We start from the raw sequence: 113,172 nt of genomic DNA, 5'->3' as shown, positions 1-113,172 counted from the left end.
TGCGCTTGGACGCGACCGCACTCGCCTTGATCGGCCATGACGTGGCCCTGATCCCCAGCTCCGCGCTGATGAAGCCGACGCCGTGTGAGGGCTGGACGGTCGCGGATCTGCTCCGCCACATGAACGAACGCCATGACGCGGTGGCCCGTACCGTGCTCGGCCCCCTCGACGGGGAAAGCGAAGACCCGCGCGATGACTTCGCTCGTATCGCAGCACGCTGGACGGCCGCTCTCCAAGCCACCGGCCCAAACCTGAATCTTCCCAGTCGGGAACCGGTATCGACCGAATGGGTGCTCGGTGTTCACACGGTCGACATGCTTGTACACCGCTGGGACCTGGCCAGCGCTCTCCAGACCCCGCTGACCGTACCGGCCACGCTGGCAGAGGCCGCGTTGCCGCTCGCCCGCGCCAACACCGCCCCCGGCAGTCCACTGAACCGGCCCGGCGGTGCCTACCGTCCGCCCTTCGCCGAGGATCCGGCCAACTCGGTGATGGGCACCATCGTCGCGCTCCTTGGCCGGAACCCCCAATGGACCCCACAAGACCACGAAGGATAAGCAGCCGATGGCGGCAACCTGTACCCCAGGACGCGGCACGGGCGGTTGCCGACCTCGGCGGCCTCCCGACCCAGGCCGGTTACTTTGGGGTAGGTCGCACGGACCCGAGTGGGGCCCAAGCGAGAACGAACGAAGTCCACGGCCGACGACCAGCCCCCATCCGGGCCAGCCGCCGATCGGCCGTCTCGAACGTGTGATGCCGGCCGTGAGCCGCTCGCGGCAGCCCGTTCTCGTTCAGCCCAGCACGTCGTCCCCTTCACGGCGCGGCTTCGGGCAGTAACGCCCACACGGCCTTTCCGCCGCCGCCGAGTGGCTGGACGTCCCACTCCTTGACCAGGGCACCGAGCATCGCCAGCCCTCGTCCTCCCTCGGACATCAGGTCCGCCGGAGCGGTGACCGGCAGGACGTCGCAGGCGTCGAAGACCTCCACGACCGTTCCCTTGTCCACCTGGACGACCCGCACGGTCGCCGTCGCGCTCCCGGTGTGGCGGAGGACGTTCGTCACCAGCTCCGACACCACGACCTTTGCGACGTACGTGTCCTGGCCCAGCCGTGCCATGACGTCCTCCACCCAGTCCCGAGCCACCTTGATCGACTCAGCCCGAACCGGCACAACGATCTCCGCGGGGCCCTCCATGAACGATCACCTCCGTTTTCCGTAACTCCCCGCACAGAATCCACTGCAGTGCGTAGCATGGCTACGGAATGGCGATAACACACGCAAGTCACTGTCAGAGGATGTGAATCGGTTACAAGGAGGTTGCCGAAATGGCTGCACGGAGGCCGACGCGTCAGACGATCAGTTTCGGCCAGGAAGTGACCCGACTTCGGAATGAGGCCGGCCTGGCTCGTCTCGAACTGGCCAAACGCGCCGCCGTGAGCCGGAGCTACATCGCTCAGGTGGAGAACGGGACGACCCGATGCAGGAGGGACTTCGCCATCCGGCTGGACGAGGCCTTCGGCACCGGAACGACCCTCACTGACGCATGGGACGACATCGTCAAGTCATCCGCCTACCCGAAGTTCTTCGCCGACTTTCCCCAGGCTGAGGCTTCGGCCGCGTTCCTTCGGGCGTTCGAGAACACACTTGTCTATGGCCTCCTCCAGAACGAGGACTACGCCAGAGCACTACTGGTCGATGATGCTGCAGTGACCGCGCGGATGCGCCGACAGTCCATCCTGAACGACGACAGCCCGCCCACGTTGTGCGTGGTGCTGGACGAAAGCGTCCTGCATCGGGTCGTCGGGGGACGTGAGGTGATGCGTAGCCAGTGCGAACATCTCCTGGCCATGTCCACATTGGAGCACGTGAAGCTCCAGATAGCGCCTGTCGCCTACTACCCGGGCGTCCACGCTCCCTTCACACTGGCCACCCAGGAGAACGGCGATGAGGTCGTGTATCTGTCGACTCTGAACGGAGGGCACACCTCCAACGATCCGGCCGATACGCTCTACGCAAGCAAGGCATTTGCCACCCTTCAGGCACATGCTCTTTCGGTGGCAGATTCCCGGAACCTCATCCGAAAGGTTTTGAAGGAACGATGGAGCTGAACTGGCGAAGGTCTAGTTACAGCGACAACCTGGGCGGCAACTGTGTGGAGCTGGCGGCCCTTGTAAAGGGGGTGGGCGTGCGGGACTCCAAGGACCCGGACGGGCCCAAACTTCTCCTCGAACTGGCCGCGTTCCGCGCACTCTTGACCGACCTCAAGCAGCAGTAACCCCTCGACCAGCCACAGAGCCCCGGCCGCGCCCAGCCGGGGCTCAGGCATGTCCGGGCACCTCAGCCACTACTTGACACATAGGAGCAAGTACTTGCTACCTTTCGTCAAGTGACGACCACGGAAGATCATGTCGAACTGGTGGCCGAGCTGGTCCGGGTGCTGGAGACGCGGATCCTCGACCCGCTGGAGATCCTGCTGGCCTCCGACGAGGCTCTCGGACCGATCAGGGAACAGCTGCGCGTGGAGGCCGAGGTCTGGGCCGCCCAACTGCTCGGCGCCGACCGGGAGCGGGCCACCCTCACCGCCGCCCGGCTCATCGGGGTGCTGTTCCCCAGCGACGCACCCTTCGACCCGCCCACCTCGTGGTGGCGTACCGCGCTGGGGCGGGCTGTGGCCCGCTCGACGGGCCACCCCGCGGCTGCGGCCGTGTCGTACTCCACGGCAGGGGCGATGCTCGGCATCACCCGGCAAGGCGTCCACGACCTGGTCAAACGCGGCAAGCTCGACAAGGATCCCGACGGCGGCGTCACCACCTCCTCCATCCGCGACCGGCTCAACCGCCCCCAGGAGAGCATCCCGTGCCACCCCAAGAAGTGATCATCGGTGATCGTCCGGTGCGGCTGGCCGTCCGCGACCACGGCGGCAGCGGATCTCCCGTGCTGCTGCTCCACGGCCTGGGCGGCACCCTCCTGCACTGGGACGCGGTTGCGCCGCTGCTGACCGGTGCACACCGGGTCGTCGCGATGGACCTGCGCGGCCACGGGCTGTCCGGCGACGGGCCGTGGGAGTGGGAGGCGGTTCTGGACGATGTGCAGGCGGTCATCGACCATTTCGGCCTGGACGCTCCCGTGGTGGTCGGCCACTCCCTCGGCGGCATGGTCGCGGTGCGATGGGCGCTCCGCCACCCGGACGGCCCCGGAATCGTCAACCTCGACGGCCTGCGCTCGGCCGAGACCGCACCACGGCACTACGCAGGCATCGGGCAAGAGGAGCTGACCGCGCTCCTGGCGGAACTGAAGGCCGTCTTCGACGCCCAGGCCGAGGCGATGGCCCGGCCGCTGCCCGAGACCCACGCCGCGATGCTTCCCCAGCGGGCGCTGCACACCACTGACGAGGGTGTCTACGTGCGGCCTGACGCCGCGCTGGCCAGGCAGATCAGGTACGACCCGTACTTCCAGGACACCATCGCGGCGGTGGCCGACATCCGCTGCCCCGCCCTGTTCGTCCTGGCCACTGAGAACCTGCCCGGCTTGCCGGGCCGCGTCGGCGAGCTCATGCCGGCGCTGCGCGCGGGAATCCGCCGCGACCTGCTGCCCCTCACCGCCGATCGGCCGCACCTGCGCGTGCTCGAACTCGCGGGCAGTCACAACATGGTCGCCGAACTGCCCGAGCAGGTCGCCCAAGCCGTGCTTGGACGATAGGTCTCGGCTGCGCGCTCGGACTTGCGTCTCAGACGGTCGTCCGGACGGTGTGACCTGGGTGCACTCGGGAGCACCCCCAGGAAAGAACCGCAAAGCAGATGAGGAGCAATATGGCTACCAATCCGGAGCCGCAGCTCGATCCTGCAAAGGATCTCGTCACAATCCTGAACGCCTTCGGCGTCGACGTCCAGCGCCCTGCACTGCTCAAGCAGACGCTGACGAGGGGCAACAAGTCCTCGGAATTTCTCGGCGAACCGTTGATCGCTCTCGCCGTCACCGAGATGGTGTCCGACGCTGAAGTGCCGCGGTCCCTACGGGTCGAGCTACGCGACACCCTGCTCAGCACGGAGACGCTGGCCGAGGTGGCCCGCTACCTCAGGTTCGGCGACTACATCAAGCCCAGTCGGAGCAACAACGGCACCAGCGGGGGCGATGAGCAGTCGATCCTGGCCAGCAGGCTCAAGGCCGTGACCGCCGCGGTCCACAAGGACTGCGGGCCGGCGGCGGCCTCCATGCTCGTGAAGTACCTGTTCACCGAGCCTCTGGAGGATCTCATCGCCGAACTCGGCACATGGCCGACGAGCGCACGCTCGCAGGTGGACTGGACGACAGTCCTCCAGCAGCTCGGTTCTCGTGAGCCGGCGGGACGTCGCACGCCCGTGTACACGTTCACGGAGCGGGGCTACGAACACAGCAAGATGTTCGTGGCCAAGGTCACGATCGGCGGCGTCACGTATGGACCGGGCAAGCCGGGCCGCAACAAGCCGGAGGCCCGGCGGCATGCCGCCAAGATCGCCGTCCGGTCGCTGCTGCTCGTCCAGCGAGCCGCCGGGCCCGTTCCAGCCGCCGACGGCGGGGCCGAGCCGGACCACAACAAGGAGGGCGCGGGGTCCTGAGGACCCCTGACCTCCTGATCAACTAAAGCGGCCCCCTCCGCGGGGGGCCGCTTTGCCGTGTCTCGGTGGTCGCTCAGCAGCCGGTGTTGAAGATGCCGTAGCTCTGCGCCTCGTTGTCGTAGCCGTTCAGTTGAAGGTTCGGCCTCAGCCTCTGGGTACCGGACTTCTGGATGGAGTGCGTTCGGCCCGTCCATCCGTCGTTGGCGTAGAGCACGATGCACTTGCCCGTGTTGTTGACCACGGATGAGATCTCGTTGTCGCCGTTCCACCCGTCGATCTCGTAGCGGCCGTTCTGGCCCGGCTGTTCGACGTACTTGCTCCCGGAATAGCCGGGGTCCTCCCACATGCAGACGTAGCCGTTCAGGCAGTCGCCGGCGGCCTGCGCGGGAGGCGCGGTCAGGCCGAACCCGAGCACGGTCAGCCCACCGGTGACGGCGAGAGCCTTGTGGAGTCGTCGCATAACTTCCTCCTGATCCGGACGGGCCCCGCGATGAGGGCCTGGCACGGCGCAGTCAAACAGCGACCGGCTTCAGATCAGCGTCAGATCGGCTTCACCGCTGGTCATGCCGGTCGGCTCAACGCGGTCCATCCCGGTCAGTGAGGAGTTCTGGGGGCCTGGCCGCGGAGGTAGGTGAGGACGGCCAGGACTCTGCGGTGGGTGTCCTCGGTCTGGGGGAGGTCGAGCTTGGTGAGGATGCTGCGGACGTGCTTGCCCACCGTCGCCTCCGTGATGACCAGCTGCCTGGCGATGGAGGCGTTGGAGTGGCCTTCGGCGATCAGGGCGAGCACTTCGTGTTCGCGTGGCGAGAGGTCCGCCAGGGGGTCGCGTCGGCGGCGCAGCAGCTGGCGGATGACCTGCGGGTCCACCACGGTTCCGCCGTTCACCACCTGGCGTAGCGCGGCGACGAACTCCGCCACGTCCACCACCCGGTCCTTGAGGAGGTAGCCGACCCGGCGGCCGTCCGCGGAGTCGAGCAGGTCCGAGGCGTAGCTGAGCTCGACGTACTGGCTGAGCGCCACCACCGCCAGCCCCGGATCGGCGCGGCGCAGTTCCACGGCGGCGCGCAGGCCCTCGTCGGAGAAGTCCGGTGGCATGCGGATGTCGGTCACCACGAGGTCGGGGGCGTGCTCGGCCACGGCGGTGTGCAGGGCGGCCGCGTCCTCCACGGCGGCGGCGACCTCGAATCCGAACCGGGCGAGCAGGCCCGAGAGGCCCTCCCGGAGCAGGACGCCGTCCTCGGCGAGGACTACCCGGGTGAGTGATCGTTCAAGCTGCACGGAAGCTCCACGCGGACGACGGTCGGGCCCCCGGCCGGGCTCGACACCAGTAGTCTGCCGTCGATCACGGCGACCCGGTCGGCCATGCCGGTGAGGCCGGTGCCGCGGCCGGGGTCGGCCCCGCCGACACCGTCGTCGGCGATCTCGACGGTGAGGACGTCTCCGTCCCACCGTGCGGCCACCCGCGCCCGGTCCGCCTCGCTGTGCTTCGCGGCGTTGGTGAGCGCCTCGGTGGCGGCGAAATAGGCCGTGCTCTCCACGTGGACGGGCGGCCGCGCGGGCAGTTCGGCCTCGACGGTGACGTCCAGCGGTGAACGGTCGGCCAGTTCGCGCAGTGCGGCGGAGAGTCCCCGGTCGGTGAGCACCCGGGGGTGGATGCCGCGGATCAGCTCGCGCAGCTCCTCCATGAGCCGCTTGGCCTGCTGGTGCGCGTCGGCGACACCGTCGGCCGCCGGGGATCCGGGCGGCAGGTCCAGGTGGACGAGGCCGAGCCGCATGGTCAGGTCGAGCAGGCGTTGCTGGGCGCCGTCGTGGAGGTCGCGTTCGATCCGGCGCCGTTCGGCCTCGAAGGCGTCCACGAGCCGGGCCCGGGACCGTGCGACCTCGACGAGTTCGGCCTGGAGCCGCTCGCCGGAGCCGCGTCGCAGCAGCGCCCTGGCCAGCGCCCCATGCGCCCCCGCGGACAGCGCCAGCAGGTACGGGACGGCGGGCAGCAGCACCGAGGCGCTGATCGCGAACGGCAACGCGTCCGCGGTGGTGCCGACCTTCGCCGGGCCCAGCGCCATCGGACCGTCGCCGCCGAGAAGTATCAGCGGGCTCGCCAGGCAGGCCGCGAGGAACGCCAGCATGGACAGCAGAGCCGCGTACGCGAGGGGCACCACGCTGATCATGAGCAGGAAGTAGCCGAGTTCCCGCCAGGTGACCGGCTCGCGGTAGCGGGTGCGCAGCCAGGTCCGGACGCCGGGGCTTGACAGCGGGCGATGGCCCGCACGGACGGGGCGGTCGTCCACCAGACGCAGGCGGTGGCTCTCCAGCCGGGCGAGCGGCATGGTCAGCAGGGGCCCCAGCCCACCGATCAGCAGCGCGCCGAGCGCGGCGAGGAACGCCCGCTCGCCGAAGTCCGCGTCCGCGGAGAGCGCCAGGAGCCACGGCATGCCCAGCATCGCCATCGGCAGACCCGCCGTGAACGCCATCGGCACGCTCGACGCCAGGTAGCCGGCCGACCGCCAGGGCCATGCGGTCAGCAGGAACCGGCGCCGGCCGATCGCCGCGAGCGGCGTGGGCGGGGGGTCGGCTGGCACACGGCGTACGTTAACCGACACCGCCGTGCTCCTCGCCTCTTCGCGGCAGAGGTAGTGCTAGGCGTACCTGGAAGTTGGGGGACTGGCGTGATGCAGGTGACGGCGCCTCAACGGTGGGATTCACATCATGAAATGGAAGCTCTCCCCCCGCAAAGCCGTTCCCCTGGCCACCGTCACCGGTTTGGTGCTGATCGGCGGATTTCTGCATCCGACATCCGCCGCTCCGCCGTCGGCCCGCTTGGCGTCCAATCCGTCTTCGCGCTGGTTCCAGAGCTGGGGCGCCGCGATGCAGCGGCCCCAGGCGGGCAATGAGGACAACGGGCCGAACTGGTCGACGGAGGGATTCCGGAACCACTCGCTGCGCCAGGTGATCCGGATGAGCGCGGGCGGCACGCGGGTCCGGATCCGGCTCTCCAACCTGTACGGGACCAAGCCGTTGAAGGTCGCCGGAGCCACGATCGGCCGATCCGCCGGCGGGGCCAAGGCGTGGCCGGGCACCGTGGTGCCCCTGACGTTCGGCGGCGGCCGATCCGCCGTCGTGCGCCCCGGCGGCGAGCTGGCCGGCGATCCCATGCCGCTCGCCACGTCTCCGCTGGAGAAGCTGGTGGTCACCCTGCGTTTCACCGAGGCGACCGGGCCGGCCGCCTTCCATCGCTTCACCCCGCAGCCCGCCTACCGGGCGTCGGGCGACCACCTGTCCGACGTCGGTTCCGATGCCTACGGCGAGTCCACCGACGCGCTGTACTACCTGTCGGGCGTGGACGTACCGGACGAGGGCGCCGCAGGCCAGGGCACCGTGGTGGCCTTCGGGGACTCGCTCGTCGACGGTGTCGGTTCCGCGCACGGCGCCGACGGCCGGCTGCCCGACATGCTGGCCGAACGGCTGGCGGCGGCGCGCCGCCCGCTCGGCGTGGTCAACGCCGGGATCGGCGGGAACCGGCTGCGTCACGACTCCTCGTGCGGCGGCGACCGGGCCACCGCCCGTTTCGGGCGCGACGCCCTGGACCGTCCGGGCGTCCGGGCCGTACTCGTTCACCTGGGCGCCAACGACATCCGGGACACGCCCGGCGACCCCTGCCTGCGTCCGGGCGGCCCGGCGACGGCACGGCAGGTCATCGACGCCCAGCGGCGACTGATCCGGGCCGCCCGCGCCCGCGGCGTCAAGGTCGTCGGCGCCACGGTCCTGCCGCTGAAGGGGGCCCTGTTCCCCGTGTGGACGCCGCAGGTCGAGAAGGTCCGCGACGCCGTCAACCACTGGATCCGGACCGGCGGCGAGTACGACGCCGTCGTGGACGTGGACCGGATCCTGGCCGACCCCGCCGACCGGGACCGGCCCCGGCTCGCCTACGTGTACGAGGACGGGCTGCACCCCAACGACGCCGGCTACCAGGCCATCGCCCGAGCGATCGACCTGCGAGCCCTCTGATGGGCGGGCCCAGGCTCCTAGCGCGTGGCCTGGGCCGGCGGAATCCACTGGAGTTTGCGTCGTATGTGCGAGGCCATCTTCGCGTCCAGCTGCATATGCAACTGGGTATTCCCGCAGGCTGCGCAAATGAAGGCGTCGAAGACGGGCTGCTTTGCCCCGAACCCGCTCCCGCCCGTCTGGCGGAGCGCGCTCTGTGCCCTGTACTCGCCCCGGAACACCTCGCCGGCGCCGCACGCGCCGCACTGTCCGTAGCGCATATCCCCATTCGTCATGGCGATCAGCCTAGGGTTCGCACCCCGCGGGTGAGCCGCGTCGCCGCGGCCGCGGAGCGGGTGCGGGGTTCAGTCGCGGCGGAGGATCATGTAGAGCATCAGGTCCCGGTAGCGTTCCTGCTCTTCGGTGCTCGCCGGCAGGGCGCTCGGGACGGCGTGGATCATCTGCACCTTCCCGAGGTGGGCGGTGTAGGCCAGCAGACCGCGGAGGCGAGCCTCGTCCGGCGGGAAGCCGAGATCGGTGAAGATCTGTGCGACGTAGTCGATCCGCCGTTCGGTGACCCGTCGCAACACCTCCGCGACCTGCGGGTTCTTCGCGGCGGCCATCAGGGAGATCTCCACCGGGTCGCCGCCGGTCGCCGACGGCACCGCGGAGAAGAGTTTGCGCAGCCGCAGCGCCGGGTCGGGTTCGGCGTCGACGGTGGCGATGACTCCCTCGGTGTTCTCTTTCTCCCAGTGGGCGAGCGCCGAATCGACAAGGGCGGTCTTGTTGGGGAAATGCCAGTAGAAGCTGCCCTTGGTGGCGCCGAGGCGGACGGCGATCGGCTCCACCGCCACCGCCGGCAGCCCGCCCTCGCCGATGAAATCAAGGGCCGCTCTCACCCAGTCCTGCGCGGTCGGCATCGTTGTCCGTATTCGTCGGTGCGGTCATGTCCGGTCGCCCCATCATGCCGGAGGATCCGACACGGCGGTGCCCGCCTCGCGCTCACGCATCCACAGGGCGGTGACCGCGCCCGCGAACAGGAATCCGGCGACCAGGAGCCACACGTTCATGAAGGCACGGTGTGTCGCCGCGTATCCGATCGGCGTGCCGAGGACGGCGACCAGGAGGCTCACGCCGAACACGCTCCCGATCTGCCGGCTCATGTTCACCACGGCGCTGCCCGTGGCGAACCGGTGCGGGGGCAGGCCCTCGGACGCGGCGGAAAGGATCGTCGGGAGCGCGAGGCCCGTCCCGGCGCCCCCGATCAGCCAGGCGGGCAGGATCTCCGTGGCATAACCGGGCGACTCCCCCACGCGCAGAACCGTGACCAGGGCACCCAGTGCGCACAGCGCACAGCCCGCCGCCGTGATCACACCGGCGGCGACGCGGCCTTGCAGACGACCGGCCACCGCGGCGGTGACCAGGACCATCAGCGCTCCCGGGGCGATGGCGAAGCCGGTGCGGACCGCTGAGTACCGCCAGGTGCCCTGCAGCCACATGATGGTGAGGAGCAGGTTCGCCGCGAACGCGATCGAGAACAGCAGCATCGTCACGTTCGACCAGGCGAACACCCGGACGCCGAGCAGACGGGGCTCGATCACCGGTGACGGATGGCGCCGCGACCGGAACCAGAACCAGGCGAGCAGCAGCAGAGCCGCGAGCACCAGTGCCGTGGTGCGCGGGACCGGCCAGTCGTTGAGCTTCACCAGCCCGAGCGACAGCAGCCCGATCGCGGTCCCCAGCAGGCCGGCGCCGAACAGGTCGGGAATCCTCGTGCCGGCGCCGTCCCGGGCGTCGGGCACCAGCCGGACGGCCGCCACGGCCGCGGCGATCCCCACCGGAATGTTGATCTCGAACACCCAGCGCCACGAGGCGTTGACGAGAAAACCGCCCAGCACCGGACCGGCCGCCGCGGCCAGCGCGGAGCCGGCCGACCAGATCCGCACGGCGGCGGTCCGGCGCTCCGGCGGGAACACCATCAGCAGCAGGCCCAGGCTTGTCGGGATCAGCGCCGCCGCGCCCGCCGCCTGGAAGGCCCTGGCCACCACGAGCATCCACAGTGACGTCGACGCCGCGCACGCCTGCGATGCGGCGGTGAACAGCAGGACGCCGGCGACGAACCCCGTTCTGCGGCCGTAGCGGTCGGCGAGGCGGCCCAGCGGCACGAGCAGGGCGGCGAACACGATGGCGTACCCGTTGAGGACCCACGACACGTCGGACGCCTGCGCCCCGAAGTCACGGCCGATGTCGCTGAAGGCCACGTTCACGATGAACAGGTCCAGGGCGGCCATGAACGAGGCCGTGGACAAAATCGCGAGCACCCACCGCAGGCGCACCGGGCTCAGGCTCGCCCGTGAATGGTCGACCACTGTCACTTCAGGCTTCCCCATTCGGTCGAATTATGACCATACTGTTGCGTATGGAATGACCATACGCTAGCGTATGTTCAAAGACAAGGGAGCATCTGGCGACGTCGGACCATTCGCTTCTTTCTCGTCATGCCGAAATTGGGGGATTCGTGCGAGACTTTGTGACGGCGACCGCGGTCGAGCCGTTGAAGGCGACCGGAGGGCTCGAACGGTTCACGGCGGAACTGCACGCCCAATGGGGTGTGGACACCAAGCTCCACGGCGGCTACCTGCTGGCGATCCTGGGGCGGGCCGTGGGACGGGTCGCCGGGGACGAGCATCCGCATCTGTCCGCGTCCAGCGCGGCCTTCCTCCGGGCCCCCGTGCCCGGGCCGGCCGAGGTGTGCGTGGAGACCCTGCGCGTCGGCCGCACGACGGCCCAGTACCGGGCCCGGCTCATCCAGGACGACCAGCCGATGGTCGAGGCGCTGGTGACCCAGGAGCGACTGGAAGACGCCGATCCCTGGTGGACGTCCATGAGCCCGGTCGAACTACCCGAACCTCAGGACTGCTTCCTCGCCCCGACCGACCCGCCCGGCGCCGGCTTCCCGGTGCCGCTGATGGACGTCGTCGAAGAGCACGTCGACCCGGGCGTTCTCGGGTTCGCGTTCGGCCGGCCCTCCCGCCGGGGGCTGGTCGCGGGCTGGCAGCGCCTGGCCGACGGCAGCGACTGGGACCCGCTCAGCCTGCTGGTGGCCCTGGACATGCTCCCCGCCGCCACCTTCGACCTGGAACTCCCCGGCTGGGCGCCGACGATCCAGTTCACCGCCTACATCCGGTGCCTCCCGGCCCCCGGCCCGGTCCGGGTCCGCATGCAGGCGACCCAGGTCACGACCGACCGCATCGACGAGCTCGTCCACATCTGGGACAGCAAGGACCGCCTGGTCGCTCACGCCACCCAGCTCGCCGCCATCCCCAGGACAGCGCCCAAGAAGACCACCGCCTGAGCGCCGGGACGCCGCCGGGAGATCAACCCACCCGGGTCGGAGGGGGTGTGGATTCCGGGATCTCCACCGGTTCCAGATCACCGGCCTCCCCCGCCGCGGCACCCCGGCGCGGGTGGAAGACCCAGCCGCCCAACAGCACGAAGCGAACCAGGGTGGCCAGGGCGTAGGAGCCCAGCATCGCCGTGATCTCCACGGCCCGCGGGGCGGTCGGCGCGAGCCAGTGCACGAGGCCGAGCCCGCCGCTGCTGAGGGCCAGGCCGATCAGGAAGACCACGCCGCCCTCCAGCTGATGCCGCAGCGCGCCCTCCGACCCGGTCACCCCGAACGTGAAGCGGCGGTTCGCCGCCGTGTTCGCGACCGTCGTGATCACCAGCGAGAGCGCGTTGGCGGCCAGTGACGGCATCACCATCCGGAACAGGAGATAGAGCACGAGCCAAACAAGGGTGCAGAGCGCCCCTATCACGGCGAATGCGGACAGGTGACGCGCCAATCCCTTGAACAAGGTCTGCTCTCCAACTCATGACCGCGGCAGGCCGCTGCCGGGAGACTGATGTGGCGGGGGGTGCAGTAAGGACCGTCCGGGCTCCGCGACCCAAGTCAAGAACCTTTACGAACCGCCCCGGCCATGTTCGGCACGGCCCGGGGGGTGATGGGGGGCGCTGGTAGGATCTCGCCGATACGTGGGCGGTAGTGGTGACGTCCCCCGCCCAGGCGTGACGCCGCCGGTCCTGGATCGGCGCAGGATCCTGTCCGCCCGCACGTCCACAGTTAGGTTCCCGGTGCCGTTCTCCCCCTTGGCCGTCCGCCGCAACTGGCTGTTCTGCGCGGTGCTGCTCGCCGGCGTCGTGCTGCGGGTGGTCACCATGCTGGGGTTCCGGGGCGTGCTGTGGTTCAACGACAGCTACGACTTCGTCAGGATCGCGGACGACCCGTTCCCGCATCCGCTGAGGCCGTCCGGGTACGGGCTCTTCCTCTGGGCGTTGAAGCCGTTCCACAGCCTGATGCTGATCACGGCGTTGCAGCATGCGGCGATCGTCGGGGTGGCGGGGCTCGGCTACCGGATGCTCGTGCGGAACTTCGAGGTGCGGCGGACGTGGGCCGCGCTGGCCGTCACACCCGTTCTGCTGGACTCCTACCAGATCGAGCTTGAACATCTGCTGTTGTCGGACACCGTCTTCACCGTTCTGGTGTTCGGGGCGATGCTGCTGCTCGCGAAACCGGGGGCGACCGGGTGGCGGCGGGCCGCGCTCGTGGGGGCGCTGCTGGGGCTGGCGTCCGTCACGCGCACGATCGGCCTGCCGCTGTTCCTGATCGCCCTGCTGTATCTCCTCGTGAGGCGGACGCGATGGCCCGTTCACGTGGCCCTCGCGGTGACGTTCGTCCTGCCGGTCGGGGCGTATGCGACGTGGTTCCAGCAGGAGCACGGCCGGTTCCAGATGACCGGGGTGGACGGCATCTTCCTGTGGGGACGCGCGGCCGCCTTCGCCGACTGCGATCGGTTCGCGCCCCCGCCCGACATCGCGAAGCTCTGCCCGTACGGCGCGAAGGACGACCGGCCCGCCTCGTCCCATCAGATCTGGGAGGACAACTCGCCGACCGGCTGGTCCAACGGCGAGGCGTTCGACGAGGAGACCAACGCACGGGCGCAGCGGTTCGCGTTCTGGGCCATCAAGAACCAGCCGCTCGACTATCTGCGTGTCGTTTCGTACGACTTCTTCGTCCGGACGTTCTCATGGCACCGCTCCCGCTATCCGACGGTCGGCACCGAGGCCCGGTACCACTTCCCGACGAAGCCGGCCGCGCGGAAGCCGGATCTCCCCGTGCTCGGCGGCGGTGACCGCCGTGAGGTGGTGGACGAGTACTCGCACGGGACGGGCCGCACGCACATCGTCGACCCCTACGCCGGTGTGATGCGCGACTACCAGAAGCACGTGAGCGTGCCCGGCACCGTCCTCGGCGGGGTTCTGCTCGTCGGCGCGGCCGGGATCGTGTGGAGGCGGGCGCGCGCGCGGACCGCGCTCTTCTGGACGTCCGCCGTCGCCCTCCTGGCCGTCCCTCCGGTCACGGTGGACTTCGACTACCGCTACGTCCTGCCCGCCCTCCCGTTCGCGTGCTTCGCCGCCGCGATGGCGTGGAGCCGCCGCGTCCCGGCCGTCCTGCCGGAGCCGGAGCCGGCCGAGGACGCGGCGCCCGAGGTCGAGCCCGCCGACGCCTAATGGGAGCTGCCGGGTCGGAGAGACTCGGTGCCGTAGCCGCCAGCAGGTGAGCACTATCGACGCCGGAAGCAGTCGACTTCTGTGGTCAGACCGTGCCCCTGCTGGTCGGCCGGAGGGCCAGACCGCTGATGGGGTGGCGTGCCCGCCAGGTGTGGCGTGAGCACTGGATCCATTAGGCCGCGAGCCGTGTCTTCCGCAGGCTGCACGACAAGCGAAGTAGCTGACCAGGAGAGATCCGTTGCTGTTGATCGGCGATGACTGGGCCGAGGACCACCACGATGTCGAGGTCCAGGACCCATCCGGCCGCAAGCTGGCCGCCGCCCGGCTTCCCGAGGGTGTGGACGGCGTCGCCAGGCTCCACGAGCTTGTCGCCAAGTACGGCGGCGAGGCTCTCGACCCGGCCGACGTGATCGTGGGAATCGAGACCGACCGAGGCTCGTGGGTGCAGGCTCTGGTCGCCTCTGGATACCAGGTCTACGCGATCAATCCCCGGCAGGTCGCACGGTTCAAGGAGCGGTACGCCTCCTCCGGCGCCAAGAGCGACAAGGGCGACGCGCACGCGCTGGCCGATATGGTCCGCATCGACCGGGCCCAGCTGCGGCCGGTGGCCGGGGACAGCGCCCAGGCCCAGGCCGTCAAGGTCGTCGCCCGCGCCCACCAGACTCTGATCTGGGAACGCACCCGCACCTTCCAGCGGCTGCGCAGCACGCTGCGGGAGTACTTCCCCGCCGCCCTGAACGCCTACGCCAGCCTGGCCCTGACCAGCACGGACGCGCTGGAACTGCTGATCAAGGCACCCACCCCGGCGGCCGGGGCGAAGCTGACCCGCACCCAGATCACGGCCGTCCTGACCCGCGCCCGCCGACGCAACCGGGACGCCAAAGCGGCCACGATCCAGACCGCGCTGCGCCAACAGCAGCTCGGCCTGCCCGAGCCACTCACCGCCGCCTACGCTGCCACCGCCACCGCTCACGCCCGTGTGATCATCGCGCTGAACGAGCAGATAGCCGCGATGCAGGAGCAGGTGAAGGCCCATTTTCGAGCGCACCCGGACGCTGAGATCTACCTCTCGATGCCCGGCATCGCGGAGATCACCGGCGCCCGGGTGCTCGCCGAGTTCGGAGACGACCCCACCCGCTACGCCTCCGCCAAAGCCCGCAAGAACTACGCCGGCACCAGCCCGATCACCCGGGCCTCCGGCAAGATCCACACCGTCCAGGCCCGCTACGTGCGCAACAACCGGCTCGCCGACGCCCTGCAGACCCAGGCATTCGCCTCACTGCGGGCCTCACCGGGCGCCCGCGGCTACTACGACAAACAACGCACCCGCGAGGCCGGCTTCAACCCAGCGCTGCGCCAACTCGGCAACCGCCTCGTCGGCATCCTCCACGGATGCCTCAAGACCCGAACCCTCTACGACGAAGCAACCGCCTGGTCACATCACGCCCAACCCCAGGCCGCTTGACATCCAACGACATGGGGTGTCTGAGCAGACGGCCGCCGCGTCACGGCCGCCAAGGCGGCGGTGGAGGCGGCGGGCCGGGACGGTCGACCTCCACCTCGCCCTGCATCAGCGCCTGCTCCCTCGCCATCCGCAGACCGGGCAGGGCGAGCAGCAGGCCGGGAACGGCCACCACCGCGCAGACGATCAGTCCCCGGAAGAGGATCTTCTCCCCTTCGCCCAGGTCGCCGGTGTCCAGCGCGGAGAGGATGAAACGCATCATGATCACCATGGCCGCGCAGATGACGAGGTACCCGAGGATGATCAGCAGCCGGCCGAGCCGGTCGCGGGCGCCGCGGCGGCGCGCGCCGCGCCACAGGTAGCGGCCGATCGTCATCACCGTGCAGCCGACGATGACGACGGTGAAGCCGTTGACCAGCGGCTCCAGGTCGTCTCCGGCATCGCCCAGATCGCCGGGGCGCAGGTCGGCGCCCAGGATCGCCTGGGCCCCGTAGAGCAGCCCGCCCAGCATCGCCGCCAGGCCGGCGAGGATGAGGATCAGGCCGGCGAGTAAGAACAGGACGTTGGGCCGGACGCTCGCGGGCCGGGCCGCCGGACGGTGGGGCTGGTTCATGGCATGGTTCCCCCAGGTGAGACTCTGCCGCCTCCGCCACGGTCACCGAAACCGGCCACGGAACGCCAGAGGAGCGTGTCACTGAGTGACCCGATCCGGTGGCTTTCCGTCCGCGCAGGCCCGACCATGGGTGGTATGGACGACCGCACCGTGACCGGACGTGTCGTCGCCGTCCTCGACGCGGTCGCGGCCCACGGCCGGCCGGTGACGCTGGCCGAGCTCACGCGGGAGGTCGGCATCCCCAAGCCCACGGTCCGCCGCATCGCCGCGGACCTGGTCGCCCGGCGGATGCTGCAACGGCGCGCCGACGGGCGCTACCTGCTGGGCCCGCATCTGCTGGATCTCGGCACGCGTGCCGCGGTGCAGCACGGCCTGCTCCAGGCCGCCACCCCGCACGTGCAGGACCTGTTCGCCCGCACCGGAGAGATCGTCTGGGTATGCCAGGTCGGCGATTCCGGGGTCAGCCTCATGACCACCGCCTTCGGCGTCAACCGGGCCTCCGACATGCGGCACGCGAGCTGGCCGGACGACGTCCGCAGCGCCGCGTTCCAGGCGTCCGCGCTGGGGCACGTGCTGCTGGCCGACCGGCCCGGCCTGCTGGACGGGCTGCGCGGCCGGCCGCCGGCGCCGCGGACTCCGCACACCACCACCTCGTGGCCGCGCTTCCTGGCCGAACTCCAGGCCGTCCGCGACACGGCCATCGCGGTCGAACACCAGCAGTCCCTGCTCGGCTTCAGCTGCGTCGCCACCGGACTGCGCCGCCCGGACGGTTCGCTGATCGGCTGTATCGGCGTCACCGGACGCACCGGCAACCTGCCCACCCGCCGGCTGACCCGTCCGCTGCTGGCCGCGGCGGACGACATCGGCCGGTACGCCGCGCTCTCCCCCGAGTGGCACGAGCCGCCCGCCGACGGGCGTCAGCCGTCCTGAGGGCCGAGGCGGGCGGCGGCGACCTTCTTCGGGACGACCATCCGCCACGCCTCGATGACCAGTTCGCGCATCTCGGGTTCGTCGAGCGCCGCCGTCCAGGCGTGCACCCAGTTGAAGCGCAAGTCGGATTCGCCCGGCAAGTGGAATTTCGCCGGTTCCGACTCGACCAGCGCGGCCCTCTCCTCCTTGGGGAAGGCGAAGCCCATCACGGTCTCGTCCTGCGAGAACGCGACGTAGACGATGGCGCCGACGCGGAACTTCACCCGGTCCCTGATCAGGTGCTCGGACGTGCGCGGCAGCGTCATCGCGAGGGCCCGCACCTGGTCGACCGTGATCACCATGTCCTCCTGTGGCCGTGGTCCTTCCAGCAAAGCACCCCGGGCCGCATGATCTTGTTAAATTTGCCGGGTGAACGAACTGGTGCGCTGGCAGACCGAGAACGGCACGATCGTCGTGGAGAGCGACGACCAGGAACCGGGGTTCCAGTCGGTGTCCCGCGCCGGTGACCTGATTTACGACGCGGCGGGCAGGTTCGAGGACGCGTTCCAGAACGTCCGGGACGCGGCGGAGGCGGCGCTCGCGTCGCTGCGCGGCGGCGCCCTCAACCCCGACACCGTCGAGCTGGAGTTCGGCGTCAAGCTCAACGCGGCGGCCGGCGCCGTGATCGCGAAGACGTCCGTCGAGGGACATCTGAAGGTCAAGATGACCTGGGGGCAGCCGGCGAGGCCCGCGGAGGAGGCGTAGCCGCATCGTGGACGACTGGCAGTGGCGAGCCTGGGTCGGAACTCCGTCCGGCGGCAAGCTCGGCGCGGCGTTCCTCGTCACCGGCACGCGGCTGCTGACCTGCGCCCATACCGTCCAGGGGCTGGACGAGGCGCGCGTCGGGTTCCCCGGGCTGCTTGAGGACCTGCCCGTCAGGGTCGTGCGGTCCGGGGACTGGCGGCGGGAGGGGGACCCCGGCGACGTCGCCGTCCTCGAACTGCGGGAGCCCGTCCCCTATGCCGCCGCGCGGCTGGCCGTTCCGGACGGGCTGCACGAACGCACCTCCGGCGGCCGGACGTTCGGCGTCTGCGGGTTCCCGCGCCGTCGCGACCAGAACGAGCGGCACGCCTCCGTGACGACGTTCCCGCATCGCGGCATGCGGCGCGAATGGTGGGAACTGAAGACGGGGCCAGGCGACTGGCTGGAAGAGGGCTACAGCGGCTCGGCCGTGTACGACACGGAGACGGGCGAGGTCATCGGCATGGTGACGAACGCCGAGCTGCGGCACGACGGCCGGGCCGACCTCGGCTGGATGCTCCCCATCACACATATCCGGGCGTACTGGGAGGAGCTGGACGATCTGCTGCCGTTGCGGTGGCTCACCCCGGACGCGCGGCGTGAGCTGCGGGAACTCCTGGCCGGCGTGCGGTTCACCGATCCGCTCGCCGCCGACATCGAACGGATCACCGGCCGGCCCGCGCTCGGCGGGTTCCGGTCCGCGTGGGGCTCCGTGCGGTATGTCGCGGAGGGCTGGGAGGAAGAGCGGCTCGTCCGGTACGTCGCGACGCTCGGACCGCATCTGAACGAGGCCGGACGGCGGCGGCTCACCGCGTGGTCCGCGCGGCATCTGCCCGGTGCCGGGCCGGCCGCCCCGCGGTACGGGCCCGCGTCGGTGATCGTCCGGCTGGAGCGGGTCACGTTCGACAACGCCTTCGACGTGACCGTGCACACCTGGATCGACGGCGCGGAGGGCCCGGGACGGCCCACCGAACGCGTGCCGGAGAAGCGGGTCCGGCCGGTCGTCGAGGCGGGCGTCGCCGCGCTCGCGCCCGCGCTGTTCGGCCGCGACTGGATGATCGAGTTCGCGGTGCCGGAGAGCTGGCTCGGCAAGCCGTTCGAGCAGTGGTACGTCGACCCGCGCAACCGGATCCCGATGCGCAAGTACCCGGTGGTGGTGCGGGACGTGGAGCGGCTGCGTCCCGACTCGATCCGCCGCGACCAGGCCCACCACCGCTGGCGGCTGCTGAACGAGCGCGGCCGCAGCGAGCCGCGTCCGATCGCGTGCGACGCGCCACGCAAGGGCAGCGACTTCCAGGACTGGCTTGAGGCCAACATCGACTTCTGCGTCCTCGTGTACGGGTCGCGTCCGGTGAAGAGCTGGCTGACCGCCGCGCTCAACAACGGCATCCCGGTCATGCTGTGGACGCGCACCCCCTGCGACGCGTCGTCCCATGACGACTGCCGCGGGCACCATGTGCTGGACGAGCTGACCGCCGCCGTGGGCGACAAGCATCCCGGCGACCTGCCGCAGGTCGCGCTCGCCCTGCGCAAGGCCGCCCTCATCGCCCCCAAGGGCACGCCGCACTGCGGGCGTGACCTGACGCTGCTGTGGGACGATCCGTCCCGGCTTCCCGACCCCCCGCTCGCCATGGAGGTATAGGTGCCCGACTGGCTGCTCTACAACGGGAGCCGTCGCACGCACGACGGCATCGACCGGCTGCCTCCACCGCCGCCCTGGCGCGCGTTCGACGGCGGACCCGTCCTGCCGATCCCGTCCGGTGGTTCGGGGAACGAGCACCAGGCGACCACGTACCGCCCGTCGGACGATGCCGTGCAGCAGGTCAACGCCGCCTTGTATCTGCGTCGTCCGCTGCTGGTGACGGGGGTTCCCGGCACCGGGAAGTCGACGCTCGCCTACGCGGTGGCGCACGAGCTCGGTCTCGGGCCCGTCCTGCACTGGCCCATCACCAGCCGGACCACCCTGCGCGACGGCCTCTACCAGTACGATCCGCTGACCCGCCTCTACGCGGCGGGACGCGACGACGCGCCGCGCGAAGAGGACATCGGCCGCTACATCCGGCTCGGGCCGCTCGGCACCGCGCTGCTCCCCTACGAGCGTCCCCGGGTGCTGCTCGTGGACGAGATCGACAAGAGCGACATCGACCTGCCCAACGACCTGCTCACGATCTTCGAGAAGGGCGAGTACGAGCTGCCCGAACTCAGCCGGCGGGCCGACCCGTCCGCCGAGGTCATGACCGCCGACGGGCCGGGCTCGCGGGTCACCGTCACCGCCGGGACCGTCCGCTGCCGCGCGTTCCCGCTGGTCCTGATGACCAGCAACGGCGAACGCGAGTTCCCGCCCGCCTTCCTGCGGCGCTGCGTCACCGTCGAGCTGCGGCAGCCTTCGGGCGAGGCCGAGCTGTCCGCGATCGTCCGGGAGCATCTGGGGGCGCTCGCCGACCAGAGCGACGACCTCGTCCGCCGCTTCTTCGAGCGCTCCACGTCCGGCACGCTGGCGACCGACCAGCTCCTCAACGCCGTCTACCTGTGCCGCCACGCCGACACCGACGACCGCCGCGCCCTGGCCGACCGCATCATGCCCTACCTGACCGGGCCCATCGATGACGACTGACCGGAGCGGGGCCACCCCCCGTGAGTGACGTTGAACGCTTGCGGGAGGCGTTGTCGGCCGTCGGGCCGCCGCCGGACGCCCGCGAGCTGAGCGAGATGCTGTGGCTCGCCTGCCACATCTCTCCCGCCCCGGAGCAAGCGTTCCCCGCCCGGCCGGTATCGCCTCCGGCCCCCGATGAACCCGCGGACGCCCCCGGCCTGGTGCCGCCGCCGACCCCCGCGCCGCCACCGGCTTCCGAACCGCTGACGGGGCTTCATCCGCGCCCCGCCGCCGCGGCGGAACCGGCCGGGGAGGCGTCCGAGGTGCTCGTCCCGACCGCGCCGATGCTGGCCGATCCGCTCGGCGTGCAGCGGGCGCTGCGTCCGCTGAAGCGCCGGGTCCCGTCCAGGCACCACCGTGAGCTGGACGAAGAGGCGACCGCCGCGCGCATCGCCGACACCCGCCTGTGGACGCCGGTCCTCGTCCCATCGCCCGAGCGCTGGCTCAGCCTGAGCCTGGTCGTCGACACCGGGCCGCCCATGCGGCTCTGGCGTCCCCTCGCGCGCGAGCTGGCCGATGCGCTCCTCCGCCAGGGCGCCTTCCAGGACGTCCACGTCGGCTATCTCGACGGGACGGGCCGCATAGCCTCGACACCCGAGGCGCCGCGACAAGATCCCGGCACCCTCCTGGACGCGTCCGGCCGCCAGGCGGTGCTCGTTCTCAGCGACTGCTCCGGGCCGCACTGGTGGAACGGGCGCGCCGTGCACTCTGTCCGCCGCTGGGCGCAGGCCGGGCCGGTCGCGATCCTCCAGCCCCTCGCCGAACGCCTCTGGCGGCGCACCGCCGCCCCCACCTCGCCCGGCCTCGCCGTCCTCCCTCGCCCGGGCGCGCCGAACACGGACCTGCGTTTCACCCCGTACGACGGCACCGCCGGGCCCGGCGTGCCCGTTCCCGTCCTGGAGATCACGCCGCGCTGGTTCGGCGCGTGGGCCCGGCTGGTCTCCGGCTCGGACCCGCAGCCGGCCGCCGTCGCGGTGCTGCCGTCCCGCCCATCCGGGACGGCCCCGGTGCGGCGCGAGCACGAACTGCCGATCGCCGAGCGCGTCCGCCGCTTCCTGGCCACGGCCTCCCCGGACGCCGCCGAGCTCGCCGCGCACGTGGCGGTCTCCGTCCCGTCCCTGCCGGTGATGCGCCTCATCCAGCACCGCATCCTCGGCGGCTCAGGGCCCGGGCAGCTCGCGGAGGTCCTGCTCAGCGGCCTGCTGCGCCCGATCGGCGGCGTCCGGTACGAGTTCGTCCCCGGCGCCCGCGAGGCCCTCCTCGACACGCTGCCGCGCCCCGAGGCCCTGCACACCCGCCACGTCCTCGAAGCCGTCTCCGCCGAGATCGAACGCCGCGCCGGGACGTCCGCCGAGACCTTCCGCGCCCTCCTCCCCACCGACGGCGGCCACATAACCCTCGCCGCCGACACCGACCACTTCGCCCTCCTCACCCCGCGGACCCGCTCTCACCTCACCCCGTCCTCGGTCCCCGCCGCGCCCCCCGACCTGCTGCGACTCCTCGACACACCCGTCGACGAACTCATCGGGGACGACTGGGACCGGCGTCCGCGGCCCACGGTGATCGGCGCGGACGGCGACGATCTGGTGTCGGTGGACGTCCTGCACAGCAACCCCGATCTCCCGCACGGACTGATCAACGGTCCCCGCCCCGCTCGTGACGCGCTGCTTCGGACCCTCGTGTTCAGCCTCGCGCTCAACCACTCGCCGAACATGGTCAATTTCGTGTTCGCCGACTTCACCAGGAGCACGCCCTTCGCCGACCTGGGGAGCCTCCCCCACGTCGCCGCGGCCGTCCACACCGGGTCTGCGGGCTCACCGTTGATAAGCGGGCTTCCGGGGGCGCTGGAGGCCGAACGGAGGCGCCGCGAAACCGCCCTCCGGGCCGCCGGGGTCACGTCGTGGGACGAGTATCAGGCCGCCATCGCCGCCGGCTGGCCGCTCGATCCGCTGCCCGCCCTCATCGTGATCATCGACAACGCCGGCCCCCTGCTGGCCGCGCGCCCCGACCTGCTCGCCCCCCTCGCCGCGCTCTGCGAGGAGGGGCCGGCACACGGAATCAAATTCCTCTTCTGCTCGCCGAACGATTCGCTCCCGCCTTCCTCCATCACCGGTTTCGCCGGTTGGAACATCGGGTCCCCGAGCCAACGGGGAGATCACCTGGCGTTCCTCCACATTTTCGCGCAGGAAGCCCGTCCTGCCTTTGAGCCCGCACACATATCCCCCGACACCAGTGCCTCGATCGTGGAGCTGATGCGCCAACGCGGCCCGGAGGCGGAACGGCTTCCCTGGCCCGGAGAACCGACGGCTTCAGCGCGCCCAGACTCACCCCCGCCCCAGCTCGACGTTCTCGCTTTGAACGGGGGCGGGCCCGGGGAAAGGTTCCATGAGGTGTGGGCTCGCCCGGCGGCCACGCCACGGAACCCTGCGATCGGCTACGACACCGGTGGAAACGTCGTCAGCCTCTATCCACTCGACGCCTCCGCTGGGATTCCGCACGGCCTGATCGTGGGCACCCCCGAAGCCCGCCAGAGAATCGTGCGCGCCATCACCCTCGCGCTCGCTGCCGCGCATTCCCCGGCGGACTTCACGTTCGTGTTCGCCGGCCTGGGCGAGCATCCACTCGGCGAACCGATCGACCTCCCGCACGTCCGTTTCTCCGACGAGGAGCTGCTGGGATGGCCGGAGAAACTCCAGCGGCTCTTCGATTTCCTGTCGAGCGAGCTGGACGCCCGTGCCTCCGCACCGTCAGGGAGATTCCCGGGGGCTTCGGATTTCGGCACCAACGAGTGGCTGGTCGAGGAGCTGTACGAGCAGTACCGCCAGGACCCGAACTCGGTCGATCAGGCCTGGTGGGACTTCTTCGCGGGCTACCGGCCCGGCGACCAGCCCGCCGTCGCGCCCGCCACCGCCTCCCCCGAGAAGCCGCGCCTGCTGGTGGTGGCGGACGTGTCGCTGACGTTCCCGCCGAGCAGGCGCGAAGTCGGCGAAACGCTTCTGTCGCTGGCGCAGCGGGGCAGAGCCCTCGGCGTGCAACTGCTGCTCACCTCCTCCACCGTCGACAACGCCACGATCTGGGACCGCTTCCTGCCCCTCCTTGGCTGGCGGATCGCGGCGAGCCCGCTGCTGCCCGCCGAACTCCAGCGCGTCCTCGGGCAGGCGAGCGTTGCGTTCCCCGACGACGGCCGGACGGCCTACCTCCTCGCCGGCGGCGGCTCCCCGCACAGATTCACCGTCGCGGAAGATCCACCCAGGGCCGCCATTGACGACTTCGTCCGGCGAGCGCGCGACCGCTGGCAGAGTTCCGCACTTTCCGAGGAGGCGGAAAGCCTGGCCCACCTCGACGGCATGATCTCCGAGATCGATGCGAGGACCGAGAACGAGACGGTGCGGACGGCCCTGCGAGAAATTCTCGGGGCCGATGCCGAAACCGTGCGCTCAGGCAGTCCGCTCGCGCTTCGCCACCTGATCTTCCCGGCCCCGTTCAGCTCGGAAATGTCCACGACGGCGGAGCTGTACGGGGAATTGCTCAAGGAACTCGGGGTACTCCCGAATGGCGACCGCCAATTCTTCAGGTTGGCGTACGGCGAGCGCGGTTTCGGCGCCGATCCCGCTTCAACTGTCGCGGACCTCTTCAGGAGGAACCGGGGCAGCGTCGCCTTCGTCCATGACAGACGGGGGCAGGACGCGGAGACCGGTTACCTCCGCCGGGAGACGATCGAAAGCCTGCTCTCGGTGATGCAGTACGAGCACGACGAAACCCTGATGGTCCTCTGCGGCGACCCGGATCGATTCGGCGAGCTACGCCGCGCCATCCCCGAGTTCGCCGAACGGTTCAGGTGGATCAGCGCCTTCGAGGCGGAGCCTCCGCCGCGCTCCGCCGGGATCGTCCCCACGTCCCGGCCGGGCGGAGGGCCGGTGCGGCTCGGGACCGACCCCGGCACGGGCGAGCCCGTGTTCATCGACTTCGAGACCGATCGCCATCTGCTGGTCTCCGGTCCGTCCGGCTCCGGAAAGGCGAGGCTGCTGTTCTACCTGGACCAGGAGATCCGCAACCGCACCCAGGGTCACATCTACTTTCTGGACGGCGAAGACCATCTCTCCGACGTTGGCGGGGCCACGTCGGGTGGCAGCGGCGCTTCGAGCGCCGCCGAAGAATTCGACCGTCGCCTCAGGGAGGCCATCGGGAAGATTGAGCACCGGGGGATGACGGGACAGGGCCCCGACGTGTACCTGATCGTGAGGAACCGCCGGTGGCTGCTCCAGGATGATCCGCTCGTCCCGCTCCTGCCGCTGCTCCGGGCCGGTCCCTCGAACGGCTTGCGCCTCATCGTGTCCCGGCACCAGATCAGCTTCGGCGAACCCAGAGATCCGCTGGTCGAGACGCTGCGCGACATCGGTGCCCCGGTCCTGCTCACCGGGCATGCGGACGGTCAGGAGGCGGACTCGTGGGAGCTGCCGTCCACGCTGCGCGGCCCGCTCCCTCGTGACCAGGCCGTCCTGGCACGTCCGGGGAGCGCGCGGTTGGTCCGGCTCACACCGCCCTAGCCGTCACCCCGGCCGGTCCCCGTGGTCCCGTATTGGATCGAGCTGTCCATAACGTGTTACGGTGACGGCATGGCGCGGCCGAGGAAGTTCGATGAGGGGCGGGCCGTCGAGGCGGCCATGCGGGCCTTCTGGACGGCCGGGTACGAGGCGACGTCCACGCAGGAGTTGTGCACGGCGACCGGGCTCGGGCGCAGCAGCATCTACAACACGTTCGCGAGCAAGCGTGAGCTGTTCGTCAAAGCGCTGTCGCACTACATGGACGTGCGCACCGCCCGGCTCATCGAGCTGCTCCAGGACGGCGACGGGCCGGTGCGCGAGCGGCTCCGGACCGTCCTGGAATGGGCCGTCGCCCCGGACGAGGACGATCCGTCCGGGTGCCTGGTGGTGAACGCGACGGTGGAGCTCGGCCCGCACGACCCCGGCCTCGCGGAGCGGCTCGAACGGGACCGGCGGCGGCGGTTCGCCACCCTGAAGGCGGCGATCGAGGACGGGATGCGCGCCGGCGAGATCGACGCCGGCAAGGACGCGGACGCGCTGGCGCACTACATGATCTCGACGATCAGCGGCATCCAGGTGGCCGCGCGCGGCGGCGCCGGCCGGGACACGCTGCGGACGATCGCCGACACGGCGATGAGCGGTATCTGAGCCGGGGCGGTCGCGGGCCGCCCTTTTTCACATCCCAATTTTGTACTGATCAATCCAATACAGGAGGCGACACCGATGCCACTGGCCGTCTACGTGCTGGGGCTGGCGATCTTCGCGCAGGGGACGTCGGAGCTCATGCTGGCGGGCCTGCTGCCCGGCATGGCGCACGACCTCGGGGTGTCCGTGCCGGACGCCGGGCTGCTCATCTCGGCCTTCGCGATCGGGATGCTCGTGGGCGCGCCCGTGCTGGCCGTCCTGACGCTGCGCTGGCCGCACCGGCGGGCGCTGCTGGCGTTCCTCGCGGTGTTCGCGCTGACCCATGCGATCAGCGCGCTGACGCCCGGGTACTGGACGCTGTTCGCGATGCGGGTGGTGGGCGCGTTCGTCTACGCGGGGTTCTGGGCGGTGGCGGCCGCGACGGCCGTCGACCTCGTCCCGGCGAACGTCCGCGGCAAGGCGATGGGCATCGTCGCGGGCGGACTCACCGTCGCGGCGATCGTGGGACTGCCCGCCGGGACGGTGGTCGGCCAGCATCTCGGCTGGCGGGCGGCGTTCTGGGCGGTGGCGGCGATGTCGGCGGCCACGATGGCGGGGGTGGCCGCGACGATCCCCGCCCGGCGCTCGGAAGGCCGGCCGCCCCGGGTGCGGGACGAGGTGCGCGCGCTGGCCGTCCCCCGGCTGTGGCTCCTGTACGGGACGACGGCGCTGGCCACGAGCGGGCTCCTCGTCACCTTCGGATACCTGGGCGCGTTCCTGACGGAGGCGACCGGGATCGCGGAAGCGTGGGTACCCGGGGTGCTCGCGCTCTACGGCGTGGGCGCGCTCATCGGCATCACGACCGGAGGACGGACGGCGGACGCGTGGGGCGTCCCGACCCTGTACGCGGGGTTCACCGGGCTCACGGTCGTGTCCGTGCTGCTCGCCCTGGTGGCGCAGTCACCCGTACCGGTCATGGTCCTGGTGTTCCTGCTGGGCTTCGTCGGTTTCGGGACGAACCCGACCCTGAACTCGCGGGCGTTCGGGCTGGTGGACGGCGCCCCGACGCTGGTCGCGGCCGGGAATGTGGTCGCGTTCAACATCGGCATCACGGTCGGGCCATGGCTCGGCGGGCTCGCGCTCGACGCGGGGCTCGGCTACCCGTCGATCGGCTGGATCGGGGCCGCGCTGGGCGTCGGCGCCCTCGGCACCGTCGCGCTCGCCCAGGTCCGGCGTCGTCCCGCGAAGGAGACCGAACAGACCAGGACACCCGTCAACGCGTGACGCCGAGGTCAGGAGCAGGACGCCGCGTGGAACGCCCAGAGGGCCCGTTTGCCCGGCCACTCCGCGAGTGTGAAGACGCGGTGCCGGCCCCGGTAGCAGGACAGGTCCTCCGGCCCGTGGGAGATCGTCCGGTGCTTCACGTGGGACCAGCCCCGCCGGGTGTAGCGGGTCGCCAGCAGACGGCCGCGCCGGCCGCCGCGGCCCTGGGTGAACCACCAGCGGTCGTGCGTCCTGACCCCGCCCTGGATCCTGTCGGCCGGAAGCCGGGCGCCCCCGTTCGGGTGGGCGATGCCGCCCCCGGACAGCGCCGCCAGCGGCCAGGTGATGACCCGGCCGCGCGCCCAGTTCGACCGGCAGAACTCGCCCGCGATGAGGACGTGCGGCCTGGTCGTGCGGTCGACCGCGACCCACGACATGCGCAGCGGGCCCGACCCCCGGCAGGTGCCGCCGACCTTGCCGTGGGCGAACTCCCAACTGCTCGTCTGCGTCATCACGTAGCGGTAGCCGTGGCCGTGGTACTTGCCGCCGTGCAGCCCGACCCGGTCCGCGTGATGGGTCGAGCCCGCCCTGCTCTTGGCGAGGTCGTAGATCTGCCGCATGTCGAACTCACGCACCCCGTGGCGGGTGTCGGCCACGTACAGCTTGTTGCCGTACCAGGCGATGCCGCCCGCGTGGATGCCGATGTCGGTGTAGTCGGCTTGCCCGCCCCTCATCACCGGCGCGACGAGCAGGACGTGCGCGTACGTGCGCCGACCTGGATTGACGAACGTGAGCCTGACCTTGCCGCCGTTGTGCCAGGACACGATGATCGGCCGGCCGCCGCCCGCCCACCGTTCGCCCGCCACCGCGTCCGAGACGGTCGTGACTCCCTGCGGAACCCAGCTGTGGGTGACGGTGTCCTTCTTGTTGAAGCAGTACACGAGCGAGTGCGCGGGCACGGCGGCCGCCTTGCCGCAGCCGCGGCCCATCCTGCTCTGGCCGGACGAGCGGAGCAGCCCGTCGACGCTGCTGCTGCGGAGCCTGCCGGCGAGCGCCCTGAGCGGCTCGCTCCGGTCGGCACCCCGGCGCAGATCGAAGTCGCGGGCGTTCAGGGGCGCGGCGGCCGCCGTCGCCCGCGCCGCCGCCGCGGGCGCCGCGCCGGGGACGGCGGCTACCAGCGCGGCCAGCGAGGCGCCGGCGGCGAGGACCGCGATGCCCGGTCGCCGGATTCCGGTCACTGTACGCTGCAAAACCATCACAGTCCGCAACATAACTCGGCCGGACACAACGGACGACCCCGAAATGACCTTGGGAAATCCAACTTGTGTTGCGTTCTCCATTACGTCCGCCCCGCGCGCGGCCTGGACGTACGGAACGGGACGGCCCCCGATGGGGACCGCCCCGTTCGAGAAAGGGGTCAGCGCAGCCGGCACGTCCCGGAGTCGGTCTTCGACGGGTCGCTCTCCGAGGTCCCCGTCAGCCGCAGCGTCGCGTTCCGGTGCGCGCCCGGCTTGGGCTTCGCCCAGACCTCGACCGCCGTGCGGCCCTTCACCGGCGCGGTGGCCAGCTCGTTCGGGAGCCACGTCGTCCAGCCGTCACCGGACACGCCGGCCTTGAGCCGGAACACGTCGGAGCCGTTGCGGCCGCTCCCACCCTGGCCGGTGTTGCGGAGCGTCATCGTGCACTTCGTCCAGCCGGCCCCGGTCGGCCGGGCGCGGCCCGGGTCGACCTTCACGCCGCGCCGCTGCGGCCCGGCACCGTCCAGCGAACTGACCGCGACCGTGTACGACAGGACGCCCTTCTTGTCCCGCTTGAGGTTCAGGACGTAGAAGTGCAGCCGGTTCGCCTGGTCGACGTACTCGTACTCGCTGCCGGAGTTAGTCCCCGCGTGGTAGAGGGCGTCGGACAGCTGGCGGTAGTCGCCGATCGTCATCTTCTGCGGCGTCCCGTCCGGCAGGACGAAGTCGACCTTGTCGATGTCCTGCGGGTTGGCGTCCTCGACCCAGATGAACGGGGCACGGTCCTCGTCCTTGGTCTTCGCCAGCAGGACGCCCGAGTCAGGGGTGAAGGAGTCGGTGCCCATCCGGTCGACGACCTCAAGTGTGTAGTTGTTGTAACCGCCCCCGTCGCAGAGCGGGTCGGTGTCGGTGTCGCACGCCGGGCTCTTGTCGCCGCCCTCGCCGAGCTTCACATTGATGCCGGCGAGACCGTTCTTGCCCGGATCGACGGAACGGGCCGTCACCCTGGCGACGACCATGCCCGAGGAGGCGAGCGCGTCCCGGCTCAACTGGAGGACGTTGTCCGGATTCACCATGCCCAGCTTCAACTTGTTACGGAGCATGTGCTGCGCGCCCATCGAGCCGCCGCCCGTCGCCGGGATCGTCCAGCGGCTGTGCGGGCCCCCCGGCCCGTTGAACGTGCCCCGGCTGAGCATGTCCCAGGGCCCGCTGTAAGCGCGGCGCGGCGGGTCGCCGTAGGGGTTGTTGTAGTTGTCTCCGACGCCGATGATGTGGCTGAACTCGTGCGCGAACACCGACATGCCGGAGCTCTCCGCCTGCGTGGAGGAGACGCCCGCGATCGCGTTCGGCCAGATCGTCGAGCCCGACTGCCAGGACGTCCATGGGACGTACCGGGTCTTCACCCAGTTCGGCAGGTTCGGGTCGCCCGGCCCCCATTCGTTCGGCACCTGCTCCTTCGTGCCGAACTTCATCTCGCCGAACTCCTGCCAGGTGGACGATTCGTCCTGCCCGGCGCTGAGGAAGAACACGAAGTCGAACTTCCCGGCCGCCTCCTCGCCGACATCGGCGACCCACGCGGCCCGCGCGTCCTTGCGCAGGTCACGGTTGCACGTGTCGCCCGCCGGGCAGCCGGTCCCGCCCTGCATGCCGTCGACACCGTACTCGTGGTCCTTGGCGGGCATCCGGTAGGCGCCGAACCCGGTGAGGTTCACCCCGTACCGGCCGCCGGAGTCCTCCATCCAGTACTCGTGGAGGGTGTGGCCGTGGTTCAGTTCCTGCGGCTTGTTGAGGAAGTCCTGGTAGAACTTGGCGACCTGGTCGCGCGGGACGTCGCCGACCTTGGTCGGGTTTCCGAAGATGGACGAGTTCTTCGGCTGCGTCACCTCGAAGGGCTGGTTCGGGTAGTCGACCAGCACGACCGCGCCGTTGAAGTTCTTCACCGACCCCTTGCGGGCCGGATCCGACCAGGACGTCCCCGGGATGGACCTGTAGTCGTCCCAGGTCATCGTGTCGGGAAGCTCGTAGTTCTGCGGGTCGGCCGGACGCGGGGCGCCCGCCGCGAAGGTGCGGGCGGACGGCTGGACCCGCTGCCACGGCTGCGTCTGCGGCCAGTGCCGCATCTGCCAGGGGTTCGCGGTCGGTTTCGGGATCGGGGGCCTCGGCTGTGCGGCGGCCGGCACGGCCGCGAGTCCCACGACCAGCCCCATCGCCGCCGCGGGCACCAGCAGCATCTTCTTGGCGCGCATGTCTCCCCTGCCTCAGGTGGGTTGCTGAGTGAAGGTAGGACAGGCGATTCCGCCCGGCTACGGCCGACTTAGACGATCTTGCGTCGAATGCCCTGGCATGTCGCACGATGCGCCCAGGTCACAGGGGCAGCTCTCGCTCGGCGACGACGATGCCGTCCTCGTCGCTGTACAGCCAGTCGCCCGGACGGAACTCCACGCCGCCGAACGTCACTGGGACGTCCACCTCACCCGCGCCGTCCTTGGCGCTCTTGCGCGGGTTCGAGCCGAGGGCCTTCGCGCCGAGGTCGAGCCCGCGCAGCGCCGCCACGTCCCGGACCGCGCCGTTGATCACGACCCCGGCCCAGCCGTTCGCCACCGCCGCCGCGGCGATCATGTCGCCCATCAGCGCGGACGCCAGCGAGCCGGCCCCGTCCACGATCAGCACGCGGCCCTGGCCGGGCGTGTTGAGCAGCCTCTTCACCAGGCCGTTGTCGCGGTGGCAGCGCACGGTCGACACCGGGCCGGCGAACGCGGTCCGCGCCCCGTACTGCCGGAACTGCGTCTCGCAGCTGCGCAGCTCGTCCCCGAAGTCGTCGATGAGGTCAGCGGTCGCGAAGTCCATGCCCGGCAGCCTACTGGCCGGTAATGGCACCGACGCTTCAGCCATGGGAGGGCGCGTCGGTGGGGCGGCCGATCAGCCGCGACAGCACGATCGCCGTCTTGGTCGCGGTGATGTTGTTCTCCCGGCGCAGCCGTTCGAGGGCCTGTTCGAGGTGCTGGATGTCGCGGGCCCGGACGTGCACGAGGGCGCTGGCGTCACCGCTGATCGTGTACGCCGCGACGACCTCGGGGTGGCCGCGGACGCTGGAGTAGATCTCGTCGGGGGACGTCGCCCCGGTGCAGAAGATCTCGATGAACGCCTCGGTCGTCCAGCCGAGGGCGGCCGGGTCGACGACGGCCGCGAAGCCGTTGATCACGCCGTCCGCGCGGAGCCGGTCGACGCGCCGCTTCACCGCCGGAGCCGACAGCCCGACCTTGTCGCCGATCTGCGCGTACGACGCGCGGCCGTCCTCCAAGAGCCGCGCAACGATTCGACGGTCAAGCTCGTCAAGACGCAACAAATAACACCCCCCAAGTAGGTTTTCGTCATTGGTCGTCAGTCATTTCCGAACATACGCTGGGAAGTGGACCGGCGGCCACCTGACCCGCCCGGCCTCCTCCCCCAGACACCGGGCCCCGTCCGGTGTCCCAGCCATGCCCGGCCGACCGGCCGGACCGAAGCGCGAAGGAGCGTCGTGACGCCGACCGATCAGCTGCGAGCGATGTCCGAGGACCACAGCGCGCACAACTACCACCCCCTTCCCATCGTGGTCTCCGAGGCGGACGGCGTGTGGCTGACCGATGCCGAGGGCCACCGCTACCTCGACATGCTGGCCGCCTACTCGGCGGTCAACTTCGGGCACCGCAATCCCCGGCTGACCGAGGCCGCCCGCCGCCAGCTCGACCGCGTCACGCTGGTGAGCCGCGCGTTCGACCACGACCAGTTCGGCCCGTTCGTGTCCGAGCTCGCCGAGCTGTGCGGCAAGGACATGGTGCTGCCGATGAACAGCGGCGCCGAGGCCGTCGAGACCGCGCTGAAGACCGCCCGCAAGTGGGGCTACGAGGTCCGGGGCGTCCCGGCGGACCAGGCGAACATCATCACGTTCGAGGGCAACTTCCACGGCCGCACCACCACGATCATCAGCTTCTCGACCGACCCCGACGCCCGCGACTCCTACGGCCCCTACACGCCGGGCTTCCGGACCGTCCCGTACGGCGATGTCGGCGCGCTGAAGGCGGCGATGGACGACGCCACGGTCGGCGTGCTGATCGAGCCGATCCAGGGCGAGGCCGGCGTCAACGTCCCGCCGAGCGGGTTCCTGCGCGCGGTGCGGGAGCTGTGCACCGCCAACGGGTCGCTGATGATCGCGGACGAGATCCAGTCCGGGCTCGGCCGCACCGGCACCACGTTCGCCGTCGAGCACGAGGACGTCGTGCCCGACGTCTACATCCTCGGCAAGGCCCTCGGCGGCGGCATCATGCCGGTCTCCGCGGTCGTCGCCGACCGCGACGTCCTCGGGGTCTTCAAGCCCGGCCAGCACGGCTCGACGTTCGGCGGCAACCCGCTCGCCTGCGCGATCGCACGCGAGGTCATCGCGATCCTGAAGACCGGCGAGTACCAGGACCGGTCCCGGACGCTCGGCGCGCACATGCACGACCGGCTCGGCCGGCTGCCCGGCGACCTCGTTCGCGAGGTCCGCGGCCGCGGCCTGTGGGCCGGGGTCGAGCTGCACGGCAGGGCGCGCCCGGTCAGCGAGCGGCTCATGGACCTCGGCGTCCTCGCCAAGGAGACCCACGAGACCACGCTCCGCCTCGCCCCGCCGCTGGTCATCACGCGCGAGGACCTCGACTGGGCGCTCGACCAGCTGGAGATCGCCCTGAAGGGCTGACGTGCGGGGCGGCCGCCGGTCAACGGCGCCCGGCGGCAACCCCTCTGCAAACCCCTCATTCGTCAAAGAGTCGGCCCCCCGCCCGCCTGGCGCGCCCACCCGGTCCACCGCCCCGGACAGGGTGGGCGCATGCTGCGGATCAGGGGTGGGCGCCGGGTGGTCATCGGCTGCGGCGGGCTGGCGGTGGGCGTCCTGCTGCTGCTCGCGGGCGGTCTCTACCTGCTGCAACACGCGTACGACGGAGGGGTCAGGCGGGTCGCCGGCGCGCTGCCCACCGGGGCCGGGCGTCCCTCCTCCACCGGGCGCGGCGAGAACTGGCTGCTGATCGGGTCCGACCGGCGCGCGGACATCCCCTCGATGGGCGCCCGGGCCGACACGATCATGCTGGTGCACCTGTCCGGCGGCGGCGACCGGGTGTCGCTGATCTCGATCCCCCGGGACGGCCGGGTGCCCGTCCCGGGGCACGGCATGTCGAAGATCAACGCGGCGTTCGCGTTCGGCGGGCCGTCGCTGCTGATCAGGACGGTCGAACAGCTCACACATGTGCGCGTCGACCACTACGCCGCCCTCGACTTCAACGGGTTCGTGAAGATGACCGACGCCCTCGGCGGCGTGGACGTCACCATCACCAAGGACACCTACGACCCGAAGCACGACCGCAGGTGGACGGCGGGCCACCGGCATCTGAACGGTCTTGAAGCGCTGGACTTCGTCCGGCAGCGCTGGAACCTGCCGGGCGGCGACCTCGACCGGATCAAGCGGCAGCAGGCGTTCCTGCACGCGCTCGCCGGCAAGGCGCTGGACACCCGCAACCCGATCAAGATCGACCGGTTCATCCGGGCCGCGACCCGCTCGGTGACCGTGGACGACTCCGTCTCGTCCGGCACGCTGCGCGGCCTCGCGCACCGGCTGCTCCAGACGTCGCTGATGGAGTACCTGACCGCGCCGGTCGCGGGGACGGCCGAGCGGGACGGGCAGAGTGTCGTACTCCTGGACGACGATGGCGTCAGCGAGCTCTTCACCGCCGTCCGGGAAGACCGGGTCGGCGAGTACGTGTCCCGCAACGGCGCGGCCAACTCGGTGAACGCGGTGCGGTGACCTGCACGGATATGTCCGATCTCTAACTTAGGTGGCAAGAGCGGTCTATTTGGATTAGTCTACGTGGACTAATCGAGTTCGACCAAAGGCCGCTGACATGTCCCGACCCCTCACACCGCTCGCGCTGACCGTGCTGCGCATGCTGTGCGACGGGCCCATGCATCCGTACGAGATGCAGCAGCGCATCCGCGACCACGCCTACGACCAGGCCGTCAAGATCACGCACGGGTCGCTGTACCACTCGGTGGAACGGCTCGCCTCGTGCGGGCTGATCGAGCCGCTGGAGACGAGCCGGGAGGGCCGCCGGCCCGAGCGGACCGTCTACGCGGTGACCACCGCGGGACGCGACGCCGCGCAGTTCCGGCTCGCCGAACTGCTCTCCCGTCCCACCGAGGAGTTCCCGCTCTTCGGCACCGGGCTGGCGTTCATCAACCTGCTGCCGGAAAGCGAGGTCGCGCGGCACCTGCGCAGCCGAGCCGTCGCCCTGGAGGCGGCGCTCGCGGGGCACCAGACGGCCCACGACTCCCTCCTCAAGCAGGGCATCGAGCGGTACAAGCTGATCGACCAGGAGTGGCTGATCGCGCGGTTGCGCTGCGAGCTGGACTTCGTCCGGGGCCTGGGCGACGACCTGGAGTCCGGCCGGCTCACCTGGAAGGACAACGAGACGAGGGCGTTCTGCCACCCCCGTCCCCGGCCACGACCACAACTCAATGACGACAAGGGGGCCTCATGAGCAGATGGCGCGGCAATCCCTGGGCGATCCTGTTGACGCTCTCCCTCGGATTCTTCATGACGCTGCTCGACCTGACGATCGTGAACATCGCGATCCCGAGCATGATCGACAAGCTGGACGCCTCGCTGGACGAGGTGCTGTGGGTGGTCAACGCCTACATCCTGGTGCTGGCCGTCCTGCTCATCACCGCCGGCCGGCTCGGCGACCTGTGGGGCAAGAAGAACCTGTTCATCGCCGGCGTCGCGCTGTTCACGCTGTCCAGCCTGGCGTGCGGCCTGTCGCAGGACCCGGCGCAGCTGATCGCCGCCCGCGCGGTGCAGGGCCTCGGCGCGGCGCTGCTGATGCCGCAGACCATGTCGATCATCATCAGCGTGTTCCCGCCCGAGCGGCGCGGCGCCGCCCTCGGCGTCTGGGGCGCGGTGGCCGGGGTGTCCACCATCGCCGGCCCGACGATCGGCGGCCTGCTCGTCACCAGCCTCGACTGGCGGTGGATCTTCTTCGTGAACCTGCCGATCGGTGTCCTGGTGCTGGCCATGGCCGTGCCGATCCTGCCCGGCCACGCCCGCACCGTCCGGCACCGGTTCGACGTCCCCGGCGTCCTGCTGGCGTCCGCCGCCCTCTTCTGCCTCACGTTCGCGCTGACCGAGGGCCAGAAGTACGAGTGGAACGAGGGCATCTGGGGGCTGATCGCCGCCGGGCTCGGACTGTTCGTGATCTTCGTGGTCTACCAGCGCGGCAAGCAGGACGGCGAGCCGCTCGTCCCGTTCTCGCTGTTCAAGGACCGCAACTTCACGATCCTGAACCTCGTCGGCGCGGCCGTGTCGATCGGCATGATCGGCATGTTCCTGCCGATGACGATCTACCTGCAGTCGGTGCTGGGGTTCAGTGCCCTCAAGGCGGGGCTCGTGATGGCGCCGTCCTCGGTGGTGTCGATGTTCCTCGCGCCCGTCGCGGGCCGGATGTCGGACCGCATCGGCGGCAAGTTCATCCTGATGACCGGCCTCACCCTCTACGCGGCCGGCATGGCGTGGATCGTCGTCATCGCCGGGGCGGGCTCGGACTGGACGGCGTTCATCGCGCCGCTCGTCGTGTCCGGGTTCGGCATCGGCGGCGTGTTCGCGCCGATGGCCACCGAGGCGACCCGGAACGTCCCGCCCCGGCTCGCGGGCGCGGCGTCCGGCGTCAACAACACGATCCGGCAGGTCGGGTCGGTGCTCGGCAGCGCGGCGGTCGGCGCCGTCCTGCAGAACCGGCTCGCGTCCTCGCTCCGGGACGAGGCGACGGCCCGCTCCTCGGCGCTTCCGGCCGACATGCGCGGCGGCTTCGTGCGGGGCTTCGCGGGCGCCGCGAAGGGCGGCCTGGAGGTCGGCGCCGGGCAGAGCGGCGCGAAGCAGCAGCTTCCGGCCGGGGTCCCGCCGAGCGTCGCGCACCGCGTCCAGGAAGTGGCCGGACAGGTGTTCTCACACGGTTTCGTCCACGCGATGAAGCCGACGATGTGGCTGCCGATCGGCGTCATCCTCCTCAGCGCCGCGGCCTGCCTCACCCTCAAGGGGCACCGGACCGACGTCTCCGCCAAGATGGATCCGGAACCGGCCTCGATGGCCACGTGACGTGAGGGGTCCGCCCGGGGCTGACTGGGCGGACCCTACTCGCGGGCGCGTCCGGCCCTTGCCGTCAGCCACGCCCCCGGCGGCCGCGCCGGGGGCACCATCATGGTCCCGATCACGGCGGCGAACAGGCCGCCGACGAAGAACACGTATCCGGACAGGCTCCCGGGGACGATCAGGTCGCCTTCCGGCCGGCGCATCGTCATGACGAACACCACGATTCCCCACACCAGCGCGGGGACCGTCGCACCGAGCCGTCCGCCCATGCCCATGCCGCACAGCCGGGCCATCACGAAGACCAGCCCCGCCAGGACGATCGCCGCGAACGGCACGGGGCCGGTGTACCAGTCCTGCACGAACGAGCCGACCAGGCCGAACAGCCCGCCGAGCAGCGCGAGGACCGCGTAGGCGGCGCCGGACACGAACGCGTCCAGCGGGCGCTCGCCGCCGGCCTCCTTCAGGGCGGACGCACCGGCGTCGCCGTCCGCCGGGAGACCGTCCTTGGCGAGGCTCACCCGCGCCTCGTCGTCGTCCTTTTCCACGGGCTTCAGGGTACCGGCCCGGTTTCCGTAGCGGAGCGCCAGCGGAGCGGAGGGAGCCGGGCCGGTCTTCCCGGGGGCGTGGGGGTCGCCCCCCACAGGAACAGGGCCCGGTTTCCGTAGCGGAGCGCCAGCGGAGCGGAGGGAGCCGGGCCGGTCTTCCCGGGGGCGTGGGGGTCGCCCCCCACAGGAACAGGGCCGGCGTGGGGTCGCCCCGGCAGGGAGCGGGGCTCCGGTCAGGGCCGGGCTTCGGTGAGGCCGGCGAAGAGGTCGCGTTCGCGCCGGCCGGGGCCGACCGGGCCGAGGTCGCCGGCCTGGAGGATGAAGTACTCGGTGCCGAACGCCTGCTGGCCCAGGTTGTTCGACAGCGCGAAGAACGGGCCGACCTGCTCGGGCGCGACGACGATCTGGGTGCGGTGGGCGCGCAGGGCCGCGAGCTTGGCGGGCAGGTGCGCACGGGCGTCGACGACCGTCGTGACCTGGCCGTCCGGGACGCCCGAGCCCAGCTCGTCCAGCCCGGCGACGCGCGCGAACGGAAGCCTGGCCTCGCGCATCACCGCGATCGCGCGCGCGAGGACGGTCCGCGGGGTGGCGTAGGCGTAGAACTTGGCGGCCCGCCACGGTTCGGCGCCGTCCTCGTGGGACGGGTCGGCGGCCAGCTCGTACGCCCGCCACGCGACACGGTGCGCCTGGATGTGGTCGGGGTGCCCGTAGTTGCCGCGCTCGTCATAGGTGACGATGACCTGTGGGCGGAGCTCCCGGATCACCGGGACGAGGTCCAGCGCCGCGGTCGTGACGTCGGCCTGCCAGAAGCAGCGCGGGTCGTCGTTGGTGGGCCCGCCCATCATGCCGGAGTCGCGCCAGCGGCCCGGCCCGCCGAGGAACCGGTGGTCGCGGACGCCGAGCGCCGCGCAGGCCGCCTCCAGCTCCCCGATCCGGTACTCGCCGAGGCTGTCCTCCTTGTCGGACGCCAGGTGGCGCAGCTCTTCCGGGATGACCTCGCCCTCCTCGCCCAGTGTGCAGGTGACGAGACAGACGTGGGCGCCCTCGGCGGCGTACTTGGCCATGGTCGCCCCGGTCCCGATGGACTCGTCGTCCGGATGGGCGTGGACGAACAGGATCCGCGGCTCCTTCATAGTCAACGAGCCTACTCAGGGCCCGGCATCGCGGCGATGACCGCCCTGCCCCCGCGCTTCCCGGCGGCGCCGCCGCACCCCCGGCTCAGCCGCCTCCGGTGCCGGTACCGGGGTCGCCTCCGGTGCCGCCGTCGCCACCCGCTCCGGTGCCCCCGTCCCCGCCGTCGCCGCCGTCGGGGGTGCTCGGCTCCTCCGTCGGCGTCTCGGTGGTCGGCTCCTCCGTCGGCGTCTCCGTCGTCGGCTCCTCGGTGGGGGTGGACGTCTGGGGCGGCGGCGTGTTCTGGCGCGTCCGGGTGCGCGTCGGCGCGGGCTCCTCCGTCGGAGTCTCGGACGTCGGCTCCTCCGACGTCGGCGCGGAGTCGGTGACCGACGGCGTGCTGGGCGTGTTCGGGGAGTTACTGCCCCGGGTCGCCATGAACACGCCGACGACCAGCGCGAGCACGGCGATCGCCGCGACGGCCGCGAAGATCGGCCACTTGGACTTGCGCTCGGGCTCCCAGTCGTCGTAGCGGCTACGGCCGGCTCCGCCCATGGGCCGCGCGGGCGGCAGGTCCCCGGTGTAGTCGCGGGGCGCCACGCGGCGCGTCCCGCCGCCCGGGTGCGTCGAGCCCGCCAGCCCGGCGGCGCCGAGCCCGCCCGCGGCGAGCGTCGAACCCTCCGCCAGCATCGTGGTGGCCTGCGCCGGGTCGTCCATCCGGGTCCGCCCGCCGCCCGGGCCGCTGCCGATCAGCGCCATCATGATCTGCTGCGCGGTCGGCCGCCGCTCCGGCTCCTTCACCAGGCACGCCGCGATCAGCCGGTGCAGGTCGGCGGGGACGCCCTCCAGCGACGGCGGCTCGTGCATCACCCGGTTGATCACCGCGACGACGGTGTCGTCGCCGAACGGCGGGCGCCCGGTCGCGGCGAACACCATCGTGGTGGCCCACGCCCACACGTCCACGGCCTCGGTGAGGGTCGCGCCCGCCACCTGCTCGGGCGCCATGTAGGACGGCGTGCCGATCGCCTTGGTCGCGTTGGTCTGCCCGGTGTCCAGGGCGCGCGCGATGCCGAAGTCGATCACCCGGGGGCCGTCCGGCGCCATGATGACGTTGTGCGGCTTGAAGTCGCGGTGCACGATCCCGGCCTGGTGGATCGCCACCAGCGCCGTCGCGGTGCCGATCGCCAGCCGGTCCAGAGGCGCGCCGCCGATCGGGCCGGTCTCGGTGACCTGCTTGTACAGCGACGGGCCCGGCACGTACTCGCTGGCGATGTAGGGCTGGTCGCCCGCGACATCGGCCTCCAGGACCTGCGCGGTGCAGAACCGCGCCACCTGCTTGGCGGCCTGCGCCTCACGGACGAACCGGTTGCGCGCCATCGTGTCCCCGGCCAGATCGGCGCGGAGAAGCTTGATCGCGGCCTTGTTCCCGGAGGGGTCGACGCCGCCGTAGACGACGCCTTGGCCGCCCTCGCCGAGCCGTTCGACGATCTCGTACGAGCCAAGCCGCCGGGGATCTCCCGACTGCAGCTCCGGCATTGACCACTCCTCAGCCCGCGACGACAAAAGTGCTTGGGGAAGCTTTGAGCTTACGCGAGCGCGGACCCGGGCACGGGTCTTTACCCCCGTCCACCACGCGACGACCCGTGATCATAGAGGCAGGAGGCCGCCGTGCGCCGTACTTCCACTCCGTTGCCGTACTGGCAGACTCGGATGCCATGAGCATCAGCTATCCGCGGCAGAGCGCCCGCACCCGACGGTTCAGCCTCGGCGTCCCGCGCGCCTTCCAGATCGCGCCGGACGAGTCGCGCGTCGCCTTCCTGCGCACCAGGGCGGGCGACGACCCGGTGACCTGCCTGTGGACGCTGGACACCGGCACCGGTGAGGAGCGGTGCGTCGCCGACCCTGCCGCGCTGGACGTCCCCGGCGAGGAGAACCTGCCCGCCGAGGAGCGCGCCCGGCGCGAGCGCGCCCGCGAGCAGGCGGGCGGCATCGTCGGGTACGCGACCGACCGGGGCATGCGGCAGGCGGTCTTCACGCTGGGCGGGCGGCTCTACGTCGCCGACCTGGACACGGCGCTCATCCGCGAGCTGCCCGCGCAGCCGCCCGTCTTCGATGCCCGTCCCGACCCGGCCGGCCGTCGCGTCGCCTACGTGTCAGGCCGGACGCTGCGGCTCATCGAGATGGACGGCACCGACGACCGGGCACTCGTCCGGCCCGAGTCCGACCAGGTCTCCTACGGGCTCGCCGAGTTCGTCGCGGCCGAGGAGATGGACCGCATGCGCGGCCACTGGTGGTCGCCCGACGGCGGGACGCTGCTGGTCGCGCGCGTGGACGAGACGCCCGTGCAGCGCTGGCACATCGCCGACCCCGCGAACCCCGACCGGTCCCCGTCCGAGATCGCCTACCCGGCGGCGGGCACGCCGAACGCGCTGGTGTCGCTGGTGCTGCTCAAGGTCGACGGCGGGCGCCTCGCCGTGGCCTGGGACCGCGGCATGTTCCCCTACTTCGTGGCCGCGTCCTGGGACCGGCACGGCCTGATGATCATCGTCCAGCCCCGCGACCAGCGCACCCAGCGGGTGCTCAAGGTGGACCCGACCAACGGCGAGACGTCCCTCCTGCACAGCGAGCACGACCCGCTGTGGACCGACGTCGTCCCCGGCCTGCCCGTCCGGACGAACGGCGGAGAGCTCGTCTGGGTGACCGGGGACCCCGAGACCGACACGCGCCGCATCACCGTCGCCGGCAAGCCCGTCACGCCCGGCGGCATGCAGGTCCGCGCCGTGCTCGGGGTGGACGCCGGGTCGATCCTGTTCAGCGCGTCGGAGGAGCCGACCGAAGTCCACCTGTACTCCTACGACGCCGGCGAGGTGACCCGGCTCACCGAGGGGCAGGGCGTCTTCGGCGGGACCCGCTCCGGCGGCGTCACCGTGGTGACGGGCGCGCGGCTCGACCGTCCCGGCACGGAGGTCGAGGTCCGCACGCCGTCCGGGTCGCATCCGGTCGTCTCGTTCGCCGAGACGCCGGTGATCACCCCGCGGGTGGAGCTGCTGCGCGCCGGCGACCGCGAGATCCGCACCGCGGTGCTGCTGCCCACCGGGTGGGAGCGCGGCCACGGCCGCCTGCCCGTCCTCATGGACCCCTACGGCGGGCCGCACGCGCAGCGCGTCCTCGCCGTCCAGCGCATGTACTGCGAGCCGCAGTGGCTCGCCGACCAGGGCTTCGCGGTCGTGATCGCGGACGGCCGCGGCACGCCCGCGCGCGGCCCCGCCTTCGAGCGCGCCGTCCGCGGCGACTTCGTCGAGCCCGTCCTGGAGGACCAGATCACCGCGCTGATCGAGGCCGCGCGCCGGCATCCCGCCGCGTTCGACCTCGACCGCGTCGCGATCCGCGGCTGGTCGTTCGGCGGCTGGCTCGCCGGTCTCGCCGTCCTGCAACGCCCGGACGTGTTCCACGCCGGCGTCGCGGGCGCCCCGGTCACCGACTGGCGCCTGTACGACACCCACTACACCGAGCGCTACCTGGGTCATCCCGACGAGGAGCCGGAGAACTACGCCGCCAACTCCCTCATCGAGAAGGCCGCCGGCCTGAAGCGGCCGCTCATGATCATCCACGGCCTGGCCGACGACAACGTGGTGGCCGCCCACACCCTGCGCCTGTCCTCGGCCCTCCTGGCCGCCGGACGCCCGCACACCGTCCTCCCCCTGTCGGGCGTCACGCACATGACCCCGCAGGAGGTCGTGGCGGAGAACCTCCTGCACATCCAGGTCGACTTCCTCAAGTCGGCCCTATCCCGGTGAACCTCCGTGCCAGGACGTCCACAGGGCGGCGTAGGAGCCCTCGGCGGCGATGAGCTCGTCGTGCGTGCCGAGTTCGGTGATGCGGCCGTCCTCCACCACCGCCACGCGGTCGGCGTCGTGGGCGGTGTGGAGGCGGTGCGCGATCGCGACGACGGTCCGGCCTTCCAGGACGGCGGCGAGCGAGCGTTCCACGTGCCGGGCGGCGCGCGGGTCGAGCAGCGAGGTCGCCTCGTCCAGGACGAGCGTGTGCGGGTCGGCGAGGACGAGCCGGGCCAGCGCGAGCTGCTGCGCCTGGGCGGGCGACAGGGTCTCGCCGCCCGAGCCGACGACCGTGTCGAGGCCGGGGCCGTCCCAGTCGACCGCGGTCAGGACCTGGCCGATCTCGTCGTCGGACGCGCCCGCGCGGGCCATCACCAGGTTCTCGCGGAGCGTGCCGCGGAACACGTGATGCTCCTGGGTGACCAGGGAGACATGGCCGCGCAGGTCGTCCAGCGGCAGCTCGACCAGCGGGACGCCGCCGTCGGCGCCGACGGCGACCCTGCCTGACCGCGGGCCGTCCACCCCGGCGAGCAGGCGGCCGAGCGTCGACTTGCCCGCGCCGCTCGGCCCGACCATCGCGAGCCGTTCACCGGGTCTCAGGTCGAGGTCGACGCCGTGCAGGACGTCGTGCCCGGGCCGGTAGGAATAGCGGACGGCGCGTGCCGTCAGCCGTTCCCCGGCGGGCGTGCGGCCGTTCGATGTGCGGTCCGGCGGGACATCGCCCACGCCGAGGAGACGGGCCAGCGAAGCGCCGCCGAGCTGCAACTCGTCCAGCCATGACAGGACCGTGTCCACCGGCTCGATGAGCTGCTGCGCGTAGAGGGTCGCGGCGGTCACCTGCGCGAGCGACGCCATGCCGTTGATGTAGAGGAGGCCGCCGACCAGCAGCGTCGACACGACGGGCAGGACGAACCCCAGCTCGGCCACCGGGAACAGCACCATGCGCAGCCGCAGCGTGTACCGCTCCGCCTTGTAGGACCTCGCGAGGTCGGCGTCGCCGCGCTCGTGCCGCCGGCCGGCGAGGCCGAGCGCCTCCACCGTCCGGGCGCCCTGGACGGTCTCCGTCAGCCCGTCGGCGATCTGGGACCACGCCGCGTTCTCCCGCAGGTAGCCGCCGTGGGCTCGGGGCAGGTACCAGCGCATCACCAGCACCAGCATCGGGGCGGCGACCAGCGCGGGCAGCGCGACGAGCGGACCGTTCAGCAGCAGCGCGGCGACGGTGAAGGCGCCCACGACGACGGCGACGATCGTCTCCGGCATCGCATACCGGACGGACGTGCTCAGCGTGTCCACGTCACGGGACGCGCGGGTGACGAGGTCGCCGGTCCCCGCGCGCTCGACCGTGGAGAGCGGCAGTTCCAGCACCCGGTCGACGAACTCCTCGCGCAGCTCCGCCAGCACCCGCTCGCCCAGCCTCGCGGACGCGAGGTAGGCGTACCGGATCAGCACGCCCTGGGCGATCACGAACGCGGCGATGGCCAGGCCGGTCGTGTCGATGCCGGCATGGCCGTCGCGGACGTCCTCCACCAGGGCGCCGAGGAGCCGGGGCGTCACCAGCCCGGTCACGGCGGCCAGCGCGTGCAGAGCAAGGACCTTGGCGAGGGCGCGTGGGTGCCGCAGGACGAGCCGCCGCGCGTACGCCCGCACCTGCGCGGGCGTCGCGATCGGCAGTGTCTGGGCGCTCACGTCCCTGCCCTTTCTGCGCTTTCTCCTCGGGTGACCGCCGCCCCGTAGCGCGGCTCGGTGTCCAGGAGGTCTCGGTGGGTTCCTTCTGCGACGACCAGGCCGTCTTGCACGAAGGCCACGTGGTCGGCGCGGTCCAGCATCAGCGGGCTCGTCGTACACACCACGGTGGTGCGGCCCGCGCGCGCTTGGCCGAGCCTGTCGGCGATGCGCGCTTCGGTGTGCGCGTCCACCGCGCTGGTCGGCTCCACAAGGACGAGGACGTCCGGGTCGGCGGCGAACGCCCGCGCAAGGCGAAGGCGTTGCTGCTGGCCGCCGGAGAACTCCCGTCCTGCCTCGGCCACGTGCGCGTCCAGACCGACCGAGGCGACCACGTCCTCGGCGCAGGCCGCATGGATCGCCGCCCGCACCGCGGCCTCGTCGCCGTCCGGCGCCAGCGATTCGGCCAGCGGCCCGGAGAACAGACGGTCCTCGTTGACCGCGACCAGGATCCGCTTTCGGATGTCGGCGACCGCGCGCAGCGGGACGCCGCCGAAATCCACATCGCCGTCGGTGTACCGTCCGAGCCGGTCGGCGATCGCCTGCGCGTCGCGCGGCTCGGCCGCCGCGATCGCGGTGACCCGGCCCGGCCGCACGACCAGCCCGGACGCGATGTCGACCAGCTCCGCGTCCGCCGCCGGGCGGGCCGTCCCGGCGTCCGGCAGCTCGGGGTCGAGCCGCAGCAGCGCGGTGACCCGGCCCGCCGCCACCAGCCCCTTGGTGATCTTGCTCGCGGCCTCGCCGAGGGTCTTCAGCGGGACGATCAGGAACACCGCGTACCCGTAGAACGCGACCAGCTCGCCGACGCCGATCGTCCCGCGCACGGCGAACCGGGCACCGGCCCAGGTGACCAGCGCGATCAGCAGCCCGGGCAGCAGCACCTCGGCGCCGTTCATCCGCGTCTCGGCCCGCGCCACCGCCACCCCGGCCGCGCGCACCCGCTGCGACTCGGCCCGGTAGCGGCCGGAGAACAGCGACTCGCCGCCGATGCCGCGCAGCACCCGCAGGCCGGCGACCAGGTCGGTGGCGTGCGTGGTCAGCTCGCCGACCAGCTCCCGGTGCGCCAGCTCGCGGTCCCGGTAGGGGCGCAGCAGCGGCGCCGCGACCAGCAGGATCACCGGGACGCCGACCAGCACGATCAGGCCGAGCGGCGGCGACGTCGCCAGCAGGATGCCGGCCACGACGACGATCGCGACCACGGCGCCCGACCCGCGGGCGACGATGTCCAGGACGTCGCCGATGTGCGACACGTCGGACAGCCCGATGCTGACCACCTCGCCGGCGCTCAGCCGCTTCGGCAGCGTCCCGCCGAGCCGGGTGGCCTGCCGGGTGACGAGCTGGACCGTCCGGTACGCCGCCGCCAGCCAGTTGTAGACCGCGAACCGGTGCCGGACGGCGCCCGACGCGGCCTGCACGACGCCGAGGCCGAGCAGGACGGCCGCCCACGTCACGAGGGCGCGCTCGTCCCGCGCCGCGACGCCGTCGCCGATGGCGCGGCCGATCGCGGCGGGCATCAGGGCCTGGCTGAGCATCCAGACCACCCCGAGGAGCGCGCCGGCGGTGATGCTGCGCCACTGGGCGCGCATCATCCAGAGCAGGAATCGCGCAGGGGATCCACGATCGGCGCCAGGGGCGCTTCGGGTGGTGCGGGGGGTCGTCCCCCCTCGAACGGAGTGGTCGGGGCCGCCAGGATCTTTCTCCGGCAACGGCTTCACACGTCGAAGGTTATGCAGCGGAACCCTCGATGCACGACTGGTTTTTCAGCTGGCCCGATCGCTTTTCGGTCAGTCCGGAAACAACGTCCGGAACGTGCTCAGGGGATGCGCCCCGACGTCGGGACACGCTATGGTCGGGTCCGTACGGAGCGACGCTTCCTCCGCTCCTTGAGCCGGGACCCTGGCGGCTAGGCCAACGCCGCTCCCCCGGCGCGGCCCGTACCGCTCCCCTGCCGCCCGCAGGAATAGAGCGAGACGTCCCGGTCGTTGCCAGTGCCGTCGCCAGCCCGACTTTCCGGAAGCCTTGTGAGCACCATCAGCCGCCAGACGCACCCCTTCACGCCGGGGACCGAGGACAGGGTCGACCTGCTCCTCATCGACGACGACCCGTCGGACGTCCTCATGGTCGAGAAGATGCTCGCCGAGAGCGGCATGGACGCCGGCATCACGGTCGCGAGCGACCTCGCCGCCGCCGGGCGGACGCTGACCCGGCGCACCCAGTGCATCATCGTCGACCTGTCCGCCCCCGGCATCGACCGACTGGAGGCGCTCCGGAAGGTGCTGGCGCTGTCGGGCCCGGCCGCCGTCGTCGTCCTGACCGGCCTGGAGGACGCCCACCTAGGCGTCCAAGCGGTCGCCGCGGGCGCCGAGGACTACCTGGTCAAGCAGGAGGTGGACGCGCCGCTGCTGGCCCGCGCCATCCGCTACGCCATCGAGCGCAAGCGCTCGGAGGAGACCGAACGCCGACTGGTCGAGGCGCGCATCCTCGGCCGGGAGAACGCGCGGCTGGAGCGCGGGCTGCTGCCCGTCCCGCTGATCGACGACCCGTCGCTGCGGCACCACACCCGCTACCGGCCCGGCCGGCGGCGCGCGCTGCTCGGCGGCGACTTCTACGACACCGTGCAGACCGAGGGCGGCGCCGTCCACCTGATGATCGGGGACGTGTGCGGGCACGGCCCGGACGAGGCGGCCCTCGGCGTCCAGCTCCGGATGGCCTGGCGGACGCTCGTCCTCGCCGGCCACACCGGCGAGCAGCTCCTCGGCACCCTGGACACCGTCCTCGGCCACGAGCGGCGCAGCGAGGAGATCTTCACCACGCTCTGCATGATCACGATCGCGCCGTCCCGGCGGACCGCCCGGATGCACCTCGCCGGGCACCCCGCGCCGCTGCTGTTCCGGGGCACCCCCGGCCAGGACGGCGAGGTTACGGCGCTGCCCGACTACGCGCACGGCCCGGCGCTCGGCCTGGTGCCCGGCGCCGAGTGGCCGACCACCGAGATCGACCTCGGCGATTCCTGGGGCCTGATGCTCTACACCGACGGCCTGATCGAGGGCAGGATCGGCGAGGGCTCGACCCGGCTCGGCACCGACGGCCTGCTCGGCCTGGCCCGCACCGCGCGCGGCCGGGGCGCGGCGGGCCGGTATCTGATCGACGAACTGGTGACCGAGGTCGAGCACCTCAACGGGGACGCCCTCACCGACGACCTCGCCGTCCTGCTGCTGACCCGCTGGGCGGACCGGACAGGGCACTGACCACAAGGCCCTGACCTCAGTCAATATCGTCTGGATCACTGACCGGCGAAGTTCCCTGACCCACTGTGAAGTCGCTCACCCCCGCGGACGTCACGGAACGGACACAAGTCCTGCGCTGCTTGTGTTCATAGCCTGCGGCTATCGCAACGAGTGCGCCGATGACTTGGAAGTAATCGCCGAACCGGACATAGCGTGCAGGTCGTGGCTATAGCGATACCTGCGATCTACCGATCGACCATCGGCAAGAAGGCCGTCATGGCGGTCACCGGCGGCATCCTCGTGCTGTACCTGGTCGCGCACATGATCGGGAACCTCAAGATCTTCCTCGGCGCGGAGGAGTTCAACCACTACGCGCACTGGCTGCGCACGATGGGCGAGCCCGCCGTGCCGCACCGGACGGTGCTGACGCTCATCGAGGTCGTGCTCGGTGCCTCGGTCGTGCTGCACATGTGGTCGGCGGTATCGCTCGCGCGCCGCGCCTCCGCCGCCCGTCCCGTGAAGTACCAGTCGAAGAAGAAGTCGCACGCGCAGGGCTATGCCACCCAGACCATGCGGTACGGCGGCATCATCATCGCCGTCTACGTCATCTGGCATCTGCTGGACCTGACGTTCTTCGTCGTGAACCCCAAGGGCGCCGACGCCACCCCGTACGAGCGGATGGTCGCCGACTTCGACCCGTCCCGCTGGTACATCACGGTCTGGTACGTCGTCGCCATCCTGCTCGTCGGGCTGCACCTCAACCACGGCATCTGGAGCGCGTTCCAGACGCTCGGGCTGCGCAGCCCGCGCAGCCACAACGCCCTGCGGAGCCTCGCCGGGACCGTCGCCGCGCTCGTGACGCTCGGTTTCGTCGCCGTCCCCGTCTCCATCACGTTCGGATGGGTGAGCTGACCATGACCGACAGCTTCTACAAGTCCGGCGAGCCGATCGCCGACGGCAAGGCACCGGCCGGGCCCATCGAGGACCGCTGGACGACCCGCAAGTTCGAGGCCAAGCAGGTCAACCCGGCCAACAAGCGCAAGAAGAAGATCATCATCATCGGCACCGGTCTCGCGGGCGGCTCGGCCGGCGCCACCCTCGGTGAGGCCGGCTACCACGTCCAGCAGTTCTGCTTCCAGGACTCCCCGCGCCGCGCCCACTCGATCGCCGCGCAGGGCGGCATCAACGCCGCCAAGAACTACCGCAACGACGGCGACAGCGTGTACCGGCTGTTCTACGAGACGGTCAAGGGCGGCGACTTCCGCTCCCGCGAGTCGAACGTGTACCGGCTCGCCGACATCTCCCGGCAGATCATCGACCAGTGCGTCGCGCAGGGCGTCCCGTTCGCCCGCGAGTACGGCGGCCTGCTCGACAACCGCTCGTTCGGCGGCACGCAGGTGTCCCGCACCTTCTACGCCCGCGGGCAGACGGGCCAGCAGCTGCTGCTCGGCGCCTACCAGGCGCTGATGCGGCAGGTGGACGCCGGCAACGTCGAGCTCTACCCGCGGCACGAGATGCTCGACCTGATCATGGAGGACGGGCGGGCCCGCGGCGTCGTCGTCCGGAACCTGATCAACGGCGAGGTCAAGCACTACACGGCGGACGCGGTGGTGCTGGCGTCCGGCGGCTACGGCAACGTGTACTTCCTGTCCACGAACGCGATGGGCTCGAACGTCACCGCGTCCTGGCGCGCCCACCGGCACGGTGCCCTGTTCGCCAACCCCTGCTACACGCAGATCCACCCGACGTGCATCCCGGTCAGCGGCGACCACCAGTCGAAGCTGACGCTGATGTCGGAGTCGCTGCGCAACGACGGCCGCGTGTGGGTTCCGAAGAAGGGCGGCGACACGCGCAGGCCCGCCGACATTCCCGAGGACGAGCGCGACTACTACCTGGAGCGGATCTACCCGTCCTTCGGCAACCTGGTGCCGCGCGACATCGCGTCCCGGGCGGCGAAGAACGTCTGCGACGAGGGACGCGGCGTCGGCCCCGGCGGGCTCGGCGTCTACCTCGACTTCTCCGACGCGATCGAGCGGCTCGGCCGCGACAAGGTCGAGGCCAAGTACGGCAACCTCTTCGAGATGTACGAGCGCATCACCGGCGAGAACCCGTACGACACGCCGATGCGCATCTACCCGGCCGTCCACTACACGATGGGCGGGCTGTGGGTCGACTACGACCTGGAGTCCTCGATCCCCGGCCTGTTCGTGATCGGCGAGGCGAACTTCTCCGACCACGGCGCGAACCGGCTCGGTGCGTCCGCGCTGATGCAGGGTCTCGCGGACGGCTACTTCGTCCTGCCGAACACCATCGGCGACTACATCGCCCGCAACGCCCTCGCCCCGGTCGCCGAGACCGCGATCAGCGAGGCCGAGGAACGGGTCACGTCACGGATCGACAAGCTGCTGTCGGTCGACGGGGACCGGACCGTCGACTCCTTCCACCGCGAGCTCGGCCACATCATGTGGGAGTACTGCGGCATGGAACGCACCGAGGAGGGGCTGCGCAAGGCGCTCGAGCTCATCCCGGCCCTGCGCGAGGAGTTCTGGACCCGCGTCAGGGTCACCGGCAAGGGCGAGGAGCTGAACCAGCAGCTGGAGAAGGCCGGCCGCGTCGCCGACTTCTTCGAGCTGGCCGAGCTGATGGTCATCGACGCGCTGCACCGCACCGAGTCCTGCGGCGGCCACTTCCGGGCCGAGAGCCAGGACGAGGACGGCGAGGCCAAGCGCGACGACGACAACTTCAGCCACGTCGCCGCCTGGGGATGGGCCGGGGAGGGCGAGCAGCCCGTCCTCCACAAGGAGGCCCTCAACTTCGAGTACGTCAAGCCCACGCAGCGCTCGTACAAGTAACAGAGGTCGTGCAAGTAACCATGAAGCTCACACTGCGCGTCTGGCGCCAGAGCGGCCCCCAGGACAAGGGCGGGATGGTCGAGTACAAGCTCGACGACATCTCCCCCGACGCCTCGTTCCTGGAGATGCTGGACGTCCTGAACGAGAAGCTCATCGCGGCCGGCGAGGAGCCGGTGGCGTTCGACCACGACTGCCGCGAGGGCATCTGCGGCATGTGCTCGCTGGTCATCAACGGCACCCCGCACGGCCCGGAGCGCGCCACCACCACGTGCCAGCTCCACATGCGCAAGTTCAAGGACGGCGAGGTCATCGACGTCGAGCCGTGGCGCGCCAAGGCGTTCCCGGTCGTGAAGGACCTGGTCGTCGACCGGTCGGCGTTCGACCGGATGATCCAGGCGGGCGGCTACATCACCGCCCCGACCGGCACCGCCCCCGAGGCGCACTCGACGCCCGTCCCGAAGCCGGACGCCGACCAGGCGTTCGAGGCCGCCGAGTGCATCGGCTGCGGCGCCTGCGTCGCCGCCTGCCCGAACGGCTCCGCCGCGCTGTTCCTCGGCGCCAAGGTCACCCACCTCGGCCTGATGCCGCAGGGCCAGCCGGAACGCTGGGACCGTGTCGTGTCGATGCTGGACACCCACGACGAGGAGGGGTTCGGCGGCTGCACCAACACCGGCGAGTGCACCGTCGCCTGCCCGAAGGGCATCTCGCTGGACGTCATCGGCCGCCTCAACCACGACTACCTGAAGGCGACCGCGGGCGGTAAGAAGCGGTGACCGCTCCCAGTCCCCGACCCCGCCCGGAGCACGTGGGCGGGGTCTTCTAATGTGAGCGCATGACGGTCACATTGGTGCCTTACCACCAGGACGAACGACTTCCCGACTCCTCCTTTCCGCTGCCCGGTCCCGACATCGTCCCGGTGACGCGGGACCTGCCCGAGGGCGACGTGTGGCGGCGCGTCGCCGCGCTGTTCGAACCGGTGTCGGCCGAGGTCGCCGACCAGGTCGCCGGCGGGTCCCGTCCGCGCGTGGTGTCGGGCGACTGCCTGACGTCGGAGGCCGTCCTCGCGGGCGTGCAGAGGGCGGGGGTGGACGCGTCCATCGTCTGGTTCGACGCGCACGGGGACGTCCACACGGTGCGGAGCTCGACGTCCGGCTACATCGGCGGGATGCCGTTGCGGCAGATCCTCGGAGCCGATTCCGGACTGCTCGCGGACCCGCTGGGCCTGCGTCCGCTGCCGGAGGACCGCGCCGTGCTGGTGGACGCCCGCGACCTCGACCCGGCCGAGGCGGAGTTCCTGGCGTCGTCGAAGGTGCGGCGCTGCGGCGTGGACGACGTCGCCCTGCCGGAGGGGCCCCTCGTCCTGCACATCGACGTGGACGTGATCGACGCCGGTGACCTGCCGGGACTGAAGTTCCCGGTCGGCGGCGGGCCCTCGCGGGACGCGGTCGTCGAGTCCGTCCGCCGGATCATGGCCACCGGCCGCGTGGCCGCCCTGGACATCGCGTGCCCATGGAAGCTTCCAGAGGGCGACGACAACACCGTCCGGGCACGTCTGCTGGAAGACCTGCTCACCGCCTGATCGGGCCGCTCGCACGTGTCAGTTGGCGGGGGCGGGCCGGGTGGCGGGCTGGAACTTGAAGGAGACGGCCTCCATCAGGGACTTGTGGAGGGTGTTCTGGAAGGCGGCCAGGCGCCACTGGCCGTCGGCGCCCCGGACGACCGTGTTCGTCTGGAGCTTCTTGAGCTTGCCGGGGGCCTTCTTGTAGGTGTCGCCTCGGGTGATGACCACGGCGGTGTCGGGGGTCGTGAGGCGGATGTCGACGATCTCGCAGGCCAGTTTGGTGCCCTTGAGGAAGCTGTCGAAGAGAGCCTGGTGCGCGTCGCCGATCTCCTCGGCGCCGCGGTAGAGGGTGCCGACGTAGGTGATGTAGGTGGCGTCGGTGGTGAAGCAGGCGCCGTAGGCGGCACCGTCGCCGGCGCCCCATGCGGACGTGAGGCGGGCGAACAGGCTCTGGATCGCGGTGGTGTCGTTCATGGCCGGCTCCTTCTGGTAGCTTCGATGGAGAAGTTTCTGCTTCGAAGATTTCTCTTCGTTTAGGAAGAGATTAGGGAACGGGGTGCGACGTGTCAACACCCGAAGAGGCGTCGGCGGCCTACCGGCGGTACCTCAGCGCCGTCATGCTGCACGGCCACGCCAGTGCGCGGGCCTGTGACCTGGGCGGGACGGACCTCTACGCGCTGAACATCCTCGACCTGGCGGGCGCCATGACCCCCGGCGAGCTGTCCGCCCGGACGGGCTTGACCACCGGACCGACCACGCGGCTCATCGACCGGCTGGAACAGGCGGGCTACGTGCGGCGCGTCCCGTCCCCCGACGACCGCCGCAAGGTCATCGTCGAGCCGGTGGCCGCGCCCGCCGAACTCGACCGCGTCATGGCGCCCGCCCGGAAGCGGATCGGCGAGATCGTCGGCGGCTACACCGACGAGCAGCGCGCGGTGCTGTTCGACTACTTCGAGCGGGCCGCGAGGGCGTTCCGCGAGGCGGCCGACGACCTGCGCGGCTAGTTGTCGACCAGGGTCTCGACGCCCGCGGGGAGGCTTCCGGCGAGTGCGGCCTCGACCAGGAACGTCTGCAGGGTGTCCTGGAACGCGCGGGCGGCGTGCGTGAGTTCGACGTCCTTGCGGTGGGCGAGCGCGATCGTCCGGAGCAGGCCGGGGCCATGGCGGCCGCGCCGCGTCTCCTCGTCGGCCAGGACGAGCGGCGTTCCGCGCAGGCCGGGGCGCCCTGAGAGGACCATGCTGGGGACGACCGCGATGCCGAGGCCTACCTCGACGAAGCGCAGGACGGCGTCCATCTCGCCGCCCTCGACGGCGAACCTGGGCTCGAACCCGGCCGCCCTGCATGCGCTGATGGTCGCCTCACGCAGGTCGTACCCGGGGCGGAACATCACCAAGGGACGGTTCTGCAAATCCTCAATCCGCAGGTAGGAGCGACGCGGTAGCTGTGTGGCTGTAAGAGAGGACGCCACCACCAGGTATTCGCGCAGTATCGGGGTCGTGTCCAGGGGCGGGTCACCGTGGAGCGGAAGGATGACCAGGGCCATGTCCAGTGAGCCACGCGTCAGCTCCTTGACGAGGTCCCGCGAGCCTCCCTCTTCGACGATGAGCTGAATCCCCGGGTACGTGTCGTGGAAGCGGCGCAGGACGTCCGCCAACAGGCCCGCGCACAGGGACGGTGTAGCGCCGAGCCGTACCCGCCCACGCTTGAGGCCGACGAGCTCCTGCACTTCCAAGCGCGCCGTGTCGACATCGGCCAGGATGCGCTTCGCCAGCGGCAGTAGCGCCTCACCGGCGGGGGTCAGCGTGATGTTCCCCCTGGCGCGGCTGAACAGCGACACGTTCAGCTCGTTCTCCAGCGCCCGGATCTGCTTCGACAGCGAAGGCTGCGCGACCCGCAGCAGCTCGGCGGCCTGCGTGAAGTGGCGAACCTCCGCGACCGCGACGAAGTAGGCGAGCTGCTGGAACTGCATCCAGCACAGAGTACGGGTCGCCGTTCGTTCCGGCGTCCACCGGGTCAGCGCGCGTGACGGCGCAGGGCCTGGAGGTCGTGGACGATCAGGCGCCGCCGGCCCGTCTCGATCCAGCCGTGCCGGCGCAGCGTGCGCAGCGCCTTGCTCACCGCCTCGCGGGACGCGCCGACCCAGCCCGCCAGCTCCTCCTGCGACAGGTTCAGCGTGATCCGCACGCTCTCCCCACCGGCGTTCGCGCCCGTCCGGTGGTCGTACGGCACTCCGAAGCGCTCCGCCAGTTCGACGAGGCGCTGCGCGACCCGTCCGGTGGCGTCGAACATGCCGAACTCGACGCGCTTGCGGTCCGCGTCGCGCCAGCGTTGGCAGAGCATCCGCATGATGATGATGGAGACACGGCCGTGGGCCTGCAGGAACGCCATGAACTCGTCCGCCGTGACCGCGATCGCCCGCACCGGTTCGAGCGCGGTGACCGTCGCCGACCGCGGCAGCCCGTCGATCGCGGCGACCTCGCCGAGCAGCGCCCCGGGGCCGCGCACGGCCAGGATGGCCTCCCCGCCCTGCTCACGGTAGGAGAACGCCTTGACCCGGCCCCTCAGCAGGACGGCCACCCAGCCGGGGTCCTCGCCCTCGACGAAGAGCGTGTCTCCCCGGTCGAAGTCGCGGACGCGGCCACGTGACTCCAGGTCCTCGCGTTCCGCCGGGGTGAGGTCGGCGAGGAAGGAGCCCGGTTCGAGGGCGCTCATGCCCACCACGCTAAAGCGATCCACCCCTCCCCGCGTCGTGGGAAAGAATCACGGTTCAATCACGCGTTGTGTGTACTTATGCCTGTTCCAACGGCGGGACGTGCGTCATGGTTGGTCCCGGCGTGTGCGGCCGGAGGCCGTCCAGCGTCACGGCGTCCACGGGGAACGGCGGGCGGCGGGCGGCGGTCCGGGGGCACGCCGCCCGTCGCGCCTCGGGGCGGCGCATGCCAGCGCGCCGGCCCGCGGGCGAACAGCGGCGGAGAACGCGACCGGCCCCCACCGTTGCGGGGCGGCGGGGGCCGGTCGCGAGAAACGTCAGGCGGACGGGGTGTCCTGGCCCTTCTTCACGATGCCGAGCTTGCTGCCGAGCCACACCACCGGGTCGTACCTGCGGCCCACGACCCGTTCCTTCATCGGGATCAGGGCGTTGTCGGTGATCTTGATGTGCTCGGGGCAGACCTCGGTGCAGCACTTGGTGATGTTGCAGAAGCCGAGGCCGTGGTCGTCCTGCGCGATGTTGCGGCGGTCGGCCTCGTCCGCCGGGTGCATCTCCAGCTCACCGATCCGCATCAGGAAGCGCGGGCCGGCGAAGCTCTCCTTGTTCTCCTCGTGGTCGCGGATGACGTGGCAGACGTTCTGGCACAGGAAGCACTCGATGCACTTGCGGAACTCCTGCGACCGCTCCACGTCCACCTGCTGCATGCGCAGCTCGCCCGGCTTGGCGTCGCCGGGGTCGAACGAGGGGATCTCCCGCGCCTTCTGGTAGTTGAACGACACGTCCGTGACCAGGTCGCGGATGACCGGGAACGTGCGGACCGGCGTGACCGTGATCGTCTCGTCCGGCTCGAAGGTCGACATCCGGGTCATGCACAGCAGCTTCGGCATGCCGTTGATCTCGGCCGAGCACGAGCCGCACTTGCCCGCCTTGCAGTTCCACCGGACGGCGAGGTCGGGCGCCTGCGTGGCCTGCAGCCGGTGGATGATGTCGAGGACGACCTCGCCCTCGTTCACCTCGACCGTGTAGTCGGTGAGCTCGCCGTCGCCGTCGTCGCCGCGCCAGACCCTGAACTTGGCCTCGTAGCTCATCGGCCGCCCTCCTCGTTCTCCTCGCCGGAGCCCGCGGCGGTCGCGCCCGACCCGGCCGCGGCCTCCGCCTCCTCCGCCTCGGCCTCCTCGGCGAGGCCGGCCGGCAGTTCCTCGGCGGTCAGGTACTTCTTCAGCTCGTCGTTGTCGAACAGTTCGAGCAGGTCGTTCCGCATCGGCGTCAGCGGCTGGCGCTTCAGCTCGACGTGCGGCGACGCCGGGTCGCCGGCCAGCGAGCAGACCAGGTTGATCTTCCGCCACTCCGCCGACATCTGCGGGTGGTCGTCGCGGGTGTGGCCGCCGCGGCTCTCCTGCCGCTCCAGCGCCGCCTTCGCGACCGCCTCCGACACGAGCAGCATGTTGCGCAGGTCCAGCGCGAGGTGCCAGCCCGGGTGGTAGCCGCGCCCGTCGTCGCCGACCGCGACGGGATCGACGCCGACGTTCGCGACCCGCTCGCGGAGCTTGCCGAGCGCCTCCAGCGCCTGCTGCAGCTCCTCTTCCTTGCGGATGATGCCGACCAGCTCGTTCATCGTGGTCTGCAGCTCGGCGTGAACGGCGTAGGGGTTCTCGCCGCCCTCCCGCTCGAACGGGGCGAGCGCCTCGGTCGTCGCCGCCTCGACCACGTCCTCGGGGACGGCGGGACGCGCGTCCAGCCCGTCCACGTACTCGCACGCCCCGAGCCCGGCGCGCCGGCCGAACACCAGCAGGTCGGACAGCGAGTTGCCGCCGAGCCGGTTCGAGCCGTGCATGCCGCCGGAGACCTCGCCCGCCGCGAACAGCCCGGGCACGAGCGCGGCCCCGGTGTCGGGGTCGACCTCGACACCGCCCATCACGTAGTGGCAGGTCGGCCCGACCTCCATCGGCTCCTTGGTGATGTCGACGTCCGCCAGCTCCTTGAACTGGTGGTACATCGACGGCAGCCGCTTGACGATCTCGGCGGCGCCGCCCGGCATCCGGTCGACGACGGTGAGGAAGACCCCGCCGTGCGGCGATCCCCGGCCCGCCTTGACCTCGGAGTTGATCGCGCGCGCGACCTCGTCGCGCGGCAGCAGCTCGGGCGGGCGCTTGTTGTTGTCGGGGTCGTCGTACCAGCGGTCGCCCTCCGCCTCGGAGGTGGCGTACTTGTCCTTGAACACCTCGGGGATGTAGTCGAACATGAACCGCTTGCCCTCGGAGTTCCGCAGGACGCCGCGGTCGCCGCGCACCGACTCGGTCACGAGGATGCCCTTGACGGACGGCGGCCAGACCATCCCCGTCGGGTGGAACTGCACGAACTCCATGTTCAGCAGCGTCCCGCCGGCGAGCAGCGCCAGCGCGTGCCCGTCCCCGGTGTACTCCCAGGAGTTGGACGTGACCTTGAACGCCTTGCCGATGCCGCCCGTAGCCAGCACCACCGCGGGCGCCTCGAACACGACGAACTTCCCGCTCTCCCGGACGTAGCCGAACGCGCCGCAGATCTTGCCGTCGGCGTCCTTCAGCAGCCGGGTGACCGTCGTCTCGGCCCACACCTTGAGGTTCGCCTCGTAGTCGCCGTGCTCGGCGTGGTCCTCCTGCTGGAGCGCGACGATCTTCTGCTGGGCGGTGCGGATCAGCTCGAGGCCCGTCCGGTCGCCGACGTGCGCCAGCCGCGGGTACTCGTGCCCGCCGAAGTTGCGCTGGCTGATCTTGCCGTCCTTGGTGCGGTCGAACAGCGCGCCCCACAGCTCCAGCTCCCAGATCCGCTCCGGGGCCTCCTTGGCGTGCAGCTCCGCCATCCGCCAGCTGTTCATGAACTTGCCGCCGCGCATGGTGTCGCGGAAGTGGACCATCCAGTTGTCGTTGGCGTTGACGTTGCCCATCGCGGCGGCGGCGCCGCCCTCGGCCATCACCGTGTGGGCCTTGCCGAACAGCGACTTGGAGATGATCGCGGTCTTCTTGCCCTGGAGGCGCGCCTCGATCGCCGCGCGCAGCCCGGCGCCGCCGGCACCGATCACCACGACGTCGTACGAGTGCCTCTCGATCTCAGTCATGATTCCTTGGCCTCAGTTGAAGATACGCAGGTCGGAGATGGTGTTGCTGGCCACCAGCGCCACGTACAGGTCGGCCGCCACCAGCGAGCCCAGGGTGATCAGGGCGTACATGCCGTGCCGCTGGTTGATCGCCGACACCCAGCCCCACATCCGGTACCGGAAGGGGTGCTTGGAGAAGTTCTTCAGCCGGCCGCCGACGATGTGCCGGCACGAGTGGCACGACAGGGTGTACAGCCACAGCAGGACCACGTTCGCGACCAGGATCAGCGTGCCGAGCCCGATGCCGAAACCGCCGTCCTTGCCGTGGAAGGCGCGGATGGCGTCGTAGGTGTTGATGACGGAGATGAGGAAGGCGGCCAGCCAGAAGTAGCGGTGCAGGTTCTGGCCGATCAGGGGGAAGCGCCGCTCCCCGGTGTACTTGCCGTGCGGCTCGCGCACGCCGCACGCGGACGGCGACGCCCAGAACGACCGGTAGTACGCCTTGCGGTAGTAGTAGCAGGTGAGCCGGAACAGCAGCAGGAACGGCAGCGAGATGGCCGCGAACGGGATCCAGCCCCGGGTGCCCGCCGGCAGGAACGTCCCGAACTCCGCCGCGTCGCCGGTGTGGCCGTCCACCGTCACGTTGTTGCAGATCTCGTTCAGGCACGGCGAGTAGAACGGCGTCAGGTAGTGGTACTCCGGCACGTAGAAGGCGGAGCCCCAGAAGGCCCTGACCGTCGCGTACACCACCCACGCCGTGAAGATCACGAAGGTCGTGAGCGGATACAGCCGCCAGTTGTCCTTGCGTAGCGTGCGGGCCTTGATCTGGGCGCGCGACCTGGCCGGCGCCTCCACAGTGCTCATCGATCGCTCTCCTGAGCTCGGGTCGTCGTGTCCCCGTACCACGGTGTACGCGCACCCATGCGGCCGTCCGCCGCGCCCGTCCGCGCCCCGGCCGTTGGCCGTGCGCCCCGGCCGGGCCGCGCACGGGCGGCCGGAGGCCGTGCCGCGTGCGGGCGGTGACGCCTCGTGTGCGCTTCCAGCGAAGCGACCCTACGCCACCCGCCAGGACCTGTGACATACATAACAGCCGGACCCTTATGTGACCCTGACCACAGACTTTAGCCGCCTCGCGAGCCCGTGGCACCGGCCCTAACCCATAACCAGTCGTTATGGTCCAAGAGAATCGAGACGAGTGCCCTAAGGCATGACCGTCCGGTCGCGCAGCGTCTCCTTCAGGACCGTCCGGACGAAGTGGGCCTCGGCCTCGCTCGTGCGGCCGGCGCCGTACACGCGGAGGACCTCCGCGAGGTCGGGAAAGCGGTCGGCGATGAGGCCCGCGGCGGCCTCGATCTCGGCGGCGGACGCCACTTCGCGCAGCAGCGCCTGGACGAGGCGGGCCGACTCCGCCGGGCCGCGCCCCTCCCCCGCTTCGCCGGGCCGCCCGGCGCCGACAGCATGCCCCCCGGTGGGGACACGCTCGGACGTGGCCATGCGCATGCCGGACGTGGTGGCGGCCGACTCCGCCTTGATCTCTTCGAGGCGCGCCTTGATCCCGGCGGCCGCCAGGGTGTCGAACCCGGGATCGGCGACCAGTTCCTCGACCGCCATCAGCCGGTGCAGGACGGCCGGATTGCTGATCTTGGCCCGCTGCCCGGACATGAGCTGGGAGAGCATCGGCGCGGACAGGCCGAGCACGCCGGCGAGACCGGACTGCGACATCCCGAGCCGGCCGAGTAGCGGCCGGACGCGGTCGCCGAGCGGCTCGCCGTACCACTCCGCCTGAAGTGCGCGGTTCCGGGCGACCGTGTCCTCGGCGACGCTCACCTCATCGACCCCCTTGACGATTCGCAAGTGCAAACGCTAGGTTTACAACCGCACATGGCGGCTCGGCTCACTGGCCATGCTCCCATGGAACATGGAATTTGCATATGCGACAAATTGGAAGGGATCGATCATGCGCCTGGCATATCGCCTGGTGACCGCCACCGCGGCGGCCATCCTCCTGGCCGGCTGCACCCCGTTCGGGCAGGGCTCCGGCTCGTCCTCGGGCGACGGCGCCAAGGGCTCCGGCGCCGAAGGCTCGGTGGGCAAGGCGAGCTTCGACAACAACACGAAGCCGGTGGTGAAGGGCACGTTCGACAGCCCGGCGGTGCAGGGCGGCAAAGTCGACATCGCGATCATGGGCCTCAAGGTGAAGGGGAAGCTGGCCACGCTCACCGTCCAGTTCGTCCCGCACGTGCCCGGCGTCGAGCCGAACCGCATGAACGCCTACGGCCTCAACGGCAGGAACGGCCTGAACACCTCGCTGATCGATCCGGTGAACCTCAAGCGGTACGTGGTGGTGAAGGACTCCAGCGGCAAGGAACTGCAGACGGACGAGATCTTCACGCAAATGACCAACGACCAGCCCACGTCGTCCTTCTACACCTTCGCCGCCCCTCCGGACAGCGTGAAGTCCATCGACGTGCAGCTAGGGAACTGGCCGACGTTCCGCAACGTCCCGGTGGAGCGGTGAACCACATGCGCAGGTCCACCGCCGTCGCGGGCGTCCTGGCGCTGGTGCTCGCCGTCCCGTCCGTGGCCGGGGCGGACCCGGGCGTCCCGGACGGCAACCTCACCCAGAGCGTCCTGTCCCTGGACCCGAACTCCGCCGTGCGCGGCATCGACCTGTCCGAGGCGGTCATCCCCCTGGAGGAGGAAGAGACCAACGGTAGCCAGGTCACCGTCCGCATCTCGGCGGATGTGCTGTTCGACTTCGGCAAGGCGACGCTCACCGACGCCGCCCGGCGCCGCATCGCCGGCCTCGCTCCCCGGCTGCGCGACGCGAGGGGCGCCGTCCAGGTGTCCGGGCACTCCGACTCCATCGGCGACCCCGGCTACAACCTGAGCCTGTCGGAGAAACGCGCCGAGGCGGTCAAGGCCGAGCTGCAGCGGGCTTTGCAAGGGGCGAGCCTGCAGATCGAGGCCAAGGGCTTCGGCGAGACGAAGCCCGTCGCCCCCAACGAGCAGGGCGGCAAGGACAACCCCGAAGGGCGCGCCAAGAACCGCCGCGTCGAGATCACCTACGAGAAGAGCTGATCGGTGATGCAGCGAGAATCGCGAGTACTCGCCGTCTTCCTGGCCGCCGGGTTGTGCCTGGCCGCGTGCGGCGGCGACGGGCGGCCGAAGGGAGCCGGAGGCGGCCACGACCGGCCGAGCGGCGGGCCTGCGCCGCCCACCTCGCCCCCGGCCGCGACTCCCACCGGGCCGGCACCGACCAGCTGCCCGGGCGGCGGGCAGCTGATCAAGGCGGTCGACATCCCCGCCGTGCACGCCGACCCGGTGCGCGTCCCGGAGGCGACGATCAGCGGCCAGAAGGTCCCGGCCGTGACGATTCCGGGCGTCGACATCCCGGCACAGCACGTCCCGGCGCAGTGCGTCGAGCACAAGCCCGCCCCGGGCGGCTGCCTCGGTGCCATCACCATCCCGGGTGTCACGATCCCCGCCGTGAAGATCCCCGCCGTGACCATTCCCGGGGTCAAGGCCCCGGGCATCGACGCCCCGCCGGTGACGCGCTCGGAGATCTCGCGCCTGGCCGTGACACGCCTCGGCGTCACCCGCGAGGAGGTGTGCCAGAGCAAGCCGTCCAAGGAAGGCGAGTACGTCAGCTCCGTGTACCGGGCCTCGCTCTACCGCAGCTCCCTCTACCGCAGTTCGCTTTACCGGAGCTCGCTCTACCGCTCCAGCGTCTGCAATGACAAGCAGGAATGCATCCCGGCGGTCAGCGTCCCAGGCGTGTCGGTGCCTGGGGTCAGCGTTGACGGGGTCAGCGTTCCCGGAGCGTCCCTCAAGGCGTACGTGGCCGGTCCCGGGGAGGTCATCAAGGGCGACGACAGCATCGCCTACAACATCAAGGCGGACGTCCTCTTCGACTTCGGCAAGGCCGACATCAAGCCCGCCGCGGAAGCCGAACTGACCAAGATCGCCGAGTCGATCGGCAAGGAGGTCCCGGCGGGCGCCGCCATCCAGGTCGATGGCCACACCGACGCCAAGGGCGACCCGGCGTCCAACCAGACCCTCTCCGAGCGCCGCGCCCAGGCCATCGTCGGCTGGCTGGCCACCAAGGGCGGCATCGACCGCTCCCGCCTCAAGGCCACCGGCTACGGCGAGACCAAACCGGCCGCCCCCAACACCCGCCCGGACGGCTCCGACGCCCCCGACGGCCGCGCCAAGAACCGCCGCGTCGTCATCTCCGCCACCCGCTGACCCGCCACCCACCAGCACCACGGCTCTTCCGGCAAGAAACCGGCCGGGCGCGGCTCGTTCTGAATGACCGGACTGATCAGGCCGAGCCGGGTGGACGCCGCACGATGGCGGTTCCGGCGTCGAGGTCGACGCGAGTGCGCGGGGGCCCACCGTCGTTCTCCTCGTCTCGCAGCATCAGCGAGGAGCGGCGCTGCTCTTGCTGGAGGCGGTGCGTGCCATGGAAGAAGGCGTCCAGTTCGCCGACCGCAACCGCCGAGATCGGGCGTGCTACTTCGTCCCGCTTCCAAGGCAGGCGGAACCTGCGGTGCGCCCACAGGCCCGCACGATCAAGGACAGCAAAAGCGAACAGCGCGATCACAAGGCCGGGAATCGTCATGAAGGCTATGAATGCCACTTTCCTTCAACGAACGCGCCCCGTCGGCGGTTGCGTGTTGCGGCCACCAGGCCAGTGGCGGCCTCACAACCTGATCAACCAGGTCACTCAGAACGACCCGCGCCCAAACCGGTCAGCGCGGCAGTGCCGTGAGGCCGTCGATCCGATCCGACCCGTTGCGGCTGGAAATCTCCTTGTCGCCGTCGAGGACCCGCGGGCGTGTCTGTCCCTATGCCTTTGGTCAAGCTGGCCAGGGAGATGTCCGGGGCGTCTGGAACGATGCGCTTGTGCATGTTGACGATCAGGTTGGCGCTGGTGTCTCCGCAGAGCTCGGGGCGTTTCTGCGGAACGCCGTCGACGATCGCCCGGTGAAGATCGTCTCCTCCGCGTGCGAGGGATGCGACGGCCGGGTGTTCTCCATGCTCGTCATTGAGTCCGGGGCGGAACGGGAGTGCTCTGGGTGTGGCCGCCGTGCCTTCATCGCCGACAGCGGGGAGTACTGGAGCGAGGAATCCTGGGAGGAGGACGAGCCCGGCGCTGCCTGCTGCCCGTGTGGCGGTGAGGAGTTCGAGGCGGCCGTCGCGTTCTCGGTGCGCGACGACGGTTCGGTTCGCTGGGTCACCGTGGGTTTGCGGTGCCGGCAGGACGGATTCAGCGGGGTGTATGCCGACTGGAAGATCGACTACAGCCCTACGGATCACCTCCTGAGCATGGTTTAGGTCCTGGACCAGCGCCCAGACGGGGTGTCTACGACACGGGGCGTCCGTTCAGCGGCAGGTCGATGATCATCACGTCGAAGTGCGGCGAGTCGGGGAAAGGCTGCGCCTTCCCGGCCTTGCGCCAGCCCCACCGCGCGTAGGCGCGCTGCGCGGGTTCGTTGTCATCGCGAACCAGCAGCGTCGCCCGCTCCTCGCCCCGGCCCCCCAGCAGGGCGTCGTGCAACGCGTGGGCGACGCCTTTGCCCTGCCACTCGGGGACGACCATCAGCTCGTTGAGCGCGAACGTCCGCGACCCGGTCTCGGTAGTGAACCCGTCCGGGACAGGGGTGGTCAGCCCGTTCCACCAGCGGGCGGTCACCGGCAGGGCATACCCGAACGACTGGCCGACCGGCTTGTTACCCATGTGAGCGATAACGATCTCGAAGCCGGGGGCCTTGGCGTAGCCGGGAAACCGTTCGGCGAACCGCTCCGCAGAGTAGAACGGCTTGTCGATCACGTCCTGATGCGAAGCGACGTAGACCGGCACGATCACAGTGTCGAGGATCTTTTCAGCGTCGGCGGGCTGATGGCGGGTGAAGGTGAGGTCCGAGGTCATCGGTCTCCTGTCGATGTGAGTAGGTCACGTGCCTGCCGGATCGAGGGTCGCCCAGCCTGGGCGGGCGCCGCGAGCCGCAACGAGGTCAGCGCGCTCCCCTTCACTAGCCCGTCACACCGCTGCTCGGCTGGCAAGCTCTCCAGCACCCGTGTCATGTGCCGAGCGCCCTCGTCGACGTCTCCGGCGCGGATCAGAACTCCAGCCCGATGCATCTCGATCTGCCCCCGAGCCTGCCAGTTCTGGTCCGGATAGACGGCCAGCGCGGCGTCCTGGGCGACCATCGCGGGCCCCATGTTCCCGGCGCAGGTGTGAACGAGGCTGGTGACATAGTGAAGGCGACCGTTCGACCACCCCCACTGACTGCCCCGCTCCGTCTGCACAGCCTCGGGAAGTCCTTCGAACACGCTGCGCAGATCGTCGAGGGTTTCCGTGGCCTCGTCGTGCCGACCGAGTTCAGCGAGAGCCTGCGCCTTGGCAGCATGCCCGGAGACGACGCCAGCGCAAGGAACGCCGCGGCCGACCTCGATCGCCTCCTCGGCCGCCTCGACGACCGAGAGGCGGGGCGTCTGGGCATAGAGAGAGAAGACGGCGGCACGGCCACGAACGAGGGCGGCAGCAGTGTGGTCGCCGGTCTGATCGGCAGCGCGGCAGGCCGTGCGCCACCAGCGGCGCGCAGCGCGCCCCTCCCCGAGGTTGGTCAAGTTGATCGCCATGAGCGCGGCCAACTGAGCGGCCACGTGGATCAAGCGCGTCCGAGCAGTGCCACGGCCGGACAGGACCAGTCGCGTCAGCTCGGCGAAGTCCGCTGTCAGCTCTGGCTGAACGACTGCGGCGGGAGACCAGCCGACCTCGCGAGCGTAGTCGTGGGCGACGCGCTCCCAGGCGTCGGCGTCACGGTCGCTGATGTCTGCGGCGACCGCAGCCTCGAACGCATCACGCAGAGGTTCAGCGTCACGGGCCAGGGAGCTGACCGTGGTGGCGGTGGCCATGAGGCCGAGAAGCGTGCGGCGGTCCACGTCCTCATTGTCATCGCTGCCGCCAGATCGCCCAAACAGTTCTTCCTCGGTTGTTTCGAACACGGTGGCGTAGTGGGCGGCCCACTCACGCGGGTAGTGCTCGCCGCGCTCGTACTTGCGGATCTGCCGCGCCAGGGAGGTGACCTGCTGCTTGCTGGGTTCCAGGCCGGCGGCCCGGAACAGGGCTCGCGCAGTGGCCGGCTTGGACCATCCGCGGGCCTCGCGCGCGGCCGCCAAGCGCGGCGCCCACGGCGGGATCGGGTCGTCGGTCATGCATGCACCATTCGCCAGGACCGGACAGGCGGACTACCGAACAGTCAGCGTTCTGACCGCCAGTATCCGCCTATCGCACTCCCTGCAAACGGGATTTCACTAACCGTGACGCATTCGCCACGAGTACAGGGAGCGCACGGTGCACCCGACCCCCGAGCCGATCGGCATGGACGCCGATGCCGAATCCATCAAGAAGCATCTCCGCGAGGAATTCCCGGGCTGGGAGATCGAGGCGGGAGAGGTCAGCCCCTTGTGGCGGGCGTCCCGCGACGGCGGGCACGCCGGGCCCATGATGCTCGGCGCCGACTCCTACGGCGGGCTCCGCGCGGCACTGGACGAGGTGGACCGGCTCGACTGCCGTCACGCGATCTTCGCGCTGCGCGACGCCCTCCGGGCCCGGGATCTGACGGCCGAGATCTTCGGTCTGACGGTCTCCACCCAGACCCGCGCCGGGATCCTGCGGGTCGTGGCCGCCCGCCGCGGCATGTACTCGTGGACGACGGGCGTCGAGCTCGCGCCGATCGACGACCCGGAACTCGCCGCCGAGCGGATGCTTCCCGGGCTGGGGCTGGTGTGAACGCCGAGACCAGGGTGGACTTGCCGCCGCTCACCGATCCGCCGCCGATCCCGGACGGCATCACGCACTGGCACGGCTCCGCGACCGGCAGCTGGTGGGCGATCGTCCCCATGCAGCATGGCCCCCGCCTGGTCGAGGCGCCCAGTCATGACGCGCTCGCCGTCACGGTCAACGGGTACCTGCGGATGTGGACACGATGACGCTGGGATCGCGGATGGAGTCCTTCGGGCCCGCGGAGCGGCTGTACGCGGCCGTCCGGCGCCGCGCCCCCCAGGTGGCCGCCTCGATCGTCCGCGACGACGAGGCCGGGCTGCCGCGCGTGCACCTCACCTACGGGCGCACCGGTCGCCTGATCGTCGCCTGGGACGGCACGGCCTACCGCCGCTGGTCCGGGCGCGGTCACTCCGACCGGTTCGGCGCCGACCCTGAAGAGGCCGCGGACCGGATCGCCGTGATGCTCGGCGCGCAGGCGTCTCCGGCGGGCGAGCACCCCTGAACCCCGCGGCCCGGGTCGAAGGCGCGCGGGGCGGCGGCACCACACCTTGAGGCGCGCCGATGGAGATCACCATGACCATCACACTGGGGTCCCAGCACACCGTGCGGTCAGCGCCTGACATGCTCTGGCTCGACCTCACCCGCAAGTGCCGGCTCGGCTGCGTCCACTGCTTCAACGACTCCGGCCCGGCGGGCGGCCGCGGCACCATGACCCGCGACGACTGGGTCCGCGTCCTCGACCAGGCCGCCGCCTGCGGAGTTCGCCGCGTCCAGTGCATCGGCGGCGAGCCGACGATGCACCCGGATGCCGCCGTCGAGCTCGGAGTATCGATGCGCGCCGACGCCATCGATACCGGCAAGCCCGAGCGCGCCGAGCGGGCCCGTCGCGGCCTGACCACGATCGGCGCCGAGCAGGATCGACGTGGACCAGGTCCGCCCGTTCGGCCGGGCCGCCCACGGCCTGGTCCCCGACCTGGCGGGGCTGTGCGGCCGGTGCGGCGACGGCAAGGCGGCCGTCGGCCCAGACGGGCAGGTCTCCCCATGCCCGATGTCCACCACGCTTGGCGTGGGCAACGTCCACACCGCCGACCTGGCCGAAATCCTTGCCGGCGCGGCCATGGCCGATCTCCCCGGCCGTGCTCTGGCAGGCCGAGACCCCGGAGTGGATCGCGCTGGGCTTCGAGATCGTGCGCGGCCGCCGTGCCCACCTCAGTGCGCCCACATCGGCTGATCCCCGCCCGCAGCAGGTTCGCAGTCCACTGCTGACCGTACTCGTCAGCGATCTTTCCGAACGAGTTCACATACGCGTCAGTCAGGTTCTCAATACGGAACGGCCGCAACAGCGTCGTGGCGGTCTCCGCGTCCGCCACGGCGTCCGCCGCCCGCAGCGCCTTGCCGAAGAGCCCGGCAACGGTGTCATCCTCCTTCTCCGCTGTCCGGGCCCTCAGCGCCTTGTCCCAGAAGGGTGCAAGCGTCGCCGCGGCGGCCTGCGCGCCCGGCGCGTCACCTGCTGACACCATCGCGGCGATCTCATCGAGAGCCCAGGCCGGGGACGTTTCGGTGCGGTTCGCGAAAGAGGCCCAGCTCCTCTTTCACCGTCGCCAGGACGTCCTCCAGCGCGGCATCGTTCCACTCGGCACGGACCGGGTGCTTCGGGATCTCCCGCGTGTCGCGGACATCCGGATCGGTCAGCGTCCCCTCACCACGGCCGAACCAGGCCGCCTGACCGAGGCCGAGTCGCGGGCTTTGTCTCGGGCACAACTGACAGGTAGCAGCGTAGTGCGTGGTAGCGAGCCGCCCGGCGTACAACGATTGTTGTACACTAGGTTCATGAGTGTTGGATTCCGTCCCACCGAAGAAGACCTTCGTGTCATCGAAGCCAACCGCCGCAAGGATGAGAAAACAAGCGACGTCATCCGCCGCGCGCTGCGGCTGCTGGATCGCGAGGCATGGGAAGAGCGTGCCCGCGCGGACATGCACCGGCTGAGGGCCGAAGACCTCTCCGCTGAAGCGGATGCATGGGAGTACGACGCCGACGGCAACATCCGCATTACCGACACCGGCCTCACCGTTCCGGCGAGGTCGCCGGAACGCGCGTGATCCGGGGAGCGGTCTACCCGGTAGACCTTGGCGATGCCAAACGCGGCCACGAACAACGGGGCCGGCGCCTCGGGCTCGTCATCAGCATCGAGCAGAACGCCTGGTCCACGGTGACCATTATTCCGACTTCGACCAGGGCCCAGTCGTCGATCTTCAGGCCGGAGGTTGTCATCGCGGGGCGGGATACCAAGGTCTTGATCGATCAGATCCGCACCATCGACCTCTCGTACGTTACTGGCGAAATCGTTGACTATCTCACGCGGGATGACATGGCGCAGGTCGAGCATGGCCTCTCGCGTTACGTGGGCCTCCTGCGCTGACGCCGTGGGTACCAACAATTAGTCCGAGCAGGTCATACGGCGCGGCAGTACTCGTGTGCGAGGACCGGTTGCGTCCACGGAACTGGCGTAGGAGAGGAAGGTGCCTCAAGGCAGGGATTTCGGTCACTAGGCCGTCGAAGCGTTCACCGCCGACTGCGGCTGCATTGGGTGCTCCGTGGATGTCGTCGGGCCGCTCAGTGCACCCAGACCTCCATGATCCAGGGGCACCTCAGGGGGTCCACACCTTTGGGGGGAGGTCCCGTTGTGGATGCGGGTCAAGGGGGCGGGCCCAGGTGGTCGAAGATCTGCAGGGGTTCCCCGTCCAGCGTCCGGACGGGGAAGCGGAGTTCGAGATGGCACGCGACCAGCGCGCGGCGGGCGGCGTCGGCGCCGCCCGGACGTTGCGCCGGGTCCGTCGCGCACAGGTGGGCGACCACGGCCCACAGCCTCGGCGGCACACCGGGAGGCGGCGCCCCCACCCGCTGGCGCGGCTCGGGGTCGCCCGCGCCGGTCAGCATCCGCCACGCGACCATGCCGGCGGCGTACAGGTCCTGGCGCGGCCCCGGCCGGTTCCAGTCGAGCACTTCGGGCGCCAGGTATCCGGGCGTGCCCACGACGAACCCGGTCGTGGTGAACCGCATCCCGTCCTCCCCGAGCGCGATGCCGAAGTCGGCCAGCCGGACGTGCGGCGCCCCGACCGGGCTCGGCTCCAGCAGCAGGTTGGCGGGCTTCACGTCCCGGTGGACCACCCCGGTGCCGTGGATGTGGCTCAACGCCGCCAGCAGCTGATCCAGCACCTCGGCCGCGTACGCGGGAGGGAGCCTGCCGTAGTCCCCGAGGAGCGTCTCTAGGGAACCGCCGCTCACAAGGTCCATGGCCAGGAGGACGTCGTCGTAGGCCATGCACGACGCGTAGGGCGTCAGCACATGCGGGTGCGCGAGCCGCAGCGCCCGTTCCCGGACGACCCGCAGCATCGACGTGGGACCCGGCTGCCGCACGAGCTTGGCCGCGCAGTACCGGCCCTCCGCGTGGTCATAGGCCCGCCAGACACGGCTCGTTCCCCCCGTCCCGATCCGGTCGAGCATGATGAACCGGCCGCCGATCACCCACCCCTCGTTCACGAGACAGATCGTACGGAAAGCCGCCGGGCTCAGGAGGCCAAGATTTCCGCACCCTTGTCAACAAAACGGGCATCTCGCGCATCCAATAAAGGGAGGCGCATGCTTCCTGGATCGGCCACCTCCACCGGCTGATCGACCACGCAGACCACGCGCCCTCGACAGGGCCCGCCCGAGACGGGACCGATGAGCGACGAAGACCCTCGCCGCGACGACCTCGCGGGGGACAAGGCCGCCCACAGCACTCCTGGCACCGCCGGGGACCCGGGTCCCGAACGTCCGAGCGCCCCTCCGCCCGCCAAGACCACGGGTGCCGCCGAGCCGAGCGACACCACGGATGAGCGGACCGACCCGCTGAGCACGGACACCGCCACCACCGACGCAGACGGTCGGGACACGGCCAGCGCTGAACAGGCAGCCCAGACGACCGACGAACCGCCCGCAGACGAAGGCGACGAGGCAGCAGCGGCTACGGTCCCGCATGGCAGCCGCGCCTCGGCTGGCGACGAACAGGCAGACCAGACCAACGACGAACCCCCCGCAGACGAAGACGACGAGGCAGCAGCGGCCACGGCCCCCCATGGCAGCCACGACACGGCCAGCGCCGAACAGGCAGAGCAGACCGCCGACGAACCGCCCGCAGACGAAGGCGACGAGGCGGCGGCCATGGCGCCGGATGGCGGCCGTGCTGTTGATGGGAGCGCGGGCGCGGATGCCGGTGAAGCCGGGCCGGGCGGCGTGCCTCCGGGTGCTGGAGGTGGGAAGCGGCGGAGAGTTCTGCGGTGGGTCGCGGTCAGTGTGGTCGCCTTGCTGCTGGTCGGGGCCGGCGGGGCGGCGTGGCTGTACCACGATCTGGTCGGCGGGATCGAGCAGGAGCACGTCACCGACAAGCTCGGCACGGATCGGCCGAAGAAGCTGAACAGGTCGCTCAACATCCTGCTGATCGGCTCTGACACGCGGGAGGGCGACAACGCGCGGTACGGGGCGGGGATGTCCGGGGCCCGCTCGGACACGACGATCCTCCTGCATCTGTCGCCGAACCGGGATCAGGCGGTCGGCATCAGCTTCCCGCGGGATTCGATGGTGAAGATTCCGGCGTGCAAGAAGGAGAAGGGCGGCACCGTCCCGGAGCAGTTCGGGATGCTGAACGCGGCGTTCGCGTATGCGGGGCCGACGTGCACATGGAAGACGCTGGAGTCGCTCACCGGCATCCACATCGACCATTTCGTGCAGGTGGACTTCGCGGGATTCAAGCGGATGGTGGACGCCCTGGGCGGAGTCGAGATCTGCGTCGACAAGCCCGTGAACGATCCCAGGGCCGAGCTTCATCTGAAGGCCGGGAAGCAGACCGTGGAAGGCGAGGAGGCGCTCGGTTACGTGCGCGCGCGTTACTCGCTCGGTGACGGCTCCGATCTGGAGCGGATCGAACGGCAGCAGAAGTTCATGGCGGCGGTCGTCGACAAGGCGACCAGCGGGTCCGTCCTTACGGATCCGGCGAAGACGTACAAGTTCCTCAAGGCCGCCACCAAGTCGATGACGACCGATGACGACCTCGACCTGGCGGCGATGCGGAAGCTGGCGGACGGGCTCAAGGGGATGAGCGCCGGGCAGGTGCGGTTCGTGACCGTCCCGGTGGAGGGGTACGCGCCTGACCCGAACCGTGTCCAGTGGAACGAGGAGCTCGCGAAGCCGCTGTTCGAGGCGATCCGGCACGACGACGAGCTTCCCGCGCAGACGACCAACCCCGCCCAGGCGCAGCCGGCGCCGCTCGCGCCTGGCAAGGTGCACGTCACGATCGTGGACGCGGGGGGACGGGACGCGCTGGTGAACCGGGTCGCGAACCAGCTCCGGCAGCGCGGGTTCAAGGTGGCGGAGAAGGTGGAGAAGGCCGACGCGACGCCGGCGAGCCGCCTCGTCTACGCGCCGTCCGCGGAGGCACAGGCGACGGCGCTCGCGCGTGACGTCCCGGACGCGCTGCTCACCGCGGACAGCACCGCTCCTCAGGACGGTGTCAGGCTCGTCATCGGGAAGAACGGCGTGCGTCTCGCCGCACCCGCCATCAACAAGATCGGTGGAGGCGTCAAGGCCGGGCGCAAGCTCTGCGACTGAGGTCTCAGCCGGTGGCGGCGAGGACCGCGACGAGCGCCCCGGCGAGCATGTAGGGGCCGAACGGGAACTCGCCCTTGCGCGTCCGGCGGACGATCAGGATGCCGACGGCGACGAGGCCGCCGAAGAGGTAGGTCGCCAGCACGCCGGCGATCCAGGCGTCCCGGCCGAACCATCCGAGGTAGAGGCCGAGGACGCCGGACAGCTTGACGTCCCCCATCCCGATCCCGGACGGCGCGGCGAACGCCTGCGCGAAATACAGCACGAACAGCGCCGCCATGCCGATGAGCGCGTGCTCGAACCGCTCCAGGCCGTCGCCGGTGAACGGCGCGGCGGCGGCGAGGAGCGCCGCCGCGATGCCGTACGAGGGCAGTGTGAACCGGTCGGGAAGCCGCTTGACCTCGACGTCGATGAAGCCGAGCAACGCGCCGACCGCGGCGAGGTAGAGAAGCGCCGGCAGGACGGGCTCAAGTCCGACCCGCCATCCGAGCACGCCGTAGAGCACCGCCGTGACCAGCGCCACCAGGACGCGGCCGCGGCGGGAGACCGCGCCGACGAACGGTGCCGCCATCGGCGCCGCGAGCAGGCCGACGACGAGCCCGGCGGGCACCAACACGAACGCGACCATCGCCCCTCGCCCCGATCCGGCATCTGCGCACCCTCCGGCACCCTAACCGGACGGACGCACCGCCGCGGCCCCGCTCTCCCACGCGGGCTCCGGAACCGTCAGGTCGCGGTCGCGATCAGCATGACGATTCCGATCAGCGCGAAGACGCAGCCGGCGGCCGCCATGCCGGCCGAACCGGCGAGGGCCCGGCCGGACGAGGTGTCCATCCGGGCCTTGCGCGGGTCCTGAGGGTCGTAGAGCACGGGGACGGGACGCCCCTTGAGCCGGGTCAACTCGAACGACCCGCCTCTGGTCTCGCCGACCGTCTCGATGTCCGTGCCGTCCAGCGTCCGGAAACGCAGCACCGGGAAGAACTCATAGGAATCGGTCGTCGACACCCGGTGGATTCCGGCGACGATTCCCGGCACCCGGTGCGCGGTGGCCATGAACGCGCGGCTCGTCCGGTAGCGATGAATTCCGCCGAGGACGAAGGCCACACCGAATGCGATCGCCAGAAGCGCGAGAAGCCAGGACGACATCACCGGCGCCCGTCATGATCGACGCCGATGATCGGCGCCGCCGCGGCTCCGGCGGCGTACCGTGCCTCGGCGCGTCCAGAACTGCGTTCAGCGGCGGTCGTAACGGCGGTCATACCGGCGATCATAACGGCGGTAATCGTCATAGTCGTCGTCGTCGAAGAGCACTATCCAGATGATGTAGCACAGCAGCAGTCCGGCGAGGATCCCGCCGATGTCGATGGCGCCGGCGCCGGTGAACTCCTGGTGGGTCGCGGCCGCGGTGCAGACATCACGCTTGCATTTGGCGTCCTTGTGATTCTTGTGCCACTTGTCGGTCGGTGACGTCACGCGGACGTGCGGCTTCTTGTCGATCATCACGGCCGTCTGCCGTACGCCGTCCTCCACCGCGGACGCGCCCGGCTTGAAGTACTTGCCGGCGTGGATCTGGGGCCGGCCCTCGTAGATCGCGTTGACGGCCTTCTCCTGCAGCCAGGAACGGTTGGCCACACAGATGATCACCACGATGCCCAGCATCACGATGAGCACGATGCGGGAGAGCAGGCCGAAGCAGCCCATCCGACGGTAGGACATACTGAGGATCCGTCCGGAGTCCGGAGGCAGGTGCAACCCGGCTCCGATCGGCGCGGGAGAACACGCCGGACGAAGACGAGACGGCCCCTGTGAGGGGGCCGTCCCGGTTAGGACCTCACGGGGAGGTCATTTCGACAAGCCGTCCCTCAAGGTTCAGGGACGGCGACTCAGTCGTCCGTCTGGTCGCTGATCGCATACCAGGCGGCTTCGGCGGCCTCCTTCTCGGCCTCCTTCTTGGACTTCCGGACCTCGCTTGGACCGTAAGTGAACCCGCCGACCTGGACCCAAGCCTTGAAATCCGGCTTGTGGTCCGAGCCGGTCTTGTCGACTCGGTACCAAGGCTCCTCCAGCCCCTTGTCGGCAGCAAGGTCCTTCAGTTCCTGCTTCCAGTTCCGCCCCGCGTCAAGCGCCGCCAGCTCTTCGATGGACTCATCGAAGAGCTCGTGCACCAGCGCGAAGGTCCGATCCACGCCGAACTGCAGGTGGACCACTCCGATCAGGGCCATGAGCGCGTCGGCCAGGATGGGGTCCTTGTTCGCCCCACCGCTGGTCTGCTCGCCGTGGCCCAGCCGGATGTGATCGTCGATGTCGAGCGAGCGCGCGACCTCGGCCAGCAACGGCGTGGCGACAGCGGCACTACGCAGCTTGCTCAGCGAGCCCTCCGGGTCCTCGGGCCGCCGGCGGAACAAGATGTCGGTGACGCCCATCCACAAGGCCGGCTGGCCCACGAAGACCAAACGCTGGTCACTGGGCACACCGTTCTCGTTGGCGTAGGAAGGGTGGGTAAGAGCCTGCTCGAACAACTCGTCATCGTGCGCGAGACCGAACTTGCGGGCCAGTACCTCTCGGTCCGATGCGGAGCCATCTCCCCGCTCCGGTTCTTCGACCGTCATCCTCGTCTCCTGTTTCGGTTGGGAAATAGGTCGTGGGGACCCCTAGGGCACCCACGACGTACCGTGCGGCCCGCGGAAGAGGCCGCAACACGCCACCAACGTGGCGGCAGGCACATCCAGGAAGCCGGTCAAGGTGCAGGGCTGCGACGAGCCCCGGGTCCGCATCGCCGTCTTCGACCAGGGGGACCTGTTCCAGTTCTCCCCGGCGATCGCCCGTCGCGGCCTGATGCTCGCCCAGGCCTTGGGCGACCGGTACGGCCACGGCTGCGACCCCGTCCGGCGGCCGGACGGAAAGGTCGTGTGGGTCCAGTTCTGATCTCGGGCCGCGCCTGAGATCCGCTCCAACGGCCGCAGCGGCTCGTGTTGACGGGCCTCGGCGGTGACACGGACCGGCCTCCATCCCCGACGGGATGGAGGCCGGCTCTTTCGTTGGGGCACGTCAAGCCGCCCCACATGTCCGGCGTCACACCGAAGGACACGTTGCCAGGTGTGAGCGTGCACGGACGGTACAGGTCGCGAGTGGCACCCGGCCCTCGCAGTCGCAAACGACAGTAAGGAGCATTTCGATGCGCCAAGAGAACGGACTCCTCGGCCGCAGGCAGCCGCGCCCCGAGTGGGAGACGGGCCCCGTGCCCTACCCCATCCGGACGCAGAAGGCCACGCTCGACGAGCCCACGGACACGATGGTGGAGCACCTGGTGCAGGGCATCTACGCCGACCTGCCGCCGGAGGTGCGCGCCGACGTGATCCGGGTCGCGAGGGAGCTGATCCGCAACGCCCAGTGGCACGGCAAGCGGTCGGCGGAGGCGGAGCTGCTCCGTTCCTCCCAGCCGGCGCAGCTCCGCTCCTCCCAGCCGGATTTCACCCTGATACTGGGGTGGGCTACCGATGAGGAGGAGCAGGTCGTGTACCCGCTCGTCGTGGTGAGCGACCGGAGCGCCGTCATGCCCCAGGTGCTGCAGTCGACCCGCACCGGGCTCAAGCGGGTGATCTCGCTGACCCACCGGTGCGGCGCCGAATCCCTCACCGGCCAGAAGCGCGTCTGGGCCCTGGTCGACCCCCAGAGGCAGTGACGTCCCCCTGACCGACGCCCGGTATCCACCCGATCCGGGCGATGTACTGACCGGCCTCCATCCCCGATGGGGTGGAGGCCGGTTCTTTGTGCGATGGAACACACGCACGATCCGGAAATAGGGACTTGCCATCCCGGCCGGACTCCGTACAGTCCACTATGCGGGTCTTCGGGCTCGTAATTGTTGTTTACAGTTGATTGCAAATGAAACGGGGTTATTGATATGTCCAAGGAAATCGGCAAGAACGACGAAGGCACCATCGTCATCACCGACGAGGGTGTGATCGACGTCGAGACCAAGAAGTGATCAACGTGGCCGCTGAGGCCACGATGATCTGAATACAGGCCGCTCTCGTTCCAGGATTCCTGGGACGAGGGCGGTTCTTTCGTTTCCGGGCGGGGCGCGGGCTGTTCAGTCGCGGAGGCGGACGCGGCAGGCGAGGTGCAGGGCGAACGCGGTGTCCGGGTCGGTCAGGTCGGCGTCCAGCCGTTCGACGATCTTCCTGATCCGGTAGTTGACCGCGTTCGGGTGCAGTGCCAGCCGGGACGCGGCGGCCTTCAGCGAGCCGCGCGCGTCGAGGTAGGCGCACAGGGTCGCGATGGCCTCGGCCGACCGCTCCGCGCCGAGCGCGTCGAGCGGGCCGAGCAGGTCGTCGACCACCCGGCGGCTGAGCGGCGAACCGGCGATCTGGGCGAGCACCCGGTTGATCCCCGCGGCGTCGAAGGTGTGGACGAGCTCGCGGGAGCGGGCGGCGATCGCCGCCGCCGCGCGGGCCTCCGTGGCCGACTGGCGCAGCCCGTCGATCCCCCGCTGCGGCGTGCCGATCCCGAAGCGCAGCACCATGCCGGGATGTTCGTCGGCCACGGCCGCCCGCATGGCCTCGATCATCTGCCTGGCGCGCGCCTCGCGTATCTCGACCCGGGCGGTGCCGACCAGCACGATGTCGGCGGCGAGCCGGGCCACGTTCCACGACTCGCCGGGCGGCAGCGGGGCCTGGTGCGTGCGCAGGGTGAGAGTGTCGAACAGCCGCCGCCGTTCCGCCAGCTCGGCCGGGTCCGGGCCGGCCGGCCGGTCCGGAGTCGTCCAGATCGCGGTGTGCAGGTCGTCGACGGCCAGGCCGAGCAGCCGGGCCCGGTCGGCCAGCGCGCCCGCCTGGGCGCGCTCGGTGACGATCAGCTCGGTGAGGATGTCGGACCGGGTCTGGCCGGGCGCGGTCGCCCGCTCCAGGGCGAGCTGCCGCAGCCGTCCGATCGCGGCGGCCACGGCAGGCAGGACCAGCCGTACCGCGTCGTCGGGCGGGCCGGTCACGCCGCCGTGACGGCGCCCCGCCACCCAGATGGGCTCGGCGTCGCCCTGCCGGGTGGCGTCGGTCGTCGTCAAGGTGCGGCCCAGCACGGCGCCGACCCTTTCCAGCAACGCGACGGCGCGGTCGCCGGCGTCGGCGGGGTCGGGAGAATCGCCGAGCTCGCGGACGATCCGGAGCGCGGCCTGCGCGCGGGCGAGCGAGTCGCCGGCGTCGCCCCGGATGACCTGGCCGAGGTAGAGCACGACCTCGGCGACGTCGCAGTCCTCCTCGGCCGCGAGCACCGCCAGGTCGGCCCGCTCGGCCAGCCGGGCGGCGGTGATGGGCAGCGGCCCGGCGCCGATGAGGACGAGCGCCGGCACGCCGCGTTCGGCGGCGGTCCGGACCGCGATGTCCAGCTGGTATCCGGCGGCCTTCGCGGCCGAGCGTCCGGTCACGACGACGAGCGCACCGGCCGGGGCGCGCTGGAGCCGGGCCAGCGCCTCGACCGCGGTGACGGAGGTGAGCGGCACGGCGTCCGGCGGCCCGGCGAGCAGGGTCAGGGGGATCCGGGAACCGGATCCGAGCAGATCCGCGACATAGGACACGATCAACATTGTGCCAGCGACACAAAGTTGGCCGAAACCTTGTGCCCCCCACCCTTCCGCCAGGTCAGACGGCCAGGGGATTCTTCCTGCATGCAGATGACACCTTCGAGGACCGATCGCGTGACCCTCGACGACGTCCCGGCGCTCGCTCGCGGCTGCGCGATCCTGGGCACCGGAGGCGGCGGGGAAGTCGAGACGGGCACGCTGACCACGGTCCGGGCCATCGACCAGTTCGGTGAGGTGCCGCTCATTCCACTGTCGGCAGTGCCCGACGACAGCCTGATCCTGCCGCTGTCGGGGATCGGGGCGCCCACCGTCGGCCACGAGATGCTGATGAGCGGGGAGGAGCCGCTGCTCATCAGGGACGAGGTCGAGCGGATCATGGGCCGTTCGGTGGCCGCGGTGATGGCGTGCGAGATCGGTGGCGCGAACGGCGTCGAGCCGGTCGCCTGGGCGGCGCGGCTGGGGCTTCCGCTGGTCGACGCCGACGGGATGGGACGGGCGTTCCCCGAGGTCCAGATGGTCGCGATGCACGTGGCGGGGCGGCCGGTGAACCTCGTCGTCCTGGCCGACGTGCAGGGCAACGTCACCACGGTCCGCCCGGTCGACGGGTTGTGGTCGGAGCGCATCTCCCGCGCGGTCACGGTCGCGTGCGGAGCCTCGGCGCTGATGGCCGACTACGTGCTGACCGGCGCGCAGGCGCGCGGCGCCGTCATCGAGGGCACGGTGAGCAGGGCCCTCGCGATCGGCCGCGCCGTGCAGGACGGCACCGACCCGCTCGAATCGCTTCGCGCGACGCTGGACGCCACCGTGCTGATCACCGGGAAGGTGATCGACGTGGAGCGGCGGACCGGCGGCGGGTTCGTCCGCGGCAGCCTGGTCGTCGACGGCACCGGCGACGACCGCGGGCGGCTCCTCCGCGTGGAGATCCAGAACGAGAACCTGATCGCGCTCGAGGACGGCCGGCCGCGCGCCTGCGTCCCCGACCTGATCACCGTGGTGGACGCGCAGACCGCCGGCGCCATCTCCACCGAGTCGCTGCGGTACGGCCAGCGGGTGGCGGTGCTGTCCTGGCCGTGCGACCCGATCTGGCGGACCGAGCGCGGTCTGGCCACGGCCGGCCCGCGGGCTTTCGGCTACGACATCGACTACACGCCCGTGGAGGAGCTCACTCATGGCTGACCGTAAGTCCGGCGGCACCGCCCAGGACCTGCGCATCGGCGTCGACGTCGGCGGCACCAACACCGACGCGGTCGTCCTCACCGCCAAGGGCGAGGTACTGGCGAGGACGAAGCAGCCGACCACCGCAGACGTCACCTCGGGTCTCCACGCCGCGCTGACGACGGTGCTGGACCAGCTCGGCGACGACGCCCACCGGGTGGGCCGGGTCATGCTCGGCACCACGCACGCCACCAACGCGATCCTGGAACGCCGCGGCCTCGGCCGGGTGGCCGCGATCCGGCTCGGCGGCCCGGCCACCACCTCGGTCCCCCCGGCGCAGTCCTGGCCGGCGGACCTGTCGGCGGCCATCACCGCGCGCACCGCCGTGCTGCCCGGCGGCTACTACGTCGACGGCCGGACGATCTCGCCGCTGGACACCGACGCGCTGCGGGCGGTGCTGGCCGACTCCGCCGACGCCGACGCGATCGCGCTGACCGGGGTGTTCAGCCCCGCGTCCGCCGACCAGGAGCTGGAGGCTGCGGAGATCGTCCGGGCCGAGCTCGGCGACGGGGTGCCCATCTCGATGAGCCACGAGATCGGCACGCTCGGGCTGCTTGAGCGCGAGAACGCGACGATCCTCAACGCCGGCCTCTACCGGGTGATCAGCGCGGTGTGGGAGGGGCTGCAGAGCACGCTCACCGAGCGCGGCCTTGACGTCACGACCTACTTCGCGCAGAACGACGGCACCCTGATGGCGATCGACTACGCCGTCCGGTACCCGGTGCTGACGATCGGCTCGGGCCCGGCCAACTCCATCCGGGGCGCGGCGTTCCTGTCCGGCCTCGCCGACGCGATCATCGCGGACGTCGGCGGGACCTCGACCGACTTCGGCGTGCTGTCCTCCGGTTTTCCCCGGGAGTCGTCCGCGGGCGTCGAGATCGGCGGGGTGCGGACCAACTTCCGGATGCCCGACATCCTCGCGCTCGCGCTCGGCGGCGGCACCGTCATCGGGCCGGACGGGACGGTCGGGCCGCAGTCGGTCGGCTACCGGATCACCGAGAAGGCGCTGACCTTCGGCGGCGACACCGCCACGATGACCGACGCGGGCGCGCTGGCGGGACGCGGCGCACCGGCCGGGGCGCCGATCCCGGCCGGCCTGCACGGCACGCTGGCCTCGGCGGTGGAGACGGCCGACCGGATGCTCGCCGACGCGGTGGACCGGATGACCCTCGGCAAGACCGACCAGCCGCTGATCGCGGTGGGCGGCGGGTCGTTCCTGATCCCCGACGCCCTGGCCGGCGTCGCCGAGGTGATCCGCCCCGACCACGGGGACGTGGCCAACGCCGTCGGTGCGGCGATCGCCATGGTCAGTGGCACTATCGAGACCATCATCCCGGCCGGCGAGGGCCGCAGGGAGGCCATTGCCGAGGCCTCCGGCGACGCCAGCCGCCGGGCCGTGCAGGCCGGCGCCGACCCGGCCGGGGTGGAGGTCGTGGAGATCACCGAAGTACCGATGAGTTATCTGCCCGAACCCGCGCTGCGGCTCCGGGTCAAGGCCGCCGGCCCGCTCGGCAGCCTCTGAGCCCTCCCACCCCACCCCCTGTCCGGTCCCCCTGCAAGGAGATCCCCGTCATGTCCTGGCGCATGAGATCACTGGCACTCGCGGCGGCAATCGCCGTCGCCGCCACCGGCTGCTCGGGCGGAACCGTCCGCAAGGCGGCCTCGTCGAACAGCTCGTTCATCTACTCCTTCAACCTCAACGTCGTCACCGACTGGGATCCCGCGACCTCGTACTCCAACGAGATCATCGCGATGCAGAACGTCTACGAGTCGCTGACCCGGTACGACACCAAGGCCAAGAAGGTCGAACCGCGGCTCGCGACCAAGTGGGCCTCGTCCGACGGCGGCAAGAAGTGGACCTTCACCCTGCGGGACGGGGTGAAGTTCCACACCGGCACCGCGCTGACCTCCAGTGCCGCCAAGGCCGCGATCGAACGGACGATGAAGATGAAGGGCGGGGCCGCCTACATCTGGGACCCGGTGAAGACCATCGAGACGCCGGACCCGCACACCCTGGTGTTCAACCTGAAGTACGCGGCGCCGCTCGACCTGGTCTCCTCCTCCGGCTACGCCTCGTACATCTACGACACCAAGGCGCCCGGCGGCGCGGACCTGAAGGACTACGTCGCGAAGGGCCACGACACCGGCACCGGGCCGTACACCGTCGCCTCCTGGAACAAGGGACAGGAAGCCGAGGTGCGGCTGGGCCAGTTCAAGGACTACTGGGGCGGGTGGAACGGCGCGCACTACACCAGCGTCGAGTTCCGCAACACCCCGCAGGTCACCACCGCCTGGCAGCAGCTGCAGGCCGGTGACGTCACCTACGTGCACAGGCTCAACCCGCAGCTGTTCGCCCAGGCGAAGGGGATGAAGAGCCTCAAGACGGAGTCGGTGCCGTCGTTCCAGAACCTCATCGCGTTCTTCAACACGAAGTCCGGCCCGATGAAGGACGTCAACGTCCGCAAGGCCGTCCAGGCCGCGATCGACTACAACGGCCTGGTGTCGACGCTGAAGGGGTCGGGGACCGCCGCCAGCGGCGTCGTCCCGACCGGGCTGACCGGGGCGACCCCGGGTCTGGCCGGGAGCCAGAACACCGCCGAGGCAACGCGGCTGCTGAACCAGGCCGGATACGGGCCCGGTAAGAAGGCGCTGACACTCGACCTCACCTACGCACAGGGTGACGACGACCAGCAGAAGTTCGTGACGCTGCTCAGCTCGGCGCTCAAGAGCCTGAACGTGAAGCTCCAGGCCAAGCCGATGCAGTGGGACGCGCAGTGGGACCGGGCCAAGAGCAAGGACCCGTCCAAGCGCCAGGACATCTTCGTCATGTACTGGTACCCGGACTACCCGGACGCCTACAGCTGGTTCCTGAACCTGTTCCGCTCGGCCGACCCGGTCAACTTCAACCTCACCTACCTCGCCGACTCCGGCGTGGACGGCGAGATCGACAAGCTGCCCGAGCTGACCGCCACGAACCGGTCCGCGGCGGAGGCGTCGTACGCGTCGCTCCAGCGCAAGCTGCTGGTCGACCAGGCCGTCGCGGCACCGCTGTTCGTCCAGCAGTACCAGCGGGCGTACTCCGCGGACGTCGACGGCTACACCGACGACCCGGCGTACCCCAACGTCGTGTTCGCGCACGAACTCCGTCCGGCCGCGTGACATGACCCGTTACCTGCTCCGACGCTTGGCACAGGCCGCGTTCGTCGTGGCCGGTGTCCTGGTGCTCACCTTCGTGGTGATGCGGCTCGTTCCCGGGGACCCGGCGGTCACCTACGCCGGGCCCCGGGCCTCCGCCGCCGAGCTCGCCCGCACCCGCGCGGAGCTCGGCCTGGACGACCCCCTGCCCCTCCAGCTCTGGGACTACCTCACCTCGCTGGTCCAGGGCGACTGGGGGATCAGCCTGCACACCCGCCAAGACGTGCTCGGTGACGTCTCCACCGCCTTCCCCGCCTCACTGGAACTGGTCGGCAGTGGGATCATCATCGCGGTGCTGGTCGGCATCCCGCTCGGCGTGCTCGCCGCCCGGTACCGGGGCCGGCCGGCCGACGGCTCCATCCGGATCTCGTCGATGGCGAGCGTGTCGGTGCCGGTCTTCCTGCTGGCGCTCTTCGCGCAGAACATGTTCGCGACGAAGCTCGGCTGGCTGCCCGTCGCCGGCGAGTACGATCCCAAGCTCGACGGCACCAGCCCTCTGCACCTGTTCACCAACATCACGGCGGTCGACGCGCTCATCACCGGGAACTGGCCGATCCTCGGCAGCACCCTGGCCCACCTGGTGCTGCCCGCGGCCGCGATCGCCGCGTATCCGACCGGCGTGGTCGCCCAGATGACCAGGGCCGCGCTCATCGAGGAGTCGACGCAGAACCACGCGCGGCTGGAACGGGCCCTCGGCTTCACCCGCTGGCAGGTGCTGACCCGGTTCTCGCTGCGGCCGGCGCTCAGCCCGGTGCTGGCGCTGCTGGCGCTCGTCTTCGCCTTCTCCCTGGTGAACGCCTTCCTGGTCGAGGCGATCTTCAACTGGCCGGGTCTCGGCCGGTACGCCGCCGACTCGATCCGCTCGTCCGACGCCCCCGCCATCGCGGGCGTCACCATCGCGATCGCGTTCACCTACGTCATCGTCAACCTGCTGGTGGACCTCGCGCAGGCCGCCATCGACCCGCGGGTGAGGATCAGATGACCGCTGTCGACACCACCAAGGCGCCGCCCATCCGGGAACGGCCCGTGCACCGGCTGATGCGGGCCGCCGGCACCGACCGGCTCGCCACCATCGGCGCCGTGATCCTCGTCCTCATCGTGATCGCGGCCATCGCGGCCCCGCTGCTGTCGCCCTATCCGGCCGACGGGACCGACGCGACCCACCCGGCGGAGGCGCTGCGATCCCCGAGCGCCGAGCACTGGTTCGGGACCGACGCCGTCGGCCGCGACATGCTCACCCGGGTGCTCTACGGGGCGCGCACCTCCCTGACGATCGCCGTCGCGGTGCTCGCCCTCTCCGCCGTCATCGGCGTGCTGCTGGGCGTCTTCGCCGGCTACGCGGGCGGGATCGTCCGGGACGTGATCATGCGGATCACCGACGTGTTCCTGGCCTTCCCCGCGCTGCTGCTGTCGGTGGCGCTGGCGCTGGTGCTGCATCCCGGGGTGCAGGGGGCGATCATCGCCATCACCGCCTCCTGGTGGCCCTGGTACGCCCGGATGGCCGCGGTCGCCGCGACGTCCATCAGGTCGCGCGGCTTCATCGACGCGGCCCGCTGCCTCGGCGGGTCCCGGACGCGGATCGTGCTGCGGCACGTCCTGCCCAACTCGCTGACCCCGGTGCTGGTCCAGCTCTCCCTGGACGCGGGCGGGGTCATTCTCACCGCCGCGGCACTGTCCTTCCTCGGCCTCGGGCCGCAGGAGCCCACCGCAGAATGGGGACTCATGGTCCAGCAGGGGCAGAGCCTGTTCACCACGAACTGGTGGGTGGTCGCCTTCCCGGGCCTCGGCATCGTCATCACCGCGTTCTGCTTCAACGTGCTCGGCGAAGGTCTGCGGTCCGTCCTCGATCCCCGGCGGGAGGTCACCCGATGAAACCGGTGCTCACTGCGGAGAACCTGCGGGTACGGGCCGGTGACCTGCTGCTGGCCTCGCTCGACGAGCTGAGCGTCGGCCCCGGCGAGTGCGCGGCGATCGTCGGCGAGAGCGGCTCGGGCAAGACCACGGCCCTGAACGCGATGCTCGGGCTGACCGACGGGCTGAAGGTCAGCGGGAAGATCGTCGTCAACGGCACGGACGTGGTGACGGCGGACGACCGGACGCTGTCCCGGATGCGCGGCTCGGTGATCGCCCTGGTCAGCCAGAGCCCGCAGTCGTCCCTCAACCCCACGATGCGGCTCGGGACCCTGCTCAAGCGGGTGCTGGCCCGGCACGGGCTGCGCGGCGCCGAGGCCCGGAAACGCACCGAGGAGGCGCTGCGGAGCGTCCTGCTCGACCCCGGGCTGCTGCGCCGCTACCCGCACCAGGTCTCCGGCGGCCAGGCGCAGCGCTTCGCCATCGCCATGGCCGTCGCCCTGCGCGCCGACGTCATCCTCGCCGACGAACCGACCAGCGCGCTGGACGTCACCGTGCAGGCCGCGGTGCTGGACCTGCTGGCCCGGCTGCGCGACGAGCACGGCATCGCCCTGGTCTTCGTCTCGCACGACCTGGCCGTCGTGTCCGGGATCGCCGACCACGTCGTCGTCATGCGGCAGGGCCAGGTGGTCGAGGCCGGGCCGGCCGCCGACGTCCTGCAACGTCCCTCCGCCGCCTACACCCGGGAACTGCTCGACGCGGTCCCCGCGATCGGGGAGTGAACATGCTCAGCGCGGACAACCTCACGATCAGCTACGAGCGGACCCGGGTGGTCCACGACGTCTCCCTCACGGTGCCGGAGACCTCCGGCGGGGTCGCCGTCATCGGGGAGAGCGGCTCGGGCAAGACCACCATCGCGCGGGCGCTGCTCGGCCTGGTCAAACCCGAGCGCGGCAGCGTGCTGTTCCGCGACCAGAACATCGCCAAGCTCGACCGGGCGGGCCGGGCGCTCTACCGGTCGCAGGTGCAGCCGGTGTTCCAGGACGGCAGCGAGGCCCTCGACCCCCGGATGCGCGTCGGCGCCTCGATCTCCGAGGCGCTGCGGCTCCGGCGCCGCCGCGCCGACGGCGAACCCGCCGGGAAGGCCGGCGGGGACGGGGGGCCCGCGGCGCCGTCGGTGGCGGACCTGCTCACCGACGTCGGCCTCGACCCTGCCCTGGCGGACCGGCGCCCCCACCAACTGTCAGGCGGGCAGCGGCAGCGCGTGGTCATCGCGCGGGCGCTGGCGGTCGACCCGCGGCTGCTCGTCCTGGACGAGCCGACCAGCGCCCTGGACGTCACCGTCCAGGCCCACGTGCTGGACCTCCTCGCCGGGCTGCGGGACGAGCACGGGCTGAGCTACCTGCTGATCACCCACAACCTGGCCATCGTCGACCGGCTCTGCGACACCGTGCACGTCCTGTTCGCCGGGCGGATCGTGGAGTCCGGCCCGATCGGCGACGTGCTCGGCGCCCCGGCCCACCCGTACACCGCCGCGCTGCGCGACGCCGTCCCCCGGCTGGGCGCGGCGCACCGCACCGCCGGCGCCTCGGACGCACTGCCGGCCGCCACCGGCTGCCCTTTCCGGCACCGCTGCCCGATCGCGGTCGACCGGTGCGCCACCGAGGAGCCGAAGCGCCTGCCCATCAGCGACGGCCACAGCGTCGCCTGCCACGAGGCCGCCCCGGCCAAGGACGACTCCAGGTCCGGCGTCGGGCAGTGAAAAGAAGGGACGGCGGGAGGACGAATCCTCCCGCCGTCATATGTGGACGTGACGCTGGCCAAGGCGTCACGCTGTGTGGAATTGCACCGTTCCAGGGCGGGATGGCCGTCCCAGCCCCGGACTCGGTGTTCACGGTGTGCGGAGACGATGGTCTCCGCACCCCTGCTCCGCCTCTTGGGCGGTGTCTCCCCCCTTAGGGCGGTGTACGTCCCGCTGCGGGGGCGATGTGCCTGCCGCGACCGTCGCTAGGACGTCGTGGTGGGCGCCTTCTGCTTCTCCTGAGCGAGACGAACCCCTTCCCTGGCTGACCCGACTGCGGCATTGGCGGCCTCCTCCTTGGCAGTGGCGTTCTCCGCCTCGGTGCGGGCCCTCTTGGCTCCCGCCCGTGCCTTGTCAGCGGCGTCCTTGGCCTTCCCCGCGTCGGCGCTGGCCTTCGCGAGCCTGGCCTCGGCGACGTTGAGTTCGGCCCGGGCGACGGCCTGCTCGCAGTCCGCGAACTCCTGGGTCAGCCGCTCAAGCTGCTCCAGAACCTCGCCGCGCTCCTTCAGAGCGTGCTCCAGGACGGCCTCGGGCGTGGCCGACGACAGCTCGATGAGCGGAGCGTGGCCCTTGCCCTTCAGGTTGAGGCTCATGTTGGCGACCGCGGTGGCGGACACCGTCATGACGACGAGCCCCGCCCACTGGACGACGTCCAGGCGGTCACCCAGGAAGGCCACCCCGACGAGCGTGGCGATCACCGGGCTCGCGGCGAGGAACACCGCGTACACGGCGTCCCCGGCGAGCTCGCGCGCCGGCATCTGGATGATGCGCGGCAGGGTGTTGTTCAGCAGCCCCACCACGACGGCCCAGATGATGATGGGCCAGTTCATGAGCGGAGCGAAGCCTCCGGTGGCCCAGGCGACGGCGCCGGCGAGAACGCCGACGATCACCAGCGACCACGCGATGGCCTTTTCGGTGTAGACCCGTCCCGCCCCTTGGATGAGGCGGTCCGTGACCGGCAGGAAGAGCGTCTTGGCCGCCCCGGCCCCCACGGCGCAGAGCACGCCCAGGAGGAAGTGGTCTCCCTGTGCCGTCCCGTCCTGCTGGACGAGAAGGACGACGCCGACCGCGAGGGCCGCCGCGAACAGGGTGAGGACGGCGGCGCGCCCCCTGTGTCCGCTCCGGATGCCCCAGACGACGGGGACGATGAGCGGGATCGCGTAGTAGATCCCTCCAGCGATGCCGAAGGGGATCGAGGTGAGCGCGAGGACGAGCAGTGCTTTGTCCCCCGCGATGGTCACGAAGGTCAGCAGGGCCAGCCTGCGCGACCCCGCCGGCCTTTCGGCGGCGCCCTCCGGCGCACCGGCCCCCCGCCCCCTCCGCCACCGCGCCGGAATCGGCAGGTAGATGCGAAGGAGCAGGAGCAGTCCACCGATGGTGGACTCCAGGAACGTGGCGTGCTGGACCTGCAGCGGCCCGTTGGGCTGGATGAGCTGCTGGTCCAGAACCGCCTTCCCCCCGGCCGAGCTGAGCCTGTCGAGGCCGCCCAGTAGCACCCCGAAGCCGGGGTGTCGCTTACGTGTAACAGCAGTCTTGTTTGTCATTGTCGGAACTCCTCATGCGAGGTGCGCACAAGGGGAACCGGTTCGCGACCCGGCTCCCCTTGCGTCGCACCGCTGAATGGGCACGACTCCGTGGAGCCGGGATCGTTCGCTAACGATCGTCGGGCATGGCCGCTCAGCTGCGGGAACATGCAGGTTGCCGCCCGGTGAACAGGCCCTTACGAACTGTTGATCACGCTCGGCCGGGCGCTGGGCCGCGTGGTGTGGGCGCTCTCGCTCGGAGGCGGCGGCGCCGGGACCGCAGAGAAGGGCACACGGAAACGGCGGGCCGGGTTTCCGACAGAACTTCTCGAAAACCGGCCCGCCGTACTTATTGACATTACCTACGACCTTAGGTAATGGACATGCCTTCGCCACACGCGGCTACGAGAGCATTCGCCGGCCGGGTGGCATCCTCCAGCGAACTCTTCACCGGCTAATGCGAGGGCCATTCAGATTAGGCCTCAGACAGGTGACAATTCTGTATCGCCTCTGGTCCTTCTTCTGCGGCTGTACGCCCCCTGGCCAGGTCAGACGGTCGCCAAATCAGGCCCAGGGTGATCAACGCCCGCGCATCCACACCTTGCCTTGCACCTCCGCCGACGCACTGCGGTTGCGTTTCCCAGATGTTTCGGGACTGTTAACGACGTTCGGCGAAATCAGTCGTCGAACCAGTCCGTGAGCCCTAGGGGACACGGATGGAACGTTTCAACCCAAAGAAAGGGGGACTGGCACCATGTGTCAGAGTCCCAACGAGCAGCGTGGTCGGTGGCGGTCACCGGCACCCGACGACGTTGCCGTCATCTCCAACGGTTTGGGGGAGCTCGCTCTCCTCGACCGTAGGGGAAACGTCACCTCGTGGTGCCTCCCGGACGCCAACGGCGTCCCGGTGACCCACGAGCTGTACGACGCCGAGTGGAGGACCGCGTTCAGGCTCGGCCTGGACGACAAGGAATTCCCTGTCAGCCGACGGATGCAGGACACGTCGCACACCCTGGTGTCGACGTGGTCGACTCGCACCGGACTCGCCCGGGAACGGGCGTGGATGGTGGGGTCTCCGCGTTCCTCCGTCCACGGCCAGATGGCTCGCCTGCTCCAGTGTGAGCGGGGGACCGTCAACGCCCGCCTGGATCTCCTCCTGCGCTACGGCCACAAGGGAGAGCAGCCGGTCCGATGGACCGTCCTGCGATCCCGGGAGGGCCGTCTGGAGGCCATGGCGAAGGTGGGGAGCATGAAGTTGTTCCTCGTCACCAACATGGCACTGACCCCCGAGTCCGGCGACGACCTGACCTCCGTCACGGGCCACTTGGCCCTGAAGGACGGGGAGATCGCCTACGTCTGGCTCGGGTGGATGGACGACCCCTCACCGGCGACCGTCGAGGACGTCGAGAGGCTCCTCAAGGAGTCGGAAGAGGGGTGGTTCGAGTGGGTCCAGGAACTGGAGATCCCCGACAACGAGTACGCGTCCCTCGTCAGGGCGTGTGCGATCTTGCTTCGGGGTCTCGGCCACCGGGCCGGGTCGTTCTACGCGGCTGCTTCGCGCAGCCTTCCGGAGGACGACCCGCGGGAGGTCAGCGTGCCGAAGCGCACGTGGGACTACTTGTACCACTGGTTGAGGGATGGCGGACTCACCGTCTCCACCCTTGACAGCCTGGGAGACCGCGAGGTCCTCCCGGCCATCGTGCGGTGGTACAACAACCTCCCCGATCTGCGCCACAAGGCGAAGATCATGTACGGCCCGTACGGGGAGGACGTGGCACTGCGCGGTGAGCACATCGTCACCGGGCTGGGCCACCGCGGTTCCATCTTCCGCCACGGCAACGGGGCGGGAGACCAGGAGCAGCACGACCGGTGGGTGTACCCGCTGGAGCACCTCTGGCGCCTGGCCAAGCGGGGAACGTTCGACCTGGGCCTCACGCAGGCCCTGGCCGATCAGGCCGCGGAAGCCCTGTTCCAGCCGTGCTCCGGAGTCTGGGAGGTCCGTAGGCAGGCCGGCGAGGACCTCGTCGTCTACGCCTCGGCCCAGGTTCTCGTCGCGCAGGCCCTTTACTTCGCCGCCAGGATCTTCAAAATGGCGGGGAAGGACGAAGAGGCCAACCGCTACGCGAAGCTGGGAGCCAAGGTCAAGCCGTGGCTCCTCAACGAGTGCGTCCGGGACGGCGTCATCATGGCCGCACCGAACCTGCTCGTCCTGGATTCGTCGATCCTCCTGGCCATGCTCATGGCCCAGGACGTCTTCAACTTCGACGACCCTGCGGACAAGGAGCTGGCGCGCGCCACGGTGTACGCCATCGACGCGCCCGACGACGAGCGGGACCCCCTCAGGGGACTGCGGGTCGGCGATGGCCACGTGAGGTACCACGCCGACCAGTTCGACGACGGGATCTCGCCGGACAAGGAGGCACGGTTCACCAACGTGACGGGATGGGTGGGGCGTACGTTCCTCCGTCTCCACGAAGTGGAACGTGCCGACGAGGTCATGGGCGAGCTCGTGGCCGGTCGCAACGACGTGGGTATGTTCACGGAGGAGCGCACGGTCTACGGTCGCGGTATCGCGAACGCCGACCAGGCCTACCCGCTCCAGGAGGTGATCACCTTCCACCTGGAGCGCGCGGACCTCATCGCGGCCCAGGCCAGGTCCGAGTACGTGGCCGTCTAGGCCCGTCACACCGGTCCGCGCCATCAGGACCGGACCGGTCCAACTGAATCCGTCGGGCCGGTCCGGTCCTTACAGCCCGAACCGGTTCCGACCACAACAGAACAGCAATGCACCGGCTCGTGCCCCTCGGGGCGCGGCCAGTGACGCAACCGCAACAAGACCGGCTCGTTCCTCCCCAGGAGCGAGCCGGTTTCTTCTTGGTGCCGCCGATCCCGGTCTGGTCGGAACCGAGTCCTGTCGCGCAAAGAAGTACGGCCGGTCCTGGGCAGGACCGGCCGTAGCGACTTGCTGGTCGGCGGGGGTGCCCCCCAGACGCCGACTGTTCGAGCGGAACGGGGGCCAACCCGTCCGCTGTGGTGCTGAAGCGGAGGGGAGGGCCACCCCCCTCCGCTTCACACGGAGACCGACGGCGATGTTGCTGCCGTCGTCCTCCGTGTGTGGTTCCGGACCTCGCTCGGCTCGGACACGTACGGTTCGTCAGTGCGAAGTGGGACGGCCATCCCTCCTCACAACCGACGACCGGTGCCCGCCTGAGCTGACGCTACGGTTTGCCGAATGCGAAGTGGGCGGCCATTCCCTCTTCGCACCCTGCACACCGCTGCATCAGCCGAGGCCGACGCCGTGGTTTCGCCGAAATGCGAAGGAAGGTTGGCCGTTCCTTCCCCGCATCCGACTAGCCGCGACATCTGCCGAGGCCGACACCACGTTTCGTCGAATGCGAAGGAGAAAGGCTGGCCGGCCTCCTCCTCGCACACGACTACACGCAGTGCCGGAGTGGACCGGTTCCTTGAGTCCTACACGGCGGCGGGACCGCCGCCGATGTCCACGCTACTCGCCTGCCTCACCTTGAACGTGCCGTCGGTGAGGCCGACGTTGATCTCCCCGGCGTCCGAGATCGACACCGGGACACCGCCACGGACGACGGAGATGTTGCTCCCGCGGAAGCCCGTGAGGCGCCCGTCGCGGACCGTCAGCTCGCCGACGGTCTCGATCTCGGCCGACATGTCGTCGTACCGGTAGGTGAGGCCGCCCACGTTGTGGACCTGGACGCCCTCCGCCGTGATGTCCACGCTGCCGATGGAGGCCAGGTGGACCTTGCCGCCGCGGTTCGCGGAAGCCGGCTCCTCAGGGAACTCCCCCATGTACTTCGCCCAGGGGTGTTCCGTGGTGATGGGCTCAGGCGACCGCGTCTCCCAGATCCCGGTGTCCTCACGGACCCCGCGCTGGTCGATCGCCTCAGCGAGCCCGGCTTCGGGGACAGCCGGAGCCTGCTCGGGGACAGTGGCGGCCTCCCCAGCGTCGTTGATCTTCCTCTGGACGCGAGCCGTCCAGAAGGCGAAGACCGAGACGCCGAAGATGCCGATCCAGTTGACGAGCGACAGCTCCTGGTTCCCCTGGATCCACCCGAGCCGACCACCGACGTCACCGATGATCCCGGCGACGACGGGGCTGAACGCGAACATCAGGCCCAGAGTGCTCCCGTGGAGGTACTTCTTGGCCCTGTTGGTCAAGAGGATCCCCGCGACGAACACGCACAGGCCCGCGGTGGCGCCCCGCAGGAAGACCTCCAGCAGGGAACCGGCGGTGAACCCGCCGGGCACCCAGCTGTGGCCGAAGAACAGGCTCGCGATCACGGCCACGCCGATGATGATCGGCGCGGCGCGCTTGTTGGACGCGAGCATGCCCTGGTCCAGCTTCTCCTGGGCCTTCGCTTCCGTCTCGCCCTTGGCCCAGATGTCCTGGGCCTTGGGGATGTTCCAGAAGTGCCACGCACCGCCGGCAGCCGCGAAGAGACCGAGCACGGTCGTCCAGGAGGCGTCGTTGAAGAGCTCCCACCCTTCGGTCGCGACGACGATCCAGCCCAGCACGCCGAGGCGCAGGAGGACCGGCGTCCAGCGGCGCTTCCTGATGTCCTCCAGGAGCCCCACGGACACAGGTCCCAGAGCCATGACGGAGCTGGCCGGACCGAGTCCGATCATCAGGCCGGCGAACGGCCATCCGATGTTCACGGCCAGGTTGCCGCCCGTCACCCGTCGGATCGCGACCCTGTCGGCCGGAGTCCACTCGGAGGGCCGCCCGTACCTCCGGTACGTGACGAACCAGAGGACCGGCGTGCCGATGCCGACGATCCAGGCGCTGGCCTGCAGCGCCCACATCCCGGTGGTGGAACCGATACCGATCTGCTGGAACCCGAAGAGGAACAGCATCAGGGCGACGCCGATCCACATCGGACCAACCGGCGACCGGCTGGTAGTGGTAGATGACATACGTCACCGACCTCCTTGTCTTTTTGTTGGGTACCACCCGGCCGCGCCGGCCGGAGTGGTCTTGTTTCGCCTGCCCTCCGATGGGGCGAGACGAGCCGACTGTCGAATCGGCACAGTGGACCGTCCTGAAACACCGGGCGATGGCAACTCGCGTGCTGCAAACAGTGGTCCACGCCAAGCTCGCCTCGCAGGAAATGCGCGCCGCGGCGATGGCCGGCGCCGACACCGGATGACCCGCGCGCGACGCCATGCCGCAGCAGCAATCTCGGCGCTCCCTGACGGCATTCCGGAGGCTGGCGCATTCTCGATCGACCTGGCCGAGGATCCGCCGTACACGGCGACCTCGCTGCTGCTGGCAGGGCAGTCACGGGAGGCCGTGGCCGCCACCGGGTCATCGCGAGCATGTGACGCCCGGCGGCGCACCCGATGTACAGCACCCCCAGCCCCGCGGCTGCGGCGACGGCCTGGCGCTCGCAGGCGAGCCACCCGTCCGGCTGGGTGAAGTACCGGTACGCGTCCTCGACGGACACGAACCCGTCGTCGCACTCGATCACCTGCATGCGGGTGCCGCGGCGCGGGCCTGCCTCGTAGGGAGATGGGAGGACGTTCGCGCCGCGCGGCGCGCGGCGCGCGGGGGGTGGCGCGGCGGGGCGGGCGGCCCGGGCATGACCTACCAGAGCCGGGCCCGGTCGCACGCGGGGCCCTTCGGCCCCGCGCTGGTCTGGACCGGAGCAACACCGCCGGGGGCAGGGGCACCCCCGGCTTACGGCTGGGGCGTCAGATAGCCGGCGATGATGACGGCGGCGCCGGTGAGGTCCTCGGCCGTGGTGATCGGCTCGTTCCACGACGTCCAGAACCACATGCGCCCACGGTCGCTGTCACGCCCCCGGCAGATCACCGTGTCCGCCGGTCGCGGGCCGCTCTGGTCTTCGCCGGCGGCGGCGATCACGATGAGACTGGAGCCGCCGAGCCGGGTCTCGAACTGCTTGGCGTCCAGCACCGTTTGGAGTCTGGCGAGGTGGCTGTAGGCGGGAACCGGCTTCTCAGCCATCGATCTCGCTCCACATTCCCAGCCCGGACATCATCCGATCGACGGCCAGCTCCGGGTCGTCGATCGGCGCGAGCTCGACGCCCGTCGTCCACGAGTACACGCCACGCCGGGCGGCCACGACGCGCAGGATCCCGGCGCGGGTCTGGGTGGAGACCGTCAGGCCGAAGATCTTGGCGGTCAGGCCCCGGGCCCGGAGGGCGTCGCGCAGCGCGAAGATGGCGTGACGGCAGTCGAGACGATCCACCTCGTCCAGTGCCTCGCGAAGTCCGCCGTAGGACGAAGCGCCGACGGTCATGGGGCCGCCGTGCCCGCCCTTGCGGGATGCCCGATAGGCCGGGTCACCCGGACCCGCCTCAATCTCCCAACCCTGGAACTCGGCGCGCAGATCGGCGAGGTCCAGGCTCGCCGAGTCCTCCGCCTTGGGTACGTTGCCCATAGCCGGACTCCATTTCCGGTAAGGCCCCGGAACACCGGCGTGCGCCCGCTGGCCGGGGCCGTCTTGTGTGGACGGCGGGTCCCGGCTCCCATTTGCTCGGCGCGAGGCTCCGCCTGAAGCCAGTGAATCCATGTCCTACGCCACGGAGATAGGTGACAATGGGCGTCACGAAGAGGGCGACAAAGCCCTTGTCACCCTTGGCACCTCGGCCCTCTCCCGGAAGGGTCCGCGACATGAACGAGTCCGACCGTCCAGCCTGGGCGATTCGCCTCGAATTCGAGCGCGATCAACGCGGCTGGGGGAAATGGGACATGGCGCGCCGGCTGTTCGCGGGCGTGGGGATCACGCATCCCGAGACCAAGCAAGTCAAGGCTCTGGCCAGGCAGATCTCGCGCTGGGAGGCCGGCCTGCACTGTCCTCGGCACTGGGCGGTCGCCATTGCTGCCCTGTTCGGCGTTGCCCCCGATGACCTGTTTCCTCCATTGCCGGATTCGGCGCGGTCGGCCACTCAGCACTCTGATCCGGACGACGACTGGGGGCGGGTGAGCGAACTGCTGCGCCGGGTTTTCTTAAAGCAGGGGATCGCATTCACCGCGCTACCCATCATGGGCCAGGGGCATCGCGTCGTCCAGGCGATGGAGATCCTGGGCGGCGATCATCTCAGCGGCGTCGTGAACAACCTCGGCGAACTGATCGACCACTACGCGATGACGATCTGCGCCCTGCCTCCGGCAGAGGTGTCCGACGAGCTGCTCACCGTCCGGTCGTACGCCAAGGAGTTGCACGGCCGCTCGGACTCCTCCCCGCGGACCGCCGATCTGGCGCTGGCGGCGGGGTGGCTGTCGCACCTGCTCGCCGTCGCGGCCTGCGACATGGGCGAGCACGCCGCCGCGCGGCTGTGGTGCTCGGACGCCGAGCGCCGCAGCGAGGAGGCCCGGTACCCGGACCTGGCCGCCTGGTCGGTGCTGACACGCGCGATGATCGCGTTCTATCAGGGACACTCGCAGCATTCGGCGTCGCTGGCGGCACGCGGCCAGCAGATCGCCCCGATGGGCACCGTGGTCCACGCCAAGCTCGCCTCGCAGGAGATGCGCGCCGCGGCGATGGCCGGCGCCGACGACCGGATGGCCCGCGCGCGACGCCATGCCGCAGCGGCAATCTCGGCGCTCCCTGACGGCATTCCGGAGGCTGGCGCATTCTCGATCGCCCTGGCCGAGGATCCCCCGTACACGGCGACCTCACTGCTGCTGGCAGGGCATTCGCGGGAGGCCGTGGCCGCCACCGGGCGCGTCATTTCGACCGTCTACCGGCCTGAGGCGCGCCAACGCGGCGAGCACCCGTCCGGATATGCGCGCTCGCTGCTGATCCTGGGCCTCGCCCACGCTGAGGTCCGGCAGCTCGACGAGGCCGTCGCCGCCGGGCATGACGCGCTGGCCGGCAGTCGCCCGGCCTGGCCGACCATGGTGCTGGCCAAGCGGCTCGATAGGGTCCTGGCCGAGAACTTCGCAGGCGCCCGCCAGACCGCGGACTACCACGCCCGCTACCTGGAGGTGTCCGCCCTCCCGGCGGGGGGCGGCCTGCCGCCGGCCGCCATCGACGAGGATCCTGGATGACCGACGTCAGCCCCGAGCAGTTCCCTGCCATCACCCGCTTCGTGGACATCCAGGCGCCGCCGCCGGACGGCGAGCCCAGCGCGTACTTCCTCTTCGGGACCAACCAGGTCCCGCCTGTGGACATCGCCGCCGAGCGGTATCATCAGGGCGTCGCACCGCTGATCATCGCGACCGGGGGCGTCAACCGGCACAACGGCATCGTCGAGGGCCAGGTCTTCCGGGAGCGGCTCATCGAGCGAGGCGTTCCCGCCGACGCCATCCGGGTCGAGGACCGGTCGGCTGACACCTGGCAGAACGTCGAGCACGCGCTGCCGTTCCTGCGCGAGGCGCTCGCGGCCGGACTGACGGTCACGGCCGTGTCCAAGTGGTACCACCGCCGCGCGATCAACGTCATGAAGACCGTCGCGCCCGAGGTCGGCCCCTTCCATGCGATCGCCTGGGATCCGGTCTACTCCGGCAAGCCGGTTACCCGGCAGGACTGGCCGAGTATCCCGGCCGGCAAGCGCCGAGTGATCCGCGAATGGGATGAGGTCTCCCGCCGCGTCGCCGACGGCAGCTTCGCGGCTGCCGAGCGGTCCGACGACGCCTGGCGCTGACCGCCTCCCGAAGCGTCCCCGAAGCTTTCCCGGTCGGCCATGCGCGCCGGCCCGCCTACAGTCCATGAAGCCCGCTCAGGGCGCTGCCGCCCGGCCCCCTGGCCGCGTTTGCCGTTCACGCCGATGGCGTCTGACAGCCACGCGGCGATGCCAATGATCATCCATCCGGGATGAGTTCCGCCCAGTTGGCGTCGGTGCGCCGGGCGGCGCTGGCATGGACACGATCGCCCGCCGAGACTCCGGCACACGCGCGACCCGCCTGCGGATTACACCTGTGTTGCGTCCGGCTCCTGGTCAGGGACGGTCTCTCCCAGTGGCGGCATGCGGTCGCCACGAACAAATCATCCGAGTGGCGTGCAAGACGAGGGCGCCACAAACAAAACGAAAGAGGTGTGCCCTTATGCGTAAAGGGGTGCGCGAAGTCTCGGGAGACCGGGGCTTCCAACACACCGCCTTGATGGCGGTGCTGCGGGTGATCCAGAACATCCTGGGTCTCACCCGCCTGAACTCGGGAGCCGACGGCGTCGCCTGCTTCACCGTCAAGACGACGGCGGGGGAGGTCGCGCTGAAGGCGATCCTGCGGAACATCCGTCGGACCATCCTGCTGGTGGATCTCGACGGGAGCTTCTGGTGGCCGGTGAGGTGGCCGAAGTGGCCCCACATCCTGTGCCAGGTTCGCAGGCTCTTCTCCCTTCTCGGCAAACGCCGGCTGTTCCTGATGGCCTACCTGACTGGACGGGCCGTCGAGCAGCTCAAGATGTTCGGGATGCTCCTTCCGGGGGTCGTGGCCTGGTGCCAGTTCGGCGCCCAAAGGTGGCAGGACGGCAACCAGGACGACCTGCTTCCGGTCCCGGCCGGGCTTGCCGAAGCGATCTCGGTGCTGGAGAAGAACAAGAAATACAGTGTCGAGCAGAAGACCCACGCGGTCGCCGTCCACTGGACGGCGGACGCCTCCGAGGACGAGGTCGAGCAGCTGCTCGACCAAGTCCAGGCGCTGGCCGTCAAGTACGGTCTCGCGTGCCACCCGGGCAACCTGGTGGTCGAGCTCAGCCCCATGGGGCTGAGCAAGAAGGTCTCGGCCGCCGCCTTCGCCCGGCAGTACCTGCCGGCCGAGGCGATCGAGGAGTTCGTGCGGGGGTTCACCCCCGCCGAGCGGGAGGTCTACGAGCAGATCTGGGCGTCCCTCGGGGCATCCGGTAACAGGGTCGTTCCCTCCGGGGACTGGCCCTACTTCGTGTACATCGGAGACAGCGCCCCTGACGAGGGCGTCTTCCATGTGCTCGACTACCTGCGCGACCTGGGCATTCCCGTCCTCAAGGTGGCCGTGAAGGGGTACAAGCCCCTCGAAGACCAGGCCGACATCGTCGTCGACGGTCCGGCCGGTGCTCTGCTGTTCGTCCAGGAGTTGGAGTTCCACACGGCTCCCTGGTGGATGCGGTACCTGCGGCGTCGCTTCGGCCTCGCCGCCTGACACAACCCCCGGCTTCCAGCCGGGTCCGAGGACCCCCGGACGCAACGTCCGGGGGTCGCTCATTTGCCGCTTCAACACATCTTCGTACGGTCCTTGACGAACCCTTGTGTTCGCTCGGCGCGGTCGTCTGGAAGCTCGTCCTTCCGTGAGGACGACCCCTTTGGACGGGGGATTGCGATGCGCGACCTGGTTTCCGGCGGGAACCTTCCGCTGCCCGACGGCACGATCTCGATCGAGGTGCAGGGGCCCTTCGATCTGTCCGCGTTGATCACGGGCGATGACCGCAAAGTGAGCGGCGACGAGGACTTCGTGTTCTTCAACCAACCGTCGGCTCCAGGAGCCAGCCTGCGGCCCGGAGCGGTCGTGGTCGATCCGCCGCGGCTGCGGGCCGGGGCCAGCCGGGTCACGGTGGTCATCAGCGCGGCCGACCCCGGGACTCCGCTGAGCGGCCTGCCCGCCCCGGCGCTGCGGGCCGTCGGGAGCAACGGTGCGGTGGTGGCCCGGTTCACCCCGCCGCGTCCGGGGACCGAGACCGTTCTTCTGCTTGTGGAGATCTACCGGCGCGGCGCCACGTGGAAGCTACGCGCCCTCGGCCAGGGGTACGCCGACGGCCTGGCGGGGCTGGCCCGCGACTTCGGTGTCGACGTCTCCGACGACGGCAACCAGGCGCCTCCCCCACCACCGCCTCCCCCTCCGGCCGCGGCGCCGCCACCGCCGCCTGCCGTCAGCCGTCCCGTCCGGCCGCCGGCCGCCGTCGCCCACCTGAACGGCTTCGGGCACCACGCCAGCACCTTGCGGGCCAGGAGCGGGCTGCCGCCCATCACGCTCGACGGCCGGCTCACCGCGGCCGCGCAGGCGCACGCCGCGGCCATGGCCGCGCAACGCCGGCTCGACGCCGACGGGCCGGACGGCATGTCGGTCTTCGACCAGGTCAGCATGCACGGTTACATCTACCTGACCATCGACGAGCAGCTCGTGTCCGGTCCGCGCACGCTGGAAGAGTTCATCCAGTACTACCTGGACGGCGGGCAACAGGTGGAGGCCCTGCGCAACGGGGATCTCTGTGACGTCGGTATCGGCCACGCGTCCGGGAGGGGCCGCGACCGCGACCTCTACTGGACGGTGCTGTGGGCGACACCGTTCTCCCCGGCTGGCCGGACGCGGTTCGCCGCCGAGGTCGTCTCCCTCACCAACGCCCAGCGGGCCGCCCATGGGCTCCGGCCGCTGGCCGACGATCGGTGCCTGACCGCGGCGGCCCAGGCGTACAGCGAGGACATGGCCGCCCGCCGCTTCTACTCCCACACCTCGCCCGAGGGAACGCAGCCCTGGGACCGCGCCGCCGCGGCCGGCTCGACGCACCTGGGCATCGGCGAGAACATCGCCTGCGGCCAGCGCTCGCCCGCCGAGGTCGTGCAGGGCTGGATGGACAGCCCTGGCCATCGCGCCAACATTCTCAAGCCCGACTTCACCCACATCGGGATCGGCTTCCAGGGGGGCGGCAAGGCGGGTACCTACTGGACGCAGCTCTTCGGGTCCGTATAGGCGACCGAAAGGCCACAAGTTCCTCTTCCGCGTTTGCCGACCGCGGAGAATCCGGCACGGTCATTCCTGCCTGGTCGTCGAACCGGGCCGTCCGCACGGAGCGTGCGGGCGAAGGACAATCCAGAAGGAGGGGTGACACGTGTCATTCCCACTCAGGCGCTACTTCGCGCAGCCCTGGGGCCAGGAGGTGCCTGACATTCCGCAGGTACTCAGCCAGGTCACGATGGCGGCAGGCGAGACCCACGCCGGCCTGCATCGCGAGGTCGGCGGACCGCGCCGGCCGCTGCGGGGCAGTTCGCTGGACGCGCGCCGTCGGTTCGAGTCCCTCGTCGAGGGGCTGAGCCTGCACGGCATGGTCCCCAGGAACGAGGTCGTCGTCGACAGCACGGCGGGCGGTCCGGACGGCCTCGTCTTCGCCGGGTCCTCCAACGGCGCCGACGTCGACCACTGGTGGGTCGGAGGCGACCTGAAGCACGCGTTCAGGACCGCCCCCTTCATCACGCTCCTCGTGGGCGCCGGCAGCCTGCGCGGCAGGCGCCGTGCGGTCGCGCGGACACCGGAGTCCACGGTCCCGCTGGGCCGGCTGACTTCGGGGCACGTTCTGAAGAGGATGGACGAGCGCATCGAGTCCATCGGCTTCGGATCCAAAGGCCATACCCTCGGGACACGGGAGTCGTTCTCGCTCCTCGCCGGGGCGGTCGCCCAGCTGGTTCGCGCCCTGCCCACGGACGGGCCCGCGGTCCGGCTGCGATTCCGCGTTCCCACAGTGGAGCACTGGCTTCCGCTGCTCCCCGCGCTGCACGAGGACCGCGTCCTTCCGGACGTTTGCACCACGTGGTTCGAAAGGACGAGGCGAGACCGGTTCCTCTTCGAGACCGGGTTCACCGGCCTCCTGGCAGAGATGCTGGGCAACGACTGGCACCGTGTACAGGTGGTCTCCGACGACGCGCTTCATGTCGTCGGCAAGCACCTCGAAGCGGCGGTCCTCCGGGGTGAGAGGCCGGTCGTGGCCGACCTCCTCGTCAGTCTGCGGAAAACGGGCGGCCTCTGGGGGTCCGTCCTGCATCCGCGCACCAGGGCGGCGATCCGGCGCGAACTCGAAGCCGAGTGGCGGCTCGGGTCCGAGGATCCCTCGGACCTGGAGGGCCTCAACGGCCTCGTCAACATGGCCGACGTCGTCAACCTGATGACCTACGGCCGCGAGGGCCTCGCCATCGTGGTCGACGAGGCAGGTGCGGCAAGGCGCATGATCGGCCTCGCCGAGCGCTTCGCCCGGCGTCACCCGGACGAGGTGCCGCCGATGATCGCGATCGGCAAGCAGGGGAAGATCTTGGGCGGGACGCCGGGGCCGTACGGCCCCTTCGCCCGGTTCCGAGGGAACCCCAGGAACATGATCGTCCTCGACTCGGGCGACCCCTCCCAGGGCAAGCTGGTGCCGAGCGGCGACGTGTTCCGGGAGCTCTACTACCCCTATGCGGCGTGACCGCATAGGGTGAGCCCCACATAGGTGTCCCGGTGGGAGCGGCTTCGAGCCGCCCCCACCGGGACACTTTTTTGTGGGCCCCTGATCGTTTCCCCCTCGCCTCCGACGGTGACCCGGTTGCCCTTCGGCATCCGCTTCGCACGGTCGTCATTGCCTGCCGATTCCTCGGGACCGGCAGATCCAAGCCGCAATCGAAAAAGGGAGACCAACGTGTCAACACCCGAATCCATCAGGGCTCTCGCGATGCGAGCCCTGTGCACGCTCCTCGCATGGCTCGTCGTCATCTTGTCCGTGTTCGGCATCTCGATGGTGCTCGCCACGGGAAGCCCGAACAACGCCATGGGCATGATCACAGCGGCGACGAACGTCACGGCCCTGCTCTTCCTGGGGGCCCTGCGCGTTCCGCGCGTCCGCGGGATCGCGGGAAACCGGAAGGTCGGCTGGGACGAGATCGTCGCGAACTGGTCGATGTTCCGGGAGGAGATCCTCAAGGTCGCGATCTTCCCCACGGTCGCCAACCTGTTCTGGCTGACGGCGTTCAACCTGCTCGTGCACTCGACCAGGGCGGAGTCGGCGGAGAACTGGCCGACCGACATGCTGATCGCCCTGCCGCTCATGGGCGTGGCCCTCGACTGCTACTTCATGGCCTGGAAGACGATCCTGTCCATGCGACGCAAGGCGGTCCGCGGCGGACGTCACCACCCCGCGCTGGGTGTGGTGCTCGGAAGCCTGCTCACCGCCCCGTACAGCCTGCTGGCACTGGCCCTCGGCGCTCTGGCCTCGGCCATCACCTGGCAGGTCCTCATCCCCTGCGCCATCGCGGGAACCACGACGTTCTTCGCGGCGCTGATCACCCTCCGGGCGGTCCCCGCGGCGAAGAACTGACGAATGCGCTGAAAGGCGCACCCACGATCCGGGGTGAGGAGGAGCGATCCTCCCTACCCCGGTTCTTGCTTCTAGCGCACGGGGCGGGCCTCGTGGCCTTTACCATCGCACGGCGGCCCGCGACTGCCCGCGATCACCCGCTGAGAGGTTTGTTCCGAAAAACCCGCCACCACTACAACGCGCCGGACAGCGGCTCCCACGCCGACGTCACTCCAGACGGAAGTGCCGCAACGACGCCGCCGAACTCCCTCACGGCCGCCCGACAGGGCTGCTCGGCGAGTCCAGCCAGATGCGTTGCCCCTCCAGGGTCACCCCGCACCGGGATGCCTCCGGTTTACCGGCCGCCGCCTAGCGTTCCTCCACGTCGGGGTACAGGGCCTGATCTCGAACCACTGATGCTCCCCCGGGCGCGAGTGCCATGCGTTGCCATGCCTCGTTAAGACCGGACAGTAGCTGTCACAAGGCTAAACAAACCAAACGAAAAGGTGATTTCGCATGGAACAGCCGCTTCTCGAACGGCACGAGGCCATCTACGCACTCAGCAAGATGGGCCTGCGTTCCAGCAACGTTTCCGTCGCAGCCGACCTACTCCTCGGTCTGATCGCTACCGCGCAGGCTAAGGCGACGCGGGACCCCGCCTATGCGGTCGTCTTCCAGAACCGACTGTCCCTTGGCATGCAGGGCGTCCTACTGATACAAGGGGGCATTTCGGTGGACGACGCAGAGCTCGTCCTCATCCGGAGGCCGATCATGGGGACCATCTACCGCGTAAGGATCGTGTTCGGCGACGAGTAACACGAAGTCCCGCTCGGCCTAGGTGTTCTGGGTGGGATCTGCACTTGGCGGGAGGGTGGGTCGCCACGACCTGCCCGCCCGCCCCTCTCCTTCTTCCAGGACAGCACGGTTCGTTTGATCGCGGTGATGTGCCCGCTTGTGCTCAGCCGGCTGTAGAGCCCAGGCCTGGCGGGGATCGGCGCCGTGATCGGGATCGTACAAAAGCAGAAGCGGGGACGGAGTGGTGCTCCGGCCCCGCTTCAAAGGGTGGTCAGCGGCTCATCATGACACCGCGGACCAGATCAGGCACTGAGCGGCGCGTTGTCGGGCTTGTCGCCCTTCAGCGTGACGCGCAGTGCGGCTGAGACCACGACCGCGATCCCGACCCAGACCCACGTGTCGGGGAACTGGTTGTCGGAGAGCACGCCCAGGGTCACACCCAGCACACCGATGAGCGCCGCGAGCGGGGAGTCCAGCAGGTACAGGACACCCGTGATCCGGTCGCTCACCTTGCCGGTGGCGAGGTCCTGGATGACGGCGGGGAGGGTGAGCGCGAGCACGCCCGCCACCACCGAGATGCCGATGACCTTCAAGGAGAGCGCCACCTCCATGCCGCCGCCCATGTACCTCCCGGCGACCCAGACGGTGAAGACGGTCAGGGGGACCGACACCAGGTTGGCCACGGCCAGCCCGCCCTTGGTCTTCTCCGGGTCCATCTTGCCGAAGACGCACACGATGTAGTTCCAGAAGCACACGGCCGCTGCGACCGCGGCGACCAGGCCGATGGCCGTGTCGGCGTCGAAGTCGTCCAGCCACTTCCACGGCTGGTTGACCAGGACGACGCCGCCGAAGGCCGCCGCACGCAGTGCGATCTGCTCCCAGGCCCACATCTTGACGGGACGTGACTCGCCCAGGCTTCGGAGGATGCCGGGGTTGTCCGGCTTGCCCCAGAAGCCCACGAACAGCGGCCCGAGGGCCGTGATCGCGGCGGTCACGCCGAGTCCGAGCTTGGCGACCGCGATGACGTAGGTCACCCCGATCACGCTGTTCGAGACACCGACGCGGATGACCGATTCCCACATCAAAGAGCCGAAGTCCCTGACTCCGAAGCTCCCGTACATGCGGGCGTACCCCAGCAGCAGGAAGCTGCCGAAGACGCTCATCCACAGCGCCGCCGCCAACGAGTCGACACGGCTGCTCAGCGCGAAGCCCGACTGCTGGATCAGCAGTTCGAGCACGATCAGCCCGCCGCCGACCAGACGTAGGCCGCGGGCAGTTTTCCCCTGTGACATAGAGGGATCCCTTTGCGTCGCACCCCGGCCGAACCGGGGCGCAGGTGGTGGTTCCAAGGAACCGCCATGCGTCCTGACCGACCGGCCAGGACGCACCCTTGGTTCCCTGGGAACCTCGGACGCGTCCCGGCCATGCGGCCGGGACAACCGTCTGACTCCACGAGCCAGACGTTGGGGACCGTGTCAAGCTGATCGGAAAGCGCAACCAGGCTGGGGCCCCTTTCGCGCACCCGCTCGAAGTCCAGGGCAAGCCGAGGACCGAGCTCAGCACCTGATCGCGGCTGCGCGCGGCCGCCGGTGATCGGGCACGGCGGGGAGGGCGACCTCCCCGCCGTTCTTTTGTGACACCGGCAACACAATCGTCATAACGATTTTTCACTTGCCAATTCGCCTTCGTTCAACACAGTCCATATTGCGTGGCTCAATCACGCGAGTGGCTTCCGAGCCACGTCGTCCCGGCTAGGTCGGGGCGTCAGCACAACCCACAGGAGAGTGCTTATGGCACGCCCGGAACCCAGCGGTCCCATCCGCTGGACAACCGAGTCGGACCCGAAGGGTCCCGACTCGTCCCGCATCACCCCCGTCCACCTGGGGCGCGAGTGGACCGAGATCGCGCCGAACTGGCTGTGGCTGCCCGAGTCGAGGAAGGGTGCCCTCGGGCACCTGGACTTCGGTACGGGTAAGGCCATGACCAAGGCACGCCGAAAGGCCAAAGACCTGGCGACGGGTCTGAGGCTCTCGGCGGATCCGGACACCGTGGCAGGCGAGAGCGCCGTCTCCGAACTCCGGTTCAGGGACGACGGTTCCGTGTACGTGCAGGCGTTCTACTCCGAGTTCCAGCTCGGCAACGCCTTCGAGCACGTGCTCATCCACGGCGAACCGGGCAAGGTCCTGGCCGACAGGCCTGAGACCGTGTCCATCGTCCTGGGTGGCTGCAACGGCTCCAACAGGGCCACGATCTCGACCAACCCCGAGGGCCGGCGGACTGCGTTCCAGCTCGGCTCACACGGCGCGGACGGGAACGTTCAGGAGTACATCACCTCGGCCGGATTCGTCCGGGGGCTTTCCTTCTACGAGCAGAACCTCGCGTACGTGGCGACCCGGTTCGCCGCCAACGCGATGCTCCACTCGCCGGAGAGCGCCCGGTTCCCGGTCGTGAACGATGTGCCGTGGAGGGCGTACTGGCTGTACATGCACGACGCATTGCGCCAGTCGAAGACCTCCGCGTACGCCTACGATCGGTGGCGCGACGAAGCCACCCGTCGGTGCCGTCTCGGACGGGATCGCAACGTGGAGCTCCTTCGGGAGGTCCTCGGCGACCAGTCCGCCAAGGCGGAACTCATCGATCGGGACGAACTCGTGCACCTCGATCAGATCCTGGAGGACATGAAGCCGGGGCGAAACGCTCCAGAACTTCAGGTCCTGGTGGACACGATGCGGAACTCGGGGGACATGCTCTGGAACCTGATCCTGGATCCGGACCTCCGGACGAAGGTGAAGTACCGGAACAAGTTCCTCAGCCCGGAGCTCCAATCAGTGCAAGACCTGTGCGGAGCCTCCTACGTGGTAGCGGTGCTCCGGCAGATGCTTGTCGGGGCGGTCATGTCGGTCAACGACTACGTGGAACAGACCATCGAGCACTACGTGCAGGAGTGGACCAAGGTCCTCACCGAGCACGCGAAGGTCACGTTCCGCGGCACGTCGTGCGCCGTCTACCCCTTCGCGCATTTCGTCCCCCGCGAAAGGGGGGAGGTCATGTACCGCAGGGACCCCGGACGTATCGTGACGGTCAACGACCCGATCGGTATCTCGGGCTTCCACGACGGGGAATGGGTCGACCCGGTCGACCTGCTCCCTGGAAGCTACCTGTGGTAGCCGTGTAACGGCCACCGAAGGGAATCAACATCTCCGGCGGAGCGGCTTCGGCCGTTCCGCCGGGGATCCGCACGCTCCCTCCAGCCGGAGGGAGTAAGCACACCGGTGCCCCGGTGGGGACGGCTGACGCCGTTCCCACCGGGGCATCTCTTTGTTCCGGCCGCGCCGCCGGTGGATCCGACGAGAAAAGGCACCCCACGTCCACGACGTGAGGTGCCCTTCTGCTGCCGGCGTCCGGTCGAACCTGGGCTAGGCCAGGGCCGTCCAGACGTACTTCGGGTGTCGCTGCCTCGGGACGCGCAGGTTCGGCTGGTGCCCGATGAGCGCTTCGTCGAGGTCGCCGCCGGGGAAGTTCTCGTCGGCACCGACCCAGAGGAGCTGGCGGAACTCCGGCAGCTCACCGTTGTAGAAGACACGGGCGGCGCGCATCAGCGCGGTGCCGTGCCAGCTCTCGTGGACCCTGACGGGCTTCACTTTCAGGGGAATCGGCAGTCCGCAGTCGACCTCATCCAGCCTGAGCAGGTCGAGGTCGAAGCCCGCTGCCACCACAGCCTTCTGGAGGACGTGATGACGGTCGCCGACGGGCTGGCTGTAGCCGAGGGGCCGACCACAGATCAGGAACTCCGGCTGGCGACGGTTGTGCCACCGGCCGAGGGTGTAGGACCAGGCCGGTTCATCACTGTGAACCACCGCCCAGCCGCGGCTGTTGACCTGCGAGATGAGGATGTCGACCGCGGGTCCACCCGTCTGATCCCCCTTGTCGATCACGCAGGGGCACGCTGATGTCCGATTAGGTTCGGTCATCGAAAAACCTCCTTCTTTGTTTTGTCAGGACCCGCTTGCCTTGCCGGGACCCACTGAGAACCGTCCGGGCGCGGCGGCTCACGACCACGCACGCGCGCCCGGTGGCCGAAGTCGGCAGCCACGGGGCACGAACCACGGACTGTCGAGATGGAGGCCGGACGACGAGTGGGATGCCATGGGAAACGACCAACCGGACTACTACGAGCTCCTCGGCGTGGAGCGGACCGCGCCCGCGGAGGAGATCACCCGGGCATACCGCCGGGCGATGCGCGCGGTGCATCCCGATGCCAGCGGCACCTCCGGGCTGTTCCGTCTGGTCAAGACGGCGTACGACACGCTGAAGGACCCGGCGTCCCGCGCCGCGTACGACGCCCGCTCCCGTACGGTTCCGCCCGAGCCGCCGCCCAGGCCTCGGCCCCGGCCCGAACCCGAACCGAAGCCGCGGCCGGATCCGGAGAACGGGAAACAGCAGTACAGGCAACAGCAGCACACGAGGCAGCAGCAGACGAGGCAGGAGGGCACGGAGCAGGGGTACAGGAAGCAGCAGGAGACGAAGCAGCAGAACACGAAGGCCGGTCCGCGGCGCCCCTATGGCACCGGCTCATCCCAGCCCGGCGTCTCCTTCACGAAGCCCCGGCCGCCTGAACCCGAATCGGTCCCGCGCGTCCGCCCCCGGTTCGGTGCTCACTGGTTCTGGGTGGTGGCCATCGTCGTCTGGACGGTGGCCGCCCTGGCCGCGGTGTACGCGCTGTGGCCCGCCGGCTTCCCGGTCGGGTTCATGCTGCTCCTGCTCCTGCCGCTGATCGCGCTGCCGGTCGTCGCGCTGGAGCCCACGCTGCGGTCCCAGTCGTGGCTCTGGGCCGTGTGCGTGCTGCCGTTCGTGGCCGCCGCCGGGCTCGCCGCGGCCGACGCCGACGGCGGCGCCTTCTGGACGCTCTGCGCCGCGCTGGCGGGGCTCGCCACGGGGGGCGCGGGGCTGGCGGCCGCGCCGCACATCGTCCGGCAGGGCCGGGAACTGGACCGGCTGATCGCCCCCGACTCACTCGGCTACCAGATCTTCAACGTGCCCGGAGCAGGACTCGACGGCGAGCCGGCGCGCCAGCAACTGGCACAGGAGAGCGCCGCGGGGCTGGAGAGGATCGCGCAGCTGAACGGCGTGCGGATCGTGCACGCGATCACCGCTCCGCAGCCGCCGGGACACGCCCTCCCCTATGTCGACCACGTCGTGATGCGCGGCAACCGGCTCGCCCTCGTCATGGCCCGCCGCTGGCCCGCCGGGACCTACGCCTGGACGGGCAAGGGTGTGATCACGACCGTCGGACGCCCGTTCTCCGACGGCGACACCGGCATCGCCGCCGCCGTGAAGGAGATCCGCAAGGTGGTACCGCGCGGAGTGCGGGTCCGGGGGTTCGTCGCCGTGCTTCCGGCAGACCCCGTGCGGTCGCCTTCGGTGAAGTTCCCGGTGCCCGAGAACGGCGACCTGCACGCCGGGGACCTGGCACAGGTCCGCGAGCGGATCGAGGCCTGGCTCGGGGAGGGCGACCCGGTCGTGCACCGCCGCGCGCTCGCCGCGCTGCTGCCCCATCTCCGCCACCCCTGAGCGGATCGGGCGTCAGCAGAGCGGAGCGCGGCCTCCGGCGGCGCAGAGCCAGCCGACGGCCTCCGACACCGTGCGGACCGGCACGACCCGTACGCGGGTGCCCTTGGCCGCCGCGGCCGCGACAGACCGCTGCCAGATCGGCACGAAGAGCACGTCCATGCGCGCCTTCGCCGCCGCGTCCACCTTCTCGGGTATGTCGCCGACCGCGGTCACGTCCCCGTCGAGGCTGATCCCGCCGGTGCCGGCGACGCGGCGCCCACCGGTCAGGTCGCCCGGGGTGAGCGCGTCGACCCGGGCCAGCGTCAGGATGAGCCCCGCCGAGGGGCCCTCCACCGAGCCGAGCGGGTAGGCGGTGGCCGAGACGGCAGGGCCGGCCTGCGCCCCGGCGAGCCGGCCCGCGGGCATCCGCCGGATCTCGGCGGTCCCCCACGTACCGCCGGAGCCGTACGGCACGACGAGCACACGCACGGTCGTCCGCCGTACCGTCACGGCCTCCAGGTCGGACGGCGCACGCAGCGGGGTCAGGTCGCCGGCTTCGCCCGCCGCCAGCAGGACGTCGCCGGGGTGAAGACCGGTGGAGCGGGCCGGCCCGGTGACCGCGGTCACCTGCAGACCGGCGGCGGCCAGGGGTGCCCGCCCGGCGGCGAGCTGGGCGGCGACCAGCACGGCGTGGGTCTGCGAGGTGCTCATCACGTCCTCGGACCGGGGCGGGCCCTTGTCGCCGCCGGACCCGCCTCCGTCGGCCCGTATCGTGCGTTCTCCGGTGAGCTCCGCCTTCGCGTACTGGAGCCAGTTGCTGCGCTGCACGCGGGCCGTCAGGACCGACCAGGACCCGCCCTCGGGCCGGCCGACCTCGATCGCCGGCCCTGGACCGACGCGGTCGTACGGCGAGCCGCTCATCCCGAAAACGGCCAGGACGACGAAAGACGCGATCACGCCGTACAACACGCTGCGCCTCAACGACATCCCAGCCCGTTCACTGCCGCTCCGGACGACCGGCTTCACCGGGCGCCCACAGCGTGGAGGCGCCGTCCGTAAGGACGAGGAGGATGCGCGGCACGATGCCGGACGGTGCTCTTCGAGTTTTGTCGGTGGCGGTCGGTAGCTTTCTGGGCATGTCCCGTTACCGTCTGCAGCCGACACCTGCTCAGGAGCAGGCGTTGCTGGAGCATTGCGGGCACGCCCGGTTCGTCTGGAATCTCGCGGTCGAGCAGCACGCTTGCTGGCGGCCGGGCCGCCGCTCGGCGCCGCGGTTCGCCGAGCAGTGCCGCCAACTCACCCGGGCGCGGGCGGAGTTCGCCTGGTTGCGGGCGGGGTCGGTGACGGTGCAGCAGCAGGCGCTCAAGGACTTCGCCCAGGCCATGGGTAACTTTTTCGCAGGCACTCACCGGCGCCCGACCTGGCGCAAGGCCGGACGCCACGAAGGGTTCCGGATCGTGGCCGTCAGGCCTGGCGACGTGCGGCGGGTGTCGCGGCGGGTCGGTCAGGTGAAGGTGCCCAAGGTGGGGTGGGTGCGGTTCCGCTGGTCCCGGCCCGTCCCCAGGGACGCTAAATCGTTCCGGGTCACCCGGGATCGGGCGGGGCGCTGGCATGTCGCGTTCGCCGCGATCCCCGACCCCATGCCCGCGCCCGGTACGGGTGAGGTGGTGGGGGTAGACCGAGGTGTGGCCGTCAGTGCCGCCTTGTCGACCGGCGACCTGCTCACTGCACCCGGCTTGCGAGAGACCGAGCAGGCTCGGCTGGCGCGTCTGCTGCGCAGACTCGCCCGCGCCCAGCGCGGCTCGAAGCGGCGCGCCAGGGTCAAGGCCGCGATCGCGCGATTGCGGGCCCGCGAGACCGACCGGCGCAAAGACTGGATCGAGAAGACCTCCACCAGCCTGGCCCGCCGGTTCGACCTGATCGCCGTCGAGGATCTCAACATCCGGGGTATGACCCGGTCGGCGCGCGGCACGGTGGAGGCACCAGGCCGCAAAGTGCGGCAGAAGGCAGGGCTGAACCGGGGCATCCTCGCCGCCGGCTGGGGTGTGCTGGTGACCCGGTTGGAGCACAAGGCCCCCGGACGCGTCATCAAGATCGATCCGCGTAACACGTCGCAGACCTGTAGCGCCTGTGGACATGTCGCCGGGGAGAGCCGCAAGAGCCAAGCGGTCTTCTCGTGCGTGACCTGCGGGCATCGGGCCAACGCCGACGTGAACGCGGCCATGAACATACGCGATACGGCCGCAGGGCATGCGGTCGCTGCACGGGGAGGCCCGCCGTTGGGCGAGCCGGTGAACCGTGAACCTCAACACGACCAGCCTTTGCGGGGTTGTGGTTGCTGTTGGGATCCCCCTCGCCCAGAGGGGGAGGACGTCAATCCGTTATCATTGCGCCGTGGCGCGGATCCTGCTGGTAGACGATGATGCGCGTCTCGTCAAGCTGGTCTCGGGTCTGCTGCGCAAGCGGCATTACCAGGTGGAGTCGGTCGCCAACGGGGAGTTGGCTCGGTTGGCGCTGCGCCGCGGCGACATCGATCTCGCGCTGCTGGACATCAACCTCCCCGACATCGACGGGCTGTCCCTCATCGACCAGTTGCGCGACGAGGGGAACACCACGCCGCTGATCTTGCTGACCGTCCGCTCCGAGCCGCACGAGCAGGCGCTGGGGCTGCGGCTGGGCGCGGACGACTACGTCGTCAAGCCCTTCCATCCGGAGGTGCTGGTCGCGCGGATCCAGGCGCTGCTGCGGCGCAGCGCGGGAAGCATCGCCCGGCACTCCGGCGAGACCCGCGGTGACCTGCTCGACATCCCGCCGGTGCGGGTCGACTTCACCGCCCGGCAGGTGTTCCGGGACGGATCCGAGGTGCGGCTGGCCCCCATGGAGTACTCCGTCCTGGAGTTCCTGGCGGTGAACCGCGGCCGGGCGGTCTCCAAGGAGGAGATCATGCTGCACGTGTGGGGCACCGACCGGGGGGTCTCCCGGACGCTGGCCGAGCACGTGTCCCGGCTGCGCCGCAAGCTCGGCGACGGCGTGATCATGACGAGGACCGGGTTCGGGTACCTCATTCCGGCGGCTCCGGAGGATTCCGCAGCCACAGCTCAGTGACCAGGACGTTCTGCGCCTCGAGCCGGCACCACATCTGGTCGCCGTTGGACTGCATGGTGATGCGCCACCGGGCCAGCCCCAGGTGATCACCGACCCCGTTGGTCACGCGCGCCGGCCAGGGCAGCCCGATCCGGGCCCGCATCGGCTCCAGATCGGACCGGGTCAGGTGCCGGGAGACCGAACGCACCGTGTGGACGGTGAAGTCGCCCTGCTCCCGTGCGGAGACCTGCGGGCGCATGAGCCCGCCCAGCAGCGCGTTGTGGGTCCGGACGGTGTCGGCCACGATCTGCTCGGCCCGCACGCCGGGCGAACGCACCTCCTCCAGGTCGGTGAGCAGCCGGGCGAGCCCGTCGATCGCCGAGCCGAGCAGCTTCACGTCCTCGGAGGCCGCCTCGCCGAGCAGCCCCGCGGTGACCGACGCGATGGTGAGCTCGCCCGCCATCCGGTAGGCGAAGCCCCGGGTGAACCGGTCGTGCCACAGTTCGGCTGGCGTTCCGGCGTCGCGATCGACGAGCACCGCGGAGGCCGCGGTCAGCGGGATCGCGGTGAGCGAGCCGCTGGTGAAGACCGACCGCCAGGTCAGCGCCTGGCCGGCCGCGACGAGCGAGTCCCGGTCGAGGCTTCCCCCGCCCGGAACGCTCAGATCGTCGACGCCGGAGGGTTGGACCCCCGCCCGTGCGTGCACCACCACGGGAAGCACGGGGGTCCCCCTCAGCCCTTCTCCGCGGCGGCCTTGTCGGCCACGAGCTGGTCGAGCGCCTCGCGGAGATCGGTGCCGGTCTTGACGACCCGGACGTAGTGCCCGGTCAGCCGCCCGGCGAGCTGGGCGTTCAGGCCGCCCTCGCCGATACCGCCGGAGAGCTGGTGCTCCTCGACGGCCACGATCGCGTTCCCGCGCTCGGCGAGGGCGTCGGTGACCTGCACCGGGTTCATGGCGTTGACCAGGAAGGTCGCCGGGTCGTTGGAGAACTCGATGATCTCCAGCCGCTCCCGTCCGTAGCCGTGGTTCAGCAGGCTCTCGGCGCCCTTGAGCCGGCTCGCGCCGCGGCCGATGCACGCTCCGCGCGCGTCGACGCCCGGGACGGTGGGCGCCACCGCGATCTTCGTCTTGGTCCCGGCGACCCGGGCGATGGCCTTGATGACGACCTTGCCGGAGAGCAGTTCGTCGACGAACCCCGCCAGCAGGCGTTCGACCAGCTCGGGCGCCGTCGCCGAGAGCATGAGCCGCTCCGAGCCGTCCGGCCCCGGGGACACGCCGACGACGAGCGCGACGACCTTGCTGCCCGACGCCAGCTGGGGCTGTGGAGCCCCCTCCGGGAGGTCGAAGGCGTCGGCGCGCGGCAGGAGGGCGTCGCGCGCCTCTCCGGTCGCGACGTCATAGACGGCGCAGCGGAAACCGTCCGGCCCGCTCGACTTGATGTGTGCGGTCACGGTCGTCCCGACGAGCGGGGATTCGAGACCGAGATCGCTGAGGATCGTTCGCACCGATCATCTTCCTTTCCGTTGGCAGACGGAGCCCGTGGCTCCGCCTGGTTTCACGCAGCCTAAGCGCGCACCCCCTGACCTCTAGAGTCCGGGCATTCCCGGATCCGCAACCCGACGCGGCGAACCGGCTGTGCGTTCCCTCGATCAACACACCGCGTGTACACCGAACGGACATCAACAGGTCAACACTGTGTCTACGTGATCTCAATTCTTTGTCAACGAACTTGTCGCGGAGGCCCCTCCCCGGACAGTCGCGCCACCCCCCGGCGAAGCGCTCAACTGCGATCTTCCGTCGGCGTTCGCGTGAGCGGCCGCCACAACCGTTCAACGGAGGTTCCCGCAGCCGTCCGAACGGCCTGCGAACGTATCAACGATCTGTTTCCGTTCCGACCGTTCCCGGGCCATCCGGCATCGAACGTGCATAGCTACAAAACTCCAGCCTCTGCATTCCTGACTAGCCGAGGGAGACGGATGGACATCGAGCAGCCAGCGCGTGGCGAACGCCCCACCGCCGACGAGTTCCGTACCCGCAATGACGAGCTCTTCGCCCGGCGCCACGAACTCCAGGAGCGGCTCACCGCGCTGCGCGCGAGGGCCGGCTCCGACGAGCTCGACATACTGTCGGAGCTGGTGTTGCGACGGGCCGAGCGCGAGTTCGAGGACCTCACGCTTGAGATCATGATTGCGAACTTCGGCCTCGTTCGCAGGTACGTCACCATGTTCACCTCGAAGTCCAGCGAGCACGTCGAGGACTTCGAGAGCGCCGGCAAGGTCGGGTTGCTGTGGGCGATCGCCTCCTACGACCCGAACCGCGGGCCTTTCGCCAGCTGGGCGTTCAAGCCCATCCAGCGGGAGGTGCTGCGCGCGGTGCGGGACGCCGATCATCCCAACCTCAATCCCGGGGACTTTGAGAAGCGCCCGGCCATCCTTGCGGCCGAGCGGGCGTTCCTTGAGCAGGCCGGACCGGACGCCCCCGTCGACCACGCCGACGTCGCGCGGCGCGCCGGGGTGACCGAGGCCCAGGTGCGCCGCGTGCTCGACGCGCCCCGGTTGGACAGCCTCCACACGGTGGCCGGCGCCCCCGGGGAGGACGAGGTCGCGTGGGAGGACCGGCTCCCCGACTCCGCCCCGAGCATCGAGGAGGAGGTGCTGCTCCGCTTCGACCTGCGCGCCCTCAGCAGCCGAGGCTTGCCGTTGCTCGACCCTCGCGAACGGTACGTACTGACGCGCCGTTTCGGGCTGGACGGCGAGCCGGAGCAGGCGCTGCGCGTCATCGGGGAACGGCTCGGGCTGTCCCGCGAAGGTGTGCGGCAGATCCAGCAGAAGGCCCTCGCCAAGCTGCTCCAGCCCATCGTCGACGCGTCCGACGGCCCTGGGCGACTCGAAGGAAGGGCAGGATGAACGACGGACGGGAGCACGCGGGCCGGCCCGGTGGGGGGCCGGCCGGCGGTGTCGAGGAGTCGACCCCGTGGGTCATCATCGATGACACCGACGCCTCCGCCGAGGAGCCCCCCGCCGCGCCGCCAGCGGCTGGGCCCGGGCAAGCGCCCGCCGCCCCCGCGCCCGAACAGCCGCAGGAGGCGGCGAAGCCCGCGCAGAGCGACCCCTGGGGCGCGCTCGGAACCTGGGACTCCATGGCGGGCGCCGCGCCCGCGGCACCTTCCGAGGCCCCTGCCGACGCGTGGGGCGCTTCCGCCGCGCCGCCCGGCTCCGGTGCCGAGGGCACGTCCGGCAACGGCTCCACCGCCGCCGGGCCGCAGGGCGCCCCCAGCGCCCCGTTCGGCACCCCCCACAGCGCCCCGTCGAGCACGCAGAGCGCCCCGGCGAGGGCGCCGCACAACGTCCCGCCCAACGCCCCGCACAGTCCGCCTGGCGCCCCGTACAGCGCTTCCCCGGGCCCTGCGCCCAGCGCCCAACACACTCCGCCAGGCGCCCCGCACACCGCTCCCCCGAGCCCTGCGCCCAGCGCCCCGCCGAACACCCAGTTCAGCGCCCCGCCGAGCAACCCGTTCAGCGCCCCGCCCAACGCCCCGCACGGCACCGCGCCGAGCAACCCGTTCAGCGCGCCGCCGAACGCCCCGCAGGGCACTCCGCCGGCCAACCCGTTCGGCGCGCAGCAGAGCGCCGCCTACAGCGCCCCGCCGAACGTCGCGCACAGCGCGGCGCCCGGCGCCGGCTACGGGCAGGCGCCCGAGACGGCGCCCGGGGCAGCGGCGCCGCAAGGCTGGCCTGGGCCGAGCGTGGTCTCCCAGCCGGAGCCGGCCGCCGCCTGGGGGGAGGCCGCGGATCAAAGCGGCACCGCCGACGCCGCGCAGAGCGCCTGGTTCTTCGACGAGGGCGCCGGCGAGGACGGCGGCAGTGCGGACAAGAAGGGCGGCCCCGTCGGGGCGATCCGCCGGGGCCTGTCCGGCCGCGTACCGCGGCCCAGCGCCCTCGACCTCGGCCCCGTCATCCTCACCCTCTTCATCAGCTGCATGGGCGTCCTGCTGGTCGTCGCGTCGCTCGTCTGGCGTCCGGACCTGCCGTGACCACCCCCGGGGCGCCGGCGGCCGAAGCCCGCATCGACGCCCCGGACCGACGGCTCAGGCCGGGGTCG

107 protein-coding genes and 1 pseudogene (2 of these 108 cut by a window edge) are annotated in these 113,172 nt (G+C 70.5%); 64 read left to right on the top strand and 44 right to left on the bottom strand.

The genetic code is table 11. From position 1 onward, the window contains the following. Nucleotides 1–557, top strand: the 3' portion of a protein-coding gene (locus tag ACQPXG_RS10315; RefSeq protein WP_433467411.1) for a maleylpyruvate isomerase family mycothiol-dependent enzyme. Its footprint begins 19 nt before the window's first position; only the last 557 of its 576 coding nucleotides appear in the window; the start codon falls outside the window, past its left edge; its stop codon occupies nt 555–557. Nucleotides 558–813: 256 nt separating this feature from the next. Here the strand turns inward: ACQPXG_RS10315 and ACQPXG_RS10310 are convergent, their stop codons facing one another. Next, a complete protein-coding gene (locus tag ACQPXG_RS10310; protein WP_433467410.1) occupies nt 814–1,170 on the bottom strand; it encodes an ATP-binding protein in 357 nt (118 codons plus the stop codon). A 155-nt stretch (nt 1,171–1,325) separates the two neighbouring features. On the opposite strand from ACQPXG_RS10310, the gene ACQPXG_RS10305 reads away from it, so the two are divergent. From ACQPXG_RS10305 to ACQPXG_RS10285, 5 genes are all read left to right on the top strand, one after another. Further along, the gene (locus ACQPXG_RS10305) at nt 1,326–2,108 is read left to right on the top strand and encodes a helix-turn-helix domain-containing protein (RefSeq protein ID WP_433467409.1); all 783 of its coding nucleotides are present in this window, start codon (nt 1,326–1,328) and stop codon (nt 2,106–2,108) included. Then, on the top strand, nt 2,099–2,275 hold the full coding sequence (locus ACQPXG_RS10300; RefSeq protein WP_433467408.1) for a DUF397 domain-containing protein: 177 nt from the start codon (nt 2,099–2,101) through the stop codon (nt 2,273–2,275). The genes ACQPXG_RS10305 and ACQPXG_RS10300 overlap by 10 nt, the downstream gene beginning before the upstream one ends. A 111-nt stretch (nt 2,276–2,386) precedes the next feature. After that, complete coding sequence (locus ACQPXG_RS10295) at nt 2,387–2,875, top strand: hypothetical protein (RefSeq protein WP_433467407.1); 489 nt, start codon at nt 2,387–2,389, stop codon at nt 2,873–2,875. Continuing rightward, nucleotides 2,857–3,699 carry an alpha/beta fold hydrolase gene (locus ACQPXG_RS10290; protein ID WP_433467406.1) on the top strand — a complete coding sequence of 281 codons (843 nt, stop codon included), beginning with the start codon at nt 2,857–2,859 and terminating at the stop codon, nt 3,697–3,699. Before ACQPXG_RS10295 ends, ACQPXG_RS10290 begins: the two co-directional genes overlap by 19 nt. A 110-nt stretch (nt 3,700–3,809) precedes the next feature. Next, entirely contained in the window at nt 3,810–4,595 is a 786-nt protein-coding gene (locus ACQPXG_RS10285) for a putative dsRNA-binding protein (RefSeq protein ID WP_433467405.1), read from the top strand. A 73-nt stretch (nt 4,596–4,668) separates the two neighbouring features. Here the strand turns inward: ACQPXG_RS10285 and ACQPXG_RS10280 are convergent, their stop codons facing one another. From ACQPXG_RS10280 to ACQPXG_RS10270, 3 genes are all read right to left on the bottom strand, one after another. Further along, a complete protein-coding gene (locus ACQPXG_RS10280; RefSeq protein WP_433467404.1) occupies nt 4,669–5,055 on the bottom strand; it encodes a peptidase inhibitor family I36 protein in 387 nt (128 codons plus the stop codon). A gap of 134 nt (nt 5,056–5,189) precedes the next feature. Continuing rightward, nucleotides 5,190–5,873 (bottom strand): LuxR C-terminal-related transcriptional regulator, encoded by a 684-nt coding sequence (locus tag ACQPXG_RS10275; RefSeq protein ID WP_433467403.1) that lies wholly within the window; start codon nt 5,871–5,873, stop codon nt 5,190–5,192. Continuing rightward, nucleotides 5,843–7,174 (bottom strand): sensor histidine kinase, encoded by a 1,332-nt coding sequence (locus ACQPXG_RS10270; RefSeq protein ID WP_433467402.1) that lies wholly within the window; start codon nt 7,172–7,174, stop codon nt 5,843–5,845. Before ACQPXG_RS10270 ends, ACQPXG_RS10275 begins: the two co-directional genes overlap by 31 nt. Before the next feature lie 127 nt (nt 7,175–7,301). Between ACQPXG_RS10270 and ACQPXG_RS10265 the strand changes: the two genes are divergently transcribed. Then, a complete protein-coding gene (locus tag ACQPXG_RS10265) occupies nt 7,302–8,600 on the top strand; it encodes a GDSL-type esterase/lipase family protein (RefSeq protein ID WP_433467401.1) in 1,299 nt (432 codons plus the stop codon). 341 nt (nt 8,601–8,941) lie between these two features. Here the strand turns inward: ACQPXG_RS10265 and ACQPXG_RS10260 are convergent, their stop codons facing one another. Together ACQPXG_RS10260 and ACQPXG_RS10255 are read right to left on the bottom strand one after the other, a co-directional pair. Next, nucleotides 8,942–9,496: a TetR/AcrR family transcriptional regulator gene (locus ACQPXG_RS10260; protein ID WP_433467400.1), complete on the bottom strand. Its 555-nt coding sequence runs from the start codon at nt 9,494–9,496 to the stop codon at nt 8,942–8,944. A 42-nt stretch (nt 9,497–9,538) separates the two neighbouring features. Further along, nucleotides 9,539–10,966 (bottom strand): MFS transporter, encoded by a 1,428-nt coding sequence (locus ACQPXG_RS10255; RefSeq protein ID WP_433467399.1) that lies wholly within the window; start codon nt 10,964–10,966, stop codon nt 9,539–9,541. Nucleotides 10,967–11,094: 128 nt separating this feature from the next. Between ACQPXG_RS10255 and ACQPXG_RS10250 the strand changes: the two genes are divergently transcribed. Next, nucleotides 11,095–11,931 carry a thioesterase family protein gene (locus ACQPXG_RS10250; RefSeq protein ID WP_433467398.1) on the top strand — a complete coding sequence of 279 codons (837 nt, stop codon included), beginning with the start codon at nt 11,095–11,097 and terminating at the stop codon, nt 11,929–11,931. A gap of 22 nt (nt 11,932–11,953) precedes the next feature. Here the strand turns inward: ACQPXG_RS10250 and ACQPXG_RS10245 are convergent, their stop codons facing one another. Further along, nucleotides 11,954–12,433, bottom strand: coding sequence for a GtrA family protein (locus ACQPXG_RS10245; RefSeq protein WP_433467397.1), 480 nt, complete (start codon nt 12,431–12,433; stop codon nt 11,954–11,956). A 277-nt stretch (nt 12,434–12,710) separates the two neighbouring features. Here ACQPXG_RS10245 and ACQPXG_RS10240 point away from each other — a divergent pair, with 277 nt between their 5' ends. Next, nucleotides 12,711–14,147 (top strand): hypothetical protein, encoded by a 1,437-nt coding sequence (locus ACQPXG_RS10240; protein ID WP_433467396.1) that lies wholly within the window; start codon nt 12,711–12,713, stop codon nt 14,145–14,147. 238 nt (nt 14,148–14,385) lie between these two features. After that, nucleotides 14,386–15,612: an IS110 family transposase gene (locus tag ACQPXG_RS10235; RefSeq protein ID WP_433464118.1), complete on the top strand. Its 1,227-nt coding sequence runs from the start codon at nt 14,386–14,388 to the stop codon at nt 15,610–15,612. A gap of 40 nt (nt 15,613–15,652) precedes the next feature. Here ACQPXG_RS10235 and ACQPXG_RS10230 read toward each other — a convergent pair whose 3' ends face one another. Then, nucleotides 15,653–16,222 (bottom strand): hypothetical protein, encoded by a 570-nt coding sequence (locus tag ACQPXG_RS10230; protein WP_433467395.1) that lies wholly within the window; start codon nt 16,220–16,222, stop codon nt 15,653–15,655. A 135-nt stretch (nt 16,223–16,357) separates the two neighbouring features. Between ACQPXG_RS10230 and ACQPXG_RS10225 the strand changes: the two genes are divergently transcribed. Then, nucleotides 16,358–17,152: an IclR family transcriptional regulator gene (locus tag ACQPXG_RS10225; RefSeq protein ID WP_433467394.1), complete on the top strand. Its 795-nt coding sequence runs from the start codon at nt 16,358–16,360 to the stop codon at nt 17,150–17,152. Here ACQPXG_RS10225 and ACQPXG_RS10220 read toward each other — a convergent pair. Then, nucleotides 17,140–17,493, bottom strand: coding sequence for an MmcQ/YjbR family DNA-binding protein (locus ACQPXG_RS10220; protein ID WP_433467393.1), 354 nt, complete (start codon nt 17,491–17,493; stop codon nt 17,140–17,142). The genes ACQPXG_RS10225 and ACQPXG_RS10220 overlap by 13 nt on opposite strands. Before the next feature lie 67 nt (nt 17,494–17,560). On the opposite strand from ACQPXG_RS10220, the gene ACQPXG_RS10215 reads away from it, so the two are divergent. The 6 genes from ACQPXG_RS10215 (at nt 17,561) to ACQPXG_RS10190 (ending at nt 27,037) form a co-directional block, all read left to right on the top strand. Then, nucleotides 17,561–17,896, top strand: coding sequence for a CU044_2847 family protein (locus tag ACQPXG_RS10215; protein WP_433467392.1), 336 nt, complete (start codon nt 17,561–17,563; stop codon nt 17,894–17,896). Nucleotides 17,897–17,903: 7 nt separating this feature from the next. Continuing rightward, complete coding sequence (locus ACQPXG_RS10210; protein ID WP_433467391.1) at nt 17,904–19,574, top strand: trypsin-like peptidase domain-containing protein; 1,671 nt, start codon at nt 17,904–17,906, stop codon at nt 19,572–19,574. After that, nucleotides 19,575–20,546 (top strand): AAA family ATPase, encoded by a 972-nt coding sequence (locus ACQPXG_RS10205; protein ID WP_433467390.1) that lies wholly within the window; start codon nt 19,575–19,577, stop codon nt 20,544–20,546. Between the two features lie 20 nt (nt 20,547–20,566). After that, entirely contained in the window at nt 20,567–25,132 is a 4,566-nt protein-coding gene (locus ACQPXG_RS10200) for an SAV_2336 N-terminal domain-related protein (RefSeq protein WP_433467389.1), read from the top strand. 69 nt (nt 25,133–25,201) lie between these two features. Then, entirely contained in the window at nt 25,202–25,777 is a 576-nt protein-coding gene (locus ACQPXG_RS10195; protein ID WP_433467388.1) for a TetR/AcrR family transcriptional regulator, read from the top strand. A 75-nt stretch (nt 25,778–25,852) separates the two neighbouring features. After that, nucleotides 25,853–27,037: a Cmx/CmrA family chloramphenicol efflux MFS transporter gene (locus ACQPXG_RS10190; RefSeq protein WP_433467387.1), complete on the top strand. Its 1,185-nt coding sequence runs from the start codon at nt 25,853–25,855 to the stop codon at nt 27,035–27,037. Nucleotides 27,038–27,045: 8 nt separating this feature from the next. Here the strand turns inward: ACQPXG_RS10190 and ACQPXG_RS10185 are convergent, their stop codons facing one another. The 4 genes from ACQPXG_RS10185 to ACQPXG_RS10170 all read right to left on the bottom strand — a co-directional run bounded on the left by ACQPXG_RS10185 (nt 27,046) and on the right by ACQPXG_RS10170 (nt 31,597). Then, a complete protein-coding gene (locus tag ACQPXG_RS10185; protein WP_433467386.1) occupies nt 27,046–28,275 on the bottom strand; it encodes a hypothetical protein in 1,230 nt (409 codons plus the stop codon). A 158-nt stretch (nt 28,276–28,433) separates the two neighbouring features. Then, the gene (locus tag ACQPXG_RS10180) at nt 28,434–30,500 is read right to left on the bottom strand and encodes a M6 family metalloprotease domain-containing protein (RefSeq protein ID WP_433467385.1); all 2,067 of its coding nucleotides are present in this window, start codon (nt 30,498–30,500) and stop codon (nt 28,434–28,436) included. A 118-nt stretch (nt 30,501–30,618) separates the two neighbouring features. Continuing rightward, a complete protein-coding gene (rraA, locus tag ACQPXG_RS10175) occupies nt 30,619–31,101 on the bottom strand; it encodes a ribonuclease E activity regulator RraA (RefSeq protein ID WP_433467384.1) in 483 nt (160 codons plus the stop codon). 37 nt (nt 31,102–31,138) lie between these two features. Next, complete coding sequence (locus tag ACQPXG_RS10170) at nt 31,139–31,597, bottom strand: Lrp/AsnC family transcriptional regulator (protein ID WP_433467383.1); 459 nt, start codon at nt 31,595–31,597, stop codon at nt 31,139–31,141. A gap of 204 nt (nt 31,598–31,801) precedes the next feature. Between ACQPXG_RS10170 and rocD the strand changes: the two genes are divergently transcribed. From rocD to ACQPXG_RS10150, 4 genes are all read left to right on the top strand, one after another. After that, a complete protein-coding gene (gene rocD / locus ACQPXG_RS10165; protein ID WP_433469936.1) occupies nt 31,802–32,968 on the top strand; it encodes an ornithine--oxo-acid transaminase in 1,167 nt (388 codons plus the stop codon). A gap of 129 nt (nt 32,969–33,097) precedes the next feature. After that, nucleotides 33,098–34,066, top strand: a complete 969-nt coding sequence (locus tag ACQPXG_RS10160; RefSeq protein ID WP_433467382.1) for an LCP family protein — start codon at nt 33,098–33,100, stop codon at nt 34,064–34,066. 97 nt (nt 34,067–34,163) lie between these two features. Next, on the top strand, nt 34,164–34,799 hold the full coding sequence (locus tag ACQPXG_RS10155) for a PadR family transcriptional regulator (RefSeq protein WP_433467381.1): 636 nt from the start codon (nt 34,164–34,166) through the stop codon (nt 34,797–34,799). After that, entirely contained in the window at nt 34,796–36,409 is a 1,614-nt protein-coding gene (locus ACQPXG_RS10150) for a DHA2 family efflux MFS transporter permease subunit (protein ID WP_433467380.1), read from the top strand. Before ACQPXG_RS10155 ends, ACQPXG_RS10150 begins: the two co-directional genes overlap by 4 nt. A 35-nt stretch (nt 36,410–36,444) precedes the next feature. Here the strand turns inward: ACQPXG_RS10150 and ACQPXG_RS10145 are convergent, their stop codons facing one another. The 3 genes from ACQPXG_RS10145 to ACQPXG_RS10135 all read right to left on the bottom strand — a co-directional run bounded on the left by ACQPXG_RS10145 (nt 36,445) and on the right by ACQPXG_RS10135 (nt 39,594). Continuing rightward, nucleotides 36,445–36,948 carry a DUF6113 family protein gene (locus ACQPXG_RS10145; protein WP_433467379.1) on the bottom strand — a complete coding sequence of 168 codons (504 nt, stop codon included), beginning with the start codon at nt 36,946–36,948 and terminating at the stop codon, nt 36,445–36,447. Nucleotides 36,949–37,181: 233 nt separating this feature from the next. Further along, a complete protein-coding gene (gene mshB, locus ACQPXG_RS10140; RefSeq protein WP_433467378.1) occupies nt 37,182–38,081 on the bottom strand; it encodes an N-acetyl-1-D-myo-inositol-2-amino-2-deoxy-alpha-D-glucopyranoside deacetylase in 900 nt (299 codons plus the stop codon). Between the two features lie 85 nt (nt 38,082–38,166). Further along, nucleotides 38,167–39,594 carry a serine/threonine-protein kinase gene (locus ACQPXG_RS10135; RefSeq protein ID WP_433467377.1) on the bottom strand — a complete coding sequence of 476 codons (1,428 nt, stop codon included), beginning with the start codon at nt 39,592–39,594 and terminating at the stop codon, nt 38,167–38,169. A 179-nt stretch (nt 39,595–39,773) separates the two neighbouring features. On the opposite strand from ACQPXG_RS10135, the gene ACQPXG_RS10130 reads away from it, so the two are divergent. After that, the gene (locus ACQPXG_RS10130; protein ID WP_433467376.1) at nt 39,774–41,855 is read left to right on the top strand and encodes a prolyl oligopeptidase family serine peptidase; all 2,082 of its coding nucleotides are present in this window, start codon (nt 39,774–39,776) and stop codon (nt 41,853–41,855) included. Here the strand turns inward: ACQPXG_RS10130 and ACQPXG_RS10125 are convergent. Continuing rightward, the gene (locus ACQPXG_RS10125) at nt 41,844–43,580 is read right to left on the bottom strand and encodes an ABC transporter ATP-binding protein (RefSeq protein WP_433467375.1); all 1,737 of its coding nucleotides are present in this window, start codon (nt 43,578–43,580) and stop codon (nt 41,844–41,846) included. The two genes, ACQPXG_RS10130 and ACQPXG_RS10125, sit on opposite strands and share 12 nt — an antisense overlap. Further along, nucleotides 43,577–45,205 carry an ABC transporter transmembrane domain-containing protein gene (locus ACQPXG_RS10120; protein WP_433467374.1) on the bottom strand — a complete coding sequence of 543 codons (1,629 nt, stop codon included), beginning with the start codon at nt 45,203–45,205 and terminating at the stop codon, nt 43,577–43,579. Before ACQPXG_RS10120 ends, ACQPXG_RS10125 begins: the two co-directional genes overlap by 4 nt. 432 nt (nt 45,206–45,637) lie before the next feature. Between ACQPXG_RS10120 and ACQPXG_RS10115 the strand changes: the two genes are divergently transcribed. The 5 genes from ACQPXG_RS10115 (at nt 45,638) to ACQPXG_RS10095 (ending at nt 51,274) form a co-directional block, all read left to right on the top strand. After that, on the top strand, nt 45,638–46,864 hold the full coding sequence (locus ACQPXG_RS10115; protein ID WP_433467373.1) for a PP2C family protein-serine/threonine phosphatase: 1,227 nt from the start codon (nt 45,638–45,640) through the stop codon (nt 46,862–46,864). A gap of 201 nt (nt 46,865–47,065) precedes the next feature. Then, nucleotides 47,066–47,755 carry a succinate dehydrogenase cytochrome b subunit gene (locus tag ACQPXG_RS10110; RefSeq protein WP_433467372.1) on the top strand — a complete coding sequence of 230 codons (690 nt, stop codon included), beginning with the start codon at nt 47,066–47,068 and terminating at the stop codon, nt 47,753–47,755. 2 nt (nt 47,756–47,757) lie between these two features. Then, a complete protein-coding gene (locus ACQPXG_RS10105) occupies nt 47,758–49,695 on the top strand; it encodes a fumarate reductase/succinate dehydrogenase flavoprotein subunit (RefSeq protein WP_433469935.1) in 1,938 nt (645 codons plus the stop codon). Between the two features lie 20 nt (nt 49,696–49,715). Next, nucleotides 49,716–50,468, top strand: a complete 753-nt coding sequence (locus ACQPXG_RS10100; RefSeq protein ID WP_433467371.1) for a succinate dehydrogenase/fumarate reductase iron-sulfur subunit — start codon at nt 49,716–49,718, stop codon at nt 50,466–50,468. A gap of 59 nt (nt 50,469–50,527) precedes the next feature. Beyond that, nucleotides 50,528–51,274 (top strand): arginase family protein, encoded by a 747-nt coding sequence (locus ACQPXG_RS10095; RefSeq protein WP_433467370.1) that lies wholly within the window; start codon nt 50,528–50,530, stop codon nt 51,272–51,274. Between the two features lie 18 nt (nt 51,275–51,292). Here ACQPXG_RS10095 and ACQPXG_RS10090 read toward each other — a convergent pair whose 3' ends face one another. Beyond that, nucleotides 51,293–51,730, bottom strand: a complete 438-nt coding sequence (locus ACQPXG_RS10090; RefSeq protein ID WP_433467369.1) for an SgcJ/EcaC family oxidoreductase — start codon at nt 51,728–51,730, stop codon at nt 51,293–51,295. 89 nt (nt 51,731–51,819) lie between these two features. Between ACQPXG_RS10090 and ACQPXG_RS10085 the strand changes: the two genes are divergently transcribed. Continuing rightward, nucleotides 51,820–52,260, top strand: a complete 441-nt coding sequence (locus tag ACQPXG_RS10085; RefSeq protein WP_433467368.1) for a MarR family winged helix-turn-helix transcriptional regulator — start codon at nt 51,820–51,822, stop codon at nt 52,258–52,260. Here the strand turns inward: ACQPXG_RS10085 and ACQPXG_RS10080 are convergent. From ACQPXG_RS10080 to ACQPXG_RS10055, 6 genes are all read right to left on the bottom strand, one after another. Then, nucleotides 52,257–53,225: a LysR family transcriptional regulator gene (locus tag ACQPXG_RS10080; protein WP_433467367.1), complete on the bottom strand. Its 969-nt coding sequence runs from the start codon at nt 53,223–53,225 to the stop codon at nt 52,257–52,259. The two genes, ACQPXG_RS10085 and ACQPXG_RS10080, sit on opposite strands and share 4 nt — an antisense overlap. A 44-nt stretch (nt 53,226–53,269) precedes the next feature. After that, nucleotides 53,270–53,968, bottom strand: coding sequence for a Crp/Fnr family transcriptional regulator (locus ACQPXG_RS10075; RefSeq protein WP_433467366.1), 699 nt, complete (start codon nt 53,966–53,968; stop codon nt 53,270–53,272). A 315-nt stretch (nt 53,969–54,283) separates the two neighbouring features. Next, the gene (locus ACQPXG_RS10070) at nt 54,284–55,054 is read right to left on the bottom strand and encodes a succinate dehydrogenase/fumarate reductase iron-sulfur subunit (protein ID WP_433467365.1); all 771 of its coding nucleotides are present in this window, start codon (nt 55,052–55,054) and stop codon (nt 54,284–54,286) included. Further along, nucleotides 55,051–57,060 (bottom strand): fumarate reductase/succinate dehydrogenase flavoprotein subunit, encoded by a 2,010-nt coding sequence (locus ACQPXG_RS10065; protein WP_433467364.1) that lies wholly within the window; start codon nt 57,058–57,060, stop codon nt 55,051–55,053. Before ACQPXG_RS10065 ends, ACQPXG_RS10070 begins: the two co-directional genes overlap by 4 nt. Nucleotides 57,061–57,072: 12 nt before the next feature. Beyond that, entirely contained in the window at nt 57,073–57,903 is an 831-nt protein-coding gene (locus ACQPXG_RS10060) for a hypothetical protein (protein ID WP_433467363.1), read from the bottom strand. Nucleotides 57,904–58,239: 336 nt separating this feature from the next. Beyond that, on the bottom strand, nt 58,240–58,893 hold the full coding sequence (locus tag ACQPXG_RS10055; RefSeq protein WP_433467362.1) for a hypothetical protein: 654 nt from the start codon (nt 58,891–58,893) through the stop codon (nt 58,240–58,242). A gap of 103 nt (nt 58,894–58,996) precedes the next feature. Here ACQPXG_RS10055 and ACQPXG_RS10050 point away from each other — a divergent pair, with 103 nt between their 5' ends. The 3 genes from ACQPXG_RS10050 to ACQPXG_RS10040 are packed head-to-tail and all read left to right on the top strand — an operon-like array spanning nt 58,997 to nt 61,287. Further along, a complete protein-coding gene (locus ACQPXG_RS10050) occupies nt 58,997–59,557 on the top strand; it encodes a hypothetical protein (RefSeq protein ID WP_433467361.1) in 561 nt (186 codons plus the stop codon). A gap of 5 nt (nt 59,558–59,562) precedes the next feature. Beyond that, a complete protein-coding gene (locus ACQPXG_RS10045) occupies nt 59,563–60,120 on the top strand; it encodes an OmpA family protein (protein ID WP_433467360.1) in 558 nt (185 codons plus the stop codon). A gap of 6 nt (nt 60,121–60,126) precedes the next feature. Beyond that, nucleotides 60,127–61,287, top strand: coding sequence for an OmpA family protein (locus tag ACQPXG_RS10040; RefSeq protein ID WP_433469934.1), 1,161 nt, complete (start codon nt 60,127–60,129; stop codon nt 61,285–61,287). A 76-nt stretch (nt 61,288–61,363) separates the two neighbouring features. On the opposite strand, the gene ACQPXG_RS10035 is transcribed toward ACQPXG_RS10040, so the two are convergent. Beyond that, complete coding sequence (locus ACQPXG_RS10035) at nt 61,364–61,663, bottom strand: DUF6191 domain-containing protein (RefSeq protein WP_433467359.1); 300 nt, start codon at nt 61,661–61,663, stop codon at nt 61,364–61,366. Nucleotides 61,664–61,947: 284 nt separating this feature from the next. Here ACQPXG_RS10035 and ACQPXG_RS10030 point away from each other — a divergent pair, with 284 nt between their 5' ends. Next, on the top strand, nt 61,948–62,379 hold the full coding sequence (locus ACQPXG_RS10030) for a hypothetical protein (protein WP_433467358.1): 432 nt from the start codon (nt 61,948–61,950) through the stop codon (nt 62,377–62,379). A gap of 28 nt (nt 62,380–62,407) precedes the next feature. On the opposite strand, the gene ACQPXG_RS10025 is transcribed toward ACQPXG_RS10030, so the two are convergent. Continuing rightward, entirely contained in the window at nt 62,408–62,974 is a 567-nt protein-coding gene (locus ACQPXG_RS10025) for an N-acetyltransferase family protein (protein WP_433467357.1), read from the bottom strand. Beyond that, nucleotides 62,971–64,263, bottom strand: coding sequence for a helix-turn-helix domain-containing protein (locus ACQPXG_RS10020; protein WP_433467356.1), 1,293 nt, complete (start codon nt 64,261–64,263; stop codon nt 62,971–62,973). The genes ACQPXG_RS10025 and ACQPXG_RS10020 overlap by 4 nt, the downstream gene beginning before the upstream one ends. 139 nt (nt 64,264–64,402) lie before the next feature. On the opposite strand from ACQPXG_RS10020, the gene ACQPXG_RS10015 reads away from it, so the two are divergent. The 7 genes and pseudogenes from ACQPXG_RS10015 to ACQPXG_RS09985 all read left to right on the top strand — a co-directional run bounded on the left by ACQPXG_RS10015 (nt 64,403) and on the right by ACQPXG_RS09985 (nt 67,254). Then, entirely contained in the window at nt 64,403–64,840 is a 438-nt protein-coding gene (locus ACQPXG_RS10015; RefSeq protein ID WP_433467355.1) for a hypothetical protein, read from the top strand. Continuing rightward, entirely contained in the window at nt 64,837–65,040 is a 204-nt protein-coding gene (locus ACQPXG_RS10010) for a hypothetical protein (protein ID WP_433467354.1), read from the top strand. The genes ACQPXG_RS10015 and ACQPXG_RS10010 overlap by 4 nt, the downstream gene beginning before the upstream one ends. Continuing rightward, nucleotides 65,037–65,336: a hypothetical protein gene (locus ACQPXG_RS10005; RefSeq protein WP_433467353.1), complete on the top strand. Its 300-nt coding sequence runs from the start codon at nt 65,037–65,039 to the stop codon at nt 65,334–65,336. Before ACQPXG_RS10010 ends, ACQPXG_RS10005 begins: the two co-directional genes overlap by 4 nt. A gap of 59 nt (nt 65,337–65,395) precedes the next feature. Then, a pseudogene (locus tag ACQPXG_RS10000) lies at nt 65,396–65,596 on the top strand (radical SAM protein); the annotation flags it as partial. A gap of 160 nt (nt 65,597–65,756) precedes the next feature. Continuing rightward, nucleotides 65,757–66,065 (top strand): SPASM domain-containing protein, encoded by a 309-nt coding sequence (locus tag ACQPXG_RS09995; protein ID WP_433467352.1) that lies wholly within the window; start codon nt 65,757–65,759, stop codon nt 66,063–66,065. 599 nt (nt 66,066–66,664) lie between these two features. After that, on the top strand, nt 66,665–66,934 hold the full coding sequence (locus ACQPXG_RS09990) for a hypothetical protein (RefSeq protein ID WP_433467351.1): 270 nt from the start codon (nt 66,665–66,667) through the stop codon (nt 66,932–66,934). Continuing rightward, nucleotides 66,931–67,254: a type II toxin-antitoxin system PemK/MazF family toxin gene (locus ACQPXG_RS09985; protein WP_433467350.1), complete on the top strand. Its 324-nt coding sequence runs from the start codon at nt 66,931–66,933 to the stop codon at nt 67,252–67,254. The genes ACQPXG_RS09990 and ACQPXG_RS09985 overlap by 4 nt, the downstream gene beginning before the upstream one ends. Nucleotides 67,255–67,529: 275 nt before the next feature. Here ACQPXG_RS09985 and ACQPXG_RS09980 read toward each other — a convergent pair whose 3' ends face one another. Next, nucleotides 67,530–68,375, bottom strand: a complete 846-nt coding sequence (locus tag ACQPXG_RS09980; protein WP_433467349.1) for a serine/threonine-protein kinase — start codon at nt 68,373–68,375, stop codon at nt 67,530–67,532. A 183-nt stretch (nt 68,376–68,558) separates the two neighbouring features. On the opposite strand from ACQPXG_RS09980, the gene ACQPXG_RS09975 reads away from it, so the two are divergent. Then, the gene (locus ACQPXG_RS09975; protein ID WP_433467348.1) at nt 68,559–70,481 is read left to right on the top strand and encodes an LCP family protein; all 1,923 of its coding nucleotides are present in this window, start codon (nt 68,559–68,561) and stop codon (nt 70,479–70,481) included. Between the two features lie 4 nt (nt 70,482–70,485). On the opposite strand, the gene ACQPXG_RS09970 is transcribed toward ACQPXG_RS09975, so the two are convergent. The 4 genes from ACQPXG_RS09970 to ACQPXG_RS09955 form a co-directional block, all read right to left on the bottom strand. Then, nucleotides 70,486–71,106 (bottom strand): prepilin peptidase, encoded by a 621-nt coding sequence (locus ACQPXG_RS09970; RefSeq protein WP_433467347.1) that lies wholly within the window; start codon nt 71,104–71,106, stop codon nt 70,486–70,488. A gap of 98 nt (nt 71,107–71,204) precedes the next feature. After that, nucleotides 71,205–71,624, bottom strand: coding sequence for a DUF3592 domain-containing protein (locus ACQPXG_RS09965; protein ID WP_433467346.1), 420 nt, complete (start codon nt 71,622–71,624; stop codon nt 71,205–71,207). 87 nt (nt 71,625–71,711) lie between these two features. After that, nucleotides 71,712–72,194: a hypothetical protein gene (locus ACQPXG_RS09960; protein ID WP_433467345.1), complete on the bottom strand. Its 483-nt coding sequence runs from the start codon at nt 72,192–72,194 to the stop codon at nt 71,712–71,714. Nucleotides 72,195–72,361: 167 nt separating this feature from the next. Further along, on the bottom strand, nt 72,362–73,087 hold the full coding sequence (locus ACQPXG_RS09955; RefSeq protein ID WP_433467344.1) for a ribonuclease III family protein: 726 nt from the start codon (nt 73,085–73,087) through the stop codon (nt 72,362–72,364). Nucleotides 73,088–73,187: 100 nt separating this feature from the next. Here ACQPXG_RS09955 and ACQPXG_RS09950 point away from each other — a divergent pair, with 100 nt between their 5' ends. Both ACQPXG_RS09950 and ACQPXG_RS09945 read left to right on the top strand, forming a co-directional pair. Continuing rightward, a complete protein-coding gene (locus tag ACQPXG_RS09950; protein ID WP_433467343.1) occupies nt 73,188–73,403 on the top strand; it encodes a hypothetical protein in 216 nt (71 codons plus the stop codon). Between the two features lie 250 nt (nt 73,404–73,653). Then, nucleotides 73,654–74,160 (top strand): hypothetical protein, encoded by a 507-nt coding sequence (locus ACQPXG_RS09945; protein ID WP_433467342.1) that lies wholly within the window; start codon nt 73,654–73,656, stop codon nt 74,158–74,160. Nucleotides 74,161–74,571: 411 nt separating this feature from the next. On the opposite strand, the gene ACQPXG_RS09940 is transcribed toward ACQPXG_RS09945, so the two are convergent. Continuing rightward, the gene (locus tag ACQPXG_RS09940) at nt 74,572–76,050 is read right to left on the bottom strand and encodes a PucR family transcriptional regulator (RefSeq protein ID WP_433467341.1); all 1,479 of its coding nucleotides are present in this window, start codon (nt 76,048–76,050) and stop codon (nt 74,572–74,574) included. A 120-nt stretch (nt 76,051–76,170) separates the two neighbouring features. Between ACQPXG_RS09940 and ACQPXG_RS09935 the strand changes: the two genes are divergently transcribed. The 7 genes from ACQPXG_RS09935 to ACQPXG_RS09905 are packed head-to-tail and all read left to right on the top strand — an operon-like array spanning nt 76,171 to nt 84,079. After that, nucleotides 76,171–77,232, top strand: a complete 1,062-nt coding sequence (locus ACQPXG_RS09935) for a DUF917 domain-containing protein (protein ID WP_433467340.1) — start codon at nt 76,171–76,173, stop codon at nt 77,230–77,232. Continuing rightward, a complete protein-coding gene (locus tag ACQPXG_RS09930; RefSeq protein ID WP_433467339.1) occupies nt 77,225–78,793 on the top strand; it encodes an ROK family protein in 1,569 nt (522 codons plus the stop codon). The genes ACQPXG_RS09935 and ACQPXG_RS09930 overlap by 8 nt, the downstream gene beginning before the upstream one ends. A gap of 50 nt (nt 78,794–78,843) precedes the next feature. Beyond that, the gene (locus tag ACQPXG_RS09925) at nt 78,844–80,430 is read left to right on the top strand and encodes an ABC transporter substrate-binding protein (RefSeq protein WP_433467338.1); all 1,587 of its coding nucleotides are present in this window, start codon (nt 78,844–78,846) and stop codon (nt 80,428–80,430) included. Between the two features lies 1 nt (nt 80,431). After that, entirely contained in the window at nt 80,432–81,448 is a 1,017-nt protein-coding gene (locus tag ACQPXG_RS09920) for an ABC transporter permease (RefSeq protein WP_433467337.1), read from the top strand. Then, on the top strand, nt 81,445–82,338 hold the full coding sequence (locus tag ACQPXG_RS09915; protein ID WP_433467336.1) for an ABC transporter permease: 894 nt from the start codon (nt 81,445–81,447) through the stop codon (nt 82,336–82,338). The genes ACQPXG_RS09920 and ACQPXG_RS09915 overlap by 4 nt, the downstream gene beginning before the upstream one ends. After that, nucleotides 82,335–83,099: an ABC transporter ATP-binding protein gene (locus ACQPXG_RS09910; RefSeq protein WP_433467335.1), complete on the top strand. Its 765-nt coding sequence runs from the start codon at nt 82,335–82,337 to the stop codon at nt 83,097–83,099. The genes ACQPXG_RS09915 and ACQPXG_RS09910 overlap by 4 nt, the downstream gene beginning before the upstream one ends. Before the next feature lie 2 nt (nt 83,100–83,101). Further along, on the top strand, nt 83,102–84,079 hold the full coding sequence (locus tag ACQPXG_RS09905; RefSeq protein ID WP_433467334.1) for an ABC transporter ATP-binding protein: 978 nt from the start codon (nt 83,102–83,104) through the stop codon (nt 84,077–84,079). A 245-nt stretch (nt 84,080–84,324) separates the two neighbouring features. Here ACQPXG_RS09905 and ACQPXG_RS09900 read toward each other — a convergent pair whose 3' ends face one another. Then, a complete protein-coding gene (locus ACQPXG_RS09900; protein ID WP_433467333.1) occupies nt 84,325–85,662 on the bottom strand; it encodes an EamA family transporter in 1,338 nt (445 codons plus the stop codon). Between the two features lie 811 nt (nt 85,663–86,473). Between ACQPXG_RS09900 and ACQPXG_RS09895 the strand changes: the two genes are divergently transcribed. Then, on the top strand, nt 86,474–88,318 hold the full coding sequence (locus ACQPXG_RS09895) for a glycoside hydrolase family 15 protein (RefSeq protein WP_433467332.1): 1,845 nt from the start codon (nt 86,474–86,476) through the stop codon (nt 88,316–88,318). Nucleotides 88,319–89,112: 794 nt separating this feature from the next. On the opposite strand, the gene ACQPXG_RS09890 is transcribed toward ACQPXG_RS09895, so the two are convergent. After that, the gene (locus ACQPXG_RS09890) at nt 89,113–90,585 is read right to left on the bottom strand and encodes a hypothetical protein (protein WP_433467331.1); all 1,473 of its coding nucleotides are present in this window, start codon (nt 90,583–90,585) and stop codon (nt 89,113–89,115) included. Here ACQPXG_RS09890 and ACQPXG_RS09885 point away from each other — a divergent pair. Continuing rightward, the gene (locus tag ACQPXG_RS09885; RefSeq protein WP_433467330.1) at nt 90,579–90,818 is read left to right on the top strand and encodes a hypothetical protein; all 240 of its coding nucleotides are present in this window, start codon (nt 90,579–90,581) and stop codon (nt 90,816–90,818) included. The genes ACQPXG_RS09890 and ACQPXG_RS09885 overlap by 7 nt on opposite strands. Before the next feature lie 530 nt (nt 90,819–91,348). Here the strand turns inward: ACQPXG_RS09885 and ACQPXG_RS09880 are convergent. Together ACQPXG_RS09880 and ACQPXG_RS09875 are read right to left on the bottom strand one after the other, a co-directional pair. Continuing rightward, nucleotides 91,349–91,636: a hypothetical protein gene (locus tag ACQPXG_RS09880; protein ID WP_433467329.1), complete on the bottom strand. Its 288-nt coding sequence runs from the start codon at nt 91,634–91,636 to the stop codon at nt 91,349–91,351. Further along, nucleotides 91,629–92,072: a hypothetical protein gene (locus ACQPXG_RS09875; protein WP_433467328.1), complete on the bottom strand. Its 444-nt coding sequence runs from the start codon at nt 92,070–92,072 to the stop codon at nt 91,629–91,631. The genes ACQPXG_RS09880 and ACQPXG_RS09875 overlap by 8 nt, the downstream gene beginning before the upstream one ends. Before the next feature lie 233 nt (nt 92,073–92,305). Between ACQPXG_RS09875 and ACQPXG_RS09870 the strand changes: the two genes are divergently transcribed. The 7 genes from ACQPXG_RS09870 to ACQPXG_RS09840 all read left to right on the top strand — a co-directional run bounded on the left by ACQPXG_RS09870 (nt 92,306) and on the right by ACQPXG_RS09840 (nt 100,457). Next, nucleotides 92,306–93,685, top strand: a complete 1,380-nt coding sequence (locus ACQPXG_RS09870) for a hypothetical protein (RefSeq protein ID WP_433467327.1) — start codon at nt 92,306–92,308, stop codon at nt 93,683–93,685. Continuing rightward, entirely contained in the window at nt 93,682–94,281 is a 600-nt protein-coding gene (locus ACQPXG_RS09865) for a YdcF family protein (RefSeq protein WP_433467326.1), read from the top strand. The genes ACQPXG_RS09870 and ACQPXG_RS09865 overlap by 4 nt, the downstream gene beginning before the upstream one ends. Before the next feature lie 457 nt (nt 94,282–94,738). Further along, nucleotides 94,739–95,752 carry a hypothetical protein gene (locus tag ACQPXG_RS09860; RefSeq protein ID WP_433467325.1) on the top strand — a complete coding sequence of 338 codons (1,014 nt, stop codon included), beginning with the start codon at nt 94,739–94,741 and terminating at the stop codon, nt 95,750–95,752. 177 nt (nt 95,753–95,929) lie between these two features. Then, nucleotides 95,930–97,294 carry a CAP domain-containing protein gene (locus ACQPXG_RS09855; protein WP_433467324.1) on the top strand — a complete coding sequence of 455 codons (1,365 nt, stop codon included), beginning with the start codon at nt 95,930–95,932 and terminating at the stop codon, nt 97,292–97,294. A 139-nt stretch (nt 97,295–97,433) separates the two neighbouring features. Continuing rightward, complete coding sequence (locus ACQPXG_RS09850) at nt 97,434–98,777, top strand: hypothetical protein (RefSeq protein WP_433467323.1); 1,344 nt, start codon at nt 97,434–97,436, stop codon at nt 98,775–98,777. Nucleotides 98,778–98,987: 210 nt separating this feature from the next. After that, nucleotides 98,988–99,662, top strand: a complete 675-nt coding sequence (locus ACQPXG_RS09845) for a hypothetical protein (RefSeq protein WP_433467322.1) — start codon at nt 98,988–98,990, stop codon at nt 99,660–99,662. Between the two features lie 495 nt (nt 99,663–100,157). After that, on the top strand, nt 100,158–100,457 hold the full coding sequence (locus tag ACQPXG_RS09840; RefSeq protein ID WP_433467321.1) for a hypothetical protein: 300 nt from the start codon (nt 100,158–100,160) through the stop codon (nt 100,455–100,457). Nucleotides 100,458–100,738: 281 nt separating this feature from the next. Here ACQPXG_RS09840 and ACQPXG_RS09835 read toward each other — a convergent pair whose 3' ends face one another. Then, complete coding sequence (locus ACQPXG_RS09835) at nt 100,739–101,728, bottom strand: hypothetical protein (protein WP_433467320.1); 990 nt, start codon at nt 101,726–101,728, stop codon at nt 100,739–100,741. Nucleotides 101,729–102,226: 498 nt separating this feature from the next. Between ACQPXG_RS09835 and ACQPXG_RS09830 the strand changes: the two genes are divergently transcribed. Further along, nucleotides 102,227–103,603, top strand: a complete 1,377-nt coding sequence (locus ACQPXG_RS09830; protein WP_433467319.1) for a hypothetical protein — start codon at nt 102,227–102,229, stop codon at nt 103,601–103,603. Between the two features lie 249 nt (nt 103,604–103,852). On the opposite strand, the gene ACQPXG_RS09825 is transcribed toward ACQPXG_RS09830, so the two are convergent. Continuing rightward, nucleotides 103,853–104,407: a DUF4262 domain-containing protein gene (locus tag ACQPXG_RS09825; RefSeq protein WP_433467318.1), complete on the bottom strand. Its 555-nt coding sequence runs from the start codon at nt 104,405–104,407 to the stop codon at nt 103,853–103,855. Nucleotides 104,408–104,582: 175 nt separating this feature from the next. Here ACQPXG_RS09825 and ACQPXG_RS09820 point away from each other — a divergent pair, with 175 nt between their 5' ends. After that, on the top strand, nt 104,583–106,007 hold the full coding sequence (locus ACQPXG_RS09820) for a J domain-containing protein (RefSeq protein ID WP_433467317.1): 1,425 nt from the start codon (nt 104,583–104,585) through the stop codon (nt 106,005–106,007). A gap of 12 nt (nt 106,008–106,019) precedes the next feature. Here ACQPXG_RS09820 and ACQPXG_RS09815 read toward each other — a convergent pair whose 3' ends face one another. Next, nucleotides 106,020–106,943 (bottom strand): S16 family serine protease, encoded by a 924-nt coding sequence (locus tag ACQPXG_RS09815; RefSeq protein WP_433467316.1) that lies wholly within the window; start codon nt 106,941–106,943, stop codon nt 106,020–106,022. A 113-nt stretch (nt 106,944–107,056) separates the two neighbouring features. Between ACQPXG_RS09815 and ACQPXG_RS09810 the strand changes: the two genes are divergently transcribed. Both ACQPXG_RS09810 and ACQPXG_RS09805 read left to right on the top strand, forming a co-directional pair. Continuing rightward, on the top strand, nt 107,057–108,409 hold the full coding sequence (locus tag ACQPXG_RS09810; protein WP_433467315.1) for an RNA-guided endonuclease InsQ/TnpB family protein: 1,353 nt from the start codon (nt 107,057–107,059) through the stop codon (nt 108,407–108,409). Then, nucleotides 108,381–109,091 (top strand): response regulator transcription factor, encoded by a 711-nt coding sequence (locus ACQPXG_RS09805; protein ID WP_433467314.1) that lies wholly within the window; start codon nt 108,381–108,383, stop codon nt 109,089–109,091. The genes ACQPXG_RS09810 and ACQPXG_RS09805 overlap by 29 nt, the downstream gene beginning before the upstream one ends. On the opposite strand, the gene ACQPXG_RS09800 is transcribed toward ACQPXG_RS09805, so the two are convergent. Both ACQPXG_RS09800 and ACQPXG_RS09795 read right to left on the bottom strand, forming a co-directional pair. Continuing rightward, nucleotides 109,048–109,791: a hypothetical protein gene (locus tag ACQPXG_RS09800; protein ID WP_433467313.1), complete on the bottom strand. Its 744-nt coding sequence runs from the start codon at nt 109,789–109,791 to the stop codon at nt 109,048–109,050. The two genes, ACQPXG_RS09805 and ACQPXG_RS09800, sit on opposite strands and share 44 nt — an antisense overlap. Nucleotides 109,792–109,802: 11 nt before the next feature. Next, a complete protein-coding gene (locus ACQPXG_RS09795) occupies nt 109,803–110,576 on the bottom strand; it encodes a hypothetical protein (RefSeq protein WP_433467312.1) in 774 nt (257 codons plus the stop codon). Between the two features lie 471 nt (nt 110,577–111,047). On the opposite strand from ACQPXG_RS09795, the gene ACQPXG_RS09790 reads away from it, so the two are divergent. Beyond that, a complete protein-coding gene (locus tag ACQPXG_RS09790; RefSeq protein WP_433467311.1) occupies nt 111,048–111,977 on the top strand; it encodes a sigma-70 family RNA polymerase sigma factor in 930 nt (309 codons plus the stop codon). Further along, complete coding sequence (locus ACQPXG_RS09785) at nt 111,974–113,104, top strand: hypothetical protein (RefSeq protein WP_433467310.1); 1,131 nt, start codon at nt 111,974–111,976, stop codon at nt 113,102–113,104. The genes ACQPXG_RS09790 and ACQPXG_RS09785 overlap by 4 nt, the downstream gene beginning before the upstream one ends. A 54-nt stretch (nt 113,105–113,158) precedes the next feature. Here the strand turns inward: ACQPXG_RS09785 and ACQPXG_RS09780 are convergent, their stop codons facing one another. Further along, nucleotides 113,159–113,172 carry the final stretch of a nuclease-related domain-containing protein gene (locus ACQPXG_RS09780; protein ID WP_433467309.1) on the bottom strand. It continues 700 nt past the right edge of the window, so 14 of the gene's 714 nt are visible here — the last part of the coding sequence; the start codon falls outside the window, past its right edge — the gene reads right to left on this strand; the stop codon is at nt 113,159–113,161.

The organism is Spirillospora sp. CA-128828 (genome assembly GCF_050945415.1).
In the GTDB taxonomy this organism is placed as follows: domain Bacteria; phylum Actinomycetota; class Actinomycetes; order Streptosporangiales; family Streptosporangiaceae; genus Spirillospora.
This window is presented reverse-complemented; position numbering and strand designations above follow the sequence as displayed.

Coding starts and splice junctions, on each gene's coding strand:
- rraA (WP_433467384.1), bottom strand. CDS start 31,101: ATGGACTTCGCGACCGCTGACCTCATCGACGACTTCGGGGACGAGCTG.
- ACQPXG_RS10070 (WP_433467365.1), bottom strand. CDS start 55,054: ATGAGCTACGAGGCCAAGTTCAGGGTCTGGCGCGGCGACGACGGCGAC.
- ACQPXG_RS10190 (WP_433467387.1), top strand. CDS start 25,853: ATGCCACTGGCCGTCTACGTGCTGGGGCTGGCGATCTTCGCGCAGGGG.
- ACQPXG_RS10105 (WP_433469935.1), top strand. CDS start 47,758: ATGACCGACAGCTTCTACAAGTCCGGCGAGCCGATCGCCGACGGCAAG.
- ACQPXG_RS10305 (WP_433467409.1), top strand. CDS start 1,326: ATGGCTGCACGGAGGCCGACGCGTCAGACGATCAGTTTCGGCCAGGAA.
- ACQPXG_RS09880 (WP_433467329.1), bottom strand. CDS start 91,636: ATGGCTGAGAAGCCGGTTCCCGCCTACAGCCACCTCGCCAGACTCCAA.
- ACQPXG_RS09905 (WP_433467334.1), top strand. CDS start 83,102: ATGCTCAGCGCGGACAACCTCACGATCAGCTACGAGCGGACCCGGGTG.
- ACQPXG_RS10230 (WP_433467395.1), bottom strand. CDS start 16,222: ATGAACCAGCCCCACCGTCCGGCGGCCCGGCCCGCGAGCGTCCGGCCC.
- ACQPXG_RS09810 (WP_433467315.1), top strand. CDS start 107,057: ATGCGCGGCACGATGCCGGACGGTGCTCTTCGAGTTTTGTCGGTGGCG.
- ACQPXG_RS10150 (WP_433467380.1), top strand. CDS start 34,796: ATGAGCAGATGGCGCGGCAATCCCTGGGCGATCCTGTTGACGCTCTCC.
- ACQPXG_RS10035 (WP_433467359.1), bottom strand. CDS start 61,663: ATGACGATTCCCGGCCTTGTGATCGCGCTGTTCGCTTTTGCTGTCCTT.
- ACQPXG_RS09900 (WP_433467333.1), bottom strand. CDS start 85,662: ATGACAAACAAGACTGCTGTTACACGTAAGCGACACCCCGGCTTCGGG.
- ACQPXG_RS10155 (WP_433467381.1), top strand. CDS start 34,164: ATGTCCCGACCCCTCACACCGCTCGCGCTGACCGTGCTGCGCATGCTG.
- ACQPXG_RS10080 (WP_433467367.1), bottom strand. CDS start 53,225: ATGCAGTTCCAGCAGCTCGCCTACTTCGTCGCGGTCGCGGAGGTTCGC.
- ACQPXG_RS09910 (WP_433467335.1), top strand. CDS start 82,335: ATGAAACCGGTGCTCACTGCGGAGAACCTGCGGGTACGGGCCGGTGAC.
- ACQPXG_RS09790 (WP_433467311.1), top strand. CDS start 111,048: ATGGACATCGAGCAGCCAGCGCGTGGCGAACGCCCCACCGCCGACGAG.
- ACQPXG_RS10195 (WP_433467388.1), top strand. CDS start 25,202: ATGGCGCGGCCGAGGAAGTTCGATGAGGGGCGGGCCGTCGAGGCGGCC.
- ACQPXG_RS09870 (WP_433467327.1), top strand. CDS start 92,306: ATGAACGAGTCCGACCGTCCAGCCTGGGCGATTCGCCTCGAATTCGAG.
- ACQPXG_RS10130 (WP_433467376.1), top strand. CDS start 39,774: ATGAGCATCAGCTATCCGCGGCAGAGCGCCCGCACCCGACGGTTCAGC.
- ACQPXG_RS09945 (WP_433467342.1), top strand. CDS start 73,654: ATGCGCCAAGAGAACGGACTCCTCGGCCGCAGGCAGCCGCGCCCCGAG.
- ACQPXG_RS10060 (WP_433467363.1), bottom strand. CDS start 57,903: ATGAGCACTGTGGAGGCGCCGGCCAGGTCGCGCGCCCAGATCAAGGCC.
- ACQPXG_RS09930 (WP_433467339.1), top strand. CDS start 77,225: ATGGCTGACCGTAAGTCCGGCGGCACCGCCCAGGACCTGCGCATCGGC.
- ACQPXG_RS09965 (WP_433467346.1), bottom strand. CDS start 71,624: ATGTCGTCCTGGCTTCTCGCGCTTCTGGCGATCGCATTCGGTGTGGCC.
- ACQPXG_RS10025 (WP_433467357.1), bottom strand. CDS start 62,974: ATGACCTCGGACCTCACCTTCACCCGCCATCAGCCCGCCGACGCTGAA.
- ACQPXG_RS09830 (WP_433467319.1), top strand. CDS start 102,227: ATGGCACGCCCGGAACCCAGCGGTCCCATCCGCTGGACAACCGAGTCG.
- ACQPXG_RS10090 (WP_433467369.1), bottom strand. CDS start 51,730: ATGAACGACACCACCGCGATCCAGAGCCTGTTCGCCCGCCTCACGTCC.
- ACQPXG_RS10045 (WP_433467360.1), top strand. CDS start 59,563: ATGCGCAGGTCCACCGCCGTCGCGGGCGTCCTGGCGCTGGTGCTCGCC.
- ACQPXG_RS10050 (WP_433467361.1), top strand. CDS start 58,997: ATGCGCCTGGCATATCGCCTGGTGACCGCCACCGCGGCGGCCATCCTC.
- ACQPXG_RS09840 (WP_433467321.1), top strand. CDS start 100,158: ATGGAACAGCCGCTTCTCGAACGGCACGAGGCCATCTACGCACTCAGC.
- ACQPXG_RS09835 (WP_433467320.1), bottom strand. CDS start 101,728: ATGTCACAGGGGAAAACTGCCCGCGGCCTACGTCTGGTCGGCGGCGGG.
- ACQPXG_RS09960 (WP_433467345.1), bottom strand. CDS start 72,194: ATGTCCTACCGTCGGATGGGCTGCTTCGGCCTGCTCTCCCGCATCGTG.
- ACQPXG_RS10065 (WP_433467364.1), bottom strand. CDS start 57,060: ATGACTGAGATCGAGAGGCACTCGTACGACGTCGTGGTGATCGGTGCC.
- ACQPXG_RS09990 (WP_433467351.1), top strand. CDS start 66,665: ATGAGTGTTGGATTCCGTCCCACCGAAGAAGACCTTCGTGTCATCGAA.
- ACQPXG_RS09970 (WP_433467347.1), bottom strand. CDS start 71,106: ATGGTCGCGTTCGTGTTGGTGCCCGCCGGGCTCGTCGTCGGCCTGCTC.
- ACQPXG_RS09820 (WP_433467317.1), top strand. CDS start 104,583: ATGGGAAACGACCAACCGGACTACTACGAGCTCCTCGGCGTGGAGCGG.
- ACQPXG_RS09825 (WP_433467318.1), bottom strand. CDS start 104,407: ATGACCGAACCTAATCGGACATCAGCGTGCCCCTGCGTGATCGACAAG.
- ACQPXG_RS09955 (WP_433467344.1), bottom strand. CDS start 73,087: ATGACGGTCGAAGAACCGGAGCGGGGAGATGGCTCCGCATCGGACCGA.
- ACQPXG_RS10220 (WP_433467393.1), bottom strand. CDS start 17,493: ATGGTGATCACGGTCGACCAGGTGCGGGCCCTCGCGATGACGCTGCCG.
- ACQPXG_RS10100 (WP_433467371.1), top strand. CDS start 49,716: ATGAAGCTCACACTGCGCGTCTGGCGCCAGAGCGGCCCCCAGGACAAG.
- ACQPXG_RS10280 (WP_433467404.1), bottom strand. CDS start 5,055: ATGCGACGACTCCACAAGGCTCTCGCCGTCACCGGTGGGCTGACCGTG.
- ACQPXG_RS10075 (WP_433467366.1), bottom strand. CDS start 53,968: ATGAGCGCCCTCGAACCGGGCTCCTTCCTCGCCGACCTCACCCCGGCG.
- ACQPXG_RS10135 (WP_433467377.1), bottom strand. CDS start 39,594: ATGCCGGAGCTGCAGTCGGGAGATCCCCGGCGGCTTGGCTCGTACGAG.
- ACQPXG_RS10120 (WP_433467374.1), bottom strand. CDS start 45,205: ATGATGCGCGCCCAGTGGCGCAGCATCACCGCCGGCGCGCTCCTCGGG.
- ACQPXG_RS09785 (WP_433467310.1), top strand. CDS start 111,974: ATGAACGACGGACGGGAGCACGCGGGCCGGCCCGGTGGGGGGCCGGCC.
- ACQPXG_RS09885 (WP_433467330.1), top strand. CDS start 90,579: ATGACATACGTCACCGACCTCCTTGTCTTTTTGTTGGGTACCACCCGG.
- ACQPXG_RS09915 (WP_433467336.1), top strand. CDS start 81,445: ATGACCGCTGTCGACACCACCAAGGCGCCGCCCATCCGGGAACGGCCC.
- ACQPXG_RS10255 (WP_433467399.1), bottom strand. CDS start 10,966: ATGGGGAAGCCTGAAGTGACAGTGGTCGACCATTCACGGGCGAGCCTG.
- ACQPXG_RS10265 (WP_433467401.1), top strand. CDS start 7,302: ATGAAATGGAAGCTCTCCCCCCGCAAAGCCGTTCCCCTGGCCACCGTC.
- mshB (WP_433467378.1), bottom strand. CDS start 38,081: ATGAAGGAGCCGCGGATCCTGTTCGTCCACGCCCATCCGGACGACGAG.
- ACQPXG_RS09975 (WP_433467348.1), top strand. CDS start 68,559: ATGAGCGACGAAGACCCTCGCCGCGACGACCTCGCGGGGGACAAGGCC.
- ACQPXG_RS09875 (WP_433467328.1), bottom strand. CDS start 92,072: ATGGGCAACGTACCCAAGGCGGAGGACTCGGCGAGCCTGGACCTCGCC.
- ACQPXG_RS09855 (WP_433467324.1), top strand. CDS start 95,930: ATGCGCGACCTGGTTTCCGGCGGGAACCTTCCGCTGCCCGACGGCACG.
- ACQPXG_RS09890 (WP_433467331.1), bottom strand. CDS start 90,585: ATGTCATCTACCACTACCAGCCGGTCGCCGGTTGGTCCGATGTGGATC.
- ACQPXG_RS10040 (WP_433469934.1), top strand. CDS start 60,127: ATGCAGCGAGAATCGCGAGTACTCGCCGTCTTCCTGGCCGCCGGGTTG.
- ACQPXG_RS10005 (WP_433467353.1), top strand. CDS start 65,037: ATGACGCTGGGATCGCGGATGGAGTCCTTCGGGCCCGCGGAGCGGCTG.
- ACQPXG_RS10180 (WP_433467385.1), bottom strand. CDS start 30,500: ATGCGCGCCAAGAAGATGCTGCTGGTGCCCGCGGCGGCGATGGGGCTG.
- ACQPXG_RS10225 (WP_433467394.1), top strand. CDS start 16,358: ATGGACGACCGCACCGTGACCGGACGTGTCGTCGCCGTCCTCGACGCG.
- ACQPXG_RS10020 (WP_433467356.1), bottom strand. CDS start 64,263: ATGACCGACGACCCGATCCCGCCGTGGGCGCCGCGCTTGGCGGCCGCG.
- ACQPXG_RS10160 (WP_433467382.1), top strand. CDS start 33,098: ATGCTGCGGATCAGGGGTGGGCGCCGGGTGGTCATCGGCTGCGGCGGG.
- ACQPXG_RS10300 (WP_433467408.1), top strand. CDS start 2,099: ATGGAGCTGAACTGGCGAAGGTCTAGTTACAGCGACAACCTGGGCGGC.
- ACQPXG_RS10260 (WP_433467400.1), bottom strand. CDS start 9,496: ATGCCGACCGCGCAGGACTGGGTGAGAGCGGCCCTTGATTTCATCGGC.
- ACQPXG_RS09920 (WP_433467337.1), top strand. CDS start 80,432: ATGACCCGTTACCTGCTCCGACGCTTGGCACAGGCCGCGTTCGTCGTG.
- ACQPXG_RS10285 (WP_433467405.1), top strand. CDS start 3,810: ATGGCTACCAATCCGGAGCCGCAGCTCGATCCTGCAAAGGATCTCGTC.
- rocD (WP_433469936.1), top strand. CDS start 31,802: ATGTCCGAGGACCACAGCGCGCACAACTACCACCCCCTTCCCATCGTG.
- ACQPXG_RS09860 (WP_433467325.1), top strand. CDS start 94,739: ATGGCGGTGCTGCGGGTGATCCAGAACATCCTGGGTCTCACCCGCCTG.
- ACQPXG_RS09865 (WP_433467326.1), top strand. CDS start 93,682: ATGACCGACGTCAGCCCCGAGCAGTTCCCTGCCATCACCCGCTTCGTG.
- ACQPXG_RS10095 (WP_433467370.1), top strand. CDS start 50,528: ATGACGGTCACATTGGTGCCTTACCACCAGGACGAACGACTTCCCGAC.
- ACQPXG_RS09925 (WP_433467338.1), top strand. CDS start 78,844: ATGTCCTGGCGCATGAGATCACTGGCACTCGCGGCGGCAATCGCCGTC.